The 110,321-nt window shown below is 69.5% G+C and carries 117 protein-coding genes and 4 tRNA genes (2 of these 121 cut by a window edge); 56 read left to right on the top strand and 65 right to left on the bottom strand.

What is annotated here, in order from left to right:
* The 3 genes in view from mshA to ACQEU1_RS28950 are tightly spaced (at most 43 nt apart) and all read right to left on the bottom strand, a layout consistent with a single transcriptional unit that may run on beyond the window.
* Positions 1-232, bottom strand: partial view of a D-inositol-3-phosphate glycosyltransferase gene (gene mshA, locus ACQEU1_RS28960; RefSeq protein WP_433208313.1) — the beginning only. Its footprint begins 1,016 nt before the window's first position; only the first 232 of its 1,248 coding nucleotides appear in the window; its start codon is at positions 230-232; its stop codon lies beyond the left edge, outside the window.
* Positions 229-993 (bottom strand): alpha/beta fold hydrolase, encoded by a 765-nt coding sequence (locus ACQEU1_RS28955; RefSeq protein WP_433208310.1) that lies wholly within the window; start codon positions 991-993, stop codon positions 229-231. The genes mshA and ACQEU1_RS28955 overlap by 4 nt, the downstream gene beginning before the upstream one ends.
* 43 nt (positions 994-1,036) lie before the next feature.
* A complete protein-coding gene (locus tag ACQEU1_RS28950; RefSeq protein WP_433208307.1) occupies positions 1,037-2,176 on the bottom strand; it encodes a L,D-transpeptidase in 1,140 nt (379 codons plus the stop codon).
* A 93-nt stretch (positions 2,177-2,269) separates the two neighbouring features.
* Between ACQEU1_RS28950 and ACQEU1_RS28945 the strand changes: the two genes are divergently transcribed.
* A complete protein-coding gene (locus tag ACQEU1_RS28945) occupies positions 2,270-3,001 on the top strand; it encodes an SDR family NAD(P)-dependent oxidoreductase (RefSeq protein ID WP_433208304.1) in 732 nt (243 codons plus the stop codon).
* Here ACQEU1_RS28945 and ACQEU1_RS28940 read toward each other — a convergent pair.
* Positions 2,955-3,968 carry a hypothetical protein gene (locus tag ACQEU1_RS28940; RefSeq protein ID WP_433208301.1) on the bottom strand — a complete coding sequence of 338 codons (1,014 nt, stop codon included), beginning with the start codon at positions 3,966-3,968 and terminating at the stop codon, positions 2,955-2,957. The genes ACQEU1_RS28945 and ACQEU1_RS28940 overlap by 47 nt on opposite strands.
* 76 nt (positions 3,969-4,044) lie before the next feature.
* Positions 4,045-5,145, bottom strand: coding sequence for a UDP-N-acetylmuramate dehydrogenase (locus tag ACQEU1_RS28935; protein WP_433208298.1), 1,101 nt, complete (start codon positions 5,143-5,145; stop codon positions 4,045-4,047).
* On the opposite strand from ACQEU1_RS28935, the gene ACQEU1_RS28930 reads away from it, so the two are divergent.
* The 4 genes from ACQEU1_RS28930 to purU are packed head-to-tail and all read left to right on the top strand — an operon-like array spanning position 5,144 to position 8,042.
* A complete protein-coding gene (locus ACQEU1_RS28930) occupies positions 5,144-5,632 on the top strand; it encodes a DUF2505 domain-containing protein (protein ID WP_382441637.1) in 489 nt (162 codons plus the stop codon). The genes ACQEU1_RS28935 and ACQEU1_RS28930 overlap by 2 nt on opposite strands.
* Complete coding sequence (locus ACQEU1_RS28925; protein ID WP_433208295.1) at positions 5,611-6,417, top strand: class I SAM-dependent methyltransferase; 807 nt, start codon at positions 5,611-5,613, stop codon at positions 6,415-6,417. Before ACQEU1_RS28930 ends, ACQEU1_RS28925 begins: the two co-directional genes overlap by 22 nt.
* 10 nt (positions 6,418-6,427) lie before the next feature.
* Positions 6,428-7,153, top strand: coding sequence for a maleylpyruvate isomerase N-terminal domain-containing protein (locus ACQEU1_RS28920; protein WP_433208292.1), 726 nt, complete (start codon positions 6,428-6,430; stop codon positions 7,151-7,153).
* Between the two features lie 37 nt (positions 7,154-7,190).
* On the top strand, positions 7,191-8,042 hold the full coding sequence (purU, locus tag ACQEU1_RS28915; protein WP_433208289.1) for a formyltetrahydrofolate deformylase: 852 nt from the start codon (positions 7,191-7,193) through the stop codon (positions 8,040-8,042).
* 1 nt (position 8,043) lies between these two features.
* On the opposite strand, the gene ACQEU1_RS28910 is transcribed toward purU, so the two are convergent.
* From ACQEU1_RS28910 to ACQEU1_RS28875, 8 genes are all read right to left on the bottom strand, one after another.
* The gene (locus ACQEU1_RS28910) at positions 8,044-8,445 is read right to left on the bottom strand and encodes a YbaB/EbfC family nucleoid-associated protein (protein WP_433208286.1); all 402 of its coding nucleotides are present in this window, start codon (positions 8,443-8,445) and stop codon (positions 8,044-8,046) included.
* Positions 8,446-8,453: 8 nt separating this feature from the next.
* Complete coding sequence (locus tag ACQEU1_RS28905; RefSeq protein ID WP_433208283.1) at positions 8,454-8,894, bottom strand: hypothetical protein; 441 nt, start codon at positions 8,892-8,894, stop codon at positions 8,454-8,456.
* Entirely contained in the window at positions 8,881-10,236 is a 1,356-nt protein-coding gene (locus ACQEU1_RS28900) for an alpha/beta fold hydrolase (protein WP_433208280.1), read from the bottom strand. Before ACQEU1_RS28900 ends, ACQEU1_RS28905 begins: the two co-directional genes overlap by 14 nt.
* Positions 10,233-11,027 carry a hypothetical protein gene (locus ACQEU1_RS28895; RefSeq protein WP_433208277.1) on the bottom strand — a complete coding sequence of 265 codons (795 nt, stop codon included), beginning with the start codon at positions 11,025-11,027 and terminating at the stop codon, positions 10,233-10,235. The genes ACQEU1_RS28900 and ACQEU1_RS28895 overlap by 4 nt, the downstream gene beginning before the upstream one ends.
* Complete coding sequence (locus ACQEU1_RS28890; RefSeq protein WP_433208274.1) at positions 11,024-11,542, bottom strand: WXG100 family type VII secretion target; 519 nt, start codon at positions 11,540-11,542, stop codon at positions 11,024-11,026. Before ACQEU1_RS28890 ends, ACQEU1_RS28895 begins: the two co-directional genes overlap by 4 nt.
* Positions 11,543-11,624: 82 nt before the next feature.
* The gene (locus ACQEU1_RS28885; RefSeq protein WP_433208271.1) at positions 11,625-12,032 is read right to left on the bottom strand and encodes a hypothetical protein; all 408 of its coding nucleotides are present in this window, start codon (positions 12,030-12,032) and stop codon (positions 11,625-11,627) included.
* Positions 12,029-12,328 carry a hypothetical protein gene (locus ACQEU1_RS28880; protein WP_433208268.1) on the bottom strand — a complete coding sequence of 100 codons (300 nt, stop codon included), beginning with the start codon at positions 12,326-12,328 and terminating at the stop codon, positions 12,029-12,031. Before ACQEU1_RS28880 ends, ACQEU1_RS28885 begins: the two co-directional genes overlap by 4 nt.
* Before the next feature lie 245 nt (positions 12,329-12,573).
* Positions 12,574-13,548, bottom strand: a complete 975-nt coding sequence (locus ACQEU1_RS28875; protein ID WP_433208265.1) for an aminotransferase class III-fold pyridoxal phosphate-dependent enzyme — start codon at positions 13,546-13,548, stop codon at positions 12,574-12,576.
* Positions 13,549-13,676: 128 nt separating this feature from the next.
* Here ACQEU1_RS28875 and ACQEU1_RS28870 point away from each other — a divergent pair, with 128 nt between their 5' ends.
* Positions 13,677-14,744 carry an LOG family protein gene (locus ACQEU1_RS28870; protein ID WP_433208262.1) on the top strand — a complete coding sequence of 356 codons (1,068 nt, stop codon included), beginning with the start codon at positions 13,677-13,679 and terminating at the stop codon, positions 14,742-14,744.
* Here ACQEU1_RS28870 and ACQEU1_RS28865 read toward each other — a convergent pair.
* Positions 14,724-15,281 (bottom strand): YbaK/EbsC family protein, encoded by a 558-nt coding sequence (locus tag ACQEU1_RS28865; RefSeq protein ID WP_433208259.1) that lies wholly within the window; start codon positions 15,279-15,281, stop codon positions 14,724-14,726. The genes ACQEU1_RS28870 and ACQEU1_RS28865 overlap by 21 nt on opposite strands.
* A 122-nt stretch (positions 15,282-15,403) precedes the next feature.
* Here ACQEU1_RS28865 and ACQEU1_RS28860 point away from each other — a divergent pair, with 122 nt between their 5' ends.
* Positions 15,404-16,165 (top strand): MerR family transcriptional regulator, encoded by a 762-nt coding sequence (locus tag ACQEU1_RS28860; RefSeq protein WP_433208256.1) that lies wholly within the window; start codon positions 15,404-15,406, stop codon positions 16,163-16,165.
* Between the two features lie 51 nt (positions 16,166-16,216).
* On the opposite strand, the gene ACQEU1_RS28855 is transcribed toward ACQEU1_RS28860, so the two are convergent.
* From ACQEU1_RS28855 to ACQEU1_RS28835, 5 genes are all read right to left on the bottom strand, one after another.
* Entirely contained in the window at positions 16,217-16,765 is a 549-nt protein-coding gene (locus tag ACQEU1_RS28855; RefSeq protein ID WP_433208253.1) for a type 1 glutamine amidotransferase domain-containing protein, read from the bottom strand.
* A 9-nt stretch (positions 16,766-16,774) separates the two neighbouring features.
* Positions 16,775-17,431 (bottom strand): alpha/beta fold hydrolase, encoded by a 657-nt coding sequence (locus ACQEU1_RS28850; RefSeq protein WP_433208250.1) that lies wholly within the window; start codon positions 17,429-17,431, stop codon positions 16,775-16,777.
* Positions 17,428-17,721 carry a DUF2516 family protein gene (locus ACQEU1_RS28845; RefSeq protein ID WP_285645687.1) on the bottom strand — a complete coding sequence of 98 codons (294 nt, stop codon included), beginning with the start codon at positions 17,719-17,721 and terminating at the stop codon, positions 17,428-17,430. The genes ACQEU1_RS28850 and ACQEU1_RS28845 overlap by 4 nt, the downstream gene beginning before the upstream one ends.
* 133 nt (positions 17,722-17,854) lie before the next feature.
* Entirely contained in the window at positions 17,855-18,520 is a 666-nt protein-coding gene (locus ACQEU1_RS28840) for a hypothetical protein (RefSeq protein WP_433208247.1), read from the bottom strand.
* Positions 18,521-18,525: 5 nt separating this feature from the next.
* Complete coding sequence (locus ACQEU1_RS28835; protein ID WP_433208244.1) at positions 18,526-18,930, bottom strand: helix-turn-helix domain-containing protein; 405 nt, start codon at positions 18,928-18,930, stop codon at positions 18,526-18,528.
* A gap of 91 nt (positions 18,931-19,021) precedes the next feature.
* On the opposite strand from ACQEU1_RS28835, the gene ACQEU1_RS28830 reads away from it, so the two are divergent.
* Together ACQEU1_RS28830 and ACQEU1_RS28825 are read left to right on the top strand one after the other, a co-directional pair.
* Positions 19,022-20,089, top strand: coding sequence for a methyltransferase domain-containing protein (locus ACQEU1_RS28830; protein WP_433208241.1), 1,068 nt, complete (start codon positions 19,022-19,024; stop codon positions 20,087-20,089).
* Positions 20,090-20,161: 72 nt separating this feature from the next.
* On the top strand, positions 20,162-22,189 hold the full coding sequence (locus ACQEU1_RS28825; protein ID WP_433208238.1) for an NACHT domain-containing protein: 2,028 nt from the start codon (positions 20,162-20,164) through the stop codon (positions 22,187-22,189).
* Here the strand turns inward: ACQEU1_RS28825 and ACQEU1_RS28820 are convergent.
* The 3 genes from ACQEU1_RS28820 to ACQEU1_RS28810 are packed head-to-tail and all read right to left on the bottom strand — an operon-like array spanning position 22,125 to position 25,560.
* A complete protein-coding gene (locus ACQEU1_RS28820; RefSeq protein ID WP_433208235.1) occupies positions 22,125-24,365 on the bottom strand; it encodes an FtsX-like permease family protein in 2,241 nt (746 codons plus the stop codon). The genes ACQEU1_RS28825 and ACQEU1_RS28820 overlap by 65 nt on opposite strands.
* Positions 24,362-25,039 (bottom strand): ABC transporter ATP-binding protein, encoded by a 678-nt coding sequence (locus tag ACQEU1_RS28815; protein ID WP_433208232.1) that lies wholly within the window; start codon positions 25,037-25,039, stop codon positions 24,362-24,364. Before ACQEU1_RS28815 ends, ACQEU1_RS28820 begins: the two co-directional genes overlap by 4 nt.
* Positions 25,036-25,560, bottom strand: a complete 525-nt coding sequence (locus tag ACQEU1_RS28810) for a PadR family transcriptional regulator (protein WP_433208229.1) — start codon at positions 25,558-25,560, stop codon at positions 25,036-25,038. Before ACQEU1_RS28810 ends, ACQEU1_RS28815 begins: the two co-directional genes overlap by 4 nt.
* An 85-nt stretch (positions 25,561-25,645) precedes the next feature.
* Between ACQEU1_RS28810 and ACQEU1_RS28805 the strand changes: the two genes are divergently transcribed.
* A complete protein-coding gene (locus ACQEU1_RS28805) occupies positions 25,646-26,134 on the top strand; it encodes a CGNR zinc finger domain-containing protein (protein ID WP_433208226.1) in 489 nt (162 codons plus the stop codon).
* On the opposite strand, the gene ACQEU1_RS28800 is transcribed toward ACQEU1_RS28805, so the two are convergent.
* Positions 26,107-27,354, bottom strand: coding sequence for a DUF445 domain-containing protein (locus ACQEU1_RS28800; RefSeq protein ID WP_433208223.1), 1,248 nt, complete (start codon positions 27,352-27,354; stop codon positions 26,107-26,109). The two genes, ACQEU1_RS28805 and ACQEU1_RS28800, sit on opposite strands and share 28 nt — an antisense overlap.
* A 29-nt stretch (positions 27,355-27,383) precedes the next feature.
* Between ACQEU1_RS28800 and ACQEU1_RS28795 the strand changes: the two genes are divergently transcribed.
* The 5 genes from ACQEU1_RS28795 to ACQEU1_RS28775 all read left to right on the top strand — a co-directional run bounded on the left by ACQEU1_RS28795 (position 27,384) and on the right by ACQEU1_RS28775 (position 33,416).
* Positions 27,384-28,547 (top strand): pyridoxal phosphate-dependent aminotransferase, encoded by a 1,164-nt coding sequence (locus ACQEU1_RS28795; protein ID WP_433208220.1) that lies wholly within the window; start codon positions 27,384-27,386, stop codon positions 28,545-28,547.
* Between the two features lie 96 nt (positions 28,548-28,643).
* The gene (locus tag ACQEU1_RS28790; protein ID WP_433208217.1) at positions 28,644-29,174 is read left to right on the top strand and encodes an RNA polymerase sigma factor; all 531 of its coding nucleotides are present in this window, start codon (positions 28,644-28,646) and stop codon (positions 29,172-29,174) included.
* The gene (locus tag ACQEU1_RS28785; RefSeq protein ID WP_433208214.1) at positions 29,171-29,539 is read left to right on the top strand and encodes a hypothetical protein; all 369 of its coding nucleotides are present in this window, start codon (positions 29,171-29,173) and stop codon (positions 29,537-29,539) included. The genes ACQEU1_RS28790 and ACQEU1_RS28785 overlap by 4 nt, the downstream gene beginning before the upstream one ends.
* On the top strand, positions 29,536-31,782 hold the full coding sequence (locus ACQEU1_RS28780) for a CHAT domain-containing protein (RefSeq protein WP_433208211.1): 2,247 nt from the start codon (positions 29,536-29,538) through the stop codon (positions 31,780-31,782). Before ACQEU1_RS28785 ends, ACQEU1_RS28780 begins: the two co-directional genes overlap by 4 nt.
* A gap of 812 nt (positions 31,783-32,594) precedes the next feature.
* Positions 32,595-33,416, top strand: a complete 822-nt coding sequence (locus ACQEU1_RS28775; protein ID WP_433208208.1) for a hypothetical protein — start codon at positions 32,595-32,597, stop codon at positions 33,414-33,416.
* Positions 33,417-33,711: 295 nt separating this feature from the next.
* Here ACQEU1_RS28775 and ACQEU1_RS28770 read toward each other — a convergent pair whose 3' ends face one another.
* Positions 33,712-35,148, bottom strand: coding sequence for a PLP-dependent aminotransferase family protein (locus ACQEU1_RS28770; RefSeq protein WP_433208205.1), 1,437 nt, complete (start codon positions 35,146-35,148; stop codon positions 33,712-33,714).
* A gap of 61 nt (positions 35,149-35,209) precedes the next feature.
* Here ACQEU1_RS28770 and ACQEU1_RS28765 point away from each other — a divergent pair, with 61 nt between their 5' ends.
* Positions 35,210-35,863 carry a YczE/YyaS/YitT family protein gene (locus ACQEU1_RS28765; protein WP_433208202.1) on the top strand — a complete coding sequence of 218 codons (654 nt, stop codon included), beginning with the start codon at positions 35,210-35,212 and terminating at the stop codon, positions 35,861-35,863.
* Here ACQEU1_RS28765 and ACQEU1_RS28760 read toward each other — a convergent pair.
* Both ACQEU1_RS28760 and ACQEU1_RS28755 read right to left on the bottom strand, forming a co-directional pair.
* Positions 35,814-36,341: a Clp protease N-terminal domain-containing protein gene (locus tag ACQEU1_RS28760; RefSeq protein WP_433208199.1), complete on the bottom strand. Its 528-nt coding sequence runs from the start codon at positions 36,339-36,341 to the stop codon at positions 35,814-35,816. The genes ACQEU1_RS28765 and ACQEU1_RS28760 overlap by 50 nt on opposite strands.
* Positions 36,338-36,547 carry an HTH domain-containing protein gene (locus ACQEU1_RS28755; RefSeq protein WP_285645636.1) on the bottom strand — a complete coding sequence of 70 codons (210 nt, stop codon included), beginning with the start codon at positions 36,545-36,547 and terminating at the stop codon, positions 36,338-36,340. The genes ACQEU1_RS28760 and ACQEU1_RS28755 overlap by 4 nt, the downstream gene beginning before the upstream one ends.
* 61 nt (positions 36,548-36,608) lie before the next feature.
* Between ACQEU1_RS28755 and ACQEU1_RS28750 the strand changes: the two genes are divergently transcribed.
* Positions 36,609-37,313, top strand: a complete 705-nt coding sequence (locus ACQEU1_RS28750; RefSeq protein WP_433208196.1) for a hypothetical protein — start codon at positions 36,609-36,611, stop codon at positions 37,311-37,313.
* Between the two features lie 46 nt (positions 37,314-37,359).
* Here ACQEU1_RS28750 and ACQEU1_RS28745 read toward each other — a convergent pair.
* The 5 genes from ACQEU1_RS28745 to ACQEU1_RS28725 form a co-directional block, all read right to left on the bottom strand.
* Positions 37,360-37,433: transfer RNA gene (locus tag ACQEU1_RS28745), tRNA-Phe, on the bottom strand.
* Positions 37,434-37,447: 14 nt separating this feature from the next.
* Positions 37,448-37,521, bottom strand: a tRNA-Asp gene (locus tag ACQEU1_RS28740).
* Positions 37,522-37,560: 39 nt separating this feature from the next.
* Positions 37,561-37,633, bottom strand: a tRNA-Glu gene (locus ACQEU1_RS28735).
* Between the two features lie 149 nt (positions 37,634-37,782).
* Positions 37,783-38,412, bottom strand: coding sequence for a ScbR family autoregulator-binding transcription factor (locus tag ACQEU1_RS28730; RefSeq protein ID WP_433208193.1), 630 nt, complete (start codon positions 38,410-38,412; stop codon positions 37,783-37,785).
* Between the two features lie 119 nt (positions 38,413-38,531).
* The gene (locus ACQEU1_RS28725) at positions 38,532-38,777 is read right to left on the bottom strand and encodes a hypothetical protein (RefSeq protein ID WP_433208190.1); all 246 of its coding nucleotides are present in this window, start codon (positions 38,775-38,777) and stop codon (positions 38,532-38,534) included.
* Positions 38,778-38,931: 154 nt separating this feature from the next.
* Between ACQEU1_RS28725 and ACQEU1_RS28720 the strand changes: the two genes are divergently transcribed.
* The 4 genes from ACQEU1_RS28720 (at position 38,932) to ACQEU1_RS28705 (ending at position 42,446) form a co-directional block, all read left to right on the top strand.
* The gene (locus ACQEU1_RS28720) at positions 38,932-39,192 is read left to right on the top strand and encodes a hypothetical protein (protein WP_382441601.1); all 261 of its coding nucleotides are present in this window, start codon (positions 38,932-38,934) and stop codon (positions 39,190-39,192) included.
* 54 nt (positions 39,193-39,246) lie between these two features.
* Positions 39,247-39,453 carry a heavy-metal-associated domain-containing protein gene (locus ACQEU1_RS28715; RefSeq protein WP_382441600.1) on the top strand — a complete coding sequence of 69 codons (207 nt, stop codon included), beginning with the start codon at positions 39,247-39,249 and terminating at the stop codon, positions 39,451-39,453.
* Positions 39,450-41,633, top strand: a complete 2,184-nt coding sequence (locus ACQEU1_RS28710) for a heavy metal translocating P-type ATPase (protein ID WP_433208185.1) — start codon at positions 39,450-39,452, stop codon at positions 41,631-41,633. The genes ACQEU1_RS28715 and ACQEU1_RS28710 overlap by 4 nt, the downstream gene beginning before the upstream one ends.
* 507 nt (positions 41,634-42,140) lie before the next feature.
* Entirely contained in the window at positions 42,141-42,446 is a 306-nt protein-coding gene (locus ACQEU1_RS28705) for a hypothetical protein (protein ID WP_433208182.1), read from the top strand.
* Positions 42,447-42,531: 85 nt separating this feature from the next.
* On the opposite strand, the gene ACQEU1_RS28700 is transcribed toward ACQEU1_RS28705, so the two are convergent.
* Positions 42,532-42,735: a cold-shock protein gene (locus ACQEU1_RS28700; RefSeq protein ID WP_030477903.1), complete on the bottom strand. Its 204-nt coding sequence runs from the start codon at positions 42,733-42,735 to the stop codon at positions 42,532-42,534.
* Between the two features lie 359 nt (positions 42,736-43,094).
* Here ACQEU1_RS28700 and ACQEU1_RS28695 point away from each other — a divergent pair, with 359 nt between their 5' ends.
* The gene (locus ACQEU1_RS28695) at positions 43,095-44,216 is read left to right on the top strand and encodes a L,D-transpeptidase (RefSeq protein WP_433208178.1); all 1,122 of its coding nucleotides are present in this window, start codon (positions 43,095-43,097) and stop codon (positions 44,214-44,216) included.
* Here the strand turns inward: ACQEU1_RS28695 and ACQEU1_RS28690 are convergent.
* A complete protein-coding gene (locus tag ACQEU1_RS28690) occupies positions 44,213-45,028 on the bottom strand; it encodes a glutamate ABC transporter substrate-binding protein (RefSeq protein ID WP_433211849.1) in 816 nt (271 codons plus the stop codon). The genes ACQEU1_RS28695 and ACQEU1_RS28690 overlap by 4 nt on opposite strands.
* 82 nt (positions 45,029-45,110) lie before the next feature.
* On the bottom strand, positions 45,111-45,923 hold the full coding sequence (locus tag ACQEU1_RS28685; protein WP_433208175.1) for an oxygenase MpaB family protein: 813 nt from the start codon (positions 45,921-45,923) through the stop codon (positions 45,111-45,113).
* Between ACQEU1_RS28685 and ACQEU1_RS28680 the strand changes: the two genes are divergently transcribed.
* Both ACQEU1_RS28680 and ACQEU1_RS28675 read left to right on the top strand, forming a co-directional pair.
* Entirely contained in the window at positions 45,922-46,368 is a 447-nt protein-coding gene (locus ACQEU1_RS28680; protein ID WP_433208172.1) for a PPOX class F420-dependent oxidoreductase, read from the top strand. The two genes, ACQEU1_RS28685 and ACQEU1_RS28680, sit on opposite strands and share 2 nt — an antisense overlap.
* Positions 46,369-46,448: 80 nt before the next feature.
* Positions 46,449-46,946, top strand: coding sequence for a hypothetical protein (locus ACQEU1_RS28675; RefSeq protein WP_433208169.1), 498 nt, complete (start codon positions 46,449-46,451; stop codon positions 46,944-46,946).
* On the opposite strand, the gene ACQEU1_RS28670 is transcribed toward ACQEU1_RS28675, so the two are convergent.
* The 3 genes from ACQEU1_RS28670 to ACQEU1_RS28660 are packed head-to-tail and all read right to left on the bottom strand — an operon-like array spanning position 46,936 to position 53,830.
* Positions 46,936-51,369: a DNA repair ATPase gene (locus ACQEU1_RS28670; RefSeq protein WP_433208166.1), complete on the bottom strand. Its 4,434-nt coding sequence runs from the start codon at positions 51,367-51,369 to the stop codon at positions 46,936-46,938. The two genes, ACQEU1_RS28675 and ACQEU1_RS28670, sit on opposite strands and share 11 nt — an antisense overlap.
* The gene (locus ACQEU1_RS28665; RefSeq protein ID WP_433208163.1) at positions 51,366-53,297 is read right to left on the bottom strand and encodes a flotillin family protein; all 1,932 of its coding nucleotides are present in this window, start codon (positions 53,295-53,297) and stop codon (positions 51,366-51,368) included. The genes ACQEU1_RS28670 and ACQEU1_RS28665 overlap by 4 nt, the downstream gene beginning before the upstream one ends.
* A 2-nt stretch (positions 53,298-53,299) precedes the next feature.
* Complete coding sequence (locus ACQEU1_RS28660; RefSeq protein WP_433208160.1) at positions 53,300-53,830, bottom strand: hypothetical protein; 531 nt, start codon at positions 53,828-53,830, stop codon at positions 53,300-53,302.
* Between the two features lie 138 nt (positions 53,831-53,968).
* On the opposite strand from ACQEU1_RS28660, the gene ACQEU1_RS28655 reads away from it, so the two are divergent.
* Positions 53,969-54,877 (top strand): CobW family GTP-binding protein, encoded by a 909-nt coding sequence (locus tag ACQEU1_RS28655; protein WP_433208157.1) that lies wholly within the window; start codon positions 53,969-53,971, stop codon positions 54,875-54,877.
* 6 nt (positions 54,878-54,883) lie between these two features.
* Here the strand turns inward: ACQEU1_RS28655 and ACQEU1_RS28650 are convergent, their stop codons facing one another.
* From ACQEU1_RS28650 to ACQEU1_RS28640, 3 genes are all read right to left on the bottom strand, one after another.
* Positions 54,884-55,906, bottom strand: coding sequence for a serine hydrolase domain-containing protein (locus tag ACQEU1_RS28650; RefSeq protein ID WP_433208154.1), 1,023 nt, complete (start codon positions 55,904-55,906; stop codon positions 54,884-54,886).
* The gene (locus tag ACQEU1_RS28645) at positions 55,903-57,024 is read right to left on the bottom strand and encodes a serine hydrolase domain-containing protein (protein WP_433208151.1); all 1,122 of its coding nucleotides are present in this window, start codon (positions 57,022-57,024) and stop codon (positions 55,903-55,905) included. The genes ACQEU1_RS28650 and ACQEU1_RS28645 overlap by 4 nt, the downstream gene beginning before the upstream one ends.
* A gap of 100 nt (positions 57,025-57,124) precedes the next feature.
* Positions 57,125-58,198, bottom strand: coding sequence for an aldo/keto reductase (locus ACQEU1_RS28640; RefSeq protein WP_433211846.1), 1,074 nt, complete (start codon positions 58,196-58,198; stop codon positions 57,125-57,127).
* Between the two features lie 185 nt (positions 58,199-58,383).
* Here ACQEU1_RS28640 and ACQEU1_RS28635 point away from each other — a divergent pair.
* Together ACQEU1_RS28635 and ACQEU1_RS28630 are read left to right on the top strand one after the other, a co-directional pair.
* A tRNA-Lys gene (locus tag ACQEU1_RS28635) sits at positions 58,384-58,456 on the top strand.
* 145 nt (positions 58,457-58,601) lie between these two features.
* The gene (locus ACQEU1_RS28630; protein WP_433208148.1) at positions 58,602-58,961 is read left to right on the top strand and encodes a hypothetical protein; all 360 of its coding nucleotides are present in this window, start codon (positions 58,602-58,604) and stop codon (positions 58,959-58,961) included.
* 14 nt (positions 58,962-58,975) lie between these two features.
* On the opposite strand, the gene ACQEU1_RS28625 is transcribed toward ACQEU1_RS28630, so the two are convergent.
* The gene (locus ACQEU1_RS28625; RefSeq protein ID WP_433208145.1) at positions 58,976-59,662 is read right to left on the bottom strand and encodes a ComEA family DNA-binding protein; all 687 of its coding nucleotides are present in this window, start codon (positions 59,660-59,662) and stop codon (positions 58,976-58,978) included.
* Between the two features lie 143 nt (positions 59,663-59,805).
* Here ACQEU1_RS28625 and ACQEU1_RS28620 point away from each other — a divergent pair, with 143 nt between their 5' ends.
* Positions 59,806-60,537 (top strand): hypothetical protein, encoded by a 732-nt coding sequence (locus ACQEU1_RS28620; RefSeq protein WP_433208142.1) that lies wholly within the window; start codon positions 59,806-59,808, stop codon positions 60,535-60,537.
* Between the two features lie 408 nt (positions 60,538-60,945).
* Here the strand turns inward: ACQEU1_RS28620 and ACQEU1_RS28615 are convergent, their stop codons facing one another.
* A complete protein-coding gene (locus ACQEU1_RS28615; RefSeq protein ID WP_433208139.1) occupies positions 60,946-62,337 on the bottom strand; it encodes an MDR family MFS transporter in 1,392 nt (463 codons plus the stop codon).
* A gap of 246 nt (positions 62,338-62,583) precedes the next feature.
* Here ACQEU1_RS28615 and ACQEU1_RS28610 point away from each other — a divergent pair, with 246 nt between their 5' ends.
* Positions 62,584-63,528, top strand: a complete 945-nt coding sequence (locus ACQEU1_RS28610; protein WP_433208136.1) for a serine hydrolase domain-containing protein — start codon at positions 62,584-62,586, stop codon at positions 63,526-63,528.
* Here ACQEU1_RS28610 and ACQEU1_RS28605 read toward each other — a convergent pair.
* Entirely contained in the window at positions 63,518-64,474 is a 957-nt protein-coding gene (locus tag ACQEU1_RS28605) for an NAD(P)-dependent alcohol dehydrogenase (protein ID WP_433208133.1), read from the bottom strand. The genes ACQEU1_RS28610 and ACQEU1_RS28605 overlap by 11 nt on opposite strands.
* Before the next feature lie 148 nt (positions 64,475-64,622).
* Between ACQEU1_RS28605 and ACQEU1_RS28600 the strand changes: the two genes are divergently transcribed.
* Positions 64,623-65,309 (top strand): hypothetical protein, encoded by a 687-nt coding sequence (locus tag ACQEU1_RS28600; protein ID WP_433208130.1) that lies wholly within the window; start codon positions 64,623-64,625, stop codon positions 65,307-65,309.
* Here the strand turns inward: ACQEU1_RS28600 and ACQEU1_RS28595 are convergent.
* Entirely contained in the window at positions 65,274-65,750 is a 477-nt protein-coding gene (locus ACQEU1_RS28595; protein WP_433208127.1) for a DUF6328 family protein, read from the bottom strand. The two genes, ACQEU1_RS28600 and ACQEU1_RS28595, sit on opposite strands and share 36 nt — an antisense overlap.
* 90 nt (positions 65,751-65,840) lie before the next feature.
* Between ACQEU1_RS28595 and ACQEU1_RS28590 the strand changes: the two genes are divergently transcribed.
* Positions 65,841-66,395, top strand: coding sequence for a superoxide dismutase (locus tag ACQEU1_RS28590; protein ID WP_433208124.1), 555 nt, complete (start codon positions 65,841-65,843; stop codon positions 66,393-66,395).
* Here ACQEU1_RS28590 and ACQEU1_RS28585 read toward each other — a convergent pair.
* On the bottom strand, positions 66,392-67,072 hold the full coding sequence (locus tag ACQEU1_RS28585) for a DUF4241 domain-containing protein (RefSeq protein ID WP_433208121.1): 681 nt from the start codon (positions 67,070-67,072) through the stop codon (positions 66,392-66,394). The two genes, ACQEU1_RS28590 and ACQEU1_RS28585, sit on opposite strands and share 4 nt — an antisense overlap.
* A gap of 123 nt (positions 67,073-67,195) precedes the next feature.
* Here ACQEU1_RS28585 and ACQEU1_RS28580 point away from each other — a divergent pair, with 123 nt between their 5' ends.
* The 6 genes from ACQEU1_RS28580 (at position 67,196) to phoU (ending at position 74,698) form a co-directional block, all read left to right on the top strand.
* A complete protein-coding gene (locus ACQEU1_RS28580) occupies positions 67,196-67,960 on the top strand; it encodes a macro domain-containing protein (RefSeq protein WP_433208118.1) in 765 nt (254 codons plus the stop codon).
* A 10-nt stretch (positions 67,961-67,970) separates the two neighbouring features.
* Positions 67,971-69,095: a tRNA dihydrouridine synthase DusB gene (dusB, locus tag ACQEU1_RS28575; RefSeq protein WP_433208115.1), complete on the top strand. Its 1,125-nt coding sequence runs from the start codon at positions 67,971-67,973 to the stop codon at positions 69,093-69,095.
* The gene (locus tag ACQEU1_RS28570) at positions 69,088-69,540 is read left to right on the top strand and encodes a hypothetical protein (RefSeq protein WP_433208112.1); all 453 of its coding nucleotides are present in this window, start codon (positions 69,088-69,090) and stop codon (positions 69,538-69,540) included. Before dusB ends, ACQEU1_RS28570 begins: the two co-directional genes overlap by 8 nt.
* Positions 69,541-69,681: 141 nt before the next feature.
* Complete coding sequence (locus ACQEU1_RS28565) at positions 69,682-70,527, top strand: GGDEF domain-containing protein (RefSeq protein ID WP_433208109.1); 846 nt, start codon at positions 69,682-69,684, stop codon at positions 70,525-70,527.
* A gap of 298 nt (positions 70,528-70,825) precedes the next feature.
* The gene (locus tag ACQEU1_RS28560) at positions 70,826-73,960 is read left to right on the top strand and encodes an LCP family protein (protein ID WP_433208106.1); all 3,135 of its coding nucleotides are present in this window, start codon (positions 70,826-70,828) and stop codon (positions 73,958-73,960) included.
* A 72-nt stretch (positions 73,961-74,032) separates the two neighbouring features.
* Positions 74,033-74,698, top strand: coding sequence for a phosphate signaling complex protein PhoU (phoU, locus tag ACQEU1_RS28555; protein ID WP_433208103.1), 666 nt, complete (start codon positions 74,033-74,035; stop codon positions 74,696-74,698).
* A gap of 5 nt (positions 74,699-74,703) precedes the next feature.
* On the opposite strand, the gene ACQEU1_RS28550 is transcribed toward phoU, so the two are convergent.
* From ACQEU1_RS28550 to ACQEU1_RS28520, 7 genes are all read right to left on the bottom strand, one after another.
* Positions 74,704-75,864 (bottom strand): hypothetical protein, encoded by a 1,161-nt coding sequence (locus tag ACQEU1_RS28550; protein WP_433208100.1) that lies wholly within the window; start codon positions 75,862-75,864, stop codon positions 74,704-74,706.
* Positions 75,865-75,892: 28 nt separating this feature from the next.
* Complete coding sequence (gene pstB / locus ACQEU1_RS28545) at positions 75,893-76,669, bottom strand: phosphate ABC transporter ATP-binding protein PstB (protein WP_189159115.1); 777 nt, start codon at positions 76,667-76,669, stop codon at positions 75,893-75,895.
* 10 nt (positions 76,670-76,679) lie between these two features.
* The gene (gene pstA, locus ACQEU1_RS28540) at positions 76,680-77,594 is read right to left on the bottom strand and encodes a phosphate ABC transporter permease PstA (RefSeq protein WP_433208097.1); all 915 of its coding nucleotides are present in this window, start codon (positions 77,592-77,594) and stop codon (positions 76,680-76,682) included.
* Complete coding sequence (gene pstC / locus ACQEU1_RS28535) at positions 77,591-78,655, bottom strand: phosphate ABC transporter permease subunit PstC (protein WP_433208094.1); 1,065 nt, start codon at positions 78,653-78,655, stop codon at positions 77,591-77,593. Before pstC ends, pstA begins: the two co-directional genes overlap by 4 nt.
* Before the next feature lie 33 nt (positions 78,656-78,688).
* Complete coding sequence (gene pstS / locus ACQEU1_RS28530) at positions 78,689-79,804, bottom strand: phosphate ABC transporter substrate-binding protein PstS (protein WP_433208091.1); 1,116 nt, start codon at positions 79,802-79,804, stop codon at positions 78,689-78,691.
* Between the two features lie 197 nt (positions 79,805-80,001).
* Positions 80,002-80,877, bottom strand: coding sequence for a mycothiol synthase (gene mshD, locus ACQEU1_RS28525; RefSeq protein WP_433208088.1), 876 nt, complete (start codon positions 80,875-80,877; stop codon positions 80,002-80,004).
* Positions 80,878-80,887: 10 nt separating this feature from the next.
* Positions 80,888-81,646, bottom strand: coding sequence for a winged helix-turn-helix domain-containing protein (locus ACQEU1_RS28520; protein ID WP_433208085.1), 759 nt, complete (start codon positions 81,644-81,646; stop codon positions 80,888-80,890).
* Positions 81,647-81,821: 175 nt separating this feature from the next.
* On the opposite strand from ACQEU1_RS28520, the gene ACQEU1_RS28515 reads away from it, so the two are divergent.
* From ACQEU1_RS28515 to ACQEU1_RS28465, 11 genes are all read left to right on the top strand, one after another.
* Positions 81,822-82,544, top strand: coding sequence for an alpha/beta hydrolase (locus ACQEU1_RS28515; RefSeq protein WP_433208082.1), 723 nt, complete (start codon positions 81,822-81,824; stop codon positions 82,542-82,544).
* A complete protein-coding gene (locus tag ACQEU1_RS28510) occupies positions 82,541-83,359 on the top strand; it encodes an LmeA family phospholipid-binding protein (protein WP_433208079.1) in 819 nt (272 codons plus the stop codon). The genes ACQEU1_RS28515 and ACQEU1_RS28510 overlap by 4 nt, the downstream gene beginning before the upstream one ends.
* Positions 83,356-83,769 carry a thioredoxin family protein gene (locus ACQEU1_RS28505; RefSeq protein ID WP_433208076.1) on the top strand — a complete coding sequence of 138 codons (414 nt, stop codon included), beginning with the start codon at positions 83,356-83,358 and terminating at the stop codon, positions 83,767-83,769. Before ACQEU1_RS28510 ends, ACQEU1_RS28505 begins: the two co-directional genes overlap by 4 nt.
* A gap of 79 nt (positions 83,770-83,848) precedes the next feature.
* Complete coding sequence (locus ACQEU1_RS28500) at positions 83,849-83,926, top strand: putative leader peptide (RefSeq protein ID WP_373294250.1); 78 nt, start codon at positions 83,849-83,851, stop codon at positions 83,924-83,926.
* A gap of 72 nt (positions 83,927-83,998) precedes the next feature.
* Positions 83,999-84,436, top strand: a complete 438-nt coding sequence (locus tag ACQEU1_RS28495) for a DUF4395 domain-containing protein (RefSeq protein WP_382435413.1) — start codon at positions 83,999-84,001, stop codon at positions 84,434-84,436.
* A gap of 22 nt (positions 84,437-84,458) precedes the next feature.
* A complete protein-coding gene (locus tag ACQEU1_RS28490; protein WP_433208071.1) occupies positions 84,459-85,304 on the top strand; it encodes a sulfurtransferase in 846 nt (281 codons plus the stop codon).
* Positions 85,305-85,309: 5 nt separating this feature from the next.
* Positions 85,310-85,609, top strand: a complete 300-nt coding sequence (locus ACQEU1_RS28485; protein WP_433208068.1) for a DUF1416 domain-containing protein — start codon at positions 85,310-85,312, stop codon at positions 85,607-85,609.
* Positions 85,610-85,922: 313 nt separating this feature from the next.
* Complete coding sequence (locus ACQEU1_RS28480) at positions 85,923-86,534, top strand: FABP family protein (RefSeq protein WP_433208065.1); 612 nt, start codon at positions 85,923-85,925, stop codon at positions 86,532-86,534.
* Positions 86,535-86,675: 141 nt separating this feature from the next.
* Positions 86,676-87,263, top strand: coding sequence for a 5-oxoprolinase subunit PxpB (gene pxpB / locus ACQEU1_RS28475; RefSeq protein WP_433208062.1), 588 nt, complete (start codon positions 86,676-86,678; stop codon positions 87,261-87,263).
* Complete coding sequence (locus ACQEU1_RS28470; protein WP_433208059.1) at positions 87,260-88,117, top strand: biotin-dependent carboxyltransferase family protein; 858 nt, start codon at positions 87,260-87,262, stop codon at positions 88,115-88,117. The genes pxpB and ACQEU1_RS28470 overlap by 4 nt, the downstream gene beginning before the upstream one ends.
* 86 nt (positions 88,118-88,203) lie before the next feature.
* On the top strand, positions 88,204-90,738 hold the full coding sequence (locus tag ACQEU1_RS28465; RefSeq protein WP_433208056.1) for a glycosyl hydrolase family 18 protein: 2,535 nt from the start codon (positions 88,204-88,206) through the stop codon (positions 90,736-90,738).
* Positions 90,739-90,742: 4 nt separating this feature from the next.
* Here ACQEU1_RS28465 and ACQEU1_RS28460 read toward each other — a convergent pair whose 3' ends face one another.
* Positions 90,743-91,585: an aminodeoxychorismate lyase gene (locus ACQEU1_RS28460; protein ID WP_433208053.1), complete on the bottom strand. Its 843-nt coding sequence runs from the start codon at positions 91,583-91,585 to the stop codon at positions 90,743-90,745.
* 71 nt (positions 91,586-91,656) lie between these two features.
* On the opposite strand from ACQEU1_RS28460, the gene ACQEU1_RS28455 reads away from it, so the two are divergent.
* The 5 genes from ACQEU1_RS28455 (at position 91,657) to ACQEU1_RS28435 (ending at position 95,960) form a co-directional block, all read left to right on the top strand.
* Positions 91,657-92,040, top strand: a complete 384-nt coding sequence (locus tag ACQEU1_RS28455) for a Fur family transcriptional regulator (protein ID WP_433211843.1) — start codon at positions 91,657-91,659, stop codon at positions 92,038-92,040.
* On the top strand, positions 92,037-93,098 hold the full coding sequence (locus tag ACQEU1_RS28450) for a YgfZ/GcvT domain-containing protein (RefSeq protein ID WP_433208050.1): 1,062 nt from the start codon (positions 92,037-92,039) through the stop codon (positions 93,096-93,098). The genes ACQEU1_RS28455 and ACQEU1_RS28450 overlap by 4 nt, the downstream gene beginning before the upstream one ends.
* A 182-nt stretch (positions 93,099-93,280) precedes the next feature.
* On the top strand, positions 93,281-94,105 hold the full coding sequence (locus ACQEU1_RS28445) for a 3-keto-5-aminohexanoate cleavage protein (protein WP_433208047.1): 825 nt from the start codon (positions 93,281-93,283) through the stop codon (positions 94,103-94,105).
* Positions 94,106-94,165: 60 nt separating this feature from the next.
* Complete coding sequence (locus ACQEU1_RS28440; RefSeq protein ID WP_433208044.1) at positions 94,166-94,735, top strand: RsiG family protein; 570 nt, start codon at positions 94,166-94,168, stop codon at positions 94,733-94,735.
* A gap of 43 nt (positions 94,736-94,778) precedes the next feature.
* Positions 94,779-95,960: an MFS transporter gene (locus ACQEU1_RS28435; RefSeq protein ID WP_433208041.1), complete on the top strand. Its 1,182-nt coding sequence runs from the start codon at positions 94,779-94,781 to the stop codon at positions 95,958-95,960.
* On the opposite strand, the gene ACQEU1_RS28430 is transcribed toward ACQEU1_RS28435, so the two are convergent.
* On the bottom strand, positions 95,903-96,763 hold the full coding sequence (locus ACQEU1_RS28430; protein ID WP_433208038.1) for a hypothetical protein: 861 nt from the start codon (positions 96,761-96,763) through the stop codon (positions 95,903-95,905). The genes ACQEU1_RS28435 and ACQEU1_RS28430 overlap by 58 nt on opposite strands.
* A 173-nt stretch (positions 96,764-96,936) precedes the next feature.
* Between ACQEU1_RS28430 and ACQEU1_RS28425 the strand changes: the two genes are divergently transcribed.
* Positions 96,937-97,125 (top strand): DUF3073 domain-containing protein, encoded by a 189-nt coding sequence (locus ACQEU1_RS28425; RefSeq protein ID WP_191297952.1) that lies wholly within the window; start codon positions 96,937-96,939, stop codon positions 97,123-97,125.
* 73 nt (positions 97,126-97,198) lie between these two features.
* On the opposite strand, the gene ACQEU1_RS28420 is transcribed toward ACQEU1_RS28425, so the two are convergent.
* The 11 genes from ACQEU1_RS28420 to ACQEU1_RS28370 all read right to left on the bottom strand — a co-directional run bounded on the left by ACQEU1_RS28420 (position 97,199) and on the right by ACQEU1_RS28370 (position 108,371).
* On the bottom strand, positions 97,199-98,194 hold the full coding sequence (locus ACQEU1_RS28420; RefSeq protein WP_433208034.1) for an NADH:flavin oxidoreductase/NADH oxidase: 996 nt from the start codon (positions 98,192-98,194) through the stop codon (positions 97,199-97,201).
* 86 nt (positions 98,195-98,280) lie between these two features.
* Complete coding sequence (locus ACQEU1_RS28415) at positions 98,281-99,060, bottom strand: pentapeptide repeat-containing protein (protein WP_433208031.1); 780 nt, start codon at positions 99,058-99,060, stop codon at positions 98,281-98,283.
* A 52-nt stretch (positions 99,061-99,112) separates the two neighbouring features.
* Positions 99,113-100,966 carry a 3D-(3,5/4)-trihydroxycyclohexane-1,2-dione acylhydrolase (decyclizing) gene (gene iolD / locus ACQEU1_RS28410; RefSeq protein ID WP_433208028.1) on the bottom strand — a complete coding sequence of 618 codons (1,854 nt, stop codon included), beginning with the start codon at positions 100,964-100,966 and terminating at the stop codon, positions 99,113-99,115.
* Positions 100,963-101,850 carry a 5-deoxy-glucuronate isomerase gene (iolB, locus tag ACQEU1_RS28405; protein WP_433208025.1) on the bottom strand — a complete coding sequence of 296 codons (888 nt, stop codon included), beginning with the start codon at positions 101,848-101,850 and terminating at the stop codon, positions 100,963-100,965. Before iolB ends, iolD begins: the two co-directional genes overlap by 4 nt.
* Complete coding sequence (locus ACQEU1_RS28400) at positions 101,847-102,752, bottom strand: Cgl0159 family (beta/alpha)8-fold protein (protein ID WP_433208022.1); 906 nt, start codon at positions 102,750-102,752, stop codon at positions 101,847-101,849. Before ACQEU1_RS28400 ends, iolB begins: the two co-directional genes overlap by 4 nt.
* Positions 102,749-103,681: a 5-dehydro-2-deoxygluconokinase gene (gene iolC / locus ACQEU1_RS28395; RefSeq protein WP_433208019.1), complete on the bottom strand. Its 933-nt coding sequence runs from the start codon at positions 103,679-103,681 to the stop codon at positions 102,749-102,751. The genes ACQEU1_RS28400 and iolC overlap by 4 nt, the downstream gene beginning before the upstream one ends.
* Positions 103,678-104,448, bottom strand: coding sequence for an ATP-binding cassette domain-containing protein (locus tag ACQEU1_RS28390; protein WP_394615033.1), 771 nt, complete (start codon positions 104,446-104,448; stop codon positions 103,678-103,680). Before ACQEU1_RS28390 ends, iolC begins: the two co-directional genes overlap by 4 nt.
* On the bottom strand, positions 104,445-105,494 hold the full coding sequence (locus ACQEU1_RS28385) for an ABC transporter permease (protein ID WP_394615032.1): 1,050 nt from the start codon (positions 105,492-105,494) through the stop codon (positions 104,445-104,447). The genes ACQEU1_RS28390 and ACQEU1_RS28385 overlap by 4 nt, the downstream gene beginning before the upstream one ends.
* Positions 105,495-105,509: 15 nt before the next feature.
* Complete coding sequence (locus ACQEU1_RS28380) at positions 105,510-106,496, bottom strand: sugar ABC transporter substrate-binding protein (RefSeq protein WP_433208014.1); 987 nt, start codon at positions 106,494-106,496, stop codon at positions 105,510-105,512.
* Between the two features lie 14 nt (positions 106,497-106,510).
* On the bottom strand, positions 106,511-107,371 hold the full coding sequence (locus ACQEU1_RS28375) for a TIM barrel protein (protein ID WP_433208011.1): 861 nt from the start codon (positions 107,369-107,371) through the stop codon (positions 106,511-106,513).
* A 4-nt stretch (positions 107,372-107,375) separates the two neighbouring features.
* A complete protein-coding gene (locus tag ACQEU1_RS28370; RefSeq protein ID WP_433208008.1) occupies positions 107,376-108,371 on the bottom strand; it encodes a Gfo/Idh/MocA family protein in 996 nt (331 codons plus the stop codon).
* A gap of 133 nt (positions 108,372-108,504) precedes the next feature.
* Between ACQEU1_RS28370 and ACQEU1_RS28365 the strand changes: the two genes are divergently transcribed.
* Positions 108,505-109,617, top strand: coding sequence for a LacI family DNA-binding transcriptional regulator (locus ACQEU1_RS28365; protein WP_433208005.1), 1,113 nt, complete (start codon positions 108,505-108,507; stop codon positions 109,615-109,617).
* Positions 109,553-110,321, top strand: the 5' portion of a protein-coding gene (locus ACQEU1_RS28360) for a CoA-acylating methylmalonate-semialdehyde dehydrogenase (RefSeq protein ID WP_433208002.1). 725 nt of this gene lie beyond the right edge of the window; 769 of the gene's 1,494 nt are visible here — the first part of the coding sequence; the start codon lies at positions 109,553-109,555; the stop codon falls past the right edge of the window. The genes ACQEU1_RS28365 and ACQEU1_RS28360 overlap by 65 nt, the downstream gene beginning before the upstream one ends.

Genomic DNA, 110,321 nt, shown 5'->3' with positions numbered 1-110,321 from the left:
CCAGGCCCTCGAACGGTCCCGCGGCGACGTGCCGGACGCGCACGCCCGGCGCGAGGTCGGCGACCGGCGGCAGCTCCGACGACGTGGCACGGGTGAAGATCTCCACCTCGACGCCCCGCTGGGCCATCCGAGTGGCCGTCTGGACGATGTAGACGTTCATCCCGCCCGCATCACCCGTCCCCGGCTGTTCGAGCGGCGAGGTGTGCACTGAGAGCACCGCGACGCGCTTCATCGGGCGACTCGCAGGAGGTCGGCGGCGAACCGCTCCGGCCGTTCGAGGAACGGCACGTGCGCGGTGTCGGGGTAGAGGCTCAACTCGGCTCCGGGGATCAGGGCGGCGGAGTACTCGGCGGCGGCAGGGGCCACCACCTCGTCTTGAGTTCCGTGCACGACCAGGGTCGGCACGTCTACGGCCTGCAACACGTCGGCGCTGCCCACGTCCCTGCGGAACAGCTCGCCTCGCACCTTAGGACTGACCGAGGTGGCGGCGGCAGTGAGCTTCACGACGGTCTCAGCAGGCAGGACGGGTGCCATGGCCGCGCAGAACGCCGCCATCGCGGCGTCGTCGGTGATCGCGCCGGGCAACGCGGCCCGCATGACCGGCCCGATGGCGCCTCCCGGGCGTCCGCGGCCGATCTCGGTGATCGCGCTCACGAACACCAGCGCGGTGATGCCCGCGGTGCCGTGGTGGCGGAGGTGGTCGGCGAGGACGAGCCCGCCGTAGGACCACCCGACGACCGTCGCGGGCCCGGTGTGGTCGAGGACGGCCTTCAGGTCGGCGGCCCACCGGGAGGAGTCGCGGTAGTCGCCGAAGTCGTCGGATTCGCCGTGTCCGCGCAGGTCGACGGCGTAGGTGTGGAAGCCGGGCAGGTCCCAGACCTCGCCCGTCTGCGCCCAGCCGTGGACCAGCACCACCGGCGGCGCGGCTGCCGGACCTGATTCCCGCAACGCAAGACGTCCCCCGCCCGCCGTCGTCAGGTGTGTCAGCTGCACACCAGTACGAACGACCTGGTCGGGGGACGCATTCCCGCCGGCCCTACTTGATGGCCGACTTGTCCTTCCACTGCTGCCAGGAGAGCTGCCAGTCGTACCAGTCGAACTGGGCCGGGAGCGTGGTGATCGAGCCGGTCACCTCGACCGGGTCACCGACCAGCGCCGAGTCGTAGTACGCCTTCGCGTCGGCCTCGAGGAGGTTCGCGCAGCCGTGCGAGGTGTTGTTGTTGCCGATGTTGGCCGCGTTGTCGTTGTTCTCGTGGATGAACTCGCCGTGGTTCGAGAACCGGACGGCCCACTTCTTCACGACGTTGGTGTAGCCGTAGCGCGGGTTGTCGAACGAGAAGGTGTCGTTCTTCGACATCACGACGAACGTGCCGTTCGGCGTCGTGAGCTCGGGGTCCGCGTCCTTGCCGAACGAGGCCGGGTAGTCGGCCGTCTGCTGGCCGTCGCGGAACACCTTGAGCCGGTGCGTCGGGTTGTCGATCTTCACGACCTGGTTGCGGCCGACGGTGAAGTCGCTGGTCACGTCGGCCTTGCCGAACGCGCCGCCGCCGTAGTTGACGCCGTAGAGCTTGGCCTCGACCTTCACGGTGGTGTTCGCGGGCCAGTACTTCTCCGGCCGGTAGTGCACCTCCTGGGCGTTCAGCCACGCCCACGAGCCCTGCACGTTCGCCGAGTTGGTGACCTTCAGCGCCTTCTCGACGGTCGCCTTGTCCTCGACCGGCGCCTCGAACTTGACCATGATCGGCGCCGCGACGCCCACGGTCTGGTTGTCGGACGGCCAGAGGGTCGCGCGGGTCTGCGAGCCGGGCGCGACGGTGGTGAACGAGCCCTTGAGCTCGACGGGCTTGCCGTCCGAACCCACGGCCTTGCCGGTGAAGCTGTACGTCTTGCCGTAGCCCAGCGGCTCGGCGGTCGTCCAGCCCGACTTGTCCTCGGTGAGGGTGCCCTTGACGTCGGCGCCCTCGGGTGACTTCAGTGCGACGGACTCGATCTTGCCGTCCACCACGGTGACCTGGACCGGGGTCGTGACCTGCACGTCCTTGGTTCCGTCGACCGGGGACAGGGTCACCTTCGCGGACGGCAGCGAGCTGTCCGCCTTGGGTGTGCCTGCCTCGACACTTGAGCAACCGGTCAGCAGCGTCAGTCCAGCGACCAGCGCGACAAGCGTTCTCTTCACGGTTTCGACCTCCCACCATGGTGGACGTCCAGAACCCCGGCGGGGTGTGAGTGACGTCGGTCACACCCGCTTCGGCAGCTTACGATCGCAGTCGTGAATCGACCTGTCGCAGTTGTGACCGGAGCCAGCGCGGGCATCGGCGAAGCCACCGCGCGGCGGTTGGCCGCCGAGGGTTTCCACGTCGTGCTGGGTGCACGGCGTCTTGACCTCCTCCACGTTATCGCGAAGGAGGTCGAAGGGACGGCCATCGAGCTCGACGTGACCGACGAGACGTCCGTCGCTGCCTTCGCGGACCAGGTGCCGGTGGCGAACGTGCTGGTGAACAACGCGGGCGGCGCTCGCGGGCTCTCCACCGTCGCCGAGGGCGATGCCGACGAGTGGCGGTGGATGTGGGAGGCGAACGTCCTCGGCACCCTGCTCGTGACCAGGGCTTTCATCCCGAAGCTGATCGCGTCCGGGGACGGGCACATCGTCTCTGTGACGTCCATCGCGGCGTACGAGGCCTATGACAACGGCTCGGGCTACACGAGCGCCAAGCACGCCCAGTCGGCGTTGCACCGGACGTTGCGCGGCGAGCTGCTCGGCCAGCCGGTGCGGATCACCGAGATCCAGCCGGGCATGGTCGAGACGGACTTCTCCGCCAACCGGTTCGGCGGCGACACCGAGCGCGCGGCCAAGGTCTACCAGGGCATCACGCCGCTGGTCGCGGACGACGTGGCGGACGTCATCTCGTTCGCGGTCACCCGGCCGTCGCACGTGAACCTCGACACGATCGTGCTCAAGCCGCGGGCCCAGGCCTCCGCGACTCGGGCACACCGCGAGTGAGCAACTCCACGTCGAGCTGACGCAGGACGGGCTCGATGGGGTTCGCGAACCCCGTCGAGCCCGATCCGGCGATGTAGAGACCGATAACCCGGTTATCGGCGTCGACCAGCACCGCGCCGCTGTCCCCGTGGTCGCCGAAGCGTTCGGCCGAGTGCACCCGGATCTGGTCGCGCAGGGTCCGCACGCCAATGCCGTCGCCGAAGTCGAGCCGCAGCGTGGAGTCCGTCGACTCGATCACGCCGTAGGTGAGTCCGGTGGTGCGGCCGCGTTTGCGGACGGTCGAGCCGATGGTCGCGTTCGCACTGCCTGTGATGGCGCCGATGTCCAGCACCTCCGCGCGGAACGGCCGGCCGCCCATCCGCAGCCCCGCCGCGCAGACGGCACCCGCGAGCGCCGCCCGGTCCAGCACGGCGACGACGTCGTCGCCCGGCACGCCACCGTCCACTCTGGACGGGTGCACGAACTCGTCGCCCACCGACCACGAGTCGTCGACGCAGCCGACGTGGAACGTGGTGAGCCCCAGCACCTTCCGCTGCTCGTCACGGGTGACCGCGAACGCGCCGAGCGTGCCGGCGATCACGAACTCACCGGCCCTCGGCACCTCCGGCGGCACGACCCGGAACGACCGCGCGGGCCCGATGCCGATACCGCCGCGCAGCACCTGATGCCGTTCCACCGCAACGGGTTGCTCGTCCTCGGAGCGGATGATCCTGGCCCGGTGCAGCACGATCGACTCGGCCACGACGTCGGTCGGCACGCCGCCGACCTCGACCGGGATCTGCTGCGGCTGGTCTGGCCCCTTGGCGCACACGTAGACGACGATCGCGGCCTTGCCGGTCGGGCGACCGGCCGTGACCTTCTCCCCGATGTCCACGCCGATGACGCCCGGCCTGGCCAGGAACTCGTCTTCGACCAGGCGCTTGACCGGCCTGATGACCTCGCGCGCGTTGTCGTCGAGGTAGCTCATAGCTGACCTCCGTCCCCTGCTGATTCCATGAAACACGCCAGGTAGCGGTTCGTCACACGGAGTCACCCGAACAGCGCTAGAGCTGAACGCCTACGAAGACCGGTTCCGGGTGCAGTTCCACGCCGAACGCCGAACGCACGCCGTCGCGGACCTCCCGCGCGAGGTCGAGCAGGTCCTCGGTGGAGGCGCCGCCGCGGTTGGTGAGGGCGAGGGTGTGCTTGCCGGACAACGAGACCCGGCCGCCGGGGCCCTGGTGTCCCTTGCGGAACCCGGCCCGTTCGATCAGCCACGCGGCCGAGAGCTTCTTCTGGCCGTGGCCCGCCGGGTAGCTCGGCACGTCGACGTCGGCGCCGAGGCGTTCGGCGATGCGGATCAGCACGCCGTTGAACGTCGCGTCGTCGATGATCGGGTTGGTGAAGAACGAGCCGGCGCTCCACGTGTCGTGGTCGGTGGCGTCGAGCACCATGCCCTTGCCGCGGCGCAGCTCCAGCACGGCCTTGCGGGCCGCGTCGGCAGGGACGCGTTCCCCTTGCGCCACCCCGAGAACGCGCGCCAGCTCGCCGTAGCGGATCGGCGCGGACATGCCGCCGGAGGTCAGCGTGAACCGGGTGCGCAGCACGACGGCGTTGTCGGTGTTCTTGAGCGTGCTGGTGCGGTAGTCGAGGCCCAGCTTGGCGGCGGGCACCTGGTGCACCTTGCCGCTGCGGCGGTCCAGCAGGTCGACCGAGTGGAGCACCTGGGAGATCTCGACGCCGTACGCGCCGACGTTCTGCACGGGCGTGGCGCCGTTCAGGCCGGGGATGCCGGACAGGCACTCGAGCCCGCCGAGGCCCTGCGCCACCGCCTCGGCGACGACGGCGTCCCACTCCTCGCCCGCCTCGACGGTGAACTGGACGATGCCGCCGCCCAGCGGGTCGAGCCGGAAGCCCTTGGTGGCGACGTGCACGACCGTGCCGGCGAACCCGCCGTCGGAGATCACGAGGTTGGACCCGCCGCCCAGCACGAGGACCTTCTCGTCGGCGGCGGCGTCGGCTGTTCGCACGGCTTCGACCAGCTCAGCGGCGGTCGTGGCGTGGACGAACCGCGCGGCCGGGCCACCGAGTCGGAGCGTGGTGCGCTCGGCCAGAGGTACGGACTGCGTGGTGGTCACAGACGTCAACGGTAGCCTCCGCGGCATGGCACGCCGCATCGAGCACCACACCACGTCACCCCATTCGGCGGAGAAGGTCTTCGGCGCGTTGACCGACGAGACCTTTCTGCGGGACCGGCTGGCCGCGATCGGTGGCCCCGGATCCGTCCTGGTGACGTTCGACCAGACCGACGAGCGGACGTCGTACCAGCTCAAGCAGGGTGTGCCCGCGGAGCACGTGCCGTCGGCGATCAAGGCGGCGCTCGGCGGCGACCTCGTGATCAACCGCACGGAGACGTGGGCGGCGGGCGCCGGCACCGTCGAGGTGCTGGTCAACGGCGTGCCCGGCCGGCTGGAGGGCTCGTTCACCGTTCTGGGCAACGGATCGGGCTCGAAGCTCACCCTCTCGGGGGAGGTCAAGGTCAGCATCCCGTTCCTCGGCGGCAAGATCGAGAAGCTGATCGCGGAGCAGGTCGCCGTGCTGCTCGACAAGGAGAGCGAGTTCACGTCCGAATGGCTCGCAAACCGCGGCTAGCGGCGGGCCGGGCCCGCGCGCTCGGCCTGCCCACGCGCGGCACGACCAACCCGAACCGCCTGCGCCGGGTCGACCGGTGGATGGCCGGCACTTTGTCGTCGTTCCTGCAGGACGCGGCCGACCCGCTGGTGGTGGACCTCGGGTACGGGGCCACGCCCATCACCACCGTCGAGATGGCTCAGCGGCTGCGGGCCGTCCGCCCCGACGTGCGCGTGCTCGGGCTGGAGATCGACCAGGACAGGGTGGACGCGGGCAAGGCCGTCGCCGACCCGCCGTTCCTGGACTTCCGGCGCGGCGGGTTCGAGCTGGCCGGGGCGCGGCCGGTGCTGTTGCGCGCCTTCAACGTGCTGCGCCAGTACACCGAGGAGCAGGCATTCGAGGCGTGGGACACGATGCTGTCGCGGATGGCTCCCGGCGGGCTGGTCGTCGAGGGCACGTGCGACGAGATCGGGCGTCGCTGCACCTGGGTGACGCTGTCCGCGGACGGGCCGCGGACGTTCACGCTGGCCGTGAAGCCCTCCGGCATCGAGGTGCCGTCCGACGTGGCCGAGCGGCTGCCCAAGGCGTTGATCCACAAGAACGTGCCGGGTGAGCGGGTGCACGCCCTGCTGGCCGACCTGGACGCCTGCTGGGCGACGGCGGCGCCGTTCGCGCCGTTCGGGCCTCGCGCGCGCTGGGTGGAGTCGGCGCGGCTGCTGGTCGAACGCGGCTGGCCGGTGCTCGACGACCGGAAGCGTTGGCGGCTCGGCGAAATCACGCTCGAATGGGCGGCCGTCGCCCCCTAGGGTGGGGTGCGTGGACTTCGTCGCGCAGGTCGAGACCCAGGCTTCTTCGTTGCGTTCGGCCGTTCTGAAGGCCGGTGCGGACGCACCCGTCCCGTCGTGTCCCAAGTGGACGGTGCTCGACCTCGTGCGGCACATCGCCGAGGTGCACACGTGGGCGGGACAGGCCGTCGTCACCGCCCCCGAGGACGGCAGGCCCGCCTGGCCCCAGGCGCCGCAGGACTTCGACGACGTGTTCCCGTGGTGGGAGACGGGTCTCGCCACGCTGCTGGAACGGCTGCGCGAGGCGCCCGCCGACCGTCCCGCGTGGACGTTCCACGGCCCGCAGGTCGCCGGCTTCTGGTCGCGCAGGCAGGCGCACGAGACGTCGATCCACCGCCTGGACGCGGACCTGGCCACCGGGGACGACCTGCCCTCGCTGGCGTTCGACCCGGAGTTCGCCGCCGACGGCATCGACGAGTACCTGACGACGATGGTGGGCAGGCGGTTCGAGCTCGGCCACCACGTCACCGCGAACGGCAGGCTGCTCGTGCACGCCGCCGACGCGGGCCGCACCTGGCAGTTGCACCTGACCGCGAACGAACCGCTGCTCGTCACCGCGCCCCAGGACTCGGCGTTCGACGAGGACGCCACCCTCGCGGGCACCGCGGACGCGATCTACCGCGCCTTCTACGCCCGTCCCCACCACGCGATCGTGACCGGAGACGAGTCGCTGTTGGCGGCGCTGCCCAGGCCGTGAATACTTCTGCGGCGTGTCATCGCCTGAGCGTCGCTATGTGATCACCTTCGGCTGCCCGGACCGCACCGGCATCATCGCGAGGATCTCGTCGTTCCTCGCGGAGAACGGCGGCTGGATCGTCGAGGCCGCGTACCACACGGACCCGGAGACGGGCTGGTTCTTCACGCGCCAGGAGGTCCGCGCGGACTCCCTGCCGTTCGGCGTGGACGAGCTGCGCGCGAGGTTCGCCGACGTGGCCGCGTCCCTCGGCGCGCAGTCGACGTGGACGGTCACCGACACGGGCTCCCGCAAGCGCGTGGTGATCCTGGTGTCGCGCGAGGGCCACTGCCTCTACGACCTGCTGGCCCGCGTGGCCACCGGCGAGCTCGACGTCGAGGTGTCCGCCGTCATCGGCAACCACCCCGAACTCGGCGACATCACGCGCGCACACGGCATCCCGTTCCACCACGTGCCGTTCCCAGTGAACGACCCCGAGGGCAAGCAGGCGGCGTTCGCCCAGCTGCGCCTGCTGGTGGAGAAGCACGACCCGCACGCCGTGGTCCTGGCCCGCTTCATGCAGATCCTGCCGCCGGAGCTGTGCGCGGCCTGGTCCGGCCGCACGATCAACATCCACCACAGCTTCCTGCCGTCGTTCATCGGCGCCCGCCCGTACCACCAGGCGCACCGGCGCGGCGTGAAGCTGGTCGGCGCCACCTGCCACTACGTGACGGCCGACCTCGACGCGGGGCCGATCATCGAGCAGGACGTGATGCGCGTGCACCACGGCGACTCCGTGGCGGACATGGTGCGCAAGGGCCGTGACATCGAGAAGGTCGTGTTGGCGCGCGGGTTGCGGTGGCACCTGGAGGACCGCGTGCTGGTGCACGGCAACCAGACGGTGATCTTCTGAGCTACCAGCTCTCCTTGCGGTAGACGGACTTCTCCGCGAAGTCCTCGTCCTCGCGCTGGGGCTTCTGCTGTGGCAGCTGAGGTTGCGGGCCGGGCACCTGGACGTCGGTGTCCAGTTCGGTCGCGTGACTCCCGACGACCTGGCGGAACTCGCCGAGCACGTTCGTCGCGGCCTGTTCCCTGGCTTCGCGGACCAGCGCGAGGACCTTGCCTGCCAGCTCCGCGTTGCCCTCGATCTCGAGGTCGAGCAGCGCGCCGTTCGCCGCGACCGTGACGGTGAGGGCCTTGTCCTCGCTCGTCACGGTCGTGCCGGCGGATTCGAGGTTGCGGCGGAACGCGGTGGCGTTGCGCTGGAGTTCGGCGGTCTTGGCCTCGAAATCGGCGAGCCATTCGTCGGGAGTCATGTTCATGCTCATTTCCGGGTCGGGCGGGGGCCGTACTTCTTCTCGAGTTCGGCGGGGTCGCCGATCTCCACCTCGCCGCTGAAAACGGAGTCCGGTGAGCTGCGCACCTCACCGGAAGGCGGCTTGTCCGACGAGTAGAAGGTGACGGGCAACGACACGGAACGCTCGCCCGACTTCCAGTAGATCTCGCGCGCCTTTTCCACCAGTTCGCCGAACTTGGCGTCCGACACCGACGCCGCAGCCAGGGTCGCCTGCAGGTGGACCTGCTGGCCGAGGTCGAGCCCGTGCACGTACCGGTACGCGGCGTCCTCCACCCCTGTCGTGGACTTCCACCCCGCGACGACCTGCTTGCCGATGTCGTCGACGGCCGGCCGATTCGCGTCGGTGGCGCCGCAGCCGGCCAGAAGTCCGGCTGCTGCCACGATCGCGGCCACGCTACGGAAGTTCATTCACACCCTTTCGAGCGACGTGGTAGTTCCAGGTCACCGAATTCTTGTCGTCACCGTTCAGGAACGCTCCTGCGGTGTCCCTGAAACGGGCGACCGAGGGATCTGAGCCCGAGTCCAGCTGCCGGGCTGCCTCGGTGTAGTTCTCGCGGATCGCGTGATTCCCGCCGAACGTGCCGGTCTGGTTGTCGAAGGTGACGGTCGTCCGGTTCGCCGAGTCGGGGTTGTCGCTCGCGTCGAGGCGCGGAACGATGTCGTTGCGGTTCTCCAGCGAGAGCACCTGGACGTCGGACGGCACGTCGATGCGACCAACCGGCGATCCCGCGGTCACCACGTGGGTCACGTTGTAGCCGTTGGCTTTCAGATCGGTGGTGGCCTGCGCCGCGACGATCCCGCCCTGGCTGTGGCCGACGAGCATCACCGGTGCGCCGGTGTCGTGCGCCCCTGCCTCGCGCAACGCCTGCTGGATGCCTTCCTGCAACACGGTGTTGTTGCCTGCCATGGCATCCACGTTGACGCCCAGGTCGTTCGCGCTCTCCACCTGCCCCGGCAGCGGCCAGTCCTTCGTGCCGGGAACATCCACCACGTAGCCGGTGACGTTGCCGTTCGCGTCCTTGATGATCTTGACGTCGATGTTGCTCGGACGCCCGCCGTCGCCGTCGTCCATCCCGTCATTGCGCTTCGCCAACCCGTTGAGCAGGTCTTCCAGGTCGTCTGGAGCGCCATAGCCGTGTTCGCCGAGGCGGGTGGTGACGGCCTCGCCGTCCGGGTAGGTCGCGGCGAGCAGATCCAGGGTGGTGGCGAGGTCGACCGGGATTCCAAGAGCGCTGAGCACGCCCGGCGACATGCCGACCAGGTTGTCGACCATGCCGGGGTGGTCGACCAGCCACTTCTCCCAATCGCCGTCGTAGTTCAGGTACACGTCGGTGGCGATCGCGCCGCCGCCGACGAGCGCGGCCCCGACGGGGTTGGTGGCCACCGCGAGGCCAGCGAACCACCGGCTGGCGTCCAGGCCCTTCGCCGCGAGCTCGTCGGCCATCTCGTAGGCGATCCGGGTGGCCTTCAACGCCTCGCCGCGCAGGCCGATGCCGGCGGACGTGGCGGTGAGGCCGTTCGGGCCGTCGAGCGCGACGGCCATCGCCGCCTCGAACTTGACCACGCCGCCTGGGTTGAGCAACGACGACGCGAGCACGTCCGGTTCGGCGAGGAACTTGTGGCCCGCGACGGCGGTCTTGAGCGTGTCCCCGGCGACGTCACCGGTGAGGTCGCCCAGTGCCGCCAGGTCGTCGTACTTGGCCGTGACACCGCCCGCGCCGCCGCTGACCCCGATGTTCGAGACGGTCATGCCAGCGCTCCTGCCACGGCGGGGGCCACCCAGGTGCCCAGGTCTTCGCGTTGCGCCGGTTCGATGCGCACCATGCGGCGGTCCGAGCCGTCAGGTTCCGGGTCGAGGCCACTCCAGCCGCCGGCCGTGTGCACCCAGTTGACCTGGGAGGTGCCGCCGTTCCAGACGACCAGGCAGCGCAGTGCCCCGTCCGTCTGCACGGCCACGTCGCGTGCCAGCGAGGCCTCGTCGCCGGACAGGTTCAGCGCGTCCGCCACGGCCGCGGGCCCGTCCGGGTCGGCGGCGCGGAAGAGCCTGGCAGCGCCCATCTCCTGCAACGCCACCAACGGCAGACGGCCGCGCAGGGGTTCGGCGTCCTGGACGCCGCCGAGGCGTGCTTCGAGGCTCACGACGGCTTCCGGCTGCGGCACCGCGCGGACCAGTTCCTTGCCGAGGTCGACCGACGCGAACATGGACAGCTCGACCGCGCCGTCACCCAACGCGAACAGCGACGCGCCCAACGGTCCGTTGACCGCGTGCACGCTGTGCGAGGACTTGGTGCCGATCGACGCGATGGTGTCGAGCAGAACCGTTGGCCTGGCGAGGATCTGGAGGTTGCGTTCGACCGACGGGTGCACTTCCGCCTCGTCGCCGACGCCCGTCACGACGCGCTTCTTGGTGAGCTCGGCCTCGGCCGGTCCGATGTGGACGTCCGCCGGCATCCAGTCCGGTGGCAGGTCGACACCGGTCTTCTCGACCAGGTAGGCGAACTCTCCGGCGGACAGCACCAGCCGGTGCGGTGCCGGGGTCACGCGGGCACGCCCTGGCCACGCATGAACTCGCCGACTTCCAGCCACGCCTTGTCGCCGTGCGGCGGCAGGTTGTCCGGCCCCCACTTCCACCCGGTCCACGGCGCCTGCGGTGGCTGGGGTGCTTGCCCGCCACCGAAACCGAGCGCGTCGGCCACGCCGTTCGCGATGTCCTTCACGGCGTTGTCGAACGCATCCACAGCGCGGTTGAACGTGTCGATCGCACTCTTGAACCAGCCGGTGACGGCCTCCGCGATCCGCTTGATCGCCGCGATCATCTCGCGGACCTCCTGGGCGTGCTGCCGCAACACCGCCGCAGCGCCGTCGAGGCCTTCCGCGGCCTTGAACAGCTGCCGCTTGTCGCCCTCGACCGTGTCGCGGCAGCGATCAGCGGCGATCGACTGCCACTGCATCCTGCGCGCCGAGTCGTTCATCTCGGTGCCGCGCGTGCGGACCGACTCGGCGCGCTTCTCGATCTCACCCGCGATGCGGTCCAGCTCGTCCGGATTGCCGTACATGCCCACCCCGTTCACTCGGAGTGAGCAAAGCACAACAGAAAGAGGCCTCGCCCACCGAACCGGAGAAGATGAGCGGAACTACTCAGCGGCCGGGTTCGAGTTCACCAGCTTCCGATTGCGGCCCGTGCCGGCGTTCCACCTCGACGACGTCGCCGAGCTTGAACTTGACGTCGTTGCTGGTCAGCAGGTCGGCCCCGGCGGACGACCGGAGCCGGACGCGGAAGTCGACCCGGCGGCCGGTACCCGTCCAGTAGTCGCGCCGGATGATCTCCATCGCCTCGTCGGCCTTCGCCTTGTCCGCGACGGTGGCCGTCACGCTGAGGTACTGCCAGTGGTCCATGCCGGTCGTGTACTCCACCTCGACCGCGGAGACGCCGTCGTGCGACTTCAGGTCCGACTCGATGCGGTCGCTCAGATCCTCGACGGTGTCGTCGGACGTGCCACACACGGTGATGGGCAGCAACGACGCCAGGAGCGCGAGGCGCTTCACTTGCTCGGCCGCGTCGGTCGGAGGCCGTAGCCGGCCGCAGGATCGTCGTCGAACTCGATGCGGCCCTGGCCGATGGGTTCGGCCTCTCCCGGCTTGTCGGCGCAGGGCGGGTCGTCGGTGGAGTAGACGAGGTAGACGGCGCCGATGTCCCGCGAGGTGCCCCGCCAGTAGTCGCGCCGCGCGATCTCGACCAGGTCGTCGACGGTGGTGGCGGTGATCTTGTCCGCGTCCAGTCGGCGACGATCTGCTTGCCGACTTCGTTGATGTCCGCGTTGAAGTTCTCCAGCACGCTGCACCCGGTCAGCAGCAGGAGACCGGTAGAAGTCTGAGCACTGCGCACCCCCGCCATGGATCTTGGCAGGGGTGCGCAACGGGTGTGCCCGGCGACCCGCGCACACCCGCCAAGTGGCGATCTTCTAGCGGTGCTGCCCAACCGTGCCGAGCACCTCTTTGAGCCGCTGCCGGGCTCGGGCCATGAAACCCGGCGAACCACGAACGTCGACCAGGACATCCGGGTCATCTGTCGAGTGCCCCGGCGAACTCAGATCTTGTTGGCCGCCATGCCCACCGCCTCGACCAGCCACCCGGCGTCCGCGGCCGACACGACGGCGGGCGGGGTGAAGCTGACCGTGCGGCCGCGGAAGTCGGCCAGCACGCGGGACCGCAGCAGTTCGCCGGTGAAGATGTCGGCGGCCCGCTGGTCGGGGAGCTCCACGCCGAGCAGCAGGCCGCGGCCGGTGGCGTGGGCCTTGCCCGCGGTGACGGCGCGCAGGCCGTGCAGGAGCTCGTCGCCGAGCAGCTTGGCCCGTTCGACGAGGCCTTCTGAGGCGGTGACGCGCAGGCAGGCGTTCACGGCGGCGGAGGCGAGCGGGGAGACGGCGTCGTGGCCTCGCCACAGCGGCACCTCGACGGCGGCCGAGGCGACGACGGCGGCGATCGGGAGGACGCCGCCGGACAGGCCCTCGCCGACCAGCATGATGTCCGGGGTCACGCCGTCGAGGTCGGAGCCCCACCAGACGCCGAGGCGGCCCAGGCCGGAGCGGGTCTCGTCCACGACGAGCAACGCGCCCGCCTCGCGGCACACCTCGGCGACGTTGCTCAGGTAGCCGGTGGGCGGGAGGGCCACGCCGCGGACCGGTTCCACGAGGACGCAGGCCGGCGGGCCGGAGGCGAGGACGGCGCGCAGCGAGTCGATGCCGCCGTACGGGACCTCGCCCGTGGTCAGGACGCGTGGGCGGCCGTTGGCCTGGGCGAGGGCGACGGCGAACTGGGCGGCCTCGGACGCCGAGGGAAAAGTGTGGATGTGGTCGAGCCCGTGCGGGGTGACCAGGTCGAGCATCAGGCGGTCCAGCAGGGACGGCCTGCGCACCTGGCCGACCACCGCCTGCACCACGGCCGGGTGGGCGTGGCCTAGCAGGGGGACTCCGTACCCACCGCAGTCCAGGTACTCGACGCGGTGGGGATCTACCACTCGGGCGCCTCTGGCGGCGCAGCCGGTCAGCTGTTCGGTAGCCATTTCGGGGAACCTCTCCTGGGCAGCGCGGCCCGCGGCCGCTCGTCGGGGGATGGCGAGCGGACCTGTGTTCCCACCAAGACATTCGGATCCGGGGTCCCGTTGGTTCGCGCGAGGCATAGGCTTTTCCCGTGCGGATCGAAATCACCGACCTCGACCAGCTGCGCGCTGCCCCTGACCTGCGCAAAGCCGTCATCATCGGGCTGGACCTGCATCGCGAGGACGTGCGGGTGCCGATGGACGGTGCCCTGCTGCTCGGGTGCACGCTCAGCGAGACCATGCAGCGCAGGGCGGAGGCCGCGGGAGCGTTGATCTTCCCGGTCATCCCCGACCTGCCCTACGACGTGTACCGCTCCGCCCTCTACACGCCCGCGGAGCTGTTCGCGGGCTTCGACCCGGCCGACCCGAAGTCCTACGCCGACACCCCCGACGCGGTCATCTACAAGCACAGCAAGCAGCAGGGCCACCACCCCGACCCGTTGCACGCGCTGGCGGAACGCCTGCACGACCACTCGATCACCGAGGCACTTGACGAGACGCTGACGGGCTCGCCGGTCGCGGTCATGGGCGGCCACGCGCTGGCCCGCGGCTCCGAGGGCTACCGCAACGCCGTCACGCTCGGCGCGGCACTCGGCAACGCGGGCTTCACCGTCCTGACCGGCGGCGGACCGGGCGCCATGGAAGCGGTACCACTGGGCGTGCGCCTGGGTTCCGCCGACTCGGACGTCCTCGACGCGCTGGCCAAGGCCCCGTCGTTCGGCCACGACGACGAGTCGATCGGCCGCTGGCTCGCCGCGTTCCCGGAGATCCGCAGCTTCGACAAGCCGCGCACGATCGGCATCCCGACCTGGTTCTACGGCCACGAGCCGCCCAACCCGGCCTGCGAACTGCACGCCAAGTACTTCGCGAACTCGGTCCGCGAGGAGGGCCTGCTGACCGTCGCGACCGGCGGCATCGTCTACACGCCGGGCAAGGCGGGCACGGTCCAGGAGGTCTTCCAGGACTTCACGCAGAACTACTACGCCAGCGTCGGCCCGGCCGCACCGATGATCTTCCTGGGCCGCGACTTCTGGACCGACGAGGTCCCGGCCGCGCCGCTCGTGCAGAAGCTCGCGGCGGGCCGGGAGGCCGAGCAGTGGATCCTCGTCACCGACGACGTCGACGAGGCGATCGCGCTGCTAACCAAGTACGCGGGCTAGCTCGGGCAGGACCTCGGCGCCGGCGAGCTTCATCAGCACGTCGCCGGGGATCAGGATCTTGCTGCCCCGGATGCCGCTGCCCACGATCAGTTCGGGGGCGGCGGCCACCTCGGGCGACACCAGGATGGGCCAGTCCGCGGGCACCCCGATCGGCGTGATGCCGCCGTACTCCATGCCGGTCAACGCCACGGCCTCGTCCATCGGCGCGAACGACGCCTTGCGCGCGTCGAGCCGCTTGCGGATGACGCCGTTCACGTCCGCGCGCATGGTCGCGAGCACCATGCAGGCTGCATAACGGACGACGTCACCGCGCTTGCCGGCCACGACCACGCAGTTGGCCGAAGCTTCGAGCGGCGAGCCGTAGTGAGCGCAGAACTCGGCGGTGTCGGCGAGAGTCGGGTCGATCTCGGCGACGGCGACGCGGTCGGCGCCGTCCAGGGTCTTGAGCGCGGCCGCGACGGGCTCGGGCACCAGGTCGAGGCGGGAAAGCACAGGTACGGGTTCGAGAGACCCGGCGATGGTCCACACGGTGTCCATTGTCGCTGCTCCGCAGACTCCGGCGAATTCGCCTGGCAGCTGGTCGTCCTGCCAAACTCCATTTGACCTTGACGCAACGTCAACCCTTACCTTCGATTTCAGCGCGCGAAGGGGGAACCGAGATGGCCTGGTCGATCGCCCAGGTGGCCCGGATGTCGAAGGTGACGTCCAGGACGCTGCGGCACTACGACTCGATCGGGCTGCTGCCGCCGGCCTGGATCGGCGACAACGGTTACCGCTACTACGAGAAGGAACAGGTGCATCGCCTCCAGCAGATCCTGCTGCTGCGCGACCTCGGCCTGGGCCTCGACGTGGTGGCGGAGATGCTGAACGGCACGGACCAGCTGACCGTCCTGCGCAACCACCACCGGTGGCTGCAGGACGAGAAGCAACGGCTGGACCGGCTCGCCGGCACCGTCGCGCGGACGATCGCCGAACTGGAAGGAGGGGACGAGGTGAAGATGGAAGAGCTGTTCGACGGCTTCGACGCGAAGAAGCAGGAACGTCACGAGGCCGAGCTCGTCGAACGCTACGGAGAGGGCGCTCGGGAGCACATCGCCGAGAGCCGGAAGAAGATGAAGGGCTGGACGCGGGCCGACGCCGACGGGTTCATGGCCCGGTGGCAGGACATCGCGGCACAGCTCGGCGCCCTGTACACGCAGGGCACCGCGGTCGACGCTCCGCGGACGCAGGAGCTGATCGACAGCCACTACCAGTGGATCTGCCTGAGCTGGACGCCCAACCGGGAGTCCTACAAGGGCCTCGGCGACCTCTACGTCGACTCGGACGAGTTCCGGGTCAACTTCGAGGTCGAGGGCGGCGGCAACATGGCCGAGTGGATGCGTGACGCCATGGCCCACTACGCCGAGACCCGGCTGGCCTAGCGACGACGCGGGAGCTGCAGATCCCGCGTCACCGCCCAGGGGCGAGAGCCATCAGCCCAGGTCGAAGGCCTTCAGGGCCTCCCGGTTGAACGCCGGCAGGTCGTCGGGGTTGCGGGACGTCACGAGCGTCCACCCGTTCATGTCGCACACCCGGACCTCCTCGTCGGCCCAGTCGCCGCCCGCGTTGCGGATGTCGGTCTGCAGGCTCGGGAACGAGGTCAGCATCTTGCCGCGCACCACGTCGGACTCGACCAGCAACCACGGCCCGTGGCAGATCGCCGCGATCGGCTTGCCCGCCGCGACCAGGGCCTTCACCAGCGCCACCGCGTCGGGTTCCGTCCGCAGGAAGTCGCTGTTCGCGACGCCGCCGGGGATCACCGCGCCGTCGTAGTCGTCGGCGCTCGCGTCGGCGTACGTCGTGTCGACGGGGAACGTGTCGGCGGGCGTGAGGTGGTTGAAGCCCTGCACCTCGCCGAGCTTCGGCGCGAGCAGGCGCGGCACGCCGCCCGCCTTCTCGACCTGCGCCCACGGGTCGGTCAGCTCGACCTGCTCGATGCCTTCCGACGCGACCAGGAACGCGATCTTCTTCTGTTCAGCCATGCAGTTCGGCTACCCGCCGAAGAACGAGACCAACCGATGCCGGACGTCGTTCCGATGGGTGATCATCGGCGAGGGCGAGTCGATCAGCCACAGCTCGCCGCGCGGGAACGCCGCCGCCGTCGCCCTGGCCACGGACTCGGGGTGCAACGGATCACCGACAGCCCCGATGACCAGCACCGACGTGGAAACAGAGGCCAGCACCGAGGCATCGGCCACGGCGACCTGCCCCGGCAGCTGCTCAGCCGCGGCGGACAGCCGCTTCAACGCCTCCCGCCGCTCGGCCACGTAGATCGGCGGCCCGACGGTCAGGTCGGAGAGCTGCTGCACCGTGAACGACTCGTGCCGCTGGTCCAGCACCGCGGGCAGCAGCAGGGCCACCCGCGAGAACCGGTCGGGCTCGAGTGACATCAGCCGCACCAGAGCACCGGCACCCAACGACACCCCGACCGCCTGCGAGGCGTCAACGGTGCCCAGGTCGGCGGCGATCGTGCCGTAGTCCCAGTAGCCGGGAGGCGCGTCGGGCGCCGACCCGTGCGACGGCAGCGTCACGACGACGCGGGTGCCGGGCAGCCCGGAGGCCGGGATGCGGGCCTCGCCGGGGGTGGCGCCGAGCCCGTGGGCGACCAGCGTCACCGGTGTGCCGGAGCCGTAGGAGTGCGTGATCACCAGCGCGGGCCGCGCTGGACCTCGATCAGCCGCGGGCGGACGTCCACCATGTAGACGAGCACCGCGATCAGGCCGGCGAGCCAGAAGATCGACCCCGCGCCGCGCGGCTCGAACAGCAGCAACGCCGCCGTCCCGCCGCCGGTGATGCCGAGCCAGGCGGGCTTCGTCATCTTCTCGATCGCGGTGTAGGCGTCCGGCCGCTGGCTCACCGCGTGGAAGAACGCGAACAGGCCGAAGAAGCTGAACACCACATCGGCGAGGAAGAGCACGATGCCGTCGAGGTTCCAGATGCTGATGTACGGCAGGTAGAACACAGGGCCCAGCCTACGTGCCGGTACGAGAAGAGGGGAGCGGCCCTGGTCGGGCCGCTCCCCTCTAGATCAACTTCTCGGCGTGCTCACCTCGCGGGAGCCGCCGCGCGACTCACTTGGTGGTCGGCGTGGTCTTCTTCGCGGCCGCCGTGGTGGTGGTCGTCGTGCGGGTCGTCGTCGCCGGCTTGCGGGGCGCGGTGCGGTTCGCGGTCTTGCGGGCGGTGCTGCGCACCTCGTGCGCGGCCTCGCCACCGACCTCGACGATCTCCTCGGCCAGCTTCTCGGCGGCGTCCTCGACCTCGTGGGCGACCTTCTCGCCGACTGAACGGGTGCGGCGGGTCACCTTGCCGAGGACGTCGTCCGCGAGGACCTTGGCGTCGGCGGCGGCGGACTCGGCGCGCTTCTGCGCGGCCTCGACGGCCTGCTCGACCTGCTCCACGGCCTGCTTGACCTGCGGCTGGGCCTTGATCTGCTCCAGCGTCTGCTCGCCCTGGTCGGCGAGGTAGGTGTACAGGTTCACCGCGGAGGCGGTGTAGGCGTCGACGAGCTTCTTGAGCTCGGCCGGCTGCAGCTTCTCGCGCAGGTCCTTGAGCTCGTTCGGGAGGTCGACGGCCTGGGTGCGGGCCTCGTCGGCGCGCTCCTTGGCCTTGTTCAGGGCCTCGACCACGGCCTTGGCGGCGAGGTCACCGGCGCCGAGCGCGGCGAGCAGCGCCTGGCGTGCGGCGTGGGCGCCCTGCTCGGCGGCCTTGCGAACGTCTTCCTGGGTGAGCTTCGGCATGGAGATCAGTCCTCCTGTTGTCTGGCGGAGTTCTCCCGCCGGAAAGATTCGTAAACGTCGAGCAGCACCTGCTTCTGCCGCTCGGTCAGATCGGTCGCGGCGACGATGGCGTCCGCCAACGCACCGCCTTCGCGCTGCTGGAGGATCCCGGCCTCGACGTAGAGCACCTCGGCCGAGATGCGCAGCCCCTTGGCGATCTGCTGGAGGATCTCCGCACTGGGCTTGCGCAGTCCTCGCTCGATCTGGCTGAGGTAGGGGTTGGAGACTCCCGCCTGCTTCGCCAACTCCCGCAAGGAGATCTTGGCGGTGTTGCGCTGCTCGCGGATGTACTCACCGATGTTGCGCCCGAGGTCCGCGACCGCTTTGTCGATGGACTTGTCCACTGTTCCCGCTCCCGTTCCTCGTGCCATCAACCACGTTAGCGACGAGTGCTAGCAGTTGCAAGCACTCTGCTAGCAACAGCTGCGTGGGCTCCGCCACAGCGTTACCGTGGGAGGTGACATGGACGACGCCGGGGCCTTGCGCGCCGAGCTGGCGGATCACCTGCTCGGCGTCGGCGCGCTGCGCGAAACCAAGTGGCACAAGGCTTTCCAGGCCGTCCCGCGGCACGAGTTCCTGCCGCGGTTCTACCGCCAGCTGCACACCGGCGACTGGGAGCGCGTCACCGGCGCCGACCCGGACTGGCTCGAGCTGGTCTACGCCGACCGGGTGTGGGTTACCCAGTTCGACGGTGACGACACGGTGACCGGCGGCACACCGACGTGCTCGTCGAGCATGCCCACGATCATGGCGATCATGCTGGAGGCGCTGGAAGTCCACAACGGACAGTCGGTTCTCGAGGTGGGCACCGGCACGGGCTACAACGCGGCTCTCCTCTGCCACGCGGTGGGTTCCGGCAACGTGACGACGGTCGACGTCGACCCGAACATCTCGCGACGGGCACGCGAACGCCTGCACGCCAACGGGTTCCATCCCACCTGCGTCACCGGTGACGGCGCAAGGGGCCATCCGGCCAACGCGCCCTACGACCGCCTGCTGGCCACGTGCTCCGTCTCGACCGTCCCACCCGCCTGGCTGGAGCAGACGCGCGAAGGCGGCCTCGTCGTCACGACCCTGCACCGCCCGATCGGCGCCGGACTGGTCAGGATCGTCTCGAACGGCGACGGCACCGGCGAGGGCCGCGTGCTCGGCGAGGACGGCCGGTTCATGCCGTTGCGCGCCCACGCGCTGCCGACCGCGCCGGCCGGAGCGGGCGACTACGACCGGCGCGCCACCGCGGTGCGGCTGAACACCGTCGTCGCCCCGGCCAGCCCGTTCGAGTTCTTCGCGGGCATCGCGCTGCCCGGCGTGATGGCGGGCCAGGACTGGCTGGCCCATTCGGACGGATCCTGGGTGCACCACCGCGGTTCGCACGTCGACCAGGGCGGCCCGCGCCGGCTCTGGGACCTCGCCGAGCAGGCCGCCGCCGACTGGCACGACCTGGGCGAACCCCGCCGCGCGGACTTCGGGATCACGATCACCCGCACCGCCCAGCACCTCACCCTGGGCGATCTGCACTGGCATCTGTGATCAACAACCAAACGTCACGACACGGGTCACTGAATCGACCCCTCGCGGATGCGGTGCGTCATGATTCGACGCATGTCCCGATTCCGTCAGCAGGCGTTGCTGGCAGGCTGCGTGCTGACGGCCGTGCTCACCGCGGCCGGGCTGTTCGTCACCGACCACGGCATCGACCCGCACCTGTGGCTGATCGTGCTCGCGGTGGCGTTCCTGGGCTTCCTGGCGCTGCTCGACCCGTGGGTCAAGCGCAGGCACAACGCCGCGCTCAGCACCGACGAGCACCTGGACGCGGCCTGCCGCGCCCTCGCCGTCGGCCTGCAGGCGCAGTGGAACGAGGAGGTCCGCTCGCGCGGTCTCACCGACCCGGACGTGCTCGACCTGCACTGGCTCGCTCCCGAGCTGGACGTGAGCGACGAGCCGGACGCGCCGCCCGGACGCAGCGACGCCGTCGTGGGCGCGTTCGAACGGCAGCTCAACCGCCGCATGGTGATCATCGGCGAGGCCGGCACCGGCAAGTCGACGGTCGCGATGCTGCTGACGTGCGGCCTGCTCGACCGCTACGACGGCGGCATGGTCCCGGTGCTGCTGCCGCTGTCCACGTGGAACCCGGCGGTCGAGGACATCCGCACCTGGCTCACCCGCAGGCTGTACGAGGACCACCCGGCACTGCGCAACACCGAGCTGTACGGCAGCTACGCCGGCGACCTGCTGGTCGAGCAGCACAAGATCCTGCCCGTGCTCGACGGCCTCGACGACATCCCGGCCCACCAGCGCGCGGACGCCCTCGCCAGGATCGCCAAGGCGTTCCCCGCCAAGCGCCCGCTGGTGCTGACCTGCCGCACGGACGAGTTCGCGTCGGCCGTGCGCCTCGCCGGTCCGCTGCCGGGCGCCGACGTCGTCGAACTGGCACCGCTCGACCTGGAGGAGGTCGCCGCCTACCTGCGGACGAGCTCCGACAGCTGGGGCGCGGCCCGCTGGGAACCGGTGTTCATCCAGCTGCGCGAGGAACCGGACGGCAGGCTCGCGGACGCGCTGTCGACGCCGCTCACGATGTGGCTCGCCAGCATGGTCTACGCCGACAGCGAGGCCGAACCGACGGAATTGCTCGACCGCGGCCGCTTCCCGGACGCTCGGGCGATCTCCGACCACCTCTGCGACGAGCTGGTGTCCCGCGCGTACGGCAACCGGGCGTTCGCGCACCACGCCAAGGCGACGCAGGTCTGGCCCCGCGACCGCGCCCGCAAGTGGCTCGAGTTCCTGGCCCACGAGATGCGCGACCGCGGCATCCGCGAGCTGGCCTGGTGGGAGCTGCGCCGCTCGGTCGGCAACACGTGGCTCGCCGTGCTCGGCGCGCTCGTGCTCGGTGCGATCGGCGGGTTCGGCGTCGGCTGGCTGATGGCGTACTCGATCACGCCGTCGCTCGCCCCGATCACCGGTCTGGTCGCGGGCATCGCCGTCGGAGCGGCCGCGCTCACGGCGTCACAGGAGCGCAAAGCCAAGCCACGCTTGGGGATCTGGCGCAGCCTGCTGCTGGTGCCCGGAGTGCTAGGCCTGGCCGCCGGACTGGTTTTCGGTGCTCTGTACGGACTTTCCGCCGGTCTCGTGGTCGGGCTCGGCCTGGCCGTGGCGACCGCGCTGCGGTTCGCGTTGTCCAGCGCCGCCGAGCTCTCCCAGGCATCAAGTCCACAGTGGACGATGGCGCGCGACAGGATCGCGGTGTGGACCGGTTCTCTCGTGCTCGCCGTGGTGTTCGGCTCCGCCGCGGCGCTGGTGTTCGGCCCCGGCCAGACCGGCATGGTCGGCCTCGGTCTCGCCTCCGGCCTGATGCTCGGGTTCGCGCTGGCCGTCCTGCACCTGCGCTGGTGGTGGTTCACGGTCGCGCGGATCTGGCTGGCACTGCGCGGAAAGCTCCCGTGGGAGCTGATGGTGTTCCTGGAGGACTCGCGCAAGCTCGGCGTGCTCTGCCGGGCGGGGGCCTGCTACCAGTTCCGGCACGGGCTGGTGCAGGACCGCCTGGCAGAGCACGAGACGACGAGCAGGACTACTCGGTCCGCAGGCCAAGTGCTCCGGTCGCCCTTCTCAGCGAAGGCAACGTCAGAGCAGTGACCAGCACGACCAGCCCCACCGAGATGCCGGTGACGACCCCGATGCCGGTCCAGTCGTAGGCGACCTCGGCGTCGAACGCCCACGTGACCAGCACGCCGAGCAGCACACCGGTGCCGACCGCGACCACCGTGGAGATCACCAGCGGAATCCCGTTCTGCCACACCAGTGACAGCGCGAGCGTCCGCCGCGGCACCCCGCTCGCCGCCATCGCCGCGAGCGGCCGGCGGCGTTCCCGCACCTGTTCCAGACCCACGACCAGCAGGGACGCGCCGGCGAGCAGCAACGTGATCAGCGCTGCCCCGTAGAGCGCCCTGCGGACCGCCAGGAACACCTGCTCGACCTCGGAACCGCGGTCCTGCCCGAAGAAGGTCGTGTGCACGCGCCACGAGTAGGGCGCGAGAGCGTTGCGCACGTGCTCGGCGACGTCCGTCCGCGACAGGTCCAGGTCGGCCTGGACGTCGGCGTACGCGTGGGTCAGGTCGACGTCCTTCGCGGCGGCCGGGGTGGCGAAGATGCCGATCAGGGTGCCGTTCGCACGCTCGACCTGCGGCACCGTCCAGGTCCGGCCGGTCCCTTTGAACGTCAGCGTGTCACCGGGCTTGGCGTCGCCGAAGCCGTTCGCGGTCGGCACCTGGAAGATCTGGCCGTCGGCGCAGCTCGAGAGCTTCACGACCGTCCGCAGCGCCTCGCAGCTGCCGACCGAGATGGTGGTCGTGTCGCCCTCGGGCGTCGTCGTGAAGGCGCGCTGGAGGCTTTGCACCCCGGCCACCCCCGGCGTCCTGGCCAGCAGTTCCGGCAGTTCGGGGATCGGGGTGGTCTCGTTGACCGTGACGTTGAGCGAGTGGTTCCCGGCCTGCTGGGTGTCCTCCGCCTTCACGTCGTTCTCGACGCCCGCGAGGATCACCTGGAGCGTCACGGTCCCCGCGAGCACCACCGACACACCGCCGACGACCCGTGCCGCCGTGCCCGCGTCGAGCTGCAACCGGCGCACGGCCAGCTGCAACGCGGGCGTGGCGCCGCGCATCCCGTGCACGACCCGCTCGACCAGCCACGGCAGCAACACGGGAACGGCGAACATCAGCAGGACCACGCCGACGACGATCGGCCACTCCTGCGGCTTCGAGCTGCCCGCGCCGAACTTGCCGAACTGGCTCGCCAGCAGCGCCACCCCGCCGAGCGCGGGCACGACCCGCCACCACAGCCTGCGCCGCACCGGCTTCTGCTCGCGCACCACGCCGAGCGGTTCGATGATCGTCCGCCGCATGGCGAACACCGAGGACAGCACCGCCAGCACCGGCACGGCGACGATCACGAGCACCGTCAGCGGCAACGTCGGCGCGAGGTCGCTCGGGAACATCGCGATCTCGGGAATGGGGATGTCGTCGACCAGCGGCCTGATCGCGAACAACAGCCCGAACCCGACGGCGAGGCCGACCACCGCACCCGCCAGCGCCTCACCGGACGCGATCAGCCGCACCCGCGTCGCACCCGCTCCGACCAGGCGCAACGCCGCCAGCCGCCGGTCCCGCTGCGCCGCGGCCAGCCGGGCGGACACGCTCACGAAGACCAGCACGGGGAACAGCAGCACGACCGCGCCGACGATGCTGAGCATCAGCAGGATCGTCGGCAGGCCGCCGCCGAGGTAGGACTGCCCGAACGCGTAGACCTGGTTGCCGTCGTTCGGCTGGATCTCGTCGTCGCCCGCGAGGAACCGGAGGTCCTGCGGCCCGTCCATGCCCGCCGGCGCGAACGTGCCGATGACCCTCTGCGGGAACCGCGGCCGCAGCAGCTCGCCCTCGGGGCTCGCCAGCAGGGCGGCTAGCCGGGGCGACACGATGATCTCGCCGTCGTCCGGCAGCCGGTCGATGCCGGGCGGCTTGGGCGCGTCCGGCACGAGGGCGCGCACGTACGTGCCCCTGACGTAGTCGGCCCGGTACTCGACCGACCCGTTCTCCACCAGCAGCGGCGCGGGCCCGGTGCCCGTCTCCACGGTGTTGCGGGCGTCGCCGCGCTGGTCGCGGTTGCCGAAGGCGGTCGGGATCGACGCGGCGAACAGCAGCACCGCCACGCACATGCCGATGCCCACGCCCTGGAGCAGGAGCCTCACCCAGGACTTCCGGCTGCCCCCGACAGCCAGCCGGACACCCAGGGCGAGGTCGTTGAGCACGCGCTTCACCTGACGAACTCCACGTCCCGCGAACGACCGTCGCGCACCACGACCTCGCGGTCGGAGTAGGCCGCGACGCGTGGCTCGTGCGTGACCAGCACGACCGCCGCGCCGGTCTCCCTGGCGGCGGAGGTGAGCAGGTGCATGACCCGTTCGCCGTTCAGCGAGTCGAGCGCGCCCGTCGGTTCGTCGGCGAAGATCACCTTCGGACCCGTGACCAGCGCGCGGGCGATCGCGACGCGTTGTCCCTGGCCGCCGGAGGTCTCGCCGGGTCGCTGGTCGGCGACCACGTCGACCTCCAGCTTGGCCATCCACTCGCGCGCGGCCCGTTCGGCGTCCTTGCGCTTCATCCCGCTGAGCCGCAACGGCAGCGCGACGTTCTCCAGGCAGGTGAGCTCCGGCACGAGCTGGCCGAACTGGAAGACGAACCCGAACTCGGTCCTGCGCAGCTCGCTGCGGTCGCCGTCGTTCATCGCCGTCAGGTCGCGGTCGCGGTAGGTGACCGTGCCCGAGTCGGGCGGCAGGATGCCGGCGAGGCAGTGCAGGAGCGTCGACTTGCCGGACCCGGACGGGCCCATGATCGCGACGACCTCGCCCTCCCTGATCGCGATGCCGGCGCCGTCCAGCGCGTTCGTCTTCCCGAACGACTTGCAGAGGCCCACGGCGGACAGCAGCGTCGTCATCGGGCCACCTCCTCGGCGAGTTTGTCCACGCGGGCGGCGGTGAGCTCGAGCCACCGCAGGTCCGCTTCGAGGTGGAACAGGGCGAAGTCGCAGATCAGCTGGTCGGCGAGGTCGCCGTCCGCCTTGCGCCTGGTGAGGTCGCGCATGGTCGTGAGGTGCGCTGCCCGCTGGGTGTCGAGCACCTCGGTGGCGCTGCGGCCGGAGAGCAGGGCCAGCACGACCTTCGTGAACAGGGTGTTCTGCAGGTAGGGCTCCGGCTTCTCCGGCGTGCCGAGCCAGCGCTCGACGTCGGTGACCCCGGCGTCGGTGATCGCGTACCGCTTGCGCTCCGGGCCGTCCCCCGCCTCGACGCCCGCCTCGGTCACCAGACCGTTCTTCAGCAGTCGCGACAGGGTCGAGTAGACCTGCCCGTACGCGAGCGGCCGGTCCTGGCCGAAACGCTCGTCATAGGCGCGCTTCAGGTCGTAGCCGTGCCTGGGACCACCCTCTAGCAGGCCCAACAGTGCGTGTCCGATCGACATGAGCAGCACTATACACACGATGTATACACCCGGTGTATTCCTCAACGCCCTGACGAGTGACCGCCGTGGCGCCTACAGTGGTGGGGTGACTGGTCTGACTGTCGGCTGGGATCACGACGTCGAGCTGTTGCTCGGCTTCCTGAACACTCGACACGTACTGGACAGTGAAGCCTCCTGGCGCGCATGGGTGACCGAGCGCGGCCTCGGGCGGAGCAGTGACCTCGCGCAGGCGCGCGCCGCTCGTGCGGCACTGCGGTCGTCCATCGAGGGGTCGTCAGGGCCTCAGACGGCAGCGGGCGTCGTGCACATCGAGCTGACCGACGGCGTTCCGGTGCTGTCCAGCTCGGACGCGCTCGGCGCGGTGCTCGCCGCGTCGGCCCGCCTCGCCGTGCTGGGCTCGTGGGAACGCTTCAAGATCTGTCCGGCAGAGGATTGCCTGAGCGCGTTCTTCGACCGTTCGCGCAACCGCTCGCGCACCTGGTGCTCGATGCAGGTGTGCGGGAACCGCGAGAAGGCCCGCACGTTCCGAAAACGCACTCGCGATCTTCAGAACAGCACGTTGGCCACGGTGTAGATCACCAGGCCGGCGAGCGCGCCGACCACGGTGCCGTTGATCCGGATGAACTGCAGGTCCCTGCCGACCTGCAGTTCGATCTTGCGCGAGGTCTCCTCGGCGTCCCAGCGCTCGACGGTGTCCGTGATCAGCGTGGTGATCTCCGCGCGGTAGTTCTGCACGACGTACCCGGCGGCCTGCTCCAGCCAGCCGTCGACCTTGGCGCGCAGCTCCGGGTCGTCCGTGAGGTTGGTGCCGAGGGTGATGATGCCCTGGGTGACGCGCTTGCGGAGCTCGCTCGACGGGTCCTCGGCGGCGTCGAGGAGCATCTTCTTGGCCGTGCCCCAGGCGCTGCTGATGACCTTCTGCACGTCGGGGTGGTTGATCACCTGCTGCTTGACCTGCTCGGCGCGTTGCATGGTGGCCGGGTCGGTCTGCATGTCGTTCGAGAACTCGATCATGAACTGGTCGACGGCGAGGCGCATCGGGTGGTTGACGTCGGTCTTGACGGCCCACGCGAAGTTGACGAGCTCGGTGTAGACCTTGTCGCCGAGCATGGCGTCCACGAACTTGGGCGACCACGTGGGCGCGCGGTCCGTGACGATGAGGCTGACCTTGTCGTAGTTGTCGCGCACCCACTCGTAGGCGCGGTCGCACATGAGGTCGACGAGCTTGTGGTGCGCGCCGTCGCCGAGGACCTGGCCGAGCAGCTTGCCGAGCGGCGGGCCCCACGGCTTCGCGGTGACCCGTTTGACGATCGCCTGCTCCAGGACTGCCTGGACCTCCTCGTCCTTGAGCACGGTGATCGCGCCCTTGAGGACGTTCGACAGCTCGGTGGTGAGGCGTTCGGCGTTCTCCGGCTGCTTGATCCACGCACCGGCGCGTTCGGCGATGCCGGCCCTCCTGAGCTTGTCCTGCACCACTTCCGGGCTGAGGAAGTTGACGCCGACGAAGTCGCCGAGCGTCTGGCCGAACATGTTCTTGCGCTCGGGGATGATCGCGGTGTGCGGGATCGGGAGCCCGAGGGGGCGGCGGAAGAGGGCCGTGACGGCGAACCAGTCGGCGAGCGCGCCGACCATGCCCGCCTCCGCGGCCGCCCGCACGTAGCCGACCCAGGCGCCCTCGAACGCGTGGGTGGCGAAGAAGATGACCGTCGCGCCTATCAGGAAGCTCGTCGCGACGAGCTTCATCTTGCGCAGGTCGGTGCGCTTCTGCTGGTCAGCGGCGGTCAGTTGCTCCACGACACCATTGTCCGTGAAGATCCTGCGTTGTGCGGGTACCAGCGCTAGTTCCCCGGTTGCAGCCGTTCACGTCGACCATCTTCGCGGAGATGACGGCGCTGGCCGTGCAGCACGACGCCGTCAACCTCGGTCAGGGCTTCCCCGACACCGACGGCCCGGCGTCGATGCTCTCGGCAGCCCAGTCGGCGATCGCGTCCGGGGTGAACCAGTACCCGCCCGGTCCCGGCATGCCGGTGCTGCGCCGGGCCGTCGCCGCTCACCGGTCCCGGTACGGGTTGTCCTACGACCCCGACTCCGAGGTGCTGGTGACCGTCGGCGCGACCGAGGCGATCGCGGCTTCTCTGCTGGCCCTGGTCGAGGCCGGCGACGAAGTGATCCTGATCGAGCCCTACTACGACTCGTACGCCGCTTCCGTCGCTCTTGCCGGCGCGACCCGTGTGACCGTTGGTCTGCGTGAGGACGCGTCCGGCCGTTTGGCGTTGGACGTCGATGCGCTGCGTGCGGCCGTGACGCCTCGTACGCGCGCTGTGCTGGTGAACTCGCCGCACAACCCGACCGGCACCGTGTTCCGCTTGGAAGAACTCCAAGCCATCGCTGCCCTGTGCGTCGAGCACGACCTGCTGGCGATCACCGACGAGGTCTACGAGCACCTGGTGTTCGACGACCTGGTCCACATCCCGCTGGCCTCGCTGCCGGGCATGGCGTCGCGGACGTTGTCGATCTCCGGCGCCGGCAAGACGTTCAACTGCACGGGCTGGAAGATCGGCTGGGTCTGCGGCCCTGCCGAGCTGGTCTCGGCGGTGCGCGCCGCGAAGCAGTTCATGACCTTCGTGGGCGGCGCCCCGTTCCAGCCGGCCGTGGCCCACGCCCTGACCGCCGAACTGGACTGGGTCTCGTCCCTGCGCGACTCCCTGGCCTCGAAGCGGGCCCGCCTGGCCGAGGGCCTCCGCGCCGCGGGCTTCGAGGTGCGCTCCTCCGAGGGCACCTACTTCATCTGCGCCGACGTCAGGCCGTTGGGCTATGCCGACGGCCTGGCGCTGTGCCGCGACCTGCCGGCCCGCATCGGCGTCGCGGCCGTCCCCGTCCAGGTCTTCACCGACCGCCCGGACGACTGGAAGCACCTGATCCGGTTCGCCTTCTGCAAGCAGGACGCCGTCATCGACGAAGCCGTGGAACGCCTCCACAAGCTGTAGTTGTCCACAGGTGTGGATGAGTTCCTCCACACCTGTGGACAACCCACTTTCGAGTGACTCCGGGAGCCTCCCGGACCGTGTTCGACTCCAAATGGCATGGAATCGAACACGGAGCTTCTAGTCGGCTGGCGCGCGGGCACCGTGGGCTGGGACGCGTTGGTCGAACGCTACTCACGCCTCGTCTGGTCGGTGCCCAGATCGTTCCGCCTGAGCCACGCCGACGCGGCCGACGTCTACCAGTGCACCTGGCTCTGCCTGGCCGAACACCTCTCTCGAGTGCACTCACCCGAGCACCTGGCGTCGTGGCTGGTCCGTACCGCGACACGTCAGTCGATCGCCGTCCTGCGGGTGCGCGGCCGCGAGGTGTCGACCGACCTCTGGGAGCCGGTGTCGTCCCAGCCCACACCCGACGAGGTGGCGATCACCTCGGAACGGCAGCGCCGGCTGTGGGCAGCTCTGACGACCTTGTCCGAGAGGTGCCAACGCCTCCTGCGGATAGCTGCCCACAACCCCGAACTGAGTTATGCACAGGTTGCCGACGCCCTGGGGATGAAGGTGGGGAGCGTTGGCTCGACGCGCACCCGTTGCCTGGCTGACCTGCGCCGGAAGGTGGCGGACCTGCGATGAGGGACTCACTGCTCGACGAGATCGCCGGCCTCTTCCACCTCGACGCACCACCACCGGCCCTCGCCCCGCGGCCGACCGGCCTCGACCCCATGCACCCAGTCCACGAACCTGTCCGCGGCTCCTCCCGCCAGCTCGTCTTCCACGTCGGCACCGGCCGCCTCCACCTCCAGCTCGACCCCACCCCGACCGGCCTCCGCCTGACCGGCGTCCTGGACGAGGTCCATCCGGTCGAGGTCCGTTCCCCGGAGTCGGCCCGAGCCCTGGCACCGGACGCCGAAGGGTGGTTCCGCGCCGACGTCAGCTCCGGCCCGCTGTGCGTGACCGTGCCGGACCTGGGCCTGACGACGGGATGGTTCGTCGCATGAGCGCCACCACCGACCCGCGGGCCACCATCGCCACCACCGAGGTTCGTGGCTCCAAGGCCCAACGAGCCGACGCGCTGCACGACCTCAGCGTCGCCCACGTCGAGCTCGGCCACCTCGACGTCGCCGCCCGGTTCGCGAAACGCGGCCTCAAGCTGACCGGCGAGGCACGGTTCCACCTGACGTTGGCGTGGATCGAGCTGGACCGGGGGCGGCCGAGGCAGAGCCTCCAGCACCTCGACCTCGCCACTCCTCACCTGCGGGGTGCGGAGTTGGCGCGGGCACGGTGCCTGCGCGGGCTGCACCTCTGCGGGTCGGCCGAGCCTCGGCTGGCGATCGCCGAGCTCACCGCGGTGATCAGGGAGTTGCGGAGGTACGGGGACCAGAGGTGGCTGGCCAACGCCCTCGTGGGGCGTGGGATCGCGCGGTGCCACGCGCTGAAACTCGGTGAGGCGGAAGCCGACTTCGGCTCGGCCGAGGTGGCGTTGAGGGCGGTCGGTGAACACGGGCGGGCGGCCATGTGCTTGCACAACAAGGGGTTCGCGGCGATGTTGGGCGGAGACGTGCCGCGTGCGCTCCGGTTGTACGAGGAGGCCGCGCGGTCGGGCCTGGACTCGGCGAGCAAGCCCGAGGCGCTCGTCGACCGGGCCGAGGCGTTGCTCGCCGCCGGGCTCACGACCGAGGCCCGGCGAGTGCTGGCGCCGGCGATGGAGTTGTTGCGGCGGTGCAATCGGCACGTACCGGAGCTGGCTGTGCTGAGCGCGCGGTGTGCGTTGCGGGACGGCGATCCGGGACCGGCGAAGAAGCTGGGCGGGAAGGACGTCGAGTTCATGCTCGCCGACGGAAAGCTGGATGCTGTTGCGGCGCACCGGTTTCGCGGGCCGGCGCAGACACGGGCGCTCGGGTGGCTCGCGCAGGCTCGGCGGTCGGGTCGGCGGGGTGCCCTGGCCGCCTGTCGGGCCGGGCTCAGGGTGCTGGACGAGCACCACGGCGACTGGCCTCGGCGGGAGTTGACCGGGCATGCGCTCTCGCTCGCCACCACCGCACGTGAAGTGCTCGAGTGGTCGGACCGGCATCGAGCCTCGGTTCCCTTGCCGCCCAACGACCCCGAGCTCGCCCGTGCCCTGGCGGAGTTGAGACGGGCCAGGGCCTTCGGGTTGCCGTTGGAGTCGCTGGAGAGGGATGTCCGACGGCTGTCGCTCGCCTCGGCAACGAGGAGGAAGCGGCACGAGGTGACGGCGGTGAGGCTGCCGTTGGTCAGTTTCGTCGTCCACGAAGGGCTGATGAAGGCGGTCACGGTGGTCGACGGGCGGGCGCGCATGCGCACGGTGCCCGACGTCGAGGAGATCGTCGGTGTCGCCCGGCTCGGGCTCAGGGCGGGGCGCGCGATCGCGAACGAGCTGCTGCCCGACGCGGAGGAGGTGGTCGTGATCCCCGACGGAGTGCTGCACGGGATGCCGTGGGCCGCGCTCGGACGACGGGTGCACGTCCTTCCCTCGATGCGGCATTGGCGTCCGGCGGCCAGGAGTGGGCGGCGGGTCTGGATCACCGGGCCAGGAGTGGGGCGAGAAGCGGTCGCGTTGCAGAAGCGCCACGGCGGGACGATTGCGCGATCCACTGTGGACGGGGCGCTCAGCGCGCTGGAAGGGGCCGGCGTTGCGCACATTGCGGCGCATGGGCACGTGAACGCGGAGAACCCGTTGTTCTCGTACCTCGAAATGGAGGACGGGCCCCTTTACGGGTACGACATCGCGCGAATCCGGAACCCGCCGGAAGTGGTCGTGTTGTCGGCGTGCGAGTCGGGGCTTGCGCGCGCGTTTCTCGACGCCGGCAGCAGGGCCGTCATCGCGAGCGTGCTCGACGTGCCGGACGCGCAGGTCAGCGCGGCCATGGAGCAGGTGCACGCGCTGATCGGGCACCCGGTGGAGGCGGCGAGGGCCGTCGCGCACCTCGGGTTCAGCTGTTACGGGACGGGCACCAGGGTGGCGGCGTGCAGGGCGGCGGCGAAGGAGGTGCCGGTGCAGAGCAGTTGGGAGGAGCCGACCGAGGAGGGGACGTCCACGGCGGGGGCGACCACGTTCACCCACGGGCCGTGGCCCGAGAACGGGTCGGTGGAGCCCACCGCCGTCACGGAGGGCAGCGCCGCCGGCCACCACGGGCGGGAGGTGCCGCCGTTGCCCGCGGAGGCCACCACGTTGCGGCCGCAGGAGGCCAGGACCGGCGGGCAGTCGTTGTCGAACGTGTAGGTGCCGGAGGCGACCAGGACCACGGGCAGGTCGCGGGTGGCTCGCAGAGCCGCGGCCAGGGTGAGGTCGTCGCCGAAGCCAGGGGCGGTCAGGACGGGGAACGGGCGGACGGTGGCGCCGTGGTGGCGGAGGACACCGGCGACGAGGGCGCCGTGCGGGGCCTCCAGCGGGGTGTCGAGCAACGCGACGGTGCCTTCGCCGAGGAGGTCGGGGAAGCGTTCGCCGATGACCGGGCGGGAGGTGCCGATCATGATCGGGCACGCCAGGTGGACGTGGTTCGGGGTGGCGCCGACCTCGCGGGCGATGGCGACGACGGCGTCCCGGTCGGAGGCCCTCAGGTGGATGCGGATGGCGCCCGCGGAGATCTCCTCGTGGGAGTAGGCCGATCGCAAGCGTTTGCGCACTGTGGGTGCGTCCGCTGGCAGCACAACCAGTTCCCCCGAACGGACCAAGCACTCGTTTGGACCCGCTTCGTCGTGCACCAGTACCGGCCCCACCGCGCGGGTGGCGTGATCGACCAGCTCAGAGAGGCTGTTGACCTGCTTGAGAGCGTCCACAACGGACACGATCCCCCGCCGCGACACGGTCCACAGGGGACCGAAGCGCAATGTCACTCGATCCGATGACGACACTGACGGTGTTCATGCCTGATCAGGGCAACACGGACAGCCGCACGAGAACGCCCTTCCGGGTGTTTCGCGCCGAGTTGGTTCACGAAGTCACTCTCCGGTGCTAGACATAGCTCTACGTCGACCTCCGACGGCGCGCTGTGCGTTGAGGGTGACCTGAAACGGTGGACGGGTGGTGATCCTGTGGCAGGTGGTGGAGCACGCGCACTGCTGCTGCGGGCCGCTGCGCTCGGCGGGTTCACCGCCGCCGCCTGGCTGCTGAGCGGCACGTCCGCCCACGCCGACACCCCGGAGGAAGCGCCCCCGGCCGTCGAGATCGTCGTGGAGACGCCCGCGGCGGACACCACGCCCGCGAAGGCCGAGGCTCCGCAGCTGCTCGAGGACCCCGCCGGCTGGGCCCAGGCCTTCACCGCGTCGATCATCGAGAAGCACCAGCCCGAGCGGTTCGTCCCGCCGGTCGTCGTACCGCCGGTCGTCACCGAGCCCGAGGAAGAAGAAGAGGACGAGGGCCCGACCCTCGACTTCGAGAGCGGCTCGCAGGGCGACACGCGCTACGGCGTCATCCGCAACGAGGCACCGGCCGAGGTCGTCGCCGCCAAGGCTCAGGTCCGCGAGGCCAAGATCGCTGCGAAGCTCGCGGCCGAGACCCCGCCGCCTCCACCTCCGCCCGCGCCGCCGGCCCCGATGGCCCGCAAGCTCGTGCCGCTTCTGCCCGATCTGCCCGTTCCTGCTCCGCAGCAGACCGAACCGGCTCCGGTGAGCGACCTCACGTGGTCCGTTCCCGGCCCGTCCGCCCCGCTGCCCTCCCAGCAGCAGGCCCCCGTGGTCGCGACGGCCTCCGCGTCGTCCGGCCACACCGACAACTCCGGCGGCACGCGAGGCGTGCTCGCCGTTCTGACGTCGCACAACTCGCTCTTCCCGCCCACCACGTGGTCGGTCGAGGAGCGTCGCGACGGCACTGCGCCCGGCAGCATTCCGGGCCTTCCGGCAACGTCCCCTGACTGAGTCCGACAGGACCAGTCTGCCTTCTGCGCGATTTGTGACCGTCTCGTTCCGTCGCGCGAGTAACTCCGCAACACATTTCCCGTTGTACGCAAGGAACCCAGTCTTCCTGACCTGCCAACCGCGCCCTGGCAGGTCGGGTCTGGTCCGAGTGCCGCGCTGCCCCCGCAGTCTCGGACCACACGGGAAACCTGCGGACGGGGGACGCCAATCCCTGGGTCGTCCCCCTCCGCAGGCCTCTCGTTTGCTAGTTCGTCGGCCCGGTCTCCACCGCTGCGGGAGACCGGGCCGACGTGTCTCACGCGACCGGCACTGACAGGTCGGCGTCCGCCGGAAACCCTGTTCCGGCAACGGATGCAGCCACCACACCCAAACGGCCGATCGCGAGACGCAGCACTTCGGGTGACTGCGTGTACGGCACTCGGAGCATCTGCTCGCACCCGCCGTGGACCGCGAACCGGGGACCTGGAACCAAACGCAGGCCGTGGTTCTGCGCCACGACGGCGACCCGCGTGCTCACCGGACCGTCGAGCGCGCACCACACCCCGAGCCCACCGGCCGGCACCGAAAAACTCCACTGTGGACAATGTTCGCGCAACGCCGCCACGGCCACGTCCCGCTGCACCAGCGCCTCGGCACGTCGTTGCGCCAGAACGGCTTCCGGCGACTCCAGCAACGCGGCCAGCACCAGCTGCTCGAACACCGGCGTGCCGAGGTCGATCGCCGCCCGCGTCGACAGCAGCCGGTGCACCAGGTCGGCGGAGGCCCTGATCCACCCGATCCGCAGGCCACCCCAGTGCGACTTGCTCGCGGACCCCAGCGTCACCACCGAGTCCCCGCCGAACGCCGCCATCGGCAACGGCGAAGGGCCCGAATCCAACGCCAGCTCCACCAAGGTCTCATCCACGACCAATGGAGTACGCGCTTTCCGCAACACGGCGGAAAGCATTTCCCGCGACTCGGACGACATTCGAAGTCCGGTCGGGTTCTGGAAGTCGGGAATCAAATAGGCCAAACGGGGGCCCGCCTGCCGCAAAGCGGCCTCGAATCCGTCGAGATCCCACCCGTCCGCCAGCATCGGCACGGGCACCGGGATCCCGAACGACGCCCGCACGGCCTCCAGCGCGTTGGGGTAGCTCGGCTGCTCCACCAGCACCCGGTCACCCGGCCCGACGAACAGCCGCAGCACCAGCGCCCACGCGTGCTGGGCCCCGGACGTCACCACGATCTGGTCGGGCGAGGTCGGCAGCCCGCGCGCCGCGTACCGGTCGGCGATCCGCTGCCGCAGCACCGGCAGCCCGCGCTCGTCGTACCCGTGCGACGCGAGGTGCTCCGGCATCCGCCCCATCGCCACGTCCATCGCGAGCCGCACGGACGGCAACGCCGGAGGCGCGGCGCGGGACAGGTCGATCAACGTGTCGTCGCCCCCGGTGATCCCCCCACCGGAACCGACCGGTCCGTTGATCCACGACCCGGCGCCGCGCCGCGACTCCACCACCCCCTCGGTGCGCAGCTGGTCCAGTGCCGCGGTGATGGTGGTGCGGCTCACGGGCAACGCGTCGGTGAGCTCCCGTTCGGACGGCAGCCGCGTCCCGACCGGCAGCCGGCCGTCCGCGACCAGCAGTTTCAGCGCCGCGACGAGGTCGACCGTCCCCTGCCGGGCGCCTCCACGCCGCCACTCGCCCAGCAACCGCGCGAGCCGGGCACCCGAAATACGTCCACCTGGTGGGAGCATGAGGCCAATTATGACGAATTGGCTATGGATTACCAGGCCAATCGAAGCGCAACATGGCCACATGGCCTCCATGACCGCACTCCACCAGGTCTCCGTCCGGATCTCCCCCGCCCGCCGCCTCCCGCAGCTCGCCGCAGGCCTGTGGCTCTACGGCGCGAGCATGGCGTTGCAGATCCGCGCGACGCTCGGCCTGAACCCGTGGGACGTGCTGCACGAGGGCCTCGCGAAGCGCACCGGGCTGAGCTTCGGCCTGATCACCGCGATCATCGGCGTCCTGGTCCTGCTGGCCTGGATTCCGCTCAGGCAGAAGCCAGGCGTCGGCACGGTCGCGAACGTCGTGCTGATCGCCGTCAGCGTCGACGTGACGCTCGCGATCCTGCCCGCCCCGCAAGGACTTCTGCCGAGAATCGTGTTCCTGACGCTGGGCATCGTGCTCAACGCCGTGGCGTTCGCCGCGTACGTCGGCTCCCGCCTCGGACCGGGCCCGCGCGACGGCCTGGTCACCGGTTTTTGCCGCCGCACAGGCATTTCCCTGCGCGTCACGCGGACCGTGCTCGAGCTGCTCGTGCTCGCCACCGGCTGGCTGATCGGCGGCACGGTCGGCATCGGCACGGTCCTCTACGCGCTCGGCGTCGGCCCGCTCGCGCAGCTCTTCCTGCCCGCGCTCACGTGGCGCGAGCGCTCGCAGCCCGCTTGCGGATCTCCCCGTACGTGACCCCTCGCTCGGTCAGCACCTCCGCCACGATTCCCTTGCCCTGCAACAGAGCCAGCAGGATGTGCTCCACCCCGAGGTAGTTGTGGCGGAGGTCGCGGGACTCGCGCAGCGAGTTCTCCAGCGCCTTCTTGAAGTCCGGCTCCAGCGGCATCCCGAACCACCGCCGGCGCGGACCCGGCCGCAGAATCCCCTTCCCGAGCGACTGCTCCGCGGTCTCGATCACCGCGTCGACGTCGATTCCCAGGCCCCGCAACGCTTCCGCGTCGGCCTTGGTCAGCCCGCCCTTGCGCCGGTAGTCGAGGAACGCCGTCTCCAGCTCCGCACGCGGCAGGTCGAACCCCGCCAGCACCGGCGCTTCGAGCAGCGCCAGCATCAGGTGCTCCACGCCGACCTCGGGCGCGTGCACCCGTTCGGCCTCCTTCACCGCGGCCTTCACGGCCTCGCGGGCCTCCTTGGTGAACCGCTCCGCGATCATCATCGACCCCCGTGCTTCTTGTGGACCGCCTGGCGGGACACCCCGAGCTCCGCCGCGATGTCCTGCCACGACCAGCCCTGCGTCCGCGCGCTGCGGACCTGGGCGGCCTCCAGGTGTTCGAGCAGTCGCCGCAACGCGCTGACGGCGCGCAACCCGACCTTCGGGTCGCGGTCGCCTGCCGCTGTGGCGAGATCCGTTGCCTCCGTCATGATGTCAACGTACGTTGACAACCCGGATCCGTCAACCAATGTTGACACGTACGGTGGAGCCGTGAAGATCGAGACTGCTGAACAGGCAGCACCGGGACGCACCACCGAGGACCGCATCCGGGTCACGACCAACGCCGTCATCGTGCTCGACGGCGTCACCTCACGAAGGCCGCCCGACCGCAACGGCGGTTGGTACGCCTCGGAACTCGCCGACGAACTCGCGCACCTGATGAACCAGGACCCGCTGACCGAGGTCCTCGCCCAGGCGATCAGGAACCTCGCCGAACGCCACGACCTGATCCCCGGCGACTCCCCGTCGTGCACCGCGTCGATCGTCCGCTGGACCGACGACGCGATCGACGCCCTCGTCCTCTGCGACACCCCCGTGGTCGCGTTCGGACAGTCCACTCACGTCCTCGAAGACACCCGGCTCGAAGACCTGAGGCCGGATCCCGACATCCTCCGGTGGAAGAACAAGCCGGGCGGCTACTGGGTCGCGGAGGCCGATCCGACCGCTGGACTCCAGGCCGTCACGACCTCCTGGCGCCGCACCGAGATCACGAGTGTGATCGCTCTCACAGACGGCGTCTCCTGCGGGGTGTCCGAGTACGGACTCTTCGCGTGGGACGACCTGAAGCAATTGCCGTTGAGCGAAGTGCTCGACCGAATCCGCGAAGCGGAGCGCGGTGATTCGGAGCACAAGCGGTGGCCGCGCCACAAAACGCACGACGACCAGGCGATCGCGCGAATCTCCTTCACCGCATGACGAAAGAAGCCCCGCAGAGATCTGCGGGGCTTCTTTCGAAGAAGGATGGCCAGGGGCGGGGTCGAACCGCCGACCTACCGCTTTTCAGGCGGTCGCTCGTACCAACTGAGCTACCTGGCCATGAGAAGAAAAAGCGACCCAGACGGGACTCGAACCCGCGACCTTCGCCGTGACAGGGCGACGCGCTAACCAACTGCGCCACTGGGCCTTGCTTCTTGCTTGTCGTACCGTACTACATGTTACTGCGTGCCCCCAACGGGATTCGAACCCGCGCGACCGCCTTGAAAGGGCGGGATCCTAGGCCGCTAGATGATGGGGACTAGCTGGTCTCTGGAAGCATCGTAAGCATATGCCATAGGTCCGCGCACCTCCAAAACGGGGGTCCCGCACATGCGCTGACCTGCCCAAACCCCCTTCAGGGCGAAAACCCTCAGATCAACAAACGCCTGTTCAGGGCCTCGGAGGCCCGTCACGCCGGTTCAGGAGCAGTTTGTGATCCAGACAACTTCCAGCCGGAAGACGTCACGCACGGCAGGACGTACCCCAGAACCTCGCGCATCCGTTCCGGGAAATCGGCGCACGCCGTCGTCGCCGAGGAGATCAACCGCGAACCCAGCGCGGCACTGCACAACGTGCGGGCGACGGCCTCGGGATCGACACCGGGACGCAGGTCGCCGCGGGCGGCCGCCTCGATCACGTACGCGGCGACGAGCTTCTCCCACATGACGTGCGTGCTCGGCACCCCCGGATAGCCGACCTCGCGATCGGCGTTGAGCCGCACGCCGGCGCGCAGCACGACGTCCGCCGCCATCCGGTCGGCCGACTCCACGAACATCCCGTGCAGGGTGCTCAGCGGATCGGCGCCGCGTTCCCGCCACGCCTCCCGCACCCGCGCCCACAGCTCGCCCTGGCGTTCGATCAACGCGTCGGCGACCGCTTCCTTGGAGGGGAAGTGGAAGTAGAACGCGCCCTTGGTCAGCCCAGCGCGCGCGAGCACGGCCGTGAGCGACGTGCGCTCGTAGCCGAGCCGGTCGAACTCCTCCGCCGCGGCGTGCAGTATCGCCTCGCGCGTCGCGTGCGCCCTGTCCTGCTGGGGCATGAGCAGAGGTTAGCCGTTGCCGCGAAAGAGACCCGTGGGTATGTTTCGGGATGCGGCCCTGTTCCGACAGACGCGCTCCGGGGGGTGCGCGCCTCGAAATCAGGGCCGCTTTCGCGTGCTCACCGCTGCACCGGAGGCATCCCCCCGTCCTCGCCCGGCGACAGGCCCAGCATGTCGAGCAGCATCCGGCAGTCCTCCGCGCCGAGAGCACTGCGCGCGACCGCGAGCCTCGCCCGGTGGACCTGGTCGTCGGAGATCCGCGATGGCTCTCCGCTTCGTTGGGCCGGCACGTTCGGCCCGCCCCGTTGTGACATGCCGTCGTCCTGGGTGAACAGGAACTTCCGCACTTCCAGCGACCCGCTCATAGCACCCTCCCCGACTTGAGGTGTGTCGGGAGGCTAAGCGACCTGGGACAACGGCCGCAGCCCCCCGCAGAGTGATTCCACCGACACCCAGCGTTACTTTCCGTACAGGTGCCGCACGTGTCTTGTGGGGAACTGCCCAGGGGATGATGGACCCATGACCGACCCCACGCCGGAGCCTTCCCCCGAAGCAGAGGGCCAAAACGCGTCCCAGATACCGCCAGCGGTCGACCAGGAGGCGATCTTCAAGGCGCTCAGCGGCATCGACCTGAACACCATCGACGCCGACATCGAGTCCGCCTTCGGGTCCCGGATGGCCGAGCTCGACAAGATGCTCGAAGGCCTCGACGACCTGGTCAACAAGATCGAGACGGATCTCCAGAAGCTGGACCAGCCGAAACCCGAGAGTCCTCAGTAGATCCCGTACCCCAGGGGGGTATAGACTCGGAGTCCCGTACGAGAAAGGGCTCCGATGAGCGTCAGCGCCACCTACACCGTCACCGGCATGACCTGCGGCCACTGCGTCAGCTCCGTCACCGAGGAGCTGAACGAGGTCGCCGGTGTCACCGGGGTCGACGTCGTCCTCGAGACCGGCGCCGTCACCGTGACCAGTGACCGCGAACTCGACCGCGCCGACGTCGTCGCCGCCGTGACCGAGGCCGGGTACCAGGTCGCATGACCACCACCGAGCCTCGCCACGTCGAGCTCTCGATCAGCGGCATGACGTGCGCTTCCTGTGCGAACCGCATCGAACGCAAGCTGAACAGGCTCGACGGCGTCTCCGCCACCGTGAACTACGCGACCGAGAGGGCCAGCGTTCAGTTCCCGGAGAACCTGCAGGTCGGCGACCTCGTGTCGACGGTCAGGGCGGCGGGCTACGACGCGGAGGAGCCCCAGCCGGAGGCTCCCGAGGTGGACGAGGCCGGTGAGCTGCGGCTGCGCGTCGTGCTGGCCGTCGCGCTCGGCGTGCCGGTGATCGCGTTCTCGATGGTCCCGGCGTGGCAGTTCCCCACGTGGCAGTGGGTTTCGCTGGCGCTGGCCAGCGTGGTCGTCTGGGTGTGCGGCTGGCCGTTCCACCGTGCCGCGTTCGTCAACGCGCGGCACGGCGCCAGCACCATGGACACCCTGGTCTCGATGGGCGTCACGGTCTCCTACCTGTGGTCGCTCTACGCGCTGGTGTTCGGCGACGCCGGCGCGATCGGGATGCGGCACGAGTTCAGCCTGCTGCCCCGCCCCACCACCTCCGGTGACATCTACCTGGAGGTCGCGGTCGGCGTGACCGTGTTCCTGCTGCTCGGGCGCTGGCTGGAGGCCCGGTCCAAGCGCAGCGCGGGCGCGGCCCTGCGGTCGTTGCTCGCGCTGGGCGCCAAGGACGTGGCGGTGCTGCGCGACGGCGTCGAGACCCGCGTGCCGGTCGGTCAGCTCCGGGTCGCTTCGAGGTTCGTGGTCCGTCCGGGTGAGCGCATCGCCACCGACGGCCTAGTGGTCGAGGGCAGTTCGGCTGTGGACCGCTCGATGGTGACCGGAGAATCGGTGCCGGTGGAGGTCGGTGCCGGCTCCTCCGTCGTCGGCGGCACCGTCAACGCGGGCGGGCGGCTGGTCGTCGAGGCCACCTCGGTCGGCGCGGACACCCAGCTCGCGCGGATGGCCCGGCTGGTCGAGCAGGCCCAAGCGGGCAAGGCCGAGGTGCAACGGCTGGCGGACCGCGTGTCCGCCGTGTTCGTCCCCGTGGTCGTGCTGATCGCGCTGGCGTCGTTCGGCGCGTGGCTGCTCGCCGGACGGCCGCTGGAGTTCGCGGTGACGACGGCGGTGGCGGTGCTGGTGATCGCCTGCCCGTGCGCTCTCGGTCTCGCGACGCCCACGGCGTTGCTCGTCGGCACCGGTCGCGGCGCGCAGCTCGGGATCCTGGTGAAGGGCCCCGAGGTGCTGGAGTCGACGCGGCGCGCGGACACGGTGGTGCTCGACAAGACCGGCACCGTGACGACCGGCCGGCTGACGCTGGTCGACGTGGTCCCCGCCGCCGGCGTGCCGCGCGACGAGGTGCTGCGGTTCGCCGCGGCCGTCGAGAACGCGTCGGAACATCCCATCGGCGCGGCGATCGTGCGTGCCGCAGAAGACGTGCCTCCGGTGTCGGACTTCGTTTCCACGGACGGCGTCGGCGTCAGCGGAGTGGTCGAGGGCCGCCGGGTCGTCGTCGGACGAGTGCGCGACGTTTCCCTTTCCGAAGAACTGACCGAGGCACTGGCCGCCCACACAACTCGGACAGTTGTCGCGGTTTCCTTTGATGACAAGGTTGTCGGTCTCATCGCGGTCTCGGACGTCGTGAAACCCACGTCCGCACAAGCGATTGCGGAACTCAAGGAACTCGGTCTCCGTCCCGTCCTGCTGACCGGCGACAACGCCGCCACGGCCCGCGAGGTCGCCGCGGAGGTCGGCATCGACGACGTCATCGCCGAGGTGCTGCCCTCCGGCAAAGTCGAGGCGGTCCGGAATCTCCAGGCACAGGGCCGAGTTGTGGCCATGGTGGGCGACGGCGTGAACGACGCGCCGGCCCTCGCGGCCGCTGATCTGGGGCTGGCCATGGGAACCGGCACCGACGTGGCCATCGAGGCGAGCGACCTCACCCTGGTGCGCGGCGACCTGCGCGTGGCGGCGGACGCGATCAGGTTGTCCCGCAAGACTTTGGGCACCATCAAGGGGAATCTGTTCTGGGCGTTCGCCTACAACATCGCTGGACTGCCACTCGCGGCACTCGGTCTGCTGAACCCCATGATCGCGGGTGCCGCAATGGCCTTCAGCAGCGTGTTCGTTGTTACCAACAGCTTGCGACTACGGGGTTTCCGTTCATCGGCAACATAAGAACTTCGTTCGGAACACTCCCCAACCCCAGCGTGCGCGTGCAACAATCCAAAAGCTGACACACCCCCGGTCAGCGCCTGTGGAGATCCCCTCCGGCCCCCGCGTTCCTCCCCCTGGCGCGGGGGCCTCTCCCTCTGCGCAAGGCTGCTCGGCTTGCGCCTTCGCCGCCTTGCGGGACTCGGAGTGCTCATCTGGGGGCCGCGCCCCCAGACCCCCAGCTCGGGGCGAGCCCCCGAACCCCCATCCGGTGTTCCCGGCGGCGCATCCCGCTGTGGCCGGGTTTCGAGGCTGGCCCCCCGAACCTCCATCCGGTGTTCTCGGCGCGCGATCCGCTGTGGCGCGGCTAGCGGTTCGACACCTCGTTCGCGTGAAGAGCCGCGGTCACTTCACCCCCTGGCTCACCGCTCGGCCCTGCGGAGATCCACTCTGAGTAGCACCCATTTACACCTTGGGGTGACCCGGGTCACAGGGGTTTGGCTTCCGTGACCGAGCCGTTATCGTGTTCCGGTGCCTATTGGATCCCTCGGACGCTCCAAGTCCGGCCGTCACCGTGATGCGGACGAACCGCAGCCCGCGGAGACGTCGCACGACGAGGAGCTGACCTCTTACCTGGCCGCCCTGGCCCCGGACGCGGACAACGAAACGACCGCGTCGGGCTTCGGCAGTGCGCAGGTGTACCAGCTGAGGCTGCAGCTCATGGCCAACGAGCAGCTCAAGGAGCTCGCCGCCGAACGTCAGACCTCCCCGCAGGCTCTCGCCACGGAGTGGGTCATGCAGCGCCTGGAGTGGGAAGCGCGCCAGCGCGGCCACTAGAACCAGAGCAACGAAGAAGGACCCTCTACCGAGCCCGGTAGAGGGTCCTTCTCGCGTACGGCTCTTGTTGCGGCTTCTACAGACTTCAGACCGCGCGGACGTTCTGGGCCTGCGGACCCTTGGTGCCCTGGCCGACCTCGAACTCCACTCGCTGGTTCTCCTCCAGGGTGCGGAAGCCCTGACCCTGGATCTCCGAGTAGTGGACGAAGACGTCAGCGCCGCCGTTGTCCTGGGCGATGAAGCCGAAGCCCTTTTCGGAGTTGAACCACTTGACAGTGCCCTGTGCCATGAACCTGCCTCCATCGCAGGAAAGCTTGGGGCTGCACTTTGCAACCCCGGCCGTCCCGGGGGCGTTCGGCAAACTCGCTGAGAGCGCACCGCACGCCCGCGTGTCGTTCCGCGAGCGTGTGAAGCACGAACACAGAAACCACGGCCTGCGCGGGTCAGCCTAACGTGTGATTGGTCATAGCACTACAGGTCATTACTGGCCAGTTGCGTGCCTCAATAGGCGCAAACCCGCTGGTCCAGGTGGGTGATCGCAATCTGCGGAGCAACGTGTTCCACCCCCGTGCGTCCTCTTCAACATCGGACGAGGGGATCTTGGGGGAGCACGTGTTCAGGCCACTGGTTTTGGTTGCACTGCTGGGTTTGGCCGCCTGCAGCGCCGCACCTGAGGGGACGCCGGCAGGGCCCGTCACCCAGGAGAAGGCGAAGGCCGCGCTGACGGTGACACCGGCGTCGGGCGAGGGGATCAGCCCCGCCGGACCGTTCGAGGTCGGGGTGACCGGGGGTGCGCTCACCGCCATCGCACTCACGAACGCCGAGGGCAAGGCGGTGCAGGGGGAGCTCACCGCCGGGCGCTGGGTCGCGACCGAGGACCTGGGCTACGACAAGCTCTACACGTGGTCCGGGTCGGCCAGGGGTGAGGACGGCGGCGAGGTGCCGGTCAGCGGCTCGTTCCGGACGGTCAAGCCCGCGAAGCTCACCAGCGCGAAGCTCAACGTCGGCGACGGTCAGACGTACGGCGTCGCGATGCCGCTGAAGGTGACCTTCAGCGCGCCGGTGCAGGACAAGGCCTCCGTGCAGAAGTCCATGACCGTCAAGACGTCCGTGGCGACCGAGGGCGCGTGGGCGTGGCTCTCCGACACCGAGGCGCACTGGCGGCCGCGGGAGTACTGGAAGCCGAACACCGAGGTGCGGCTGGACATCGACGTCTACGGTGTGCCGTTCGGCGGGGGCGCTTACGGCAAGACCGACATGCACGCGCAGTTCAAGATCGCGGACCGCGCGCTGGTGGCCAAGGCGAACACCCAGACCAAGCGGTTCGAGATCTACCGCGACGGCACGCTGCTGCACGACTTCCCGGCGTCCTACGGCATGGAGGACGACCCGCGCGCCGTCAGCCGTTCCGGCATCCACGTGGTGCAGCAGAAGGAAGCCTCGCGGCTGATGACCAACCGGACGTTCAACTACGAGAACATCCCGGTCACCTGGGCCGTGCTGATCTCCCAGAACGGCGAGTTCGTGCACGAGAACAACGGCACGATCGCCAAGCAGGGCAAGGAGAACGTGTCGCACGGGTGCGCGAACCTGTCCGGCGCCAACGCGAAGATCTTCTACGACCTGACGATGGTCGGCGACCCGGTCGAGGTCACCGGCTCGACGATCCAGCTCGGCGCCACCGACCCGAGCGGTGTCGCGCCCGGTGACTTCTGGGAGTGGACGATCGACTGGGCCACCTGGACGTCGAAGTCCGCGGCGACGAACTAGGACTTCTCCGTGATGGCGGGTGGCTGCGGGATCTCGTAACCGGACGGACCGACGTTGCGTTCGAGGGCCCGCTTCCACTCACCGCTCGAGATCATCTTCTCGATCGCCGAGTTCACCTCGTCCCGGGACTCGGTGTCGCCCTTCGGCACGCCGATCCCGTACCGCTCCTTGGAGAACGTCTTGCCGACGAGCTTGAGCAGCTCGGGGTTCTCCGCCGCGAACCCGGCGAGGATGACCTCGTCGGTCGTGACGGCGTCGACGTTGCCCGCCATGAGAGCGATCACGCAGTCGGAGTACTGGCCGTACTCGACGATCTGCACCTGCTGCGAGAAGTCCGTCTTCACCTTCTGCGCGGAGGTGGATCCCTTGACCGAGCACAGCTTGCGGCCGTTCATGGTCTCCGGGCCCTGGATCGAGTCCTCGGTGTAGCGCACCAGCATGCCCTGGCCCGTCTCGAAGTACGGGCCGGCGAAGGCGACCTTCTCCTTGCGGGCGTCCGTGATCGAGTACGAGGCGATGATCAGGTCGGCCTCGCCGTTCTCCAGCATCGACTCGCGGGCGGCGCCGCGGGCCTCCTTGAACGTGATGCCGCTTTCCTTCACCCCGAGCTCGTTCGCCACGTACTTGGCGACCTCGACGTCGAAGCCGACGTACCGGCCGTCGAGGCGCCGCTGGCTCAGGCCCGGCTGGTCGTAGCGGATGCCGATGGTCAGCTTCCCGGAGTCAGCACGTCCGATGACTGTGCTGGTGTCACCGCTCCCACAGGCGGTGGCGAGCACCGCAACGGCAGTCAGGAGCGCGGCACGACGGATCACGACAGGCCTTCCGGGGGTGTGGTGGATTCGTGCGCAATGCTACGGACCTGCGGCGATGATCGACTGTGATGTATGACAACTACGGAAGCCTCGCTTTGCTCGGTGTCACATGCTTCCCGTGCCGTTCGATCGCGAGCCGCAGATGCCCCGGCGGAGCCAGCCTCCTGATCTTGCCGGGAACCAAAAGCGCAGCTCGGCGCATCATTCGCAGCCACCTGTCAGCGTGCTTGTACGGCTCTCGGCCGTGTAGTTCGAGCGCCCAGCCGGGTAGTACCGAGTAGGCCAGGTGGCCCACCAGGACCCGGTACGCGGGCAGTCCGTGGCGGACCCACCCTTGCACGGGCGGTCCGTGCAAGAAGGCGTAAATCACGTCCGATTCGTCCGTTCGACGCAGGTTTGGACGCATCCGTTCGAAGTAGTCGGCCATTTCCCGGCGCGAACCCGGGACCTCGTCCTCGTGCAGACCGACGAGCGTGGCGGCGAAACGCTGCTCCGCGTAGTACCGGTCCTTCTGCCGATCCGTCAGTCCGTAGCCCGCACGTGAGAGAACGTTCTCGAAACAGAAGACCTCCGAGCAATGAACCCACAGCAGCAGTTCGGGTTCGTCCACCCGGAACGTTCGGCCGTCAACGACACCGCGCAGGCTCCGGTGCGTGGCGCGGACCCGTGCCGCGGCGGCCGCGATGTCCTCGTCGGTGCCGTAGACGCCGAGGCCGACGAAGTCCGCCGTGCGCTTGAGCCTGCCGAGCGGGTCGGCCTGGAAGTTCGAGTTCTGCACGACACCGGCGACGGCCTTGGGGTGCAACGCTTGCAGGTACAGGCTCGCGATCCCGGCGATCCACATCGTCGGGTCGGCGTGCATCTGCCAGCTCACGGAGTTGGGATCGGGCATGCGGACATCGTCCCGCCTCGCCAGGATGAAGACCATGGACCTGGACCAGGCACGTGACGTGCTCCGCAGCCAGCACCGCGCGGTCTTCTGCGCGATCAAGTCCGACGGCACCCCGGCGATGTCGCCGGTGCTCGTGTCGCTGGACGACAACGGCGATGTGCTCGTTTCCACGAGGGCGACCGCGTACAAGACGAAACAGGTCCAGCGCGATCCGCACGTCTCGTTGTGCGTGCTGCCGGACAGCTTCTTCGGGCGGTGGATCCAGATCAACGGCACCGCGACGGTCGTGCCGCTGCCGGAGGCCATGGACCTGCTGGTCTCCTACTACCGGACGATCTCCGGCGAGCACAAGGACTGGAACGAGTACCGCGCCGCAATGGAACGCGAACAGCGCGTGGTCCTGCGGATTTCGCTCACCTCCGCCGGGCCGGACAGGACCGGGTGAGGCTGTAACACCGCCGGCGGGGACGACGATTCCACGGGGACGGCGGCTACCGGGCAGGCGGAACCTGGGGAGCGGAAGCGATGACGGGTGTCAGACGCCGCGGCTACTTCACGGCCGCGGTGGCGGTGATGGGCGCTGCCCTGATCGCGGCCTTGTTCTCGGCGCCCCCGGACAAGCCCGTGGACATCCGCCTGGTCGCTCCGCCGCCTCCGCCGCCCGAGGTCGTCATCGCGACCGCCACGACCACCGTCTCCGCCGTCGGTGCTCATCGGCCGCCACCGCCGCCTCCTCCTCCGCCCCCACCGCCGAGGGGCGAACACCGGCCACCTCCTCCGCCCGGTCACCGGCCACCACCTCCACCGCCTCCGGGCAGCAAGCCCAAGCCGAACCTCTACGACCTGCTGCGCTGCGACTCGAAGCTGTTCGGCGAGGACTTCCGGCAGTGCCTGGACTGGCCGTTGGACGACAAGGCGTTCTGCGAGCTCCTGAAGGACCTCGCGTCCGAACCGGTCGACCCGCGAGGTCCTGAGGACGACAGGTTCGACCGGTTCGAGCTGACCTGCGACATCAAGCCTTGAGCTCGCGCAGCCTCCTCAGGTTCGCCTCCGCCAGCGAGCCGAGCAGCTGCGCCTCGCCCAGGTAGTGGTCGTCGATCAACGCCTCCACCTCGGCGTCGTTCATCGCCGGCACGATCCGCGCGGCCATCCGGTTCATGTTGCGATAGCTGCCCTGCAACAGGAACGGCTGCCCCGACGGGTCCGCGGCCGACGCGATGTAGGCCTGGTTGACCTTGAGCACGACCTCCTGGATCCGCCGCAACTTGCGCACGACCGACAGCAGGCGGTCGAGCTCGACCGTCTCGTACTCGTGCCGCACGGTCTCGCCGTTCACCAGGCGCACCAACGGTTCCACGTCCGCGCCACCCAGCGTCGGGTTCGAGCCCGACGCGTTCTCCAGGTAGCTCAACGCGAACAGCTCGTCGCGCCCGGACAGCACGTCACCGAGGTTCCACACGTCCGCGCGGTTCGCGAGCATGTCCGGGACGCGGAACGCGCGGCCCGTCTCGGTGTACGGGTTGCCGGCCATCGACACCGCGAAGCGCTTGCCCCGCAGGTCGAACGTGCGCGGCTCGCCGTCCCACACGCCCTCGATGCGGCGCTGGGCGTCGCAGAGCGAGATGAACTTCTGCAGCAGCTCGGGTGAGGTGTGCTGGATGTCGTCCAGGTGCAGCAGGACGTTGCTGCCCAGCGCGAACGCGAAGTTGATCCGCTCGACCTCCTGGCGCGCGGTGGCGTTCGGCGCCTCCGCCGGGTCGAGCGAGGTGACGCCGGTGCCCAGCGCCGGGCCGTTGACCTTCACGAACACCATGCCCAGGCGGTTCGCGACGTACTCCATGAGCGTCGTCTTGCCGTAGCCGGGCGGCGAGATCAGCATCAGCAGACCGGTGCCGTCGTTCAGCTGCTTGCTGAGGTTGTCTCCGATCAACGGCAGGTAGACCTCGTTCAGCAACCTGTTGCGCACGAACGTGTTCAGCACCGCGGGCTGGTAGTCGTCGAGCCTGAGCCTGCGGCGTTCCTCGGCCAGCAGCTCGTCGCGCCGGCGCTGGTAGGCGCGGAAAGCCGGGACCTGGTCGGTGGCGAAGGTCCGCAACCTGGTCAGGGTCTCGTCCAGGCGCAGGTCGAGCGACTGGTTGTGGACGCGTGGGTGTGTACCGAGCAGGCCCGTGACGGTCTCGGTCAGCGCGGCGCTGGAGTCGTACCGGGGCAGGTCGGTGAGCAGGATAGCGACGACCTCGGGGAACTCCGGGCAGTCCTCGCCGGAGAGGAACGCGCTGAGCCACGCCTCGATGAGGTCGCGGTCGTGCAGGTCCTCGTGCACCACCGCGCGGAACCTGTCGATCACGGCGCGCGCGGCCTTGCTGGTGACGAATCCCCTTGGCTCGCAGGCGAGTTCTTCGAAGAGGTACTCGGCGGCGAGGTCCTCGAGTCCGAACTGCATGGTGAGCTCCGGGATTCCGTGCGTGCCACCGAAGATCGTGCGCGCGCGGGCCAGTGACTCGGCTTTGCGTTGCCACACGGCACGTTGGTCGTCGGGCTGCGCGGCCCAGAAGACCTGCGCTGCCGCACGAGCCTGCGGCGGGTACCTGAGCAGTCCGGCGCCGGCGTGCAGTCGTTGCAGGACAGCGAGGATCTTCTCGGCGTCGTGGTCGTGGACGCCCTTCTCGTAGCCCTCGTCGTAGCGTTCGGCGGCGGCGTTCACGACGTCCGTGCGGCCCTCGGCGAGCAGGCTGCCGGCGAGGTGCTCGGCGCGGTAGACGTCGTCGGTCTCGGAGACCAGGAGCTGGTTCCAGAAACCCTTGGTGCTAGCGAAACCCGCGTCGGTGACCTCGCTGCGGTAGTCCGTGCCGGTGACGGCGTAGTAGAGCTTGCCGTCGCGCGGGACGAGGGTGAGGTTCATCGGCTCGGTCGTGACCGGGAAGCGGTGGCGGCCGAGCACGATCGACGCGCCGTCGTACAGGTCGGCCCGGTCGCGCAGCGCCCGGCCTCCCTCCTGCCGGGCGTCGCGCAGGCTCGCGTCGAGCTCGTCGGCCCTGCCGTCGCCGAGCTCCCTGAGGTTCTCGGCGACCGCGCGGACCTTGGCGACCATCGGGTCGCCGGCGAAGTACGTGTTGATCTCGTCGGTCGAGGTCAGCTTGCCGACGCGGCGGCGGATCGTGCCGAGGACCCGTTCGGCGGACTGGACGAGCCGGTCGGCCTTGCGCGCCCGTTCGTCGAGCAGTGTCTGCTTGCGCGCGGAGAACGCCTCGTAGACGTCCGTGCGCTTGGCGCCGACCTGCGCGAGGAAGTCGTCGAACTCGCCGAACCGCGACTCCAGGTTCTCCAGCTGGAGCAGGAGCCTGCCGAGCTGGTCGTCGCAGCGCTGCGGGGTGTCCGCGACCGACAGCGCGCCGGTGATGGCCTGGCCGAGCAACGCGAACTCCGCCGCGAACTCGGCGCGGCCCTCCGCGTTCGCGAGCCGGTCCCTGCGACCGTCCACTGTGGCCCGTGCGCGGTTGACCGCTGCCAGCACCTCGCCGATGCTCGCGAGGATCTGCGTGCGGGTCGTGGTGTCGGCGGCGTCGAGCGTGCTGACGACCTCGGTCAGCACCTCCAGGCCCGCCTGCTGCTGCGCGAGCCGTTCGCGCAACGGCTTCGCCTCGGCCGCCGTCTTGAGCTCCGCGGCCGCGATCTGGTCGATCTCCTCGTGGTACCGGTCGAACGCGCCCTCGCCGCTGAGGAACGCGACCGCCCTGCGTGCCGAGGCGCCGAGCTCCTCGACCAGCTCGGCTTCGCGCCGGTCGATCTCCTCCAGGTCGACGTACCGGAGGTCCTTGAGAGTGATCAGCCGGCCCTGGGCGGACCTCAGGTCGGCGAGCAGCCGCACCCACTCGTCGGCGCTGCGCGGCGCCGCCGACCTGGCCAGCCGGACCAGGCTCGCGAGCTTCTCCGCGGCCTCGTGCAGCTGCTGGGCCGCGTGTTCGGTGAGCTTGCGGACGGCCTCGAACTCGTCCAGCACCTGTTCGGCGGTGGCGCGCACGGCCTGGACGTCCTGGCGCAGCCCCAGCTCGTCGAGCCAGTGCACGCTGTCGATCACCCTGGTGCACAGGGCGATCAGGCCCTCGAACACCGGCGCGCTCGGTTTCATGTCGGCGCTCATCCTGGTGATGGACAGGCAGTCCGAGATGCCGCGGACGAGCTCCGCGTTGCCGATGCGGGCGAGCGGGCCCGCCTGGTCCGGCAGCGTCTCGTCGGCCATGAACGGCGTGCGCCAGACCTGCATCGGGTGCACCCGCACCGCGTCGGAGCCGGTCTCGCGGAACACGACCAGCGTGCCGTCGGCGAAGAGCGAGTAGCCGTGACAGGTGATCGGGGTCGCGACCTCCTTGCGGATCACGTTGTACGGCAGCAGAAGGCTGCGGCCCTCGCGGCGGGCGTGGTAGACGAACAGCACGTCCTCGCCGTTCGCGGACTTGACGACCCGTTCGAACTCCAGGTCGTCCGTGTCGACGTCGAACGTCTTGTCCGCACCCGTGACCAGGTAGAACCCGCCGGGGAAGATGATGCCCTGGTCCTCGGGGAGGCGTTGGCAGGCCTGACCGATGCCGTCGAGGCGGGTGACCTCCTTGGTCCTGGTGTTGAAGACCAGGTGCCGGGGCGTGGTCTCCTTGTACGGCAGGATCTTCAGCAGGATCAGCGGGCCGACGCGGGCGTAGTGGATCTCCGCGTCCGCGAGGCTCTGCAACGCCTCGTCGACCGGTTCCTCGTAGACGCCCTCGCCGGACTCGGTGTTGTTCTCGATCTTGACGGTGAGCGTGCCGCCGACCGTCTCGACGAACACCTCGTTGTCGATCGCGATGTGCGGGTGCCGCCCGAGCACGTGCTGCTCGCGGGTCGTCTCGACCCACGTGAAGTCGTGCGCCGGCGGGAAGACGTGGTCGCGGTCGCCGCGGTTGTCGACGTACGTGACGGTGCCGTCGACCTGGACGTCCCAGCGCAGGACGTGGATGTCCTCGATCCGCACGCCGGTCTGGAACACCGCGAGCAGCCGCTGGTCGACGATGCGCAGCTGCAGCAGCCGCGTCTCGCGGTAGTAGCGGTACAGCTCGGAGAAGTCGTTGCGGAACCTGGGGTCCCGCAGGAACTCCGGCTCGACCGCGGCGAAGTCCCTGCCGTGCGCCGCGAAGACGTCGTTGACCGCGGTCTCGGGCTTGAGGCCCATGAACACGTTGTAGCCGAACAGCATCACGTCGCCGAGCGCCACGATGTCGCGTGGCACGCAGTTGTTCTCGGTGCGGATGCGTTCGGTGGCGACGAGTTCCAGCGCCGTGCTGCCGAACGTCTCGACGCGCTGGGCGTTCAGCGCCTCGGTGCTGCGGGCGAGCGCGGTGGCCTGGTCGGCCAGTCTCGCCCGCAGCACCTCGTAAGTGCCGGCGTCCAGCCCAGAAGGGGTGGACGTCGTCATGCGTTCTGACCCGAGTTGTTGTTCTTGGCCATCTGGGTCAGCGCGATCGCCGCGGCGATGTTCTGCGCGTCACCGGTCGTGAACGAGCTGAGGATCTTGGTGAGGTCCTCCGGGAAGTTGCTGGTCCCGTCCATCCACTTGGCGCCCAGTGCCTGCACCACGTCGGAGTTGCCGACGAAGTTGTCGACCTGCTTGCCCGCCGTGATGGCGTTCGCGATCTTGTCGAAGAACATCGTGTCGCCACCGACGATGTCGATGTCGGCCTTCTCCAGACCGGCCGCGAGGACCATGGCCTGGGCCTCGGCGACCTGGCGCTGCACGTCGATGCCCTTGAGGCGGATCTCCTTCTCCGCTTCGAGCCGCAGGCGGTACTCCTCGTGCTCGCGGGTCGCGGTGTCGAGCGCGGCCATCGCCTCCGCCTTGTGCGACAAGCCTTCCGCCTCGCCCTTGAGGCGTTCCTTGATGCCCTCGGCGTCGGCGAGCGCCTTCTCGCGGTCGACCACGGCCTCGGCGCGACCCAGCGCCTCGGACGCGGCGGCGTCCCGTTCCTTGACCTGGGCCTCGGCCAGACCCTTCGCGGCGGCCTCGGCCTGCGTGCCCTCGGCGAGCCGGATCTTGGAGCGGGCGTCGAGGTCGGCGGCCTTGTTGCGCGACTCGGCGAGCACGACGGCCTCGCGGGCCTTGTGCTGCGCGGCCTGTTCCGCGGCCTCGGCGGCCTTGATGTCCTTGACCAGCGACTCCTGGGCCTCGGCCTCGGCGCGGATCACGATCTGCTGGCGCTCGCGCTCGGCCTCCTCGACCGCACGCAGGCGCTTGATGTTCTCCTCCTGCTCGGCCACCGTCCTCTCGACGGCGACGCGCTCGCGCACCAGGTCGGCGATCGCGCGGCGCTCGTGCTCGAGCTCCTTGTCCTTCTCGATCATGCGCAGCGAGGTCTCGCGTTCGCGGGCGATGACCTCCAGCAGGCGGTCCTTCTCGATGCGCTCGGTCTCGACGGCGATCACGCGCTCGCGGTTCTTCTCGGCGACGGCGATCTCGCGGGCCTTGTTCTCGGTCTGGATGCCGAGCTGCTCTTCCGTGCGGATGAACGCGGTGTTGGCCTTGAGGCGTTCCTCGGCCTGCACCTTCTGCGTCTCCGCCTCCTGCTGGGCGCGGGCGGTCTCGATCTCGCGCTTCTGCTTGATCTCCGCGTCGGCCTGGCGGCGTTCGAGCTCCAGGATGGCCTCACGCGCGCTGACGTTCTGGCGCGTGATCTCCTTCTCCTCGTTGCGGGTGAACTCGTTGGTCTTGACGTGCTCGATCGCGGTCAGCTCGGTGATCTTGCGGATGCCCTGCGCGTCCAGGATGTTCGCGGGGTCGAGCTGCTTGAGCGGCGTCTGCTCCAGGTAGTCGATGGCCGCGTCCTCGAGGCTGTAGCCGTTGAGGTCGGTGCCGATGACCTGCACGATCCGGTCGCGGAACTCGTCGCGGTGCGTGTAGAGGTCCACGAAGTCGAGCTGCTTGCCGACGGTCTTGAGCGCCTCGGAGAACTTGGCGTTGAACAGCTCCTGCAGCGTGGCCTCGTGGCTCGCGCGCTCGGTGCCGATCGCCTGCGCGACCTTGATGACGTCCTCGACGGTCTTGTTGACCCGCACGAAGAACGTGATGCGGATGTCGGCGCGGATGTTGTCCTTGCAGATCAGGCCCTCGTTGCCGGCCCTGCGGATCTCGATGGTCTTCACCGAGATGTCCATCGTCTCGCAGCGGTGCAGCACCGGGAGCACGACGGTTCCCGTGAAGGTCACGTCGACCTTGCGCATCTTCGAGACGATCAGAGCCTTGCCCTGCTCGCACTTCTTGAAAAGTCTGCTCAGCGTGATCAGTGCCAAGATCAGCACGAACGCGCCCACGGCGATCAGAACGATCAGCCCCGTGGAGATCGCACCCATGTTCAGCCCCCTGTGGTGATGTCCACGACCCAGAAGAACTCGCCCTCTGCGTCGTAGTCGAAGATCAACGCGGTCTGTCCCGCCTTGAGGTCGGTGCTCTGCGCCGCTCGCACCTGAACGACCGCCGTACCGCCGTCGTCGGCGGTCACCTCGGCCTGCCCGTACTGCTCGGTGACCCTGGAGGTCCGCACGATCGCGGTGCGGCCCACGAAGTCGTTGCGGGACGCCGGTTTCTCCGGCCGCGTCCAGTTCCTGACCGGGACGAGAAGGATCCGCGTGACGAGCGCGCCCACCAGCAGCGCACCCCCGAAGACCGCGTACCTGAGCTTGCCCTCCGGCGTGTACACCGTGCCGACCAGCGCGGCGAACCACGTGATCAGGATGAACATCGAGATGGAGATCGGCATCACAGGGGCGTCGAAGTCGAGCCCCACCAGCGCCACGGTGAGCCAGTAAGCCAGCACCACGAGCAACAGGAAGCTGAACACCACGGTCGGAAACGCCAGTGCGGCAGCCAGGAACTCGGTCATCATCGCCCCCCTTCTCGTCATTTTGATGCGCTGGGGGCCGTTTTCGTTGCACTTCGATGCAAATCAATCCGATCGCCGTCCGAATCGGACACCGCTGCCTCATCCGGACCACTCGCCGTGCACCGGCTAGCCTCGGGTGTCGTGATCCCCGTCGTCGTGCTCGCCGGCTTCCTCGGTTCCGGCAAGACCACCCTGCTCAACCACCTGCTGCGCACGTCCGGCGGCACGCGGATCGGCGTACTGGTGAACGACTTCGGGAAGATCAACATCGACGCGTTCGCCGTGTCCGCCCAGGCCGACACGATGGTGTCGCTGCCGAACGGCTGCCTGTGCTGCGCGGTCGACGGCTCCGAGCTGGAGGAGATGCTCGGCAAGCTGGCCTCGGCGAACCTGGACGTGATCGTCATCGAGGCGTCCGGCCTGGCCGAGCCCGCGGCGATGGTGCGGATGGTGGCGCAGGCGTCCGGGGTGTCGTACGGCGGGCTGATCTACGTGGCCGACGCGGTGGAGCTCGACGCCGTCCCGCACCTGGAGCGCGACCTGGCGCTGGCCGACCTGGTGGTGCTGAACAAGGTCGACCGGGTCCCGTCGGTGCCCGCGCTGCCCTGTTCGGCGCCGGTGCTGCCCGTGTCGTTCGGGCAGATCGACCCGGCGTTGCTGTTCGAGGTGCGGCCGCCCGACCTCGGGCCGCGGCAGCTGACGTTCGACGACCTCGACGACCACTCGACGCACGCGCACGCCTCCTACGACAGCGTGACGTTCGAGTGCGACGAGCCGTTGCACCCCAAGCTGTTCATGGACTTCCTGGCGGCACGGCCGGAGGGGTTGTTCCGCGCCAAGGGTTTCGTCCGGTTCCCGCTCGGCACGTTCGTGCTGCACACCGTCGGCGCCTACGTGTCGTTCACGCCCGTCGCCGACGCCCCGACGCAGCTGGTGCTGATCGGGGCGGGCATCGATCCGGAGGCGTTGACGGACTGGCTGCTGGCGTGCGTCGCGGACGCACCGGTCACCGAGCAGGACATGCTCTGGGTGCTCCGGTACGCCCGCTGACCAGCGTCATTTCCTGCAGAGCGCCGTGTCCATCACGTCGAACATCTGCTGGAACTTCCTGCCGGGGTCGTCGCCGAACGTGCCGGGCAACGCGGTGAGCGTGACCGCCGCGTGGTTGCCGCCGTCCGTCGCGCCGCCGAGCGAGCCCCAGCCGTGGATCGACCCGCCGTGGCCCCACCAGACCCCGCCGCAGCTGAGCTTGGTGGCCTCCAGGCCGAGCCCGTAGGCGCTGCGCTCGTCGACGGTGATCGTCTTGCGCATCTCGTCGAGCTGCGGCTTGGGCAGGATCTCGCCGCCGAGGAGCTTCTTGAAGAACCTGGCGACGTCCTGCGGGGTGGAGACCATCGCGCCGGACGCCCACGCCTGCGACGTGTCGAGCTCGGTCGCGTCGACCACGGCGGACTTCGGATCGGTCAGGTCGCTCAGCGCGTACGCCGTGGCGTGCCGGCCGCGGATGCGCTGCTCGCCCTGGCTCGGCCAGTAGGTGTCCTTCAGGCCGGCCTTCCTGATGACCTTGTCCACGGCCTCGCCGACCGGGCGTCCGGTGGCGTTCTGGATGAGCAGGCCGGCGACGACGTAGTTGGTGTTGCTGTACTCGTACCTCTCGCCGGGCTGGAACCGCGGCGGCTGGCTCAGCGCGGCGTCCAGCAGGTCGTGCGGGGCGAAGTACCGGTCCCGGACGTCCGCGATCTTCGGGACGCCGATCTGCATCACGTAGTCCGGCAGGCCGCTGGTGTGCTGCAGGACCTGCCTGACGGTGATCCGGCTGTCCTGGACGTGCGGCACGTACCGGTTGACCGGGCCGTCGAGCTGGACCTTGTGCTCCGCCACGAGTTGCAGCGTCGCGACCGCCACGAACGACTTGGTGATGCTGCCGATCCGCACCTGCCCGTTGACCGGTGCCTTGCCGCGCGCCTCGTTGCGGCCGTTGACGTGCGCCTCGACGCCGGGCGTGCCGTTGGAGACGATCTGGTCGAGCTGCTGGGGGACGAGCAGTGCGAGCGCGGTGACCGCGGCGACGGCGATCACTTGGCACCGCACAAAGCAGCGTCCACAGTGGCCAGAACGGCCTCGTGGGCCTTCAGCGCGTCCTCCTGCGTGTCCTGGAACGTGCCCGGCAACGCCGTCACCGCAACGGAGAACGCCCGCCCGTTCGGCGCGACGCCGCCCCGCGTCTCGTAGCCGTGGATGTCACCGCCGTGACCCCAGTACCGGCCACCGCACGTGAGCGGCGTGCTGGCGATGCCCAGCCCGTACGCGGCGCCGGCCCACATCTCGCCCTTGGTGTCGACGGTCTTCTGCATCTCCCCGAGCTGTGCCTGCGGCACGAGCTTGCCGTTGAGCAGGGCGCTGTAGAAGGCGTTGAGGTCCTTGGTGGTGGAGATGATCTGTCCGGCCGCCCAGCCCCACGACGGGTCGAGCTCGGTGACGTCCTCGATGCCGTTGCCCGTCTTGGAGTACCCCTGCGCGTGCCTGCCGCGGATGCCCTCTTCACCGACGTTCGGCCAGTAGGTGTCCTTGAGCTTGATCTTCTGCACGATGCGCTGGTCGACGTTCTCGGCGATGGGCCGTCCGGTGACCTTCTGGACCAGAAGGCCGAGCAGCACGTAGTTCGTGTTGCTGTACTTGAACTTCTCGCCCGGCTCGCCCGTCTTCGGGTGGGCGTTGCCGATGTCCAGCAGCTCGCGCGGCTCGTAGTACCGGTGCCGCTGCTCCTCGAACTTGTCGAGCCCCATGTAGTTCGTGTAGTTCGCCAGGCCGCTGGTGTGGTTCAGCAGCTGCCGGACGGTGATCCGGTCGTCCTGGACGGCGTTCGGCAGGTAGTGGTTGATCGGCTTGTCCAGCTCGACCTTGCCCTCCGCCACCAGCTGCATGACCACGGTGGCCACGAACGCCTTGGTGTTGGAGCCGGCGCGCACCTGCCCGTTCGCGGGAACGGGTTTCCGCTTGCCCAGCTCGGCCGTACCCGACGTGTAGGCCTTGGCGTGCCCCTCGGCGTCCGTGGTGGTGCCGAGCGCCGCCGGGAACCTGTGCTCCTTCGTCAGCCCGTCGAGCTGCTTCTGGACGGTCGTCCCGGTCGGCGCGGCCATCGCCGTTCCGCTGAACAACATGGCCGCCGCCAACACGCCTACCAGCGTCTTCTTCATCCTGTGCCTCCCCTTGCCGTGGTGAGGACAAGGTTTCCGCCTCCGGGTGGTGTGCCGCAGTCACGCACACTTCCGTTCCCGGGGTGGAGCAGGCTCTACCTCAGTACCGGACGTCGCTCTGCAGCAGCGGCGGGTAGACGCCGGACGGTTCGCCGTCCACGGTCGTGCCGGCGAACTGCAACATGGCCCGCAACTCCCCGTGCAACGGCGACGGGTAGCCGAGCTCGGGCTTGGAGACCTCGTCGAGCCTGGCGAGCTGGCCGGCGTCGAGCACGACCTCGTCCAGGTTGCTCTCGAGGTGCTCCAGCCTCCGCGCGCCGATGATCGGCACCACGGTCCCCTCCCGCTGCCGGAGCCACGCCAACGACACCGCGGCCGCACTCGCACCGGTCTCGCCGGCGATCTCCGCGACCACGTCGATGACCTCGAACTCCTCGCTGGTCGGCCCACCCACGAACTTGACCCGCTCCGAGTCCGCGACCTGCACGTCCCGCCGGTACTTGCCGCTGAGGAACCCGTTCCGGAGCGGACTCCAAGGCACCAGCGCCAGCCCGAGGTCCCGGCTCATGGGACCGATCTCACCCTCGACCGTCCGAGCCAGCAACGAGTACTCCACCTGCAACGCCACCAACGGCGTCCACCCCCTGAGCAGGGCCATCGTCTGAGCCTGCGCCGTCACCCAGGCCGGCACGTTGGAGAACCCGATGTACCCGACCTTGCCCGATCCCACCAACTCGTCCAGAACCCGCATGGTCTCCTCGACCGGGGTGTGCCGATCCCAGTTGTGCAGCCAGTAGAGGTCCAGGTAGTCGGTGCCGAGCCTCCTGAGCGTCTGCTCCAGCTGCCTGCGCACAGACGTCCGGCCGGCCCCACCACCGTTCGGGTCGCCGGGATGCATGTTGAAGAAGAACTTGGAAGCCAGCACGACCCGATCGCGGTTGCCGCCGCGCCTGAAGAAGTCGCCGAGGATCTTCTCCGAGTGCCCGTTGGTGTAGAAGTTGGCGGTGTCGATGAAGTTCCCGCCCCGTTCCAGGTAGGCGTGGAGGATCTTCTCGGACTCCTCGACGCTGCTCCCGGCGGCCCCGGGATCCTCGCCGAAGGTCATCGCACCGAGGGCGAACGGGCTGACGCGGAGGCCGGAGCGGCCCAGGGTGACGTAGTGGTCGAGCGGCATCTTCTGCCCCTTCAGGTCGTCGTTGCTGACACCTCTCATTCCAGTCGTCCGGGCCGTTGCGGGGTACCGCGATCCCCGCGCACTCTTGCCTGATCCTCTTCCGGGGCGGTTTCGGGGTGCGTCAACGGTGAGGTTGGCAACCCGGAGGACATGCGTGTGCGGAGATCGGTAGGCTGTCCCGGCGAGGGCTGCTAGCTCAATTGGCAGAGCAGGAGACTTTTAATCTTCGGGTTCAGGGTTCGAGTCCCTGGCGGCCCACAACGCGACGAAACCCCCAGGTGACAGGCCTGGGGGTTTCGCTTTGCGTGATCGTTCCCTCGGTTCGGGGCGACGCTTCCGCAGTCAACGGCCGCGTCGCACGAGACGGCCGAGGACTGTCAGGGTGCCGTGTCACTCTGACGGCATGTCCTACGACCTTGCTGTGTGGGAGGGCGCTTCTCCCGCGGACGACGCAGCTGCCCGAACGACGCTCGACGACTTGTACGAGCGCTATGTGTGTTCCGGCACCGAGCACGCTCCGACACCGAAGATCACTGAGTACGTCGCTGCACTGCTCGATCGCTGGCCCGACTTGAGCGAGGACGAGGAGGACACCTCTCCCTGGTCGACAGGACCGCTCATAGGGGAGGCACGAGGCCCGCTCGTCTACTTCCCGATGCGGTACAGCATGGCCGACGAGGCCTCTGCCTTCGCGGCGCGGCTCGCCACGTCGATGGGGCTGGTCTGCTTCGATCCCCAGGTCGACGGTCTCAGGAGCGAGTAGCCCGTCGAGGGCGCTCAGGCGTAGACGACGGCGCGGTCGCGGACCACGTTCCAGGCGTTGACGTCCAGTTCAGCGAAGACGAGCAGCTCGTCGACCGAGGAGAACGGCACGGAGTGCCGGCTGCGGGCGCGCTCGATCTGCCTGGCGGCTACTTCGTCGAGACCGCAGCACTGTGCGATGACGGCGGCCGGCGCTGTGTTGATGTCCACGAGGCCGCCGTCGTCGTACTGCCGCGGCAGATCCGGCCGGCCGATGCGGAGGTCGCGGGCCAGTGCCGGGTCACGCGCTACTAGTGCGCGCGCTTCGTCCCTTCTGGCTCGCAACGCCAGCGCTGCGGCTACTGCGGGGTCGGTGGCCCAGGGTTGTGGCTGTGGCACGGGTCGGTAGGGCTGCTGCAGTCCGTAGGCCTCTCGCCGGATGCCGCTGAGCTGGATGCAGGCCGCCACCATGATCACGATGGCGATGATGGCGCCGATCGAGCTGCGGAGGTCGCCGGCGGACGTTGCCGGTTGGTCCTGTGAGGACGGCATGATCAGGGCCATCGTGATCCCGCCCGCCGCGTAGATCGCGGTCCACATCCACAGTGCCGGCCTGCGCAGGCGGTTGGCGGCGTGGGCGAAGGGCACGGCGGCGAAGAGGCCGGCGCTCACGATCACCACCACGAAGTACCACGCGCCGCCTGCTCTGCGAACAACGTTCATGGTGGACCTCTCAGCGCGGGGCGGGTTCTTGCTTGCTGGCTATCGCCGACGGTGGCTCAAAAGTTTCAGCGGGTCGCCGAATTCGCGTGCGGGCGCGCCTTTGTGTTGCGTACTGTGCGCGGGACATCAAGGGGGGTGCGGCAATGACGAAGCTGAACCAGATCATCGCGGTGGAGAAGAGTGTCAAAGGGGGCACGCTCCGGGATCTCACCGACGCTCACCACGGGCTGCAGAAGCCCGCGTTGCTCGCCGGCATCTCCCGGACGTACCAGCCGAAGGACGAGGACGGCGAGGTGTTGCCGCCCGAGTCGACTCGCGTGCAGGTCAAGGCCGAGGACGTGTTGCGGAAGACCGCCGCGGTGATGACCCGGCTCTTCGACGTGACGGCCACGAAGGACTGGGCCAACTGCGTTGCGCGGGCCGATGTCGTGGTGGACGGGCAGACGTTGCTTCGCGACGTGCCCGTGTCGTACCTGCTGTTCCTCGAGAAGCAGCTGACGGACCTGCACACCTTCGTGAAGAAGCTGCCTCTGCTCGACGCGGCCGAGGACTGGAGTTTCGACGAGTCCGCGGACTACTGGCGCACCGAGTTCGTGCGGACCATTCGCACGAAGAAGGTGCCCCGCAACCACGTCAAGGCCGAGGCCACGGAGAAGCACCCGGCTCAGGTCGAGGTGTACTACGAGGACGTGCCGGTGGGGTACTGGACCACGGTGAAGTTCTCGGGTGCGCTGCCTGCCCGGCGGGTCAACGAGTTGGTGGACCGGGTCGAGAAGCTGCAGCACGCGGTGAAGTTCGCCCGCGAGGAGGCCAACAGCCTGGAGATCACCGACGAGCGCGTCGGTGGCGTGGTCTTCGACTACCTGTTCCGCTAGCGACAACGAGACTCCCCCGCTGGAGCGCGGGGGTGCGTTCCCTTTCGGGGAGCGCGAAAGCTGAAACTGAAACGTCAGCCTGAACCACTCGGTCACCAGTGGGGGTTCGAATCCCTCTCCCGGCACCATCGCGCCGGGATAGCCCAAGTCGGCAGAGGCAAGCCGGGATCAAGCTCAGACTCTCGCTCCAGATTCAGCATTTCCGCCGAACGCCAGATCGCCCGAGACCGGACAAGACTCGCCGAGGTGCAGGTTCGAATCCTGCTGGCCGCTCCACCTGCGGCCGTAGCTCAACGGAAGAGCGCGGCGACCTAAGGACTGATCCGACTCTTAAACGTCGCTGGTGTGTGCAATTGGGCGGCCAAGCGAGGCCCCGGACTGGACATGTCCGGGGCCTCACCTATTTCGTCAGTGGGCCATTACCTCGCCGGAGGTGTTGGTCTTGCTCGGCAGCATGGCCGCCACCGCGATCGTCGCCACGGCCAGGACGGTCGCCACGACGAACGCCAGCTTCATGCCGCTCAGCTGCGCCGCGCCCGCCGCGGTCCCTTCAGCGACCAACGACGACGAACGGGCCGACATCACGGTCACGACCAGGGCGGTGCCGACGGCCGCGGCCACCTGCTGGAGGGTGCCGAGGATCGAGCTGCCGTGCGGGTACATGTTCGGCGGGAGGGCGCCCATGCCGAGGGTGAAGATCGGCGTGAAGGTGGCGGCGAGGCTCACCATCAGGAGCGCGTGCAGGGCCAAGACCTGCCAGTACGGCATGGACATGGAGATCTGCGTGAAGCCCGCCAGGGACAGCACGATGCCGATGGAGCCCGGGAGGATCAGCGGGCGGCTGCCCAGGCGGTCGTAGAGGCGGCCGACGGTCGGGCCGAGGAGGCCCATGGCGAGGCCGCCGGGCATGAGGAGCAGGCCCGTCTCCAACGGGGTCAGGCCGCGGAGGTTCTGCAGGTAGAGGGGGAGCAGGATCATCGAGCCCATCATGGCCAGGAAGGCGATGCACATCAGGGCCAGCGACAGGGCGAAGGTGCGGTGGGTGAGGGTGCGGAGGTCCATCAGCGGGGCGCCGGTGCGCTGCAGCTTCAGCTGGCGGATCACGAAGAACGCGATGGTGGCCGCGCCCGCCAGGACGATGCCGATGCTCGGGCCGAGGTTGGACTCGCCCTCACCGAAGAGGCTCAGGCCGTAGACCAGGCCGCCGAAGCCCAGGGTGGCCATCGCGGCCGACGCCCAGTCGAGGGTGCTGACCTGCGGTTCGCCGATGTTGTCGAGCTGGCGGAGGCCGAAGTACGTGACGGCGCCGGCGATCGGGATGACGGCCACGAACAGCAGGCGCCAGGAGCCGAGCTGCAGGATCAGGCCAGAGATGGCCGGGCCGAGGGCCGGGGCCACCGAGATCGCGAGGGTTACGTTGCCCATCACCTTGCCGCGGTCCTGCTCGGGCACGACGGTCATCAGCGTCGTCATCAGCAACGGCATCATGACGGCGGTGCCGGCGGCCTGGATGATGCGGCCGGCCAGGAGGATCGCGAACGTCGGCGCGACCGCGCAGAGGGCGGTGCCGGCGAGGAAGACGCCCATGGCGATGGCGTAGCCCTGGCGGGTGGTGACGCGCTGGAGGAACCAGCCGGTGACTGGGATCACGGCGGCCATGGTGAGCATGAACGCCGTCGAGACCCACTGCGCGGCCTGTTCGGTCACGTGCAGGGACTCCATGAGGCGCGGGATCGCGTTGATCATCAGCGTCTCGTTGAGGATCACGACGAACGTCGCCAGCACCAGCAGGCGCACCACCAGGGGTGTTCGGCCCGCTTGCGCGGTAGGTCGGTCTTCGATCGCTGCAGGCATGTCAGGCCCTCACTCGGTTGCTGGCATCAGGTTCTTCGCGACACCGGAGAAGACCTGCGGCGTTGAAGGAACTCATCGGTACCCCGAGTCTTCCTCATCCGCCGCCTGGTCTCACCCAGGTTTCTCGTCCGTCTACCTGTGCGTCGAACGAGCAGACGACGAATCGACATGGCCGGCCGTAGTTTTTTCCGGATGGGGTGGCGGCTGGGTGAGTTGATCGCGCAACATCGCGTGCCGGGGGCCCAGGTGGCCCTGCTGAGCTGCGGAAATGTCCACGCAGAGGCCGCCGGGGTGCTGAGCGCGCGGACTCGGGTCGAGGTCACGGACGACTCGTTGTTCAAGGTCGGCTCGATCACCAAGCTGTGGACGGCGACGCTCACGCAGTACCTCGTGGACGACGGGCTGCTGGACCTGGACGCGCCCGTCAGCGACCACCTGCCGGGCTTTCCGCCCACGCTGACCGCGCGTCACCTCCTCACCCACACGGGCGGGATCGAGGCCAACCACTTCTTCGACACCGGGCGGAACGACGACGCGATCGGCCGGTACGCCGACGCCATCGCGGCCGCGGGCCAGCGGGTCGCGCCCGGCACCGGGTTCACCTACTCCAACAGCGGGTTCGTGGTGCTGGGACGGCTGGTGGAGGTGGTCGGCGGGCAGGCGTTCCACGACGCGCTGAAGGAACGGCTCATCCGGCCTTTGCAGATCGACGAGGTCGCCACCGACGCAGACGAGGCGATCGCGCACCGCACCGCGTTCGGGCACGTCGAGGACGGCACGCCCGTCGCCAACTGGGCCGTCGCGTACGGCACGGCGCCCAGCGGGTCGCACTTCTCGATCAGCGCGCGGCAGTTGATGGAGTTCGTGCGGCTGCACCTCGACGATCCCGGGCTGGCGGCGATGCGCGCGGACCAGGGCGTGGTGGTGCCGGACCTGGGCACCGGCGCCGTCGGGTGGGGGCTCGGGTGGATGCGGTTCCGCGACGGCGTCGGGCACACCGGGGTGTCGAAGGGGCAGAAGGCCTTCCTGCACGTCGACGCCGAACGGCGGGCGGTGGCCGTGCTGACCAACAGCGTGAACGGCGAGCCGTTGGCGCACGACCTCATCACCCGGCTGATGCGGTCCGTCACACCGTGACGACCACGTTGCCGCGCTTGTGGCCTGCGTCGACGTACCGGTGGGCCGCGGCGATCTCGGCCAGCGGGTACGTGCGGTCGACGATCACGCGCAGCTCGCCCGACTCCAGCAGGGAGCTGATGAACGGCAGCGCCGCGCGCTTGTTCACGGACATGCCGACGAGCACGCGCTTGCTGCGGAACGCCGTCCACAACGCCCAGAGGTTGTTCACCAGGCCGGTGGTCGGCAGGTACTTGCCGCCGGGACGCAACGAGCGGCGGACGGCCGGGAAGGAGGACTTGGTGACCGTGTCGAAGACGATGTCGTAGGCACCGGCGTCGGACGTGAAGTCGTGGGCGGTGTAGTCGATCACCTCGTCGGCGCCCAGCGAGCGGACCAGGTCGGCGTTCGAGGGGCCGCAGACGGCCGTGACGGTGGCGCCGAAGTGCTTGGCGAGCTGGACGGCGTAGGTGCCGATGCTGCCGGACGCGCCGTTGACCAGGACTCGGTGGCCGGGACCGACCTTCGCCCGGTCGCGCAGGAAGAACAACGCCGTGGTGGCGCCGTCCACCGCGGCGGCTGCCTCGGCGAAGGTCAGCGATGAGGGCTTCAGGGCCAGCGAGCCACTGGCGGGCAGGCGGACGTAGTCGGCGTGCGCGCCGACGGCGAAGCCGGTGAAGCCGAAGACCTCGTCGCCCGGACGGAACGCGGTCACGCCGGCACCGACCGACTCGACGGTGCCGGACACCTCCAGGCCCAGGGTGCGCAGGCGGGCTCGCGGGCGGCGCAGGCCCAGGATCACGCGGCCCCACAACGGTTCGCCGCGGCGCATGGCGCACTCGGCGGACGTCACGGTGGTGGCGTGGACCTTGATCAGGACGTCGCCGGGGCGGACGGGCGGGACCGGCTTCTCGACCACCTGGACCACGTCGGGCGGACCGAACCGGGTGTGCACGGCAGCTCTCATGAGAGAACGGTAAAGACGTTTCGCCCCAACGGTTTCGAGAATCAGGGACAAAGCAGGGCGTCACCTAGGGGCTCGGACCGTGGTCCGATGCGGAGTTCGGACCCGAGGCCGATCCGCAAGCAGGAGAACGCTGGCACCGTTCTGGGACATGAGGTTTCCCAACGGATGGGTCGGGGGCGTGGCGCTCGTCGCCGGGCCGGTGCTGTTGCTGGCGGGCACGCTGCTGCGGTCGCCGTTCGACTTCTTCTTCCCCGACCAGCTGAGGGCGGTGGCCGAGCACCCCGCGCTGATGCGGGCGGCCTACACCGCGTTCCTGGCCGGGACCGTCGTCATGTGGGCGGCGGTGGCCTTTCTCGTGCACCGGATCGGCGCGACCAGGTGGGCGGCCTGGGGCGGGGTGCTGGTGACGGTCGGGCTGTTCGCGCGGACCTTCCACGCCGGGGTCGACCACGCCGCGTTCAGCGCCACGAAGCACTTGGGTGTCGTGGAGGCGACGGAACTCGTCGCGCAGGGGTACGGCGACCTGCACCTGTTCAGCTTCCTGTCGTTCACGATCATGTTCGGCTGGTACGTGCTGGCGTTCGCGGCGTACCGGGGCGGGCTGGGCCGGATCCGGTCGGTGGCGCTGGCCATGATGGGACTGCTGCCGCTGGGCGTGCTGAAGGGCACCGAGATCGTGTCGATCATCGGCACGATCGGGCTGTGCGTCGCCTTGGTTCCGTTAGGGGTGAAAGTGCTCATGGAGCAGCCGACGCCGACGAGGAAGAACGTGCTCACGGCGGTGCCGGTCGCGGTCGGGTTAGGTGCGCTCGCGGTGCTCAGCACGCTTGGATGACGCGAACGGCACCAGGAACCACAGGCCCGCGAACACGACGAACGCCACCACGCCGACCAGCACGGCGGGCCAGCCGCCGAGCACGACCTCGGCCAGCAGGAGCACGGTGCCGGTCATCGCGAGGGCCAGGAACCCGAGCCCGATCAGCGTGAACCTGTTGCCGGACCTGACGACGTCCTCGCGGCGGCCCTGGCGGAACAGCACGCGGTGCCACGCGGCGGGCGCGGTCAGGAACGCCACGGCCAGCGCCGCGAACAGCACGGTGACCAGGTGCGTCACCCGGACGTACGTGCCCACGGACGAGTACCTGTCGGTGAACGCGATGGAGAGGAGGAAGCCGAACAGGATCTGCACGCCGGCCTGCGCGACGCGGAGCTCCTGGAGCAGTTCGTTGAGGTTCCGCGCGAGTCTGCGCTGGTCGGACTCCTCGGCTTCGCTCATCCCCTCCGCGTACCCGGCGCGTCGGCGGTGAAACACCCGTACGGGTACCGAAATGGCGGGACGCGCGCGGTGCCACTAAGCAAGAGATCCATGAAGACGCTTGCAGTCGTGGTCGCCGCCGGGCTCGTGTTCGCCGGAACCGCGCACGCCACACCCGCACCCGCGCCCGTCGCCCACACGTCCGGGAAGTTCGAGACCTACAGCGCCGCGGCGAGGGCCGTCACGCACGACCCCGCCACGGTGCCGATCGGTGCGAAGATCACCGTGGTCGGCGTGCCGACGATCGACGGCGGGACGACGGTGTTGTTGGTGCTCAACGGTTTGCTGCCGAACCGGGCGTACGGCGCGCACGTGCACGTGAAGTCGTGCGGCGCCGCGCCCGCCGACTCCGGGCCGCACTTCCAGCACGTCGAGGACCCGGTGCAGCCGTCCGTCGATCCCGCGTACGCCAACCCCCGCAACGAGATCTGGCTCGACGCGCACACCGACGCCAAGGGTTTCGCGCAGAGTTCATCCACTGTGGACTGGCAGTTCACCGAACGCCACGCGCGGTCCGTGGTGCTGCACAACGAACACACGCACACCAAGCCAGGCGAGGCAGGCACCGCCGGGCCACGGCTCGGGTGCGTGAACGTCGCCTTCTAGACCTTGTTGACCACGAAGAAGTCAGTCACGAACGCGACGGGGTCGCCCGCGGTGTTGCGGCCGACCCACGTCGGGTAGACGCCGTCACCCCACCCGGTCGAGAACGCCACGACGTTCAACCCGGACCGGGCGTCCGTCACGTTGGCGGGGCCGCGGCCGCCGCCGACCGCGCCCAGCGCGTCGATCAGCTCGCAGTTGCCCAGGTCGTCGTCGCTCACCAGCCGGTCCAGTGCCGTGGCCGTGACGATGTCGAAGAACGCGCCGGTACTCGACTTCACGTCGTACCCGAACTCCGGCATCACCGGCAGCATCGGCACGGTCTCGCCGGGCGTCACCGCGGGCCGCCACGAGTACGCGGGCTCGTCGCGGATCACGACCCTGGCGGCCGCCACGCGGTACCCCTGCCGCTCGTCGGGAACGCCGTCGCCGTCGACGTACGAGACCAGCGAGACCGACACCGGGTAGTTGCCGGGCTCGACCTCGTCGGTGAACGCCTCCGCGTCCTCCGGCCACACGACGAACGGGTCCGCCGCCACGAGTCTTCCCGTCGGCAAGGCCAGCTCGCCCACGTGCTCGACGGCGATGACCTGCTGTTCGCCGCCACCGGTCGACGTGCCGACTGGCCCGTCCACGAACAACCGCTCGAACCCGGACCTGATCAGTGCAACCGCCCCCATGAGCTAGGCCACCTCCACAGGCATGTTGGCAGACGCCCCCGACACCCGATCGGGGCACCGGGGGTGTTCGCCGTGAGTGAAGACCCCAGTCGCCGCAACGAATCCGCTGCCACGCTGGTCAGCATGGGGACGATCGAGGTAGTGCTGGGCGACATCACTCGACAGCAAGTCGACATCATCGTCACGGCGGCCAACGAGTCGTTGCTCGGCGGCGGCGGGGTGGACGGCGCGATCCACCGCGCGGCGGGGCCGAGGCTCGCGGAGGCGGGTTCGAAGCTCGCGCCGCTGGCCCCCGGCAGGGCCGTGGCCACGCCCGCGTTCGACCTCGCGCCGGTCAAGCACGTGATCCACACCGTCGGGCCGGTCTGGGAGGACGGCGAGCAGGGCGAGGACGAGGTGCTCCTGAGCTGTTACGGCGAGTCCGTGCTGCTGGCCGAGGACCTGGGGGCGAACAGCATCGCGTTCCCCGCCATCGCGACCGGCACCCACGGGTTCCCCGTCGAACGAGCCGCGCGGATCGCGGCGCTGGCGGTCCGCTCGATGCGGGTCCCCGACGAGGTCCTGCTGGTGGCGTTCGACCAGGAGACCTGCGACGCGCTCACGCGGAGCCTGGCCGAGCCGATCGAGGAGTGGTGCCCGACCTGCGGGGAGAAGGCGATCCCGATCGTGTTCGGCCGCCCCGTCCCGGAGGCCTTCCCGGCGGCGGACGCCGGTCTGATCGCCCTCGGTGGCTGCCTGGTCTCCGGCGACGGCACCGATCCGCACTGGCAATGCCCGCAGCTCCACCGGTGGACCGGCGGGCCGCTCGGCGGTCATAGCAGCTCCGCGGTGATCTCCGAAGCGGTCGCGATCACTCTCGGTGAAGATCACGGCAGGTCAGTGCCGTAACCTGGAGGGCGTGTCCGTTCCCTCCACGCTGAAGATCGGCCCGTTCGCCGTCGACCCGCCCGTCGTGCTGGCCCCCATGGCCGGCATCACGAACGTGGCGTTCCGGCAGCTGTGCCGTCAGTACGGGGCCGGGCTCTACGTCTGCGAGATGATCACCGCGCGCGCCCTGGTCGAGCGCGACCCCATGACCATGCACATGATCACGTTCGACGAGGGCGAGAGCCCCCGGTCGATGCAGCTCTACGGCGTGGATCCGCGCAACGTCGGCGAGGCCACGAAGATGATCGTGGACGAGAACCTCGCCGACCACATGGACATGAACTTCGGCTGTCCCGTGCCCAAGGTGACGCGCAAGGGCGGCGGGGCGGCGCTGCCGTACAAGCGCGAGCTGTTCCGGCAGATCGTGCGGGCCGCGGTCCGCAACGCCGGGGACATGCCGGTCACCGTCAAGTTCCGCATCGGCATCGACGACGACCACCTGACGTACCTCGACGCCGGGCGCATCGCCGCGGACGAGGGTGCGCAGGCCGTGGCACTGCACGCGCGCACGGCGTCGCAGCGGTACTCCGGCAAGGCCGACTGGTCGGCGATCGCGCGGCTCAAGGAGGCCGTGACCAGCGTTCCGGTGCTGGGCAACGGTGACATCTTCAGCGCCCAGGACGCGCTCGACATGGTGGCTCGCACGGGCTGCGACGGCGTGGTCGTCGGGCGCGGGTGCCTCGGCCGGCCCTGGCTCTTCCGGGACCTGCAGGCCGCCTTCCGCGGCGAGGAGGTCCCCGAGGGGCCGACGCTCGGCGAGGTCGCCGAGGTGCTCAGGACGCACGCCCGGTTGCTCGCGGCGCACGACGGCGAGCACAAGGGCCTGCGGGACCTGCGCAAGCACATGGCCTGGTACTGGCACGGCTTCCCGGTCGGCGGCGACACGCGCAGGGCGTTCGCGATGGTGTCGAGCCTGCAGGAGCTGGACGACCTCATCGGCACGCTCGACCGCGACGTGCCGTTCCCCGCGAACGCCGAGGGGCCGCGCGGCAGGCAGGGGTCGTCGGCGAAGGTCGTGCTGCCGGAGGGCTGGCTGGACGACCCCGAGGACGCCACGGTGCCGTCCGGTGCGGACGTGATGCACTCCGGTGGCTGAGCGGATCGCGGTCCTCTTAACCGCGCTCGTGCTCCTCACGGGCTGCGGTGGACCGGTCGCGGGCACGGCCAGGCCGGTCCAGCTCACCGAGGACCACCGCACCAAGTTCAAGGACTACTACGACCGCTTGAACAAGGCGGGCCAGGAGAGCGCGTCCAAGCAGACCGACCTGCTCAAGCAGACGCAGCACCCGGACTTCCGGCAGAAGTCCTGCGACCTGCGCGGCGGGACGATCGAGGTCGACCCCACCTGGACGACGCTTCGGGCGGACGCCGACTGGGCACCCCCCGGCGAGAAGGCCCATCCGCGCGGTGACGTCTACGTCGTCGCCGTGACGATCACGCTGCGCCAGCAGGACCAGACCATCGGCAGTCAGATCGGGTCGATGCACGTGGTGCTGTTGGACGACGAGGTGTACGGCTTCGCGCCCTGCCTCGGTGGCTGAACGGGTTGTTGATCTTCCAAGCTCACTGGATCGGAGCAGCTGACGGTCAACCGGACGGGGGAAATAGCGCCCCCACACGTCCTTCTAGCTCAAGCGCCGCCTCTCAGGAGACGACACCTGGCAGGTAAGGAGGTGACCGCGATGACCGCGCTTCAGCCAGAGACCGCAGCGACTCAGCCCGACGTCAGCGTCGAGGAGCAGGGTCCTGGCCTGGTGGGCGTGCACGAGTCCATCGCGACGTTGCTCGCCTCCCGCGGCCAGTGGCGCCAGGCGTACCAGCACCTGCGTTCCGCGCTCGACCTCGTCCACGCGGACCAGGTCGAGGAGCCGCACGTTCCGGAACAGCTGCGCCGCGAGGTCGACAGGCTGCGCCGGGAGCACGCCGAGGCACGCGAGCAGAGCCTGCGCGACAGCCTCACCGACTCCTACAACCGCCGTTACCTCGACCAACGGCTGATGGACCTGCTGGCCGAACACGGAGCGTGCCGGCACGGGCTCGCCATCGCCCTGATCGACCTCGACTGGTTCAAGCAGGTCAACGACACCTTCGGCCACCTCCTGGGCGACCGGGTGCTGCAACGCGTGGTGGAGCTGTTGCAGCAGGGCCTGCCGGAGGACGCCTTCTGCGCCCGCTACGGCGGCGAGGAGTTCGTGCTCGTGCTGCCCCGCGTGGACGCCTCCAGCTCCGTGGAGATCGCCGAGGCGGCCAGGGAACGTGTCGAGCGTCACCCGTGGCAGGAGGTCGCGCCGGGGCTGCGCGTGACCGTCAGCGTGGGCCTCGCCTACGAACCGCCCGCGCACGAGGCGCCGCAGCGCCCCGCCGTGAGCGCCGAGCAACAGCTGCTGCGCGCCGACAGCCTCCTGTACACGGCCAAGCAGTCGGGACGCAACGCGGTGGCGTACCGTGCGGATGGACGGGTTCGCCTCGCGGGTGCTGCTTCAGGCAGGCGTGCGATCGCTGAAACACGTGTTCTCGGTTACTACTGAGTGACCTGGCTCACCCGTTCAGGGCAAGCGGACTGCGCGTAATTGCGTACGGATCGCAGCCGTATCACCCGGAGTGGTCGTCAGAACTCGGCTACATCCGTAGTATCGCGGGCGCAACTGACACGCCGGTGATGCAACCCTTGTGTCCCGGTCGTCGTCACTTCGTAATGACGAACCGCTTTTGCTTCTGACCCAGAAGGGAGATTGGGTGCCCGACGACCCCCGACGTGGCGGCCCCTCTTCCCGCGGTGATCAGGATCCCCAGCACGACCAGCCGACCGGCCGTAGACGTCGCTCGATGGATGGCTCTGGGGGCCTGAGCGTCTCGGACCTCATCGAGCAGCACAGCAGGACGAACATCCCCCGACCCGTCCCGCCAGGCTCGCCCGAACCCACGACAGGCAGGCGCGCCCTGCCCGAACCGCCCGCGACGACCGGCAGGCGCGCCCTGCCAGACCCGCTGGCGCAGCAACCACCAGCACCGCAGGCACCGCAGGCCCAGCCGCCTCAGGCACCGCGGCAGCAGCCGCCCGCCGCTCACCGGCCAGGTGAGCAGACGGGTGCGCGCCCGCGTCCCGAGCAGCCGCAGAACTTCACCGGCGAGCAGACCGGCAGGCGACGCAGGGCGGAGACGCCCGAGCCGAACGGCGCGCCGCAGCCGAACGGTGCCCAGCCGCGCCCGCGTCCCGACCAGACGGGACCGCGGCCGAGGCCTGCGCAGAATCCGGCACAGAACCCGGAACAAAGCGGTACCTATCGGGTCAATCCGGAACAAAGCGGCGCGTACCGCGTGAATCCGGAACAAAGCGGTGCTTATCGCGTTCCCGGTGAACAGACCGGCCCCCGGCAACGGCCGGACGCGACGGGCATGCAACGCCGCCCGATGCCGCCGAACGGCGCACCGCCCAACGGCACTCCGCCGAACGGCGCTCCCCAGAACGGTGCTCCGCGCCGGATGCCTCCCGGTGACGCGCCGTCGCAGAACGGCATCCCGCGCCCGCCGGCTCCCGGCGACCAGCGGCGCATGCCTCCTGGCGACGCGCCGTCGCAGAACGGCATCCCCCGCCGACCGGCGCCGAACGGCGTGCCGGAGGCGGGCATGCCGACCGGCACGGTGCGCAGGCCGGACGGGCCTCCGCCGCGCCGGCTCGCCCCTGGTGACGCGCCGTCCCAGAACGGCATCCCGCGCCCACCCGTGCCCGGCGACGCCCAGGGCCCCGGTGGCCTCCAGCGCCCGCCCGCTCCCGGTGAGCAGAACACCCAGGGCGGCCTCCCGCGTCCCCCTGCGCCGGGAGGGACGCCGGAAGGCCCCGCAGCCGGTGCACCTCGCCGCCTCCTGCCAGGCGACGCACCGTCCTCGAACAGCATCGCGCGTCCTCCCGCCCCCGGCGAGGGGCCGGAATCGGGCCGCCGCCCCACGCCCCCGAACGGGGACGCGACGGGCAGGCACCCGATGCCGTCGCGCGCGGAGTCGAGCGGTCCCCGGCCAATGCCCCCGAGGGCGGAGTCCAGCGGTCCTCGTCCGGTGCCCGGCGGTCTGGCGGGCCGGCTCGGCGGGGCTGAGCCCGCCGACGAGCCGCAGGCCGACGCACCCGGTCCCGAGGCCACGCAGATCACCTCGGCCGCCGGTGTGGCCAAGGTCGAGAAGCGCGAGGACATGGACCCGCTGAGCCTCACCACCGAGATGGAGGCCATCGGCGACGACGTGAAGAAGCGCCGCGAGGTGGACCACACCCTCGCGCGGTTCTCCGCGGTGCACGACGAGCTGCTCGAGCAGGAGCGCCAGCGCAAGGAACGGCGCGCCAAGCTCATGCCGTGGGTCAAGGAAGACGACGAAGAAGAGCCCCACATCGACGAGGCGACCCAGTTCGCCGAACCCGTCGCCTCCAGCGAGGAGGAAGGCGTGCGGCGGGTCACCGGCCGCACCCCCCAGCAGCGCAAGATGATGCGCACCGCGCGGATCGGCGCGATCGCCGCCGCCGCCGTGGTGTTCGCGTCGACGGGCGTGGGCTGGGCCGCGATGAAGTGGGCCGACTCCAAGATCCAGCGGATCGACGCGCTCGGCGGCAACTCGCAGGCCGTGCAGCAGGCCGAGAAGCAGCTCGGTGACGAGAACTTCCTCCTCGTCGGCTCGGACACGAGGGCGGGTGCGAAGGCGGGCGACAACGTCGGCACCCAGGCCCAGGAGGGTGGCGCGCGGTCGGACGTGATCATGCTCGCGCACATCCCCAAGGACCGTAAGCGCATGGTCATCGTGTCGCTGCCGCGCGACGTGCGGGTCGACCGGCCGTCGTGCCGGCAGTGGAACCCGGACAACGCGCAGTACGGCGGCGCGCTGCAGCCGGAGAAGGACGTCATGGCGAACTCCGTCTACAACGACGGTGGTCCCGAGTGCGTCGCGAACATGATGACGCAGCTGACCGGCCTGCAGATCAACCACTTCGTCAGCATCGACTTCGTGGGCTTCCGCGAGATGTCGACGGCGATCGGCGGCGTCGAGATCTGCTCGCCCACGCCGATCATCGACGACGAGCTCGGTGTCGTCCTGGACAAGGCGGGCAAGTACACGCTCAAGGGCGACCAGGCGTTGTCCTACGTGCGTGCCCGCAAGGTGCAGGCGAAGGGCGACGGCGGCACGGACTTCGACAGGATCAAGCGGCAGCAGGGATTCCTGTCCGCGATGCTGCGGCAGGCGTTGTCGAACGAGGTGCTGCTCAGCCCGTCGAAGCTCAACAACTTCATCAACGCGCTCACGAAGTCCACGGTCGGCGACAACATCGACGTCGCCTCGCTGCTGGAGCTCGCGAACTCGTTGCAGAGCCTCGAAGCCGGCCGCGTGTCGTTCGTGACGATGCCGCACTGGACCGACGAGGGCCCGACGAAGTCGAACGACGACAACATCGAGCGCCTCAAGATGGACGACATCAAGGCGTTGTTCCAGACGATCATCGACGGAACGCCGCTGCCGCAGGAGAAGGCCGCGGACCCGAAGCCCGGCGAGAACAACGCCCCCGCGCAGCAGCAGCCCGGCACCCTGGTGGACCCCAAGGAGGTCAGCATCCAGGTGCTCAACGGCGACGAGACGAACGGCGGCGCGGTCGCCAGGACGTCGAACGCCCTGGAGCAGCAGGGTTTCAAGGTCGTGCGCAGGGACAACGCGCCGGAGCAGGCACCGAAGACGATCATCAGGTTCGCGAAGGGCAACGAGAACAAGGCGGCGACCCTCAAGGCCGCCGTGCCGTCCGCGGAACTGGTCGAGGCGCCCGAGATGGGCGGCGCGATCCAGCTGGTGATCGGGGCCAACTTCGACGACAAGGTGCAGGCCCCCAAGCCGGGCGGCCAGCAGGGCACTCCGCAGGGACAAGCCCAAGGTCAGACGGGTGGTGATCTGTCCATTGTGAACGCGGCACAGGACCCCTGCGCGGCGAAGTGATTCGCCTGGGGTTCACCTTTGGTTCACTCTGGCATGTCGCTGCCGCGATGGTCGGGACGTAGGCTGAGCGCCATGCGCGAGGCCTACCACGACCAGCTCGAACAGCTCGCCGACCAACTGGCCGACATGACCGGCATGGTCGCCGAGGCGATGCAGAACGCGACTGCGGCTCTGCTGCAGGCCGATCTCGGCCTGGCGGAGCAGGTGATCAGCGGCGACCAGAAGGTCGACGACGTCCGCTCCAGCATCGAGGAGCAGTCGTACGCACTGCTCGCACTCCAGGCACCGGTCGCGACCGACCTGCGCACCGTGCTCGCGGTGATCCACGCCGCGGAAAGCGTCGAGCGCATGGGCGACCTGGCGCTGCACGTGGCGAAGGCCGCGCGCCGCCGCCACCCGTCGTCGGCGCTGCCGGACGACGTCAAGCCGTACTTCGAGGAGATGGGCCGCATCGCGGTCAAGCTCGCGACCGAGGCCGCGGAGATCATCCGTGAGAAGGACGTCGACCGCGCGCGCAACCTCGAGGACGAGGACGACGCGATGGACGACATCCACCGCCACCTGTTCTCGGTGATCATGGACAAGGAGTGGCAGCACGGCGTCGCGGCGGCGGTCGACGTGACGCTGCTCGGCCGCTTCTACGAGCGCTACGGCGACCACGCCGTGTCGGTCGCCAAGCGCACCGTCTTCGTCGTCACCGGCCGGATGCCCGGCTACGGTGGCGACGACGACCTCTAAATCCCTCAGCGAAACTGCCCATCGCGTTCTGCCGCGAGCTCCGGATCGGCGTAAGCCTCGGAGAACTCGGCGAGCACGGTGGGCAGTTCTTCGTCCCAGACCGCCCGCGCCTCGTCCCGCGGCAGGTCGCGCGCGTCCACGGTGAAGTACGCCCACGCCCGCACGATCTCCGGCAGCAGCGCCAGGTCCGCCTCGGACACGTGCAGCTTCGCGGCCACGTTGAGGATCAGCACGGCGGTGAGCGACGCCGGCCCGTACACGACCGGGTCGCGGTTCTGGTCCACCGCGGCGGAAACGACGACTCGCGCGAACGCCCGCGCCGCCTCGGTGTCCGCGATCCCGTGCTCCGAAGCCAGGAACGCGCCGACGACCTCGTCCGTCCTTTCCGGACTGACGACGGGAATCGCGTACTCGCTGGGCACCAGCGAGCTGACCCGCGCGTCGGCGAGGGCGATGAGCTGCACGGGGTGCCGCACGTCCTCGTCGCCCATCAGGCCTTCCTCTGCCTCCTCGTCCGGGCCGTCCTCCCAGAACTGCTCGACGTCCGGCCACACCCGGTCGTAGACGTCGGTGGCGCTGAGCGGCGTGATCTCGTCGCGGAACGCCTCGGGCGTGGAGGCGATCATGTCCTCCAGCAACGCCACGGTGCCCTCGTCCGGCGTGGAGAAGAGCTCGATCGCGGTGGCCCCGAGCACCGGCTGGCGCATGAACAGCACGGTCTCGCCGACGCCCGCGCGTTCCTGGGTGATCGCGATGACCTCCACGTCCCCCAGCAGGTTCGTGACGAGGAACGCGTCGCGGAAGTCCGGCACGGTGCCCGGCACGTACCAGGACGGCTCGGCGACTCCGCGCCCCGCAACGGTTTCCGCGGCGGCGAACGCCTCGGCGCGGTGCTCGGCGGACCCGACGCCGGCGAGCGCGCGCAGTGCGGTGAGCGCCGCCGGGTCGTCCATCGCCTGCAGCGCCTCGACCATCGGCGTGTGGCCGGAGCCCGCGAGCCAGAGGGTGGCGTACAGCTCGCTCGCCCAGGCGTCCGCGAGCAACCAGGACTCGGAACGCAACGCGGCCGCCGACTCGAGGAGCGCCCCGTACGGGGACTGCTGCTCTGGCCGGCGGCCGGGTGCCTTGCCTTGCTTCTTCTTGCGCGACTTGCTCTGCGGGCTCACCCGCAGCAATCTAGTGCAACTGAAAGGCTTAGCCGAACCGGCCGGAGATGTAGTCCTCGGTGGCCTTCTGGCTCGGGTTGGAGAAGATCTTCTCCGTGTCGTCCACCTCGATCAGCTGTCCCGGCTGACCGACACCCAGCAGGTTGAAGAACGCGGTCTGGTCCGAGACGCGCGCGGCCTGCTGCATGTTGTGAGTCACGATGACGATCGTGTACTCCTTCTTCAGCTCCGTGATCAGGTCCTCGATCGCCAGCGTGGAGATCGGGTCCAGGGCTGAGCAGGGCTCGTCCATGAGCAGCACGTCGGGCTGCACCGCGATGGCACGCGCGATGCACAGACGCTGCTGCTGACCACCGGAGAGGCCGCCGCCCGGCTTGTCGAGCCGGTCCTTGACCTCGTTCCAGAGGTTGGCGCCGCGCAGCGAGCGCTCCGCCACCTCGTCGAGCTTCTTCTTGTCCTTGACGCCCGAGAGGCGCAGGCCCGCCACCACGTTGTCGCGGATGGACATCGTGGGGAACGGGTTGGGGCGCTGGAAGACCATGCCGATGGTGCGGCGCACCTCGACCGGGTCCACAGTGGACGTGTAGATGTCCTCGCCGTCCAGCAGCACCTTGCCCTCGACGCGAGCGCCGGGCGCGACCTCGTGCATGCGGTTCAGCGAACGCAGCACGGTCGACTTGCCACAACCCGAGGGGCCGATGAACGCCGTGACGTTCTTCGGCGGCACCGCGAGCGAGACGTTCTCCACGGCGTGGAACTTGCCGTAGAAGAGGTTCAGGTCCTTGATGTCGAGTCGCTTGGCCATGTCCGCCCGCTCACTTCGTCTTCGGCGCCAGCGCCCGCGAGATCACGGTCGCCAGGAGGTTGAACAGGGTGATGAGGACGACGAGGGTGATCGCCGCGCCCCAGATGCGCTCGAAACCCGCCTGCGTCGGGTTGTTGCGCTCGTTCACCATCATCAACGGCAGCGAGGCCATCGGGCCGTCGAAGAGGTTGTAGTTGATGAACGGCGCGTACGCGGCGAGCACCAGCACCGGTGCGGTCTCACCCATGACACGGGCGAGGGCCAGCATGATGCCGGTCAGGATGCCGGAGAGCGCGGTCGGGATGACGATCTTGACGATCGTCTTCCACTTGGGGATGCCCAGCGCGTAGGAGGCCTCGCGCAGCTCGTCCGGGACGATCTTGAGCATCTCCTCGGTCGTGCGCACGATCACCGGCACCATCAGCAGCACCAGGGCGAGCGACACGGCGAGCGCACTGCGGCCGAGACCGAAGTACGTGATCCACACGGTGTAGACGAACAGCGCCGCGACGATCGACGGGACACCGGTGAGGATGTCGACCATGAACGTCGTGGACTTCGCCAGCTTCGAGCGGCCGCCGTACTCGACGAGGTAGATGGCGATCATGATGCCGATCGGCACCGAGATCACGGCGCAGACGAGGCCCTGGACCAGCGTTCCGTAGATCGCGTGGTACGCGCCACCACCCTGCTGGCGGGCCAGCAGGCCGGACATCGACTTCTGCCACCAGTCACCGTCGAGGATGACCGGGAAGCCGCGCTGGATGACGGTGTAGAGCACCCACACCAGCGGGATGATCGCGATCAGGAACGCGCCCCACACGAGTGCGGTGGCGAGGCCGTTCTTGAAGCGGCGGGAGCCGCTGACCGCCTGGAACGTCGGTGGCGTCGCGAGGCGCTGGGGGTCCGCGAGATTGGTGCTCACTCGTACTCCTTGTGGCCGGCGACGATCGAGCGCGCGATGGCGTTCACGACGAAGGTCAGCACGAACAGCACCAGACCGGCGGCGATGTAGGCACCTGCCGAGCGCGGGTCGTTGAACTCGGGGGCGGCCAGGGCGATCTTCGAGGCGAACGTCGAACCACCGTCGAACAGCGACCAGCCGAACGAGCTGGTGGCGGTGCTCAGGATGATCGCGACGGCGATGGTCTCACCGAGCGCGCGGCCGAGGCCGAGCATCGAGGCGCTGACGTAACCGGCCTTGCCGAACGGCAGGACGGTCGTGCGGACGACCTCCCACTTGGTCGCGCCGAGCGCGATGGCGCCCTCGATGTGCATCGTGGGCGTGCGCTCGAAGACCTCGCGGCTGACGGCCGTGATGATCGGCAGGATCATCACCGCGACGACGATGCCCGCGGTGAAGACGGTGCCGCCGAGCTGGACGTTCACGTTGCCCTTGGCGAACAGCGGGAACCAGCCGAGGTTCTCGATCAGCCACTCGGAGAACGGGAAGAGCACCGGCCCGAGCACGAAGAGGCCCCACAGACCGAAGACGATCGAGGGGACCGCGGCGAGCAGGTCGACGACGTAGGCGAACGGCCGGGCGAGGTTGCGCGGCGCGTACTGCGTCAGGAACAGCGCGATGCCCAGCGCGATCGGCATGGCGATGAGCAGGGCGAGCACCGCGACCACGACCGTGACGAGCGTCAGGTCGAGGATGCCGAACCGCAGGTTCGACGGGTCGGTGGTGTTCCACTCGCGGCTGGTCAGGAAGTTGACGTTGTCCAGCCCGAGCGACGGGATGGCCTGCAGGATCAGGAACAGGCCGATCGCGCCGATGAGGACGACGATGAAGACACCGGACCCCGTCGCGAGGCCGCGGAAGATGCGGTCGCCAGGCCGGACGTGAGGTGCCTTGGTGGTTGCTGAAGCTTCCGGTGTCGGGGGAATCGGAGCCTCCGAGGCGGTGTGAGCAGCCGCGACGCCCCGCTCGGCTCCGGTGTCACCGGAGCCGGCGGGGCGCTTGGCCACGACGGGATCGTTCATCGCGTCAGCGTTGGCCGAAGTTTCGCATCAACCTCAGGCGATCGCCTTGATGGCGGTCAGGAGCTTGTCCTGGAACGCCTTGGGCAGCGGCACGTAGCCGGCGTCGGCCAGCTGGGCCTGACCCGTGGTCGCGGCGACCGTGAGGAACGCCTTGACGGCCTTCGCGGTGTCGGCGTCGTAGCCCTTGGAGCAGACGATCTCGTACGTCGCGAGGAGCAGCGGGTACGCACCGGCGGCCTTGGAGCCGTAGATGGAGTTCAGGTCGAGGATCAGGTCGTTGCCCTGGCCCTTGACCTTGGCCTCGTCGATGGCCTTGCCGGCCGACTCGGCGGACAGCTCGACGGCACCGGCACCCGAGTCGATCTTGGCGATCGAGAGCTTGTTGTCCTGCGCGAAGGACCACTCGACGTAGGTGATCGCACCGTCGATGGAGCCGACGGCCTGAGCGACACCGGCGGACTTCTCCTTGCCCTCGCCGACACCACCCTTGAACTGCTTGCCGTCACCCTTGGTCCAGCCACCGGCGACCGTGAGGTACTTCTGGAAGTTGTCGGTGGTGCCCGACTCGTCCGAGCGGTAGATGACCGCGATGTCCTTGTCCGGCAGGTTCGCGGAGCCGTTCAGCGCCTTGATGGCCGGGTCGTTCCACTTCTTGACCGTGCCGGAGAAGATCGCGGCGGTGGTCTTGCCGTCCAGCACGAGGCTGTCCACACCGGAGACCTTGTAGCCGACGGCGACGGGGCCGAAGACCAGCGGCAGGTTCCAGGCCGGGTTCTCCTTGCAGCGCTTGGCGGCGTCCGTGGTCTCGGCGCCTTCCTTGAGCGCGGAGTCGGAGCCACCGAAGTCGACCTGGCCGGCGTTGAAGTTCTTCACGCCCGCGCCGGAGCCGGAGGGGTTGTAGGCAACGTTCACGCCGGGGCAGGCGGCCTGGTAGGCCTGCACGAACGCGTCGACCGCGTTCTTCTGCGCGGAGGAACCCTCAGCGTTGAGGTTGGTCTTGCCGCCACACTCGACGGGCGCCGCGGCAGCGCTCGACTGGGAGCCGTTGCCGGTTCCGGTCGAGGTGTTGTTGTCACTGCCACATGCACCGAGCAGCAGCGCGCTGGCCGCGACGAGGCCGAGCACGGCACCGTGCCGCTGGATCTTCACCTTGGTCCTCCACCTTGCGGAAGCAATAGCGAGTCGCGACGGTCGTCGCCGCTCGCTACGGAAGGTAGGTAGCCAGAGTGGACAACCCACCTAGTCAAGGTGAACGACAGGTGAACACAGGACGGGAAGTGACGAGGCACACCGCCGTACGGGTGACCCCGTGACCTGGGCGTATGCACTTTGTGACACTTTGTTCACTACCGGGCGTACTGGACGTCAGCATCCCAAAGGGTGAAGCCCAACCCAGTGTAAACGCGCACTGCCGGAGCGTTGTCAGCCTCCACGTAGAGCATCACCTGCTCGACCCCGCGCTCCTGCAGGTGGCGCAGTCCGGCCAGCGTGAGGGCCTTGCCGAGGCCGCCGCCCTGGCGGTCCGGGTCGACGCCCACGACGTAGACCTCGCCCAGTTCAGAGGTGTGCACCTTGGTCCAGTGGAAGCCCGCCAGCCGGTCGTCGGCGTCGACCGCGAGCAGGAAACCGCCGGCGTCGAACCAGTCCTCTTCTTCCTTGGCCTGGACGTCCTCGACCGACATCGCGCCCTGCTCCGGGTGCCAGTCGAACGCGCGGTGGTTCACGTAGACGACCGCGGCCTCGTCCTGACCCGGCACGAACGGGCGAATCGTGATGCCCTCCGGCAGCCTGGGCGCCGGCAGGTCGTTCTGGACGCGCAGCCGCATCCGCAGCAGTTCGCGCACCTTGCGGAAGCCCAGCTTCTGCGCGAGCTTCTCGGCGTCCGGGTGACCGCCGTGCGCCCAGATCCGCAGGGACTCCTGTGGGAGCGCGTTCACCAACGCCTCGCCCACGCCCTGATGGCGGTGCTCCGGGTGCACGGCCAGCTCGGCGACCTTGTTGCCCCCCGCGTCGCCGACCAGGTCGACGTGCGCGTACCCGGCGAGCTCGCCGTTCAGGTGCGCGAGGAGGTGCCTGCCGCCGGTCGCGCCGGGACGCATCCGCAGTCGCACGGCCTCGCCGACCGGCGCCACGCCGTCGGTGCTCTCGGCGGCCTGCAACAGCCCCGTCACCTCGGCGGCCTGCTCGGCCGTCAGCTCCTCGAACCAGCTCAGTTGCGCCACACAGGCGAACCTACCGCGCGATCAAACGCTCATCCAGAACGCGGGCGGAGTCGTCGATCTCCACCTCGGCGACCTCGGGGCGACGGGGCGAGCCGGGACGCGGCGGGCGGACGAACTTGTAGCCCACGTTGCGGACCGTGCCGATGAGCGCCTCGTGCTCGGGGCCGAGCTTCGCGCGCAGCCGTCGCACGTGGACGTCGACCGTGCGGGTGCCGCCGAAGAAGTCGTAGCCCCAGACCTCCTGCAGCAGCTGCGCGCGGGTGAAGACCCGGCCCGCGTGCTGCGCGAGGTACTTGAGCAGCTCGAACTCCTTGTAGGTGAGGTCGAGGGGGCGGCCCTTGAGGCGCGCGGTGTAGGTGGCCTCGTCGATCACGAGGTCGCCGAGCTGGATCGCGCCGTCACCGCCGGGCTGGGACGTGCCGCGGCGCGAGCGGACCAGCCGCAGGCGGGCGTCGACCTCGGCGGGGCCTGAGTTCGGCAGCAGGATCTCGTCGACGGACCAGTCGGAGTTGACCGCGACCAGGCCACCCTCGGTGACGACGGCCACGACCGGCACGTCCACGCCGGAAGAGTCGAGCAGGCGGCACAGCGAGCGGGCGCCGACCAGGTCGGTGCGCGCGTCGACCAGCACGACGTCGTGGGGTCCGGCCTCGAGCAGCGCGGAGACCTCGGGACGCAGCGGGCGGACCGCGTGCGGGAGCAGGGCCAGCGCGGGGAGCACGGCCTCCGGGTCCGGGTCTGTCGTCAGCAGAAGCACGTCGATGCTCATCGCGGCGCCCTCCAAGTCGGCCGTGGTCGGTCACCCTCGACCAGACCAGCGGCGTACGGTGACCGGGCCCCGTTGCCTGCGGATGACGGAGAGACTACCGGTGCCGGTCGAGAAAGTCCCAGGTCAAGAAGCCGTGCTCACACTTGTTTCCACAGGCGTCATCCCTGTTACATCGATGTCACACGACGGGGTGCGGCTGCACGGCGTCCACTACAAGAGTGAAAGCGACGTCGCTTTCGTTGTGGGGCACGGGTTCACGAACAACGTGCGCCGCCCGTACGTGGCCCGCGTGCTGGCCCGGCTCGCTCGCGACGCGGGCGTGATCGCGTTCGACTTCCGCGGCCACGGACGGTCCGGCGGGCGTTCCACGGTCGGCGCCGACGAGGTCCACGACATCGAGGCGGGCGTGCGGCTGGCCCGTTCGCTGGGGTACTCGAAGATCGCCACGGTCGGGTTCTCGATGGGCGCGTCGATCGTGCTGCGGCACGCGGCGCTGGGGGAGACGAGGCCCGACGCGGTCGTGTCGGTGAGCGGCCCCGCCCGCTGGTGGTCGCGCGAGACCGCTCCCATGCGGCGGGTGCACTGGCTGCTGGAACAACCCCACGGCAAGCTCGCCGCGCGCGCGTTGGGGGTTCGGCTCGGCGACAGCTGGGTACAGGCGCCGGAGAGTCCGCTGGAGGTGGTCGGGCGCATCACACCGACCCCACTGCTGATCGTGCACGGTGACCTGGACCACTATTTCTCCGTGGACCATGCCAGGTCGCTGCACCGCGCGTCCTCCGGACATGCCGAGTTGTGGATCGAACCCGGCATGCGGCACGCCGAATCGGCCGCGACTCCAGACCTGGTAGACCGGATGGCGGCATGGATCGCCGTTAACGTCGAGGACGAGGAATGACTGCCCACAACCCTGCACGGCCGCGAAAGAAGAAGTCCCGGCGCGGGAAGTTCCTCATCGTCTCCCTGATCGTGCTCGCCGTGCTGCTGGTGGCGGCCGACTTCGCGCTCGCCGCGGCGGGCGAGTACCAGATCGCCCAGCGGATGCGGGAGAAGCTGCAGCTCAGCGAGGACCCGTCGGTGCGCATCAACGGGTTCCCGTTCGCGCTGCAGGCGTTGCGCGGCGACTACCAGCACGTGGAGATCCGCGCGTCCGGCGTGCCGGTCAAGGACGAGCAGCAGGGCGTCGACCTGCGCGACCTGGACGTCGAGGCCGACCTGCTGCACACCCGCGTGGCGCTCGGGGACCTGCTGGCGGGCAACGTCTCCAAGGCGACGATCGACACCGTGAAGGGCAGCGTGCGGATCAAGGCGCTGGACCTGAACCGGCTCGCGAACCAGGTGACGCCGTTCGACAAGCTCTCGATCGAGCCGGACAACCGCGTCGACGCGCCCGCCCAGGCCGACACCGCCGCTCCCAAGACGACCGCCGCGATCAAGCTCTCCGGCGAGACGAACGTGGCCGGCAAGGTCGTGTCGCTCACCGCGTACGGGCAGATCGCGCTGGTCAGCGGTGCCATCCAGATCAACATCGACGACATCGAGCTGAACGACGCGTCGTTGAAGCAGATCATCCCGCAGCTGCGTCAGGCGCTCGCGATCAAGATCGACCCTGGCACGCTGCCGTTCGGCGCGGTGCCCACGGCCGTCGAGGTGGAGAGCGGTTCGTTCAAGCTGTCCGGCGAGATCGCGGATGTACCGTTGGTCCAGCGATGACAGGTGTGTGGGCGCTGCTGGGCGCGCTGGCCGTGGCCGGTGCGATCGGTGTGCTGCTCAAGGTCCGCGAGGGCCGCATCTCCTCTTCTTCGTCGCCTGTCCCCGACCTGCCCGCTCCCGTGCGCGACCTGCTCGTCGCGCCGGGGGTGACGCTGGTGCAGCTCTCCACGACGTTCTGCGCGCCGTGCCGGCACGCGAAGGTGATCCTGCGCGACCTCGCCGACCGCACGGACGGCCTCGCGCACGCCGAACTGGACGTCACGAACCTCCCGGACGTGGCCGCGTCGCTGGGCGTCATGCGGACCCCCACGACGCTGGCTCTCCGCGCGGACGGGACCGAGGTGTTGCGAGTCGGCGGCGTGCCGAAACGCGACGCGTTGCTGGACGCGCTGCGCCCGCATTTGCCCTAATCCGATCGGGTAGACCTGCACTGTTCCATCAAGTGGACATACCTCCCGCACCGAGGGATTGAGGGCTACCCTCGCTGCCATGACCTTGCTGCTCACGAAGCGACGCGCGGTTGACCTGTGCCGCGTGCGCAGCAGCCTGTGTCGCACGACGAGCTGAACTGGGCTGCTTGACGCCCATCAGCTACCTCTGCCGGACTGAATCCCCTCGTCCGTTTGCCCGGAGGTCGTCGTGCCCAAAGACTCCCCTGTAGACCCGCGCGGACCGCGCTTCTCCGCCTGGATGACCACCGTCATCCTCGCGATCGTGTTGCTCACCGGCTGGTGGCGTCTCCTCGCCGCCCAGACGGTGCTGTTCGCGATGTGCGCGTTCATCTCGCTGAAGCTGAACCCGTGGGGTCACGTCTACCGCTACGCGATCCAGCCCCGCCTGACCCCGACCACCGAACGCGAGGAAGCCGCCCCGTTGCGGTTCGCGCAAGGCGTCGGCTTCGTCTTCGCCCTGATCGGCACCCTCGGTTACGCCACGGGCCTCACCACGCTCGGCATGGTGGCAACCGGCTTCGCACTGGTGGCAGCGCTCTTGAACGCCGCGCTGGGCCTGTGCCTCGGGTGCGAGATGTACCTCGTGCTGCGCAGGTACGTGCCTGCCCTCGCTCGACCGCAATAACTACCAACAGGAGCAATTTCCCATGAGCCGTGAGAACGTGCTGGTCTCGGCCGCCTGGTCCGAGGAGAACCTCCAGGCGCCCGGCGTCGTGTTCGCGGAGGTCGACGAGGACACCACCGCGTACGAAGGCGGCCACATCCCCGGCGCCGTGCGCATCGACTGGAAGACCGAGCTGCAGGACCCGGTCCGCCGCGACTTCATCGACCGCGAGGGCTTCGAGAAGCTGCTCTCGGCCAAGGGCATCTCCAACGACGACACCGTCATCCTCTACGGCGGCAACAACAACTGGTTCGCGGCGTACGCGTACTGGTACTTCAAGCTCTACGGCCACACGGCCGTGAAGCTGCTCGACGGCGGCCGCAAGAAGTGGGAGCTCGACGGCCGTCCGCTGGACAAGGAAGAGGTCGTCCGCTCGGCCACCTCGTACGTCGCGCAGGAGCAGGACCTGTCGATCCGCGCGTTCCGCGACGAGGTCGTCGACGCCATCGGCAACAAGAACCTCGTCGACGTGCGCTCCCCCGACGAGTTCTCCGGCAAGCTCCTCGCCCCGGCCCACCTCCCGCAGGAGCAGGCGCAGCGCGGCGGCCACATCCCGTCCGCCGTCAACGTCCCGTGGTCCAAGGCGGCCAACGAGGACGGCACCTTCAAGTCGGACGACGAACTGCGCGCCCTGTACGCCGAGGCGGGCTTCGACGGCAGCCGCAAGACCATCGCCTACTGCCGCATCGGCGAGCGCTCCTCGCACACCTGGTTCGCCCTGCGCGAGCTGCTCGGCCACGAAGACGTCAAGAACTACGACGGTTCTTGGACGGAGTACGGCTCGCTGATCGGCGTGCCGATCGAGCTCGGTTCCGGCAAGGAGGCCTGATCACCATGACCAACGGCTGCGGCGCCCCCGCACAGGGCGGCACGATCGAGGCCTCCACGACGGAGACCGTGCTCGAAGGCAAGGTCCTCTCGGCCGGCACCCCGGTCGGCGGCGCCTTCGTGCGCCTGCTCGATTCCACGGGCGAGTTCACCGCCGAGGTCGTCACCTCGCCGGAGGGCGACTTCCGCTTCTTCGCCGCGCCGGGCAGCTGGACCGTCCGCGCGCTGCACCGCACGGGCAACGGCCAGGCCGACGTGTCGGCCGACGGCCCCGGCGTGCACGCGGTGGAGATCGCGGTCGCCTAGACCTGGTCGGTATGACGAAGGCCCCGGCGGTGACGCACCGCCGGGGCCTTCCACGTGCGGGGCACCTGATCGCGGCTGCGAAGCCGAAGGCGAGCCGTCGCGTACGAAACAGGAACACGCCCGCACAAGCCGCGGCACCAACCGGCACGGGCGCACGCAACCGGTGTCGTCCACCACCACAACCCTGCACGTCAACCCACCCGAGATATCCTCTCCCCGTGGAACACATCTTCACCGGACTCCTGGTGCTAGTGACGATCGCCGTTATGTGGTTCGCCGGCTACGTCGTCTACCGCCTCTACTCCGACCAGCGATGAGCAGCGGCGACGAGGCCATCCGCCTGGCCGAGGAACGCGCGGCCGCCACGAGGGAACGCAACCTCCCGCAGTTCGCCGACATGCCCATCCCGGGCGACACGGCGAACCTCCGCGAGGGTGCGGACCTGAACGACGCCCTGCTGGGCGTCCTGCCGCTGGTCGGCGTGTGGCGAGGCGAGGGCGAGATCGTCTACCCGACGATCGAGGGCCCGTTCCGGTTCGGCCAGCAGATCACGTTCGCCCACGACGGCCGCCCGTTCCTCGTGTACGAGGCGCGCTCGTGGCTGCTCAACGAGGCCGGCGAGGTGATCCGTCCGGCCGCGCGCGAGCAGGGTTTCTGGCGGCCGCAGCCGGACGACTCGATCGAGCTGCTGCTGACGCACAACACGGGCATCGTGGAGCTGTACTACGGCAAGGTGCGCACGCAGACGTCGTGGGAGTTCGAGACGGACGCCGTCATCCGCTCCGCCACGGCCAAGGAGGTCAAGGCCGCGCAGCGCCTGTACGGCGTGGTGAACGGCGACCTCGCGTACGTCGAGGAACGCGCCATGGTGGGCCAGGACATGCAGCCGCACGCGTCGGCACACCTCAAGCGCATCGTCGGCTAGCTCCCGCTCAGCCCGCCCTTCGGGTTGCAGGACGCCGGATTGTTGAACGATCCGGCGCTCTGGTCGTTGGATTGCGGGATTGTTGAACGATCTACGTGTCGGATTGTTCAACAATCCCACGATTCCCCGTAGCATGGGTGCATGCTTCTGCGACGCTGCGGAGCCGACGCGCTCCTGGTCGAGGTCGACTCGTTGGGCGAGGTGGCGGCCGTGCGCGCGGCCCTCCAGCACCTGGACGGCGTCGAGGAGTTGGTCCCGGCGGCGCGAACGGTGCTGGTCAAGGGTGCGCTCACCCAGGTCAGAGAGGTCCTCAGGACCGTCGACCTCGGCAACGTCCCCCAGACGCACCCGCGCGAGATCACCATCCCGGTGATCTACGACGGACCCGACCTGGACCTCGTGGCCGAGACGGCCGGCACGACGCCGGACGACGTCGTCAAGCAGCACACCGCCGCCACCTACGAGGTCGCGTTCTGCGGGTTCGCGCCCGGCTTCGCCTACCTCACCGGGTTGCCGCCGCACCTCCAGCAGCCCCGGCTCGACTCGCCGCGGACCAGGGTTCCGCAGGGCTCGGTCGGCATCGCGGGCGAGTTCACCGCGGCCTACCCGAGGGCAACGCCGGGCGGCTGGCGGCTCATCGGACGGACCGAGATCACCCTGTTCGACGCCAAGGCCGAGACCCCCGCACTGATGCAGCCGGGCGACCAGGTCAGGTTCGTGATCGCATGAGCAAGAGCCGCACGATCACCATCCTCAAGACCGGCCCCCAGGCGCTCATCCAGGACCTGGGCCGCCCAGGCCACGCGCACCTCGGCGTCCCCCCGTCCGGCGCGCTCGACCAGCACAGCCTCAAGCTCGCCAACCGACTCGTCGGCAACGAGGAGAGCGCCGCCGGACTGGAACTCCTCCTCGGCGGCGCGGAGCTCGTAGCCCACACCGCCTGCACGATCGCGGTCACCGGCCCGAGCACGAGGATCCACGTCGACGGCAGGCTCAGGGACTCGCACCAGCCGCTCGACATCGCCCCGGACCAGCACATCACGATCGGCACGCCAGCGACCGGGCTGCGCACGTACGTTGCCATCTCCGGCGGCATCGAGGCAGAGGAGGAACTGGGCAGCAAGTCCACCGACCTGCTCAGCGGAATCGGTCCAGAACCGCTGCGGGACAACGACGTCCTAAGCCTTGGGACGCCGGCGCGACCGAATCACGCGGATGTGGTGCCACCGGCACGAACACTGCAAACGTTGGTCATCCCGATCAGGCTCGGCCCGCGGGACGACTGGTTCGACGACGCCGGAACCCAGTTGGCACAAGGCGAGTGGACGGTGTCGGACCGCAGCAACCGGGTCGGCGCGAGGCTTCGAGGAACCAAGCTGAATCGTCGTGACGGGGAGATTCTCAGCGAGGGGATGATCACCGGCGCGGTGCAGGTGCCGCCGGACGGGCAGCCCGTGGTGTTCCTCAACGACCACCCGACCACGGGCGGCTACCCCGTCATCGGCGTCGTCGACCACGACCACCTGCACTTTCTCGGGCAGGCACGGCCGGGGACGACCGTCCGGTTCAGGCCCGTCGACTGACCACCGGACCCATTGACGTTAGTGGTCCAGACCAAATACCGTAACGCCCAGGCCGCCGCGGAACCTCTACCAAACTGGAGTTCCGCATGCGCCGAATCCCTGCCCTGCTAACAAGTCTGGTCGCGCTCCTCGCGTTGGCGGTCCCCGCACAGGCCGACACGGGCATCACCGCGACCTTCTCCCGCTCCGGCACGACGGGCAAGTTCGTGGTCGCCAACGCGAGCACGGCCGCGCTCAACGGCTGGTCGGTCAAGTTCGACCTGCCCGCCGGGGTGACCGCGAGCAACCCGCAGAACGCGACGATCACCCAGAACGGCACGAGGGTGACGCTCACTCCTGCCTTCTACATCAACAACCTGCCGGCCGGGCGCAACACCGAGCCGTACAGCCCCACGTTCACGATGAGCTCCGCGGTCGACCCGACCGCCTGCACCATCAACAACATGGCGTGCGACGGCAGTGGCACGGCACCGCCTGCTCCGACCGGGCTCACCGCCGAGTACTCGGTCGCGGCGGGCACCGCCAAGTTCGTCGTGCGCAACCACGGCAGCGCAGCGGTCACCGACTGGTCGATCCAGCTCACGCTGCCCAACGGCGTGACGGTGAGCAACGGCCAGAACGGCACGGTCGCGCAGAACGGCAACCAGGTCACCGTGACCCCCGCCTTCTACAACAAGACCATCAACCCCGGCGCGAGCACCGAGCCGTACAGCCCGACGTTCTCCATCAGTCAGAACGTCGACCCGACGACGTGCCGCATCAGCAACGCCAACTGCGACGGCAGCGCGGACACCCCGCCGACTGCGCCGGCGAACCTCACGTCGCCGACGAAGACCACTCGCTCGGTCAGCCTGCAGTGGAACGCCTCCACGCCGGGCTCGCTCCCCGTCGCGAGCTACGACGTCTACAGCGGCACCAACGTCGTGGGCACCTCCACCACCACGTCCACGACCATCACCGGCCTGAACCCGAACACCGCGTACACGTTCACGGTGCGGGCCAAGGACTCCAAGGGCACGCAGAGCCCTGCGAGCAACGCGGTCAGCGTCACCACCAACAACCCCGCCGACGACACCACGCCGCCGACCGCGCCGGGCAACCTGCGCGCGACGGCCAAGGACGCCGGCAGCGTCACGTTGGCTTGGAACGCCTCCACGGACAACAAGGGCGTCGCGAACTACGACGTCTACGTGGGCAGCACGCTGAAGACCACCGTCGTCGGCACCACCGCGGTCGTGGCCGGCCTCTCGCCGTCCACGAACTACACGTTCACCGTGCGTGCAAGGGACATCTACGACAACGTGTCCCAGCCGAGCAACGCGCTCAACGAACGCACTGGTGACATCGTCGGCGGTTACGCCCGTGTCGGGTACTTCGTGCAGTGGGGCATCTACGGACGCCAGTACTTCGTGAAGGACATGGACGCCGCGAAGATGACGCACGTCAACTACGCGTTCGGCAACATCGACCCGGTCAACCTGACGTGCCTGCACGGCGTCACGAAGGGCACGAGCCCGAACCCGCAGGACCCGAACCAGGGTGACGGCGCGGGCGACGCGGAAGCCGACTACAGCAGGCCGATGAGCGCGGCGCAGTCCGTCGACGGCGTGGCGGACAGCGGATGGGAACCGTTGCGCGGCAACTACAACCAGCTCAAGAAGCTCAAGGCCAAGTTCCCGAACCTCAAGGTGCTGATCTCGCTCGGCGGTTGGACGTACTCCAAGTACTTCTCCGACGTGGCGGCGACGGACGCGGCGCGCAAGAAGTTCGTGGCGTCGTGCATCGACGTCTACCTCAAGGGGAACCTGCCCGTCTACAACGGCGCGGGCGGCCCCGGCACGGCGGCGAACATCTTCGACGGCTTCGACCTCGACTGGGAGTGGCCGGGCGCGGAAGGCCACGCGGGCAACCACTTCGGGCCGCAGGACAAGGTCAACAACACCCTGTTGATCGAGGAGTTCCGGCGGCAGATGGACGCCTACAGCACCACGACCGGCAAGCGGTACCAGCTCACCGCGTTCACCCCGGCCGACCCCGGCAAGATCCAGGCCGGCTGGGAGCTCGGGCGGGTCGCGCAGTCGATGGACATCTTCAACGTCCAGGGCTACGACTTCCACGGCTCCGGCAGCGACAACTCGTGGGAGCCGAACCGGACCGGCCACCAGGGCAACCTGTACACCGACCCGGACGACCCGTACACCACCAAGTTCAGCGTCGAGAGCACCGTGCAGGCCTACCTCGACGCCGGCGTGCCGTCGCGGAAGATCACGCTCGGGCTCGCGTTCTACGGACGTGGCTGGCAGAACGTGGCCAACGGCGGCAAGAACGGCGAGTGGCAGACCGCGGGAGGTGCGGCTCCCGGTCAGTTCCCCGAAGAGGCGGGCACGCGCGGGTACGCCAACCTCGTCGCGTCGGTGCCGAACTGCACCGTCTTCCACGACGAGGTGGCGGTCGCGACGTCCTGCTACACCGGCAACCAGTGGTGGACCTTCGACGACGCCTGGTCGATCCAGAAGAAGACCGCGTGGCTCAAGTCGAAGAACCTGCTGGGCGCGATGTTCTGGGAGATGTCGGGTGACCGCGGCCCGTTGATGGCCGCGGTCGACGCCGGACTCCGCTAGAAGATCAGTACTCCGACTCGTACAGGCCCTGCAGCTCGGTGAGCAGGGCCGACGAGTCGGCCAGCTGCTTGCCGTCCAGCACGTTCACCCGCGTGATCTTGCGGACGCTGGACGCCAGGAACACGCCCTCGGCGTCGTAGAGCTCGCTGGTCTGGATCGGCTCCACGGAGACGGTCCAGCCGGCGCGCTCGGCGGCGCGGAACAGCGCGTACTGCGTGGTGCCCGGCAGGATGCCGAGCTCGGACGGCGGCGTCACCAGCGTCTTGCCGCGCACCAGGATCAGCGTCGAGGTCGGGCCTTCGAGCACCGAGCCGTCCGACGTCGTGAAGACGACCTCGGCGGCACCGCGGCGCTCGGCCTCGCGCAGCGCGGCCATGTTGATCGCGTACGACAACGACTTGGCGCCCAGCAGCAGCCACGGCGCGCGCGACGCGAGGTCGGCGTCGATGCCGCGGTCCAGCGTCACGGCGGACAGGCCCTCCGCGCGCTGCTTGAGCACCTTCGCGCCGATCTCCATGCCCAGCGCGAAGCCGGTGGGCGTGCCGTCGCCGCCCTCGACGCCGCGGGTGTAGACGAGCTTGAGGGCGAACTCCTTGCCGCCCGCCCAGTTGCCGATCACGAGCTCGACCGCGCGCTCGAACTCCGCCCGCGGCGGGGGCTGCATGTCGAGCATGGCCGCGGACCGGTCGAGCCGGTCCAGGTGGGGCGTGAGTTCGCGGGGCTTCCCGTCGACCACGAGGATCGTTTCGAACACGCCGTCACCGCGCATGAGTCCGAGGTCCTCGACGCGGATCTGCGGCGAGTCGGGGTCAGCGAGGGTTCCGTCGAGCAGTGCCAGCACGCGCATGGAACGAGCCTACTAACATCAGGTATGTGGAGACCGCAAGAGGGCTGCGCAAAACGCTGCACGACCGCGGCATGAGGATGACGCCGCAGCGTCAGCTCGTGCTGGACGCGGTCAGGTCGCTGGAACACGCGACACCCGAGCAGATCTGTCAGCGCGTCCAGGAGACGGCGCCGACGGTCAACATCACGACGATCTACCGCACGCTCGACCTCCTCGACCGGCTCGGACTGGTTCGGCACACGCACCTGGGCCACGGTGCGCCGAGCTACTCGGTCGACGACCACCAGCACGTGCACCTCGTGTGCCACGTGTGCGGCGCTGTCCAGGAGATCCCGTGTGAGCTTCTCGACCCGTTGGTCGGAACATTGCGGGCTCGGGACGGGTTCGAACTTGATGCAACCCATCTCGCCCTGTCCGGCACGTGCCGCGACTGCTTGAACCAGGAGACCGAGTGACTCTCCCCGGAGCCGTCCCGCCGCCCGACGACACCACCGACGCCGGCGTCGCCTGGCACTACGGGGACCCGTTCGCCGAGCAACGGTCGGCCGCCCGGTCGGTCGTCGTGGTGGACCGGTCGAACCGCGGTGTCATCGCGATCCCCGGCCAGGACCGGCTCACCTGGCTGCACCAGCTCACCAGCCAGCACTTCGAGCAGCTGGGCGAGGGCGCGGCGACCGAGGCGCTGGTCCTGGACGCGCAGGGCCGCCTGGAGCACCACATGGTCGTCGCGAACGTCGGCGGCACGGTGTTCCTGGACGTCGAGCAGGTCGACGACCTGCTGGCGTACCTGAAGAAGATGGTCTTCTGGTCGAAGGTCGAGCCGCGCGACGCCAGCGAGGAGTTCGCGCTGCTGACGATCACCGGCCCGGACGCCCCCGCGGTGCTGGAGAAGCTCGGCGTCCCGGTGCCGTCCGACGCCGACGCGCTCGGCGAGGGCTTCGTGCGCCGCACGTCGTGGCCCGGTCAGCACTCGTTCGACCTGCTCGTCCCGCGCGGCGAGAAGGCCGCGTGGTGGCAGCGGATCACGGACGCGGGCGCGCGCCCGGCCGGCAGCTTCGCCTTCGAGGCGCTGCGGGTCGAGTCGCTGCGCGCACGCCAGGGCGTCGACACCGACGAGCGCACGATCCCGCACGAGGTCGGCCTGATCGACCCGGCCGTGCACCTGAGCAAGGGCTGCTACCGCGGCCAGGAGACGGTCGCGAAGGTCCACAACGTGGGACGCCCGCCGCGACGCATGCTCCTACTCCACCTGGATGGTTCTGCCGACGGGACGCCGGAGACCGGTGACCCGGTCACGCTGGACGGCCGCGCGGTCGGCCGGGTGGGCAGCGTGGTGCAGCACCACGAGCTGGGCCCGATCGCGTTGGCGCTGGTCAAGCGGTCCGTGCCGGTGGACGCCGAGCTGCTCGCCGGTGCCCCCGAACGGGAGGTTCCCGCCCGGATCGACCCCGACTCGGTGCCTGCTGACACGCCCGGACTGGGTCGAGAGGCTGTTCGCAACTTGAGGGGTTGAGCCCAGCGGTCCGGTCACCAGCCTTCACCTGCGCTTTCGACGTTCAGACGGGCGCATCGCGGTGCCGCCCCCACGCCCCCATATCGGGCATATGGGGGCGTGGGGGCGGTGCCGCGAGGTGTCCTGCTGGGCGCCGGAAGCGACGGTGAAGGTTGGTGACCGGACCGCTACAGTCCCGGTACATGTCTCAGGGCACGCTCATCACTGTCGCTCCCACCGGAGCGGAGCACGCGAAAGCCGACGTCCCGCAGCTTCCGGTGACCCTGGAAGAGCTGGTCTCGACGGCGCAGAGCTGCGAGCAGGTCGGCGCGGCGATGATCCACGTCCACATCCGCGGCGAGGACGCGAAGCCGTCGCTGGACCTGGGTCGGCTCAAGGCGACCGTCGAGGCCCTGCGCACCGAGACCGGCCTCGTCGTGCAGCTCTCGACCGGCGGGTCGGTGCACGATCCCGAGGCCGACCGGCTGCGCGTGCTGGAGGCGGCGCCGGACTCGGCGTCCTGCACGATGGGCACCGTCAACTTCGGCGACGACGTGTTCATGAACCGCTGGGAGTTCATCGTCTCCCTGCACAAGGGCATGCAGGAACGCGGCATCGTGCCCGAGTACGAGATCTTCGACATCGGGCAGCTCGCGTCGCTCAAGCGCCTGCTGGACCAGCACGGCCTGCCCGCCGGCGGGCACGTGCACGTCGACTTCGTGATGGGTGTGCCGGGCGGCATGCCCGGTGACGCGGCCACGCTGGTCGCCGCCGTGAACGCGCTGCCGGACGGCGCGACGTTCTCCGCCACCGGGATCGGCCGGACGACCCTTCCCGTGATGTTCACCGCTTTGGGTGCGGGTGGGCACCTCCGAGTGGGTATGGAAGACACCGTCAGCTACTCGCGGGGGGTGCCGGTGCGCGACAACGCACAGCTCGTGGCACGTGCCGCGGGGTTGTCCAAGATCGCCCAGCGACCCGCTCTGACACCGGACGAGGCGCGAAAGCTCCTGGGTGTGCACATTTGAGACAAGTTTGGTGCATGGGATGTGTTGGCGGGTGAGGAGGATCTACCGCAGGATGGACACGTGATCGAGGTGCGTCCTGGCGGGCGCCGCCGAATCGACAGGGTGCTCGCCCCCGACTACACGGAGGGCGTCGAGCAGCGCCCGCTCGTAGAGGTGCGCGAGCTCCGCGACGAGGCTGCGCAGGAAGAGACAGATCTGTCCTACCTGCGACGGCTGTTGCACGCGCGCATCGACATCGTGCGCGCGGAGCAGGAGCGTCGCAGCTCCGGTGGTTCGGCCGTCGTAGAGCAGCTGGCCACGATTCTCTCCACGAACGCCGTGGGTCCCGCGACCGGTCTCGGTCGCTATCAGACCCATGAGCCGTCACGGGCTGATGCGCATCAACGGCACGTAGAGGCGCTCATCTCCGACGTGGACCTCTCCGACGTGAGCTCGCTCGACGACGCGAAGCTCATCGAGGTGCTGGAGACGTTCATCTCGGAAGAGGCGTCCGTGTCGGTGCGGCGGCGTGAGGTGCAGGTGGTGGTGGACAAGCTCAACGCCGAGATCGCCTCGCGCTACCAGCGCGGGAGTGCCTCGGTGGACGAGCTGCTGGCCGCGGAGCGCGGACACCGCCGTCCCAAGAGATAAGACAACCGTTCCACTTTCTGAACAGCCGACCTAGCGTGCCCCTATGGGGTACCGCTGGGTCGTTCTGTTCATCGGGGCTCTGGCTCAAGGCACCAACGCGGCCGTCTTCCTCGGTCTGCCGGCGATCAGCCCCCAGCTCAGAGATCACTTCGACCTGACGTTGCCCCAGGTGGGGCTGCTGCTGGGCGCCGTCAACCTGGGCACGATGATCGCGCTCGTGCCGTGGGGCTTCGCGGCGGACCGGCACGGCGAACGGCTCGTGATGACCATCGGCGGCGTGGGGGCGGCCGGGTGCCTGGCGGCGGCCGCGTTCGGCAACGCCTGGGTGGCCGGGGCCGCGTTGCTCGGCGCCGGGCTCTTCGGGGCGAGCGTCAACGCCGCGAGCGGACGGGCCGTGATGTCGTGGTTCGGCGCTGCGCAACGCGGGTTCGCGATCGGGGTGCGGCAGACCGCGACGCCGCTCGGGGCCGCCCTCACGGCCGCCGTGCTGCCCGCTGTGGCCGCGCTGGCGGGCGTGCCGGGGGCGATGGTGGTGCTGGCCGGTGCGACCGGCCTGGTGGCGCTGGCGGTGGCGCTCTGGGTCCGCGAACCACCGGGCGCGATCCGGGCGTCGACGGACCACGGGCTGATCTTGAAGGACCCGAGGCTGCTGCGGTTGTCGCTGGCCAGCGGGCTGCTGGTGGTGCCGCAGTTCACGACGACGACGTTGCTCGTGGCGTTGCTGCACGACCACCGCGGCGTGGCGGTCGGCGTGGCGGCGACGATCTTCGCGATCGCCCAGGTGATCGGTGGCGCGGCCCGGCTCGGGGTGGGCGTGTGGTCGGACCGGGTGCGCAACCGGATCGGGCCGTTGAAGATCCTGTCCCTGGTCACGGTCGGCGGGCTCGTGCTGATCGCGGCACTCGACCAGGCGCCGGTCTGGGCCCTGGTGGCCGTGCTGATCCCGACGACGGCGGTGTCCGTCTGCTGGAACGGGCTCGCCGTCACCGAGGCGATGGAGCTCGCGCCGGCGGGCCGCGGCGGGACGGCGCTCGCCATGCAGAACTCGGCCAACTACCTGAGCGCCGCGATCACCCCGCCGATCGCCGCCTTCGTGGCGACGTCCGTGGCGTGGCCCGCGGCGATGCTGCTCGCCGCTGCCTGCGGGGTGACCGCGCGGGTGCTGCTTCAGCCGTGGCGTTCCCTGCGGGCGAGCTCGGACCAGAACTCGCGCAGCCCCTCGTAGCGCAGCGCGACCTCCTCGGCGTCGTCCGCCTCGAGGGCGTCCACGATGGCGTTCACGTCGGCCGCGGAGGTGTCCTCCAGCAGGTCCTTGTCCTCCATCAGCTGCACCAGGCCGCCGTAGTCGAGCTCGACGGCGGAGTGCGGGTGGAAGTGCTCCAGCCAGCGGCCGGTGTCGGCGAGGATCTTGGCGGGCCCCTCGTCGCCCAGGGAGCCCTTGACGATCTTGTGCGCCCTCGCCACCCTGCGCCGGGCGTCCGCCATCGCCACGCGCCACGACACCTGCCGTTCCGGGTCGTCCTGGGCGCTCGCCAGCACGACGCGGCGCTGGGCGGGGTCGACGAGGGCGAACCACGGCAGCGGGACCGTCCACGTCGTGGAGATCACGTGGACCGCGCCCGCGGAGAGCTCGGCCATCACGGCAGACGCGCGCGCTCGGACCGTTTCGGCGCTCTGGTCGAGGGCGGCGTCCTGCAGGATCGGCGGCGCGGTGGCCAGGAAGCCCACCAGAGCGGCGGCGGACCTCGCCCGGAGATCAAGGGGGCACACGAGCGGCCCGGGCCCGACACGCGCGGCCTCGGAGGTCGGAACCTCGGCCGGACTGATCGTCATGACGTCGAACGACTCGCCCGGGAGCAGCTTTTGTCCCAACTGTGATCGCAACCACAGCTCCCGTTCCCTCTCGCCTGCCTCCGAGCGGGGGACGGGGCCTGCTTCCAGGGCTTTTTCGACCTTGGAGGCTAGCGGTGCGTCCAACACCGATAACGGTTCGTACACCCGTAGGTAGGCGACGAACGGTCTTGGCACCTGTGCATCCTTCCACTCGGGGGCCACCGCGAGATTTGGCGGTACGTCTCACGCCTACCGCGTCGCGAGGAACCCCATCGGCACGGTACGGTAGTTACCAGGAATCAGTTGTCGAGACGAGTGGGGCCGCCGTTCCCCCGGCCGCCCCCGTCCCTGTGCGAGGGGGTCGAGCCATGGGGCGCGGCCGAGCTAAGGCCAAGCAGACGAAGGTCGCCAGGGAGCTCAAATACAGCTCTCATGAGACCGACTTCGCTGCGTTGCAGCGCGAGCTGTCGACTGATGAAAGGTCGGCGAACGGGAGTGGTGGTGGCGACGAGCCACACGACGACCCGTACGACGACTACGACGATTACCGTCGCTGAATTCAGCCTTCGGAGTTCAAGGGTTGGGCAACCGGTGACCCCGGTGCCCAGCCCTTGAACTCTGAGGGCTCTTTCAGAACGCCCTGGCGTACTGCTTCGGCGCCCTGACCTCCACACCCAGCTGCTGCGCCGCGTGCAGCGGCCAGTACGGGTCGCGGAGCAGTTCGCGCGCGAGCAGGACCAGGTCGGCGGAACCGTCCGTCACAATCTGCTCGGCCTGCTTCGCCTCGGTGATCAGGCCGACCGCACCCGTGGGCACGTCTGCCTTCTGCCGCACCGCCTCGGCGAGCGGCACCTGGTAGCCGGGCCCGATCGGGATGTCCGCCTGCGCGACGATGCCGCCGCTGGACACGTCGATCAGGTCCGCACCCGCGGCCTTGAGCGCCTGTGCCAGCACGACGCTGTCGTCGGACGTCCACGCGCCCTCGACCCAGTCGCTGCCGGTGATCCGCACGAACACCGGCACGTCGGGGCCGACCGCCGCGCGCACGGCCGCCGTGATCTCGACGGACAGGGCGATGCGTTCCTCCAGGCTGCCCTCGTTCGTGAGCGGCGAGTAGAACTGGTGCAGCAGGTAGCCGTGGGCGGCGTGGATCTCGATGACCTCGAAGCCGGCCTCACGCGCCCGCAGCGCGCCGTCGACGAACGCCTTGACGATCTCGGACGTGCCGGTCAGCTTCTCCGGCTGGTTACCGCCGGGGAACGGTTCGGTCGTGGACGACACCGGCACCCAGTCGCCGATGGCCTTGCGGCCCGCGTGCGCGAGCTGGATGGCGGGCACCGCGCCGTGCTCCTTGATGAACGCGACGATCGGCTTCCACGCCTCGACCTGCTCGTCGTTCCAGATGCCGGTGTCCTGCGGCGAGATCCGGCCGCGCGGCTCGACGGACGTGGCCTCGGCGATGACGAGACCCGCGCCGCCGACCGCGCGGGAACCCAGGTGCACGAGGTGCCAGGTGGTGGGCACGCCGTCTTCCTTCGACACCGAGTACTGGCACATCGGGCTGACCGCGATGCGGTTGGGCAACGTGACCGAGCGGAGGGTGAACGGGGAGAAGAGCTGGCTCACTTCGGGGGCTCCCTTGCGAACGTTCGAGACCTGACGAAACGTTCAAGGGAGGTCACGGGCGGGTTGTTCCCGGCGTTGGGGTTGTCTCAGTCACTGAACAGTGACGCAGAGACACGTGCCGGTGTGAAGTCCGGCGGCCACAACGTCCCGCGGTTCACGCGGGCGCCGGTCAGGGCGGCCTTGTCCAGGTTGACGGCCCGCATGTCGGCGCCGCGCAGGTCCGCGTCCGTGAGATCGGCGGCCCGGAGGTCGGCGCCTTCGAGGCACGCCACCCGCAGGGAGGCGTTGCGCAACGACGCCCCGCGCAGGTCCGCGTCCCGCAGTTCGCTGGCGTCGAGCACGCACCCGTCGAGGCACGTGCCGAGCAGGCGCGCGCCGGTGAGGTTGGACCGGCGGAGCACCGCGCCCGCGAGCTCCAGCTTGCCGAGCTCGGCGCCGCGCAGGTCGACGTGCGACAGGTCGAGACCCACGGTCGGCCAGCGGGTGAGCAGCGCGAGGGCGGCCTCGACGTCCCGCCGTTCAGCGGACGGCTGCTCCTCGGTCGGCCACGGCGAGCGCTCGCGCAGGAAGTCGGCCACCGTGTCGTCCACGAGCGGCCTGGTCCGCGCCGAGTCCGTCGCGATCTCCTCCAGCAGGCGCAGCCCGTCGAGCCGTTCCTCGGCCACGTCGCTGCCGAGGTGGTCGAGCGCCCTGCGGTAGCGGTCGACGAACTGGCCGTCCCTGACCTGGCGCCACGCCAGCGCGGCTCCCGCGGCGACCAGCAGTCCACCGAAGACCATCGATCGCGGAGAGGCCTGCGGCACCACCAGGGCGACACCGAGTACGACCAGGGCCACCGCCCCGAGCCTGGACATCCGCTTGTTCACTGTGGGCCATCTTCACCACAGAGAACGGTGTCGCGGTATCCGCTGTTGGAGTTCAGCTCAGGTAGCGAACCTGCCTGGCTTTGCCTTCCTGCACGTCCGCGCGGGCGTGGGCGATCTCCGCGCGATGTGAGATCTCCGGCACGCCGACCTCCCACCACGCCCCGGCCTCGGTCCACGACGACGGGTGCGTGCGGATCACGACCACGGCGGGCCGTTGCTCGGCCACGGCCGCCTCGCGCGCCTTGCGGTAAGCGCTTTCGAGGTCCGCGAGCGCGTCGACGGCGAAGACCGCGCAGCCCAGCGCCGCCGCGTGCGCCGCGAAGTCCGTGCGCGGCGGTTCGGCGTGGACGGTGGTGCAGTCGGCGTACAGGTTGTTGAAGCCCGCGCCGCCCTGGCCCGTCTGCAGGCGGTGGATCACGGCGAAGCCGTCGTTGTCGCAGACGACGGCGACGAAGCCGTGGCCCGCGAAGGCAGCGCTGAACAGTTCGGAGTTCATCATCAGGTAGCTGCCGTCGCCGAGCAGCGTCGTGACGACGCCCCGGGTGTGCGCGATCGCGGCTCCCCAGGCGCCGGCCAGCTCGTAGCCCATGCAGGAGAAGCCGTACTCGACGTCCATCGTGGACTCGCCGGTGGCGCGCCAGCCGCCGATCAGCTCGCCGGGGAGGCCGCCGGACGCCGTCATGACGTAGTCGGTGGGTTCGCTGACGTCGTTCACGACGCCCACGACCTGCGCGTACGTCGGGAGGCCCTCGGCCGGGGCGCGCAGGGACGTGATGTGGGCGTCCCACTTCGTGCGCTCGGCGACGGCGCGGGCGGACCAGGTCGCCGGGGCCTGCCAGTCTGCGAGGACGTCGGTCAGCTCGCGCAGGCCCTCGTCGGCGTCGGCGACCAGGGCGAACGAGCCGTGCTTCACGGCGTCGAAGCGGGCCGCGTTCAACGAGACCAGGTGCGCGTCCGGGGAGAAGACCGTCCAGGACGCGGTGGTGAAGTCCTGCAGGCGGGTGCCGACGGCGATCACCACGTCGGCCTCGCCCGCGAGGACGTTGGCCGAGGTCGAGCCGGTGATGCCGAGCGGGCCGGCGTGCAGCGGGTGCTCGTGCGGGACCAGCGTGCGGCCCGCGGTGGTCTCGACGACCGGGATGTCGTGCTGCTCGGCGAACCGCAGCGCCCGGCCCGCCGCGCCCGAGTAGCGGACACCACCGCCCAGGACCAGCAACGGCCTGGAGGCGTTGCGGATCGCGGTCGCGGCCTCGGCCAGCGCGATGAGGTCGGGGCGTTGGCGCAACGGGCGGTGCACGACCGGCGCGAAGAGGGCGTCGGGGAAGTCGTACGACTCGGCCTGGACGTCCTGCGGCAGCGCCAGCGTCACCGGGCCGCAGTCCGCCGGGTCGGTCAGGACCCGCGCCACCTGCGGCAACGTCGAGAGCAGCTGCTCGGGCCTGGTGATCCGGTCGAAGTAGCGGCTGACCGCGCGGAACGCGTCGTTGACGGTCGCGGTCGGGTCGTGGAAGTGCTCGACCTGCTGGAGAACGGGGTCGGGCGCGCGGCCGGTGAACGTGTCGCCGGGCAGCAGCAGGAGCGGCAGGCGGTTGGCGTGCGCGACACCGGCCGCGGTGACCATGTTCAGCGCGCCGGGACCGATGGACGACGTGGCGACGCCGACCTGACGGCGGTGCGTGGCCTTGCCGATGCCGACCGCCGCGAGCGCCATGCCCTGCTCGTTCTGGCCGCGCCACACCGGGAGGCGGTCGCGCACCTCCTCCAGGGCGTTGCCGAGCCCGAGCACGTTGCCGTGGCCGAAGATCGCGAAGACGCCGGGGAAGAGCGGCGCGGTGGTGCCGTCCTGCAGTTCGGTCCGCTGCGCCAGCATCCAGCGGACCAGGGCCTGCGCGGTCGTGAGCTTCACTTGGTCCGCCCCTCGGCAGTCGTGACCGGGCAACGCGGGTCGAGCTCCTGGGTCGCCCAGCTGTCCCGGATCCAGGTGTGGGCGGGGTCGTCGCAGAACGCCATCGAGCGTTCGGGGCCAGGACCTGCGAGAACGTTCAGGTAGTACATCGGGTAGCCGGGCGCCGCGACGCACGGGCCGTGGTAGCCGCGCGGGATCAGGAAGACGTCGCCGTCGCGCACGGTCACGTCCTCGTCGATCGTGCCGTCGTCGGTGTAGGTGCGGTGGAACCCGAAACCGGTGCGGGACGGGGTGATCGCGTCGCGGCCGGCGATGCGGAAGTAGTAGATCTCCTCGTTGTTCACCTCGCACGGCTCCGACTCGTCGTGCTTGTGCGGCGGGTACGAGGACCAGTTGCCGTCCGGGGTGATCAGCTCGCACGCGTTGAGCTTGTCCGCGTGGTCCCACACGCCCGGCACGCCGAAGTTGGTGACCTGGCGGGTCGCGTTGCCGGAGCCGCGCACCTCCACCGGAACGCCTTCCGCCGGGCCGTACCTCGGGGTCAGCCTGTTCTCGCAGCGGGCCATCGGCAGCGCGACGGTGCAACCGTCCTCTGAGGACAGTCGGACGGAGGCGTCGCGCGGGACGTAGGCGAAGTCCGTGACGCGGGTGAACACCGACTCGCGGCCCCGCAGCTCGTAGCGCTCGTCGTCGACCTCGACGGTGAGCGATCCGGCGAGCGGCAGCACGAACACCTCGAACTCGCCGGTCTCGATCGTGCGCACCCACCCGGCCTCGATCTCCAGCACGCGCAGCCCCGTGTAGGTCCAGCCCGCATCCTCGGGAGCCAGCGCGATCACGTCGGTCGAGGTCGACAGAGTCCCGTGTGGACGGTGCAACGTCATTCCGTGATCCCCTTCGCGGTGCGCAGGATTTCGGCGGCGGCGGCCACGGCGGCGGCGACGTCGCCGTCCGGCGGGTAGAGCAGCGCACGGCCGACGACCAGGCCGCGCACGGTCGGGTGCTGGAGCGAGCGGCCCCACGACCTGAGGTCGTCCTCCGGCCGTTCGGACGGAACGCCGCCGAGCACCAGCGCGGGCAACGCGGTGGTGTCCAGCACGACCTCGGGTTCCTCCGGCGCGGGCAGCTTCAGCCAGGTGTACGCGGAGGTCGCGCCCAGCCCGGCGGCCACCGCCGACGCCCGCGAGAGAGCCGCGGAATCCTTCTGCAGCACCAGCTTGCCGTTGTGGTCGCGCTTGTACGGCAACGGCTCGACCATCGCCATCAGGCCGTGCTCGGCGAGTTCCGTGACGGCCCGCGCGCAGCCTTCGAGCGTCGGGATCGTGCCGGGGTCGGAGTCGACCAGGCGCAGCAGCATCTTGCCGCCGTCGAGCCCGAACGTGGCGATGGACGACGCGTCGTACGCGGTGAACCTGTCGTCGATCTCCCAGTCCGCGCCGGCCAGGCCGCCGCGGTTCATCGAGCCGATGACCACGCGGTCGTTCAGGCCGTCGAGCAGCAGCAGGTCCTCGATGACGTCCGGCGTGCCGAGCACACCGTCGACGTCGGGGTTGGCCAGCGCCGTCAGCAGACGGGACAGCAGCGAGCGGCGGTCGGCCATCGCGAGCGGGTCGCCGCCGACCCCCAGCGCACCTCGCGCGGGGTGGTCCGCCGCGACCAGGAACAGCGTGGACTTGCCGTTCAGCAACGAGTTCCGGCGCTTGCGGGACTGGTAGGCGCGCCGGATCGAGCCGGGATCCTCTGCCCGTCGCCACAACAGCTCGCGCCACTGGCCATCGGTGATCACAGCAGTTCCTCGATCTCTTCCTGATCAGGCATCGCGTCGGCGCAGGCCAGCCGGGACGCCACGAGCGCGCCGGCCGCGTTGGCGTAGCGGGCGGTCTTGACCGGGTCCCAGCCGGACAGCAGGCCGTGCACCAGGGAGCCGCCGAACGCGTCGCCGGCGCCGAGCCCGCACACCACCTCGACCGGGTTCGGTGCGACCGTCCAGCGTCCGTCCTGCGTGGCGACGAGCACGCCGTCGGCGCCCTTCTTGACCAGTGCCAACGAGATCCCGCGCGCCAGCAGGCGGTCGGCGGCCTCGTCGGGGTCGGACGTGCCGACCGCGACCTCGCACTCGGTCCGGTTGCCGACGGCGACCGTGACGTGGTCGAGCATCCAGCTGATCTCGGCGCGCGCGGTCTCGACGTCGGGCCAGAACATCGGCCGGTAGTCGAGGTCGAGCACCGTGTGGCCGTTGCGCGCGCGGTGTTCGAGCATCTTCCGTTGCGAAGTCCTGGCAGGCTCGGCGGAAACGCCCGTGCCGGTGACCCACAACAACGGGACGTCACGCACGACGTCCCACGGCACGTCGGCCTCGGAGATCGTGAGGTCCGGCGCGATCGGCAGGCGGTAGAACAGCAACGGCGGGTCCGCGGGCGGGTTGAGCTCGCAGAACACCACCGGGGTCAGCAGGTCAGGCGAGGTGCCGACGTGCTGCGACGAGACGCCGAAGCCCTCCAGCGCCTCGCGGACGTACGTGCCGAACCCGTCGGGGCCGACCTTCGTCAGCACGCCGGCGCGGTGGCCGAGGCGGGCGGCGGCGACCGCGACGTTGGTCGCGGTGCCGCCGAGCGACTTGGCGAAGGTGCTGACCTGGGCCAGCGGCACCCCGGACTGCTCGGGGTAGAGGTCCACCCCGACCCGGCCGACGGTCAGCACTTCCAGCGGCGTCACGCCTCGACACCCCGCAGCTCGTGCTCCAGCGCCTCGAGCTCGGCACCGCCCGCCATCTGCTTGGTCAGCTCGTTGATGTCGATCTCGGACTTCTCGTACGAGCCGAGCGCGCGGCCCCGCTTGAGCAGCAGGAACCGGTTGCCGACCGGATAGGCGTGGTGCGGGTTGTGGGTGATCAGCACGACGCCGAGGCCGCGATCACGCGCCTGGGCCACGTACTTCAGCACCACACCGGCCTGCTTCACGCCGAGTGCCGCGGTCGGTTCGTCGAGGATCAGCACCTTGGCGCCGAAGTGCACGGCGCGCGCGATGGCGACGCACTGCCGTTCGCCGCCGGACAGCGTGCCGACGGGCTGTTCGACGTCGCGGAGGTCGATGCCCATGTCGGACAACGCCTTCTTGGTGATCTCCTTGCCCTTCTTGCGGTCGAGGAACCCGAACTTCGTGGTGGGTTCCGAGCCGAGGAAGAAGTTGCGCCACACCGACATCAGCGGCACCACCGCGAGGTCCTGGTACACGGTCGCGATGCCGTGGTCCAGGGCCTCGCGGGGCGACGAGAAGCGGATCTCCTCGCCTTCGACCTTGAACGAGCCCTGGTCGTGCTGATGGACACCGGCCAGGATCTTGATCAGGGTCGACTTCCCGGCGCCGTTGTCGCCGAGCACGCAGGTGACCTCACCCGCGTTGACCACGGTGGACACATCGCTGAGTGCGATGACGCTGCCGTACGTCTTGCCGATGTTCTCGGTCTCGATGAGGGACGTCATCGCCTGACCCTTTCCGCGCGGCGGCGCAGCATGTTGTTCACCAGCACCGCGGCCAGCAGCATCACGCCGAGGAACAGCTGGAACCAGTCGCTGTTCCAGCCGGCGTAGACGATGCCCTGCCGGGCCATGCCGAAGATCAGCGCGCCGATCGCCGCGCCCACCGCGGAGCCGAAGCCACCGGTGAGCAGGCAGCCGCCGATGACCGCCGCGATGATGTACTGGAACTCCAGGCCGATGCCCTGGTTCGCCTGCACGCTCGCGTACCGCAGGATGTTGATCGAGCCGACCAGCCACGCGGCGAACGCCGTGGTCATGAACAGCAGGATCTTCGACCGCACGACCGGCACGCCGACCGCGCGTGAGCTCTGCGCGGCGCCACCGATCGCGAAGATCCAGTTGCCGAACTTGGTGCGCATCAACAACGTCGACGCGACCACGGTGAACAGCACCCACCAGATGATCGACACGTAGAAGCTCGTGCCGCCGATCTGGAACGTCGACGCGAACAGGAAGCCCGCCGACTCGTAGCCCGCGGTCTCCCGCATGCCCGAGACCTGCACGCTGCCCGTGACGAGACGCGTGATGCCGAGGTTCAGGCCTTGCAGGGCGAGGAAACTGCCCAGCGTCACGATGAAGCTCGGCAGGCCCGTGCGCATCACGAGCCAGCCGTTCAGCGCGCCCACCGCCAGTGCGAAGGCGAGCGACACCAGCAACGCCAGCCAGACGTTCAGTCCGAGCTGGGTGGCGAGGAGAGCCGTGACGAGCGCGGTGGACGCGGTCATGACGCCGGCGGACAGGTCGAACTCGCCGCCGATCATGAGCAGTGCCACGGCGACCGCCATGATCCCGAGCATCGACGCGTCGTCCAGCCAGGTGGCCGCGCCTCCGATGCTCAGGAACTGCTCGGTGACCACGGAGAAGAACAGGAACACCAGCAGTGCGCCGAGCATCGCGCCGATCTCGGGGCGTTTGATCAGCTGATCCATCGCCCTGGGCTTGCCCAGCCGTTCGTCGGCAGCCGGTGGAGCTGTGGCTGTCACGGTCATCTCCCCGCCTCCTCCTTACCTCTTGCCGTTCTTGGCGTACTCCGCGACCTTGTCCACGTTGTCCTTGTCGACGAAGCCGGGGCCGGTGAGGACGGGCTTGCCGCCACCGAGGGTGTTGGCGTTGTCCTTGTAGAGCTTCAGCATCACGATCGGCAGGTAGCCCTGCTGGTACTGCTGCTGGTCGACGGCGAAGAGCACCTCGCCCGCCTTGATCGCGGTGACCACGTCGGCGTTCAGGTCGAACGTCGCGACCTGCGCCTTGGAGCTCGCGCCCTTGATCGCGGCGGCCGCGTTCACGGCGACCTGCGGGTTCAGCGCCAGCACGCCGTCGACGGACGCGTCGGACTGGAGCTTCGCCTTGATGCGGGCCTCGATGTCGGTCGGGTTGGAGATGTCGACCTGGAGGTTCTCCACCGCGCCGCCGAAGCCGGAGCGGGCACCGTCGCAGCGCTGGTTGAGGCCCGAGTTGCCGGCCTCGTGGATCACGCAGAGCAGCTTGGTCTTACCGGCGGCCTTGAGCTTCTTGCCGGCTTCCTCACCGGCGATCGTCTCCTCCTGGCCGACGTGCGCCATGGCACCGAACTCCGCGCTCTTCGCGCTGCCGGAGTTGATGGTGATGACCGGGATGCCCGCCTTCACGGCGTTCTCGATGGACGTCTTGAGCGCGTCCGGGTTCGCCATCGACACCACGATGCCGCCGACCTTCTGCGACACGGCGTTGTCGATCAGCTTGGCCTGGGCGCCGGGGTCGCCGTCGGAGTTGTAGGTGACGCCGACGCCGAGCTGCTTGCCCGCGTCCTCGGCGCCGACCTTCACGACGCTCCAGAACGCGTCGCCCGCGGTGCCGTGCGTGATGACGGAAACCTTGAGGTCACCCGACGCCGGCGCGCTGTTGTTCCCGGTGTTCTGGGAGTTCTGAGTACCGGTGGGACCGCTGCAGGCGGCCAGCAAAGCAACACCGGCGAGCGCCACGCCCGCGCGGATGACCAGACGAGACTTCATCGTCTCCAGTCCCTTCAGAGGATCTTGCTGAGGTGCGCAAGGCTGCGCGCGGTGTCCTGAAGTGGCTTGTCCACCGGACTTCCGTCCTTGAGCCGGGTGTCCTGCTCAAGCACGAACCAACCGGTGTAGCCCGCCTCCTGGACAGACTGCACCAGCGCTTCCACGTCCACGTCGCCGTCCCCGAGCGGCACGTAGATGCCCTGTTCCACGGCATCGGTGTAACTGAGCTCGCCGCTGCGCACCTTCGCCGCGATCTCGTCACGCACGTCCTTGAGGTGCACGTGACCGATGCGGTCCGGGTAGCGGCGCGCCAGCTCGACCGGGTCCGTGCCACCGATGAGGAGGTGGCCGGTGTCCAGGCAGAGCTGGAGATCGGAGTCCGCGAGGAACCTGTCGACCTCCGCCTCCCGCTCGACGTGGGTGCCCACGTGCGGGTGCAGCACGGTCTGCAGACCGTGCTCCGCGGCGATCTCGCGGATCTTCGCGCAGGTGTCGACGAGGGTGTTCCACTCGTCGTCGCTGAGCTTCGGCGTCTCGTCGTAGCCGTCGAGTCCCGTTGCGGCCGCGAGCACCAGAACCTCGGCGCCGCCGGCCTTGAGGATCGCGGCTACTCGGTCTGCCTCGTCCAGAGTGGACTGAACGTCGGTGTGCAGCGTGACGGCGAGGAAGCCGCCGACGAGGGTGAGCTCGTGTCCACTGAGGAGGGTCTTGAGCTGCGCGGGGTCGGCGGGCAGGTAGTCGGGCGGGCCGAGTTCGGTGGCCGTGAGCCCGAGGGAGTGCATCTCGGCGAGCACGGTGCCGGACGGCAGGACGTTGCCCCAGCCGGGGACCTCGCACACGCCCCAGGAGATGGGTGCTCCCGCGATCTTCGCCATGCCCTCAGTTCCCCTCGATCTTCACCGGTGCGCCGGTGCGACGCGACTGCTCACAAGCTTCGGCCAGGCGGAGGCTGATCAAACTCTCCCGCGCCGGCGACGGGTTCGCGACCTCGCCCTTGATGACCTGCGTGAACAGGTTCATCTCGTTGACGTACGCGCGGTGGAAGCGCTCGGGGAAGCCGGGGTAGGCGTCCGGTCCGGCGACGTGGCCGCCGGGTTCGAGCGAGTTGAGCGGGGTCTTCGGGTCGACGCCCGCGACCAGCGAATCCTTGCTGCCCAGCACCTCGATGCGGTGGTCGTAGCCGACCGGGTCGTGGCGGCCGCCGGCGAGCGTGGCGTGCGCACCGCCCGCGAACTTCAGCATCACGACGGCGTTGTCGACGTCGTCGGCGTCCGCGAACGCCTGGTGCACCAGCACCGACCCGCTCGCGTAGACCTCGACGACGGGCTCGCCGACGAGCCACGGCACGCAGTCGAGGTCGTGGATCAGCAGGTCGCGGAAGATGCCACCGGAGGCGGGCAGGTACGAGAAGTCCGGCGGGTTCGCGTCGTTGCCGACGGCCCTGACCAGGTAGATGTCCCCGACCTCGCCTGCCTTGATGCGGCGGTTCAGCTCGTAGATGGCCGGGTCGAAGCGGCGCTGGAAGCCCACCAGCACCTCGACACCGGACTTCTCGACGTCCTCGATGAGCGCGGCCATCTCGGCGACGTCGCTCGCGATCGGCTTCTCGCAGAGCGTCGGCACGCCCTTCGCGATGGCCGCGCGCAGCATCTCGGGGTGGGTGTTCGTCGGCGTGGCGAGCAGCACGCCGTCCACGTTGCCCAGCAACGTGTCGAGGTCGTCGACCGCCTTGGTGCCGCTCAGCTCTGCCGACGCCTGCGCTGCCCTGCCGGGCACCGGGTCGAAGAGGAGCACCTCGTCGACCCGATCCAGTGCGGCGAGGTTGGTCGCATGCATGGTGCCGATCCTGCCGACACCCGCTACTCCGATCCGCATCGCAGGTTTCCCCTGTTCATCGCCTTGAACCGTTAGAGCGCTCTATTGGTTGGAGCGCTCCAATGCTGTAACTTCGGCCACACGGGTGTCAAGGGTCCGTTTCCTGCCCGTAACGCGAGGGGAGGTGTTTGCGGTGGTCAGGCCGACGATGGAGGACGTCGCACTGCGGGCCGGCGTGTCCCGGGCACTGGTGTCGCTGGTGATGCGCGGTTCACCCAAGGTGAGCGAGATGCGACGCAGCGCGGTGCTGAAGGCCGCGGAGGAGCTGGGGTACTCGCCGCACGCCATGGCCAGGTCTTTGGCCTCGCGGACCTCGACCGTGCTCGGCGTGATGGTGTCCGACCTGCACAACGCGTTCTTCGCCGAGGTCGTGGACGGCATCGACGAGGTGGCCCGCGACCAGGGCTTCGACATCATCATCAACACCGGTGGCCGTTCGCCCGCCCGTGAGCGCCGCGCCCTGGAGTCGCTGCTCTCCTTTCGCCCCGCGGGGTTGATCCTGCTGTCGCCTGTCGTGCCTGCCACTGCGATCGGCAAGGCCGCCGAACAACTTCCCGTCGTTTTGGTGGCTCGCTCGTCTCGTGTGTCCTCTGTGGACACCGTGAACGACGACGGCGAGGTCGGCGCGCGCCTGGCCGTCGAGCACCTGGTTTCGTTGGGGCATCAGCGCATTGCTCATTTAGACGGCGGCGAGGGCACCCAGGCCGGGCCTCGACGGCGTGGGTACGTCGCCGCGATGGAGGCCGCCGGGCTCGTGCCTCAGGTCGTGTCCTCCGAGTACACCGATGCTGCCGGTGCACGTGCGATTCGTTCGTTGATAGCTGACGGCGCGTTGCCCACAGCCATCCTGTCCTGCAACGACTTCAACGCCGTCGGCGCGATCTCCGCGTTGGAGGACGCCGGGTTGCGCGTTCCTTCGGACGTTTCCGTTGTGGGGTACGACAACACGTCGTTGGCCGCGTTGCGGCACGTCTCGCTGACCACGATCGACCAGCCCCGTGCCGAGTTCGGCCGGTTGGCCGCGGACGCGCTTCTGCAGCGCGTGCGTTCCGAGCGCACCGAACCCGTGCGCCATCTCCTCACTCCCTCTCTCGTCGTTCGCAACACCACCGCACCGCCTGCGACTTCAAGGCGAAGTCGCCGGAGTGGCGAAGCCGCGACCAAAAACACGGAGGACCGCGTTGAGCACCATCCCCCACTGGATCGACGGCGCCCGCACCACCGGGGTGTCGTCTCGGACCTCTGACGTCTTCAACCCCGCCTCGGGCGCCGTCTCCGCCCAGGTCGTGCTGGCCGAGCAGGCCGACGTCGACCTCGCCGTCTCTTCTTCGCTGAAGGCTGCGCAGTCGTGGTCGGAGTCGTCGCTGTCGACGCGCTCGCGCATCCTCTTCGAGTACCGCCACCTGCTGCACACCCACCGCGACGAGCTGGCCGCGATCATCACGTCCGAGCACGGCAAGGTGCTGTCCGACGCGGCCGGTGAGGTGCAGCGCGGCCTGGAGGTCGTCGAGTTCGCGTGCGGCATCCCGCAGTTGCTGAAGGGCGAGCACTCCGAGCAGGTCTCGCGCGGTGTCGACGCCTATTCGCTGCGCCAGCCTCTCGGTGTCGTCGCGGGCATCACGCCGTTCAACTTCCCCGTGATGGTGCCGATGTGGATGTTCCCCGTCGCCATCGCCTGCGGGAACACCTTCGTGCTGAAGCCTTCCGAGCGCGACCCGTCGGCTTCTCTTCGGCTGGCCGAGCTGTTCAAGGAGGCCGGGCTGCCCGACGGCGTGCTGAACGTCCTGCAGGGCGACGCCTTCGCGGTCAACGCGCTGCTTGACCACCCGGACGTCTCGGCCGCCTCGTTCGTCGGCTCGACCCCGATCGCCCGGCATGTCTACGCGCGCGGCACGGCGGCCGGCAAGCGCGTGCAGGCGTTGGGTGGCGCCAAGAACCACATGGTCGTGC

Origin of the sequence: Lentzea sp. CA-135723, assembly GCF_050936595.1 — a bacterium.
Classification (GTDB): domain Bacteria; phylum Actinomycetota; class Actinomycetes; order Mycobacteriales; family Pseudonocardiaceae; genus Lentzea.
The sequence above is the reverse complement of the archived record's forward strand: the minus strand, read 5'-3'. Positions and strand labels throughout refer to the sequence as shown.

Coding starts and splice junctions, on each gene's coding strand:
- ACQEU1_RS28865 (WP_433208259.1), bottom strand. CDS start 15,281: ATGGACACCGTGTGGACCATCGCCGGGTCTCTCGAACCCGTACCTGTG.
- pstB (WP_189159115.1), bottom strand. CDS start 76,669: ATGGCCAAGCGACTCGACATCAAGGACCTGAACCTCTTCTACGGCAAG.
- ACQEU1_RS28565 (WP_433208109.1), top strand. CDS start 69,682: ATGACCGCGCTTCAGCCAGAGACCGCAGCGACTCAGCCCGACGTCAGC.
- ACQEU1_RS28875 (WP_433208265.1), bottom strand. CDS start 13,548: ATGGCTACCGAACAGCTGACCGGCTGCGCCGCCAGAGGCGCCCGAGTG.
- ACQEU1_RS28730 (WP_433208193.1), bottom strand. CDS start 38,412: ATGCCCCAGCAGGACAGGGCGCACGCGACGCGCGAGGCGATACTGCAC.
- ACQEU1_RS28765 (WP_433208202.1), top strand. CDS start 35,210: ATGGCCTCCATGACCGCACTCCACCAGGTCTCCGTCCGGATCTCCCCC.
- ACQEU1_RS28445 (WP_433208047.1), top strand. CDS start 93,281: ATGTCTCAGGGCACGCTCATCACTGTCGCTCCCACCGGAGCGGAGCAC.
- ACQEU1_RS28485 (WP_433208068.1), top strand. CDS start 85,310: ATGACCAACGGCTGCGGCGCCCCCGCACAGGGCGGCACGATCGAGGCC.
- ACQEU1_RS28480 (WP_433208065.1), top strand. CDS start 85,923: ATGAGCAGCGGCGACGAGGCCATCCGCCTGGCCGAGGAACGCGCGGCC.
- ACQEU1_RS28815 (WP_433208232.1), bottom strand. CDS start 25,039: ATGACGACGCTGCTGTCCGCCGTGGGCCTCTGCAAGTCGTTCGGGAAG.
- ACQEU1_RS28935 (WP_433208298.1), bottom strand. CDS start 5,145: ATGCCGCGGAGGCTACCGTTGACGTCTGTGACCACCACGCAGTCCGTA.
- ACQEU1_RS28625 (WP_433208145.1), bottom strand. CDS start 59,662: ATGAACGTTGTTCGCAGAGCAGGCGGCGCGTGGTACTTCGTGGTGGTG.
- ACQEU1_RS28715 (WP_382441600.1), top strand. CDS start 39,247: ATGAGCGTCAGCGCCACCTACACCGTCACCGGCATGACCTGCGGCCAC.
- ACQEU1_RS28505 (WP_433208076.1), top strand. CDS start 83,356: ATGACAGGTGTGTGGGCGCTGCTGGGCGCGCTGGCCGTGGCCGGTGCG.
- ACQEU1_RS28720 (WP_382441601.1), top strand. CDS start 38,932: ATGACCGACCCCACGCCGGAGCCTTCCCCCGAAGCAGAGGGCCAAAAC.
- ACQEU1_RS28460 (WP_433208053.1), bottom strand. CDS start 91,585: ATGCGCGTGCTGGCACTGCTCGACGGAACCCTCGCTGACCCCGACTCG.
- ACQEU1_RS28810 (WP_433208229.1), bottom strand. CDS start 25,560: ATGTCGATCGGACACGCACTGTTGGGCCTGCTAGAGGGTGGTCCCAGG.
- ACQEU1_RS28560 (WP_433208106.1), top strand. CDS start 70,826: ATGGATGGCTCTGGGGGCCTGAGCGTCTCGGACCTCATCGAGCAGCAC.
- ACQEU1_RS28375 (WP_433208011.1), bottom strand. CDS start 107,371: ATGGCGAAGATCGCGGGAGCACCCATCTCCTGGGGCGTGTGCGAGGTC.
- ACQEU1_RS28855 (WP_433208253.1), bottom strand. CDS start 16,765: ATGGCTGAACAGAAGAAGATCGCGTTCCTGGTCGCGTCGGAAGGCATC.
- ACQEU1_RS28725 (WP_433208190.1), bottom strand. CDS start 38,777: ATGAGCGGGTCGCTGGAAGTGCGGAAGTTCCTGTTCACCCAGGACGAC.
- ACQEU1_RS28610 (WP_433208136.1), top strand. CDS start 62,584: ATGGGGTGGCGGCTGGGTGAGTTGATCGCGCAACATCGCGTGCCGGGG.
- ACQEU1_RS28595 (WP_433208127.1), bottom strand. CDS start 65,750: ATGAGCGAAGCCGAGGAGTCCGACCAGCGCAGACTCGCGCGGAACCTC.
- ACQEU1_RS28760 (WP_433208199.1), bottom strand. CDS start 36,341: ATGATGATCGCGGAGCGGTTCACCAAGGAGGCCCGCGAGGCCGTGAAG.
- ACQEU1_RS28470 (WP_433208059.1), top strand. CDS start 87,260: ATGAGCAAGAGCCGCACGATCACCATCCTCAAGACCGGCCCCCAGGCG.
- ACQEU1_RS28825 (WP_433208238.1), top strand. CDS start 20,162: ATGTCCCGATTCCGTCAGCAGGCGTTGCTGGCAGGCTGCGTGCTGACG.
- ACQEU1_RS28780 (WP_433208211.1), top strand. CDS start 29,536: ATGAGCGCCACCACCGACCCGCGGGCCACCATCGCCACCACCGAGGTT.
- ACQEU1_RS28790 (WP_433208217.1), top strand. CDS start 28,644: ATGGAATCGAACACGGAGCTTCTAGTCGGCTGGCGCGCGGGCACCGTG.
- iolB (WP_433208025.1), bottom strand. CDS start 101,850: ATGACGTTGCACCGTCCACACGGGACTCTGTCGACCTCGACCGACGTG.
- ACQEU1_RS28605 (WP_433208133.1), bottom strand. CDS start 64,474: ATGAGAGCTGCCGTGCACACCCGGTTCGGTCCGCCCGACGTGGTCCAG.
- ACQEU1_RS28680 (WP_433208172.1), top strand. CDS start 45,922: ATGCGGACATCGTCCCGCCTCGCCAGGATGAAGACCATGGACCTGGAC.
- ACQEU1_RS28890 (WP_433208274.1), bottom strand. CDS start 11,542: ATGTACGGCAATCCGGACGAGCTGGACCGCATCGCGGGTGAGATCGAG.
- ACQEU1_RS28510 (WP_433208079.1), top strand. CDS start 82,541: ATGACTGCCCACAACCCTGCACGGCCGCGAAAGAAGAAGTCCCGGCGC.
- pxpB (WP_433208062.1), top strand. CDS start 86,676: ATGCTTCTGCGACGCTGCGGAGCCGACGCGCTCCTGGTCGAGGTCGAC.
- ACQEU1_RS28785 (WP_433208214.1), top strand. CDS start 29,171: ATGAGGGACTCACTGCTCGACGAGATCGCCGGCCTCTTCCACCTCGAC.
- ACQEU1_RS28645 (WP_433208151.1), bottom strand. CDS start 57,024: ATGAAGAAGACGCTGGTAGGCGTGTTGGCGGCGGCCATGTTGTTCAGC.
- ACQEU1_RS28835 (WP_433208244.1), bottom strand. CDS start 18,930: ATGGCACGAGGAACGGGAGCGGGAACAGTGGACAAGTCCATCGACAAA.
- ACQEU1_RS28685 (WP_433208175.1), bottom strand. CDS start 45,923: ATGCCCGATCCCAACTCCGTGAGCTGGCAGATGCACGCCGACCCGACG.
- ACQEU1_RS28910 (WP_433208286.1), bottom strand. CDS start 8,445: ATGACTCCCGACGAATGGCTCGCCGATTTCGAGGCCAAGACCGCCGAA.
- ACQEU1_RS28640 (WP_433211846.1), bottom strand. CDS start 58,198: ATGCCGCTCGACCACTACGTCACCCTGGGCCGCTCCGGCCTCCGCGTC.
- ACQEU1_RS28590 (WP_433208124.1), top strand. CDS start 65,841: ATGAAGACGCTTGCAGTCGTGGTCGCCGCCGGGCTCGTGTTCGCCGGA.
- ACQEU1_RS28385 (WP_394615032.1), bottom strand. CDS start 105,494: ATGACCGTGACAGCCACAGCTCCACCGGCTGCCGACGAACGGCTGGGC.
- ACQEU1_RS28700 (WP_030477903.1), bottom strand. CDS start 42,735: ATGGCACAGGGCACTGTCAAGTGGTTCAACTCCGAAAAGGGCTTCGGC.
- ACQEU1_RS28930 (WP_382441637.1), top strand. CDS start 5,144: ATGGCACGCCGCATCGAGCACCACACCACGTCACCCCATTCGGCGGAG.
- ACQEU1_RS28665 (WP_433208163.1), bottom strand. CDS start 53,297: ATGGGTGCGATCTCCACGGGGCTGATCGTTCTGATCGCCGTGGGCGCG.
- ACQEU1_RS28465 (WP_433208056.1), top strand. CDS start 88,204: ATGCGCCGAATCCCTGCCCTGCTAACAAGTCTGGTCGCGCTCCTCGCG.
- ACQEU1_RS28390 (WP_394615033.1), bottom strand. CDS start 104,448: ATGACGTCCCTCATCGAGACCGAGAACATCGGCAAGACGTACGGCAGC.
- ACQEU1_RS28670 (WP_433208166.1), bottom strand. CDS start 51,369: ATGACGACGTCCACCCCTTCTGGGCTGGACGCCGGCACTTACGAGGTG.
- ACQEU1_RS28370 (WP_433208008.1), bottom strand. CDS start 108,371: ATGCGGATCGGAGTAGCGGGTGTCGGCAGGATCGGCACCATGCATGCG.
- ACQEU1_RS28500 (WP_373294250.1), top strand. CDS start 83,849: ATGACCTTGCTGCTCACGAAGCGACGCGCGGTTGACCTGTGCCGCGTG.
- ACQEU1_RS28585 (WP_433208121.1), bottom strand. CDS start 67,072: ATGGGGGCGGTTGCACTGATCAGGTCCGGGTTCGAGCGGTTGTTCGTG.
- ACQEU1_RS28490 (WP_433208071.1), top strand. CDS start 84,459: ATGAGCCGTGAGAACGTGCTGGTCTCGGCCGCCTGGTCCGAGGAGAAC.
- ACQEU1_RS28710 (WP_433208185.1), top strand. CDS start 39,450: ATGACCACCACCGAGCCTCGCCACGTCGAGCTCTCGATCAGCGGCATG.
- ACQEU1_RS28515 (WP_433208082.1), top strand. CDS start 81,822: ATGTCACACGACGGGGTGCGGCTGCACGGCGTCCACTACAAGAGTGAA.
- ACQEU1_RS28840 (WP_433208247.1), bottom strand. CDS start 18,520: ATGCCGAAGCTCACCCAGGAAGACGTTCGCAAGGCCGCCGAGCAGGGC.
- ACQEU1_RS28425 (WP_191297952.1), top strand. CDS start 96,937: ATGGGGCGCGGCCGAGCTAAGGCCAAGCAGACGAAGGTCGCCAGGGAG.
- ACQEU1_RS28860 (WP_433208256.1), top strand. CDS start 15,404: ATGGCCTGGTCGATCGCCCAGGTGGCCCGGATGTCGAAGGTGACGTCC.
- ACQEU1_RS28770 (WP_433208205.1), bottom strand. CDS start 35,148: ATGCTCCCACCAGGTGGACGTATTTCGGGTGCCCGGCTCGCGCGGTTG.
- ACQEU1_RS28900 (WP_433208280.1), bottom strand. CDS start 10,236: ATGACCGTCTCGAACATCGGGGTCAGCGGCGGCGCGGGCGGTGTCACG.
- ACQEU1_RS28455 (WP_433211843.1), top strand. CDS start 91,657: ATGAGGATGACGCCGCAGCGTCAGCTCGTGCTGGACGCGGTCAGGTCG.
- phoU (WP_433208103.1), top strand. CDS start 74,033: ATGCGCGAGGCCTACCACGACCAGCTCGAACAGCTCGCCGACCAACTG.
- pstC (WP_433208094.1), bottom strand. CDS start 78,655: ATGAACGATCCCGTCGTGGCCAAGCGCCCCGCCGGCTCCGGTGACACC.
- ACQEU1_RS28675 (WP_433208169.1), top strand. CDS start 46,449: ATGACGGGTGTCAGACGCCGCGGCTACTTCACGGCCGCGGTGGCGGTG.
- ACQEU1_RS28925 (WP_433208295.1), top strand. CDS start 5,611: ATGGCTCGCAAACCGCGGCTAGCGGCGGGCCGGGCCCGCGCGCTCGGC.
- ACQEU1_RS28620 (WP_433208142.1), top strand. CDS start 59,806: ATGACGAAGCTGAACCAGATCATCGCGGTGGAGAAGAGTGTCAAAGGG.
- ACQEU1_RS28940 (WP_433208301.1), bottom strand. CDS start 3,968: ATGAGCTACCTCGACGACAACGCGCGCGAGGTCATCAGGCCGGTCAAG.
- ACQEU1_RS28600 (WP_433208130.1), top strand. CDS start 64,623: ATGAGGTTTCCCAACGGATGGGTCGGGGGCGTGGCGCTCGTCGCCGGG.
- ACQEU1_RS28830 (WP_433208241.1), top strand. CDS start 19,022: ATGGACGACGCCGGGGCCTTGCGCGCCGAGCTGGCGGATCACCTGCTC.
- ACQEU1_RS28755 (WP_285645636.1), bottom strand. CDS start 36,547: ATGACGGAGGCAACGGATCTCGCCACAGCGGCAGGCGACCGCGACCCG.
- ACQEU1_RS28660 (WP_433208160.1), bottom strand. CDS start 53,830: ATGATGACCGAGTTCCTGGCTGCCGCACTGGCGTTTCCGACCGTGGTG.
- ACQEU1_RS28380 (WP_433208014.1), bottom strand. CDS start 106,496: ATGAAGTCTCGTCTGGTCATCCGCGCGGGCGTGGCGCTCGCCGGTGTT.
- ACQEU1_RS28630 (WP_433208148.1), top strand. CDS start 58,602: ATGTCCTACGACCTTGCTGTGTGGGAGGGCGCTTCTCCCGCGGACGAC.
- ACQEU1_RS28435 (WP_433208041.1), top strand. CDS start 94,779: ATGGGGTACCGCTGGGTCGTTCTGTTCATCGGGGCTCTGGCTCAAGGC.
- ACQEU1_RS28580 (WP_433208118.1), top strand. CDS start 67,196: ATGGGGACGATCGAGGTAGTGCTGGGCGACATCACTCGACAGCAAGTC.
- ACQEU1_RS28520 (WP_433208085.1), bottom strand. CDS start 81,646: ATGAGCATCGACGTGCTTCTGCTGACGACAGACCCGGACCCGGAGGCC.
- ACQEU1_RS28905 (WP_433208283.1), bottom strand. CDS start 8,894: ATGAACTTCCGTAGCGTGGCCGCGATCGTGGCAGCAGCCGGACTTCTG.